Raw genomic sequence first — 101513 nt, 5'->3', positions numbered from 1 at the left:
ACTGCTTCGCAGCCGAACGCAGCCTCGCAGGCTCGGCAGCTGCTACAGAGAGCCGAACTGCGTCTACTCCTCGCGCAGTGCGGCTCTCGACCGGTGTCACAAACACCGGTCTTTCGCGGCGACTGTACCAGCAGTCGCCGTTTTTTTTGTGCGGTCGACTCAGGATTCTTTCGGGCCGGTGACAGGTTTTGCTGTGGATTGTTTTTGCGCACGCCATGAAGCCGGCGGCATACCGAACTGACTGATAAACCACCGCGTAAACGAACTCGCCATCGAATAGCCGAGCATGTCGGCAATCCGGCTGAGCGAGTAGTTCGGGTTGTCCAGGTAACGCAGCACCAGGTCTCGACGCACGTCGTTGATCACGTCGTTGAAGGCGCAGTTGTCGTCCTTGAGGCGGCGTTGCAGGGTGCGTACGTTCATGCCCTGGCTCTGGGCCACCTGTTCGATGGTGGCGCGCCCCATGGGCAGCAGCAGGTAGATGGCCTTGCGCACCTCGAACAGCATCGAGGTGCCTTCGTGGTTCTGCAGCGAGTCGAGGTAGCTCTGGGCGTAGCGGGCCATGGCCGGGTCGGCGTTGGGGTTGGTCATGTCCAGGCTGATGTCAGGGCAGACGATGCCGTTGAACTCGCTGCCGAACTCCAGGTTGCAGCCGAACAGGCGGCGGTGCAGGTGCAGGTTGTCCGGTGGCTGGTGCATGAAGTTGACGCTGTAGGGGTGCCAGTGTGAGCCGAGCAGAGCAGAGCACAGCCGGAACATCACGCCAATGGCCAACTCCGTGGCCTGGCGGCTGGGCATCGGCGTTTCGGTGACCACCTCTTCGCGAATGATCACCATCTTGCCGGCCTCTTCAATGAAGATGGCCAGCGAGTCATTCATCAGGTGCCGGTAATCCACCACGACCTGCAAGGCATCGCGCAGGGTGCGCTGGTGGCTGAGCAGCAGGCTGACCACGCCGAAGTCCGAGAGCTGGCGCGACTCGGCCATGCTCAGGCCGAAGGTCTGGCAGCCGCTGGCGGTGGCCGAGTCTTCCAGCAAGCGGACGGCGGCATCGATATGGATGCGGTGTTCAGGGGCTTGCAGTTGGGCCTTGCTCAAGCCGACTGCTTCCAGCACGTCGCGCGGGTTGAAACCCAGGTACTGGGTGACCTCCAGGTAGTTGGTCAAGACGGCGGCGCGAACAAGCTTGGTCATGCAAAGTCTTCCCTGGGCCGATGGCGTTTGGCGTGAGCGTGGCGACTATATCCAGCGTATCAACAGTTGAACAGTTGTCATGTCGTTGATGGATTTCATGCTGTCCGGTCACCAATCTTCTACGCTGCATGGAGCCACCGGCGCTCATCCGTTGATTACAGTGACCTTGCGCCCACCTGCGAGGTTTTTAGACCAGTGGTCGCACTGTCCAAGTGTCCGACAATTTGTCATCAAAAGAAAAGTGCCTGACGTCCAATGTAAAGCGCTTCGGGTGGGCGCTCTTTAATGTCGACACTACAAAAAGCCCCTGGCGAAAACAGCCAGTCGAGTTATCGAGAAAGCGAAGGTGTTGACCGTGGACAAACTGCAAACTGCCGCCACCATTCTGATCGTTCCGGGTCTGCGCGAGCACGTGGCCGAACATTGGCAAACACTGCTTGCCGCCAGGCTGAGCAACGTGCGCAGTGTGGCGCCGCTAGAGACCGACAAGCTCGACTGCATGGCCCGTGTGCGGGCGATTCAACACGAACTCGAACAAATCGACGGGCCCGTGATTCTGGTGGCCCACAGCGCCGGCGTGCTGATGGTCGCGCACTGGGCTGCGCACTACAGCCGACCGATCAAGGGCGCTTTGCTGGCCGCGCCACCGGACCTCGATGCGGTCTGGCCGTCGAACTATCCATCTTCCGAAACCCTGCGTAGCCAGGGCTGGAACCCATTGCCACAAGGCCAGCTGCCATTTCGCAGCATCGTGGCCGGCAGCACCAACGATCACCTGGCCAGTCTGGCTGCGGTCACCCGCATGGCAAAAGGCTGGGGCGCCGAGTTGCTCAATCTGGGCGAAGTCGGCCATCTCAATCCGGCCGCAGGATTTGGCCATTGGCAGCAAGCTGAAGCACTCATCCTGGAGCTGGATCGCTAGTACAAGGAGCTGGACTGGCAGTACGCCAACCGGCATTTGCCCTCATTCCTTAAACGCAAACCCGAAGAGGTTTGTGCGAGGGCGGCTGCGCTTAAAACAAAGACAAAAAGGCGGAGACAACGCAATGCACAACAATAAGAGTCACGGCTTCACCGCGCCACGCTGCACCTTGCTGGCCTCAGCCATTCTCGCGGCAACCGTACCGGCGGCCCATGGAGCCGAGATCGAGACGGGGAATCCGGACTGGAACGTACGCGTGGATAACACCATCAAGTACAACTACGGCGTGCGCACCGAAAGCGCCGACAAGCGCATGTTGGGAACGCCGAACAACAACGACGGCGACTACAACTTCCGCAAGGCCGGTACCAACATCACCAACCGTATCGACCTGTTGACCGAAATGGACGTGGTCTACAAGAACGCCATGGGCTTTCGCGTCAGCGCCGCCAGCTGGTACGACAAGGCCTATGACAACACCGGTTCCAACTCCAACCCGTTCGTCAACGGCAACGATGCGCGTTCGGGCCTGATCGCCAACGATCCGCGCCTGGCCGGGGTCACCCATGACAACGTCGGCAACGGCAGCCCGCACCTGAGCAATTATGCCCAGCGCTACTACAGCGGCCCTTCGGGCGAAATCCTCGATGCCTTCGTGTTCTACAGCACCGAAGTGGGCGAGGAGTCGATGTTCAGCGCCAAGGCCGGCCAGCACAACGTGTTCTGGGGCGAGACCATTCTCAACCCGGTGCACTCGGTCAGCTATGGCCAGTCCGGCCTCGACCTGGCCAAGCTTGCCGCGTCGCCGGGTACCGAAGCCAAGGAACTGTTCGTTCCGCGTAACCAGCTGTCGATGACGTTCACCGTCAATCCCGAGCTGACCGTGGGTGCCCAGTATTTCCTCAATTGGGATGCCGCGCGCCTGCCGGAAGCGGGCACCTATTACGGTGGTTCCGACCTGGTTGGCTTCGGCGCGCAATCGTTCCTGTTGGGCAACACCAACGGCGTGGTACCGGGCAGCCCGCTGGGTTGTGGCCTGGCGCCGTGCAACGCCTTGACCAATGTGCGTCGTGGCAAGGACCTGACCCCGCATGACAGCGGCGACTGGGGCGTCATGGCCAAATGGTCGCCGGCGTGGCTGGATGGCACCCTCGGCGTCTACTACCGCGAAACCTCGGAAATCCTGCCACAAGCCTGGCTGGACGCCAGGGGTATTACCTCGGCCAACCCGAACGGCACCCGTCCGGCGGGGCAAGTGCCTGCGGTGATCAATACCCTCAATTCGCTGGACACCGCCACCTATCAACTGGCCTATGCCGACAACATCAAGATCCTTGGCCTGAGCCTGTCCAAGGACGTGGGTGGAATCAGCGTGGGTTCGGACCTGAACGTCCGTCACAACATGCCGCTGGCCAGTATCCCGGCGATCGTCAGTACCCGCAGCCCGCTGGGCCTGGGTCAAGGGCTTGGCCTGCTGCCAGCGCGTACGGACGCCACCGGTGTGGTCTATGACACCCCGAGCCGTGGCGACAGCATGAGCGCCACCGGTGACACCCTGCACTGGACGCTCAACGGTCTGATGACCTTGCCTAAAACACCTGTGTTCGACCAGGCAACCGTGCTGGCCGAGTTGTACTACAGCAACCTGCTCAAGCTCGATAGCGAAAACGAGGCGCTCTACAAAGGCAAGGGCAGCTATCGCGGTATCGACGCGCCGACCCGTGACAACTGGGGGCTGGCAGTCAACTTCACACCGACCTGGTACCAGGTATTCCCGGGTGTCGATCTCAACGCGCCGATGTCGGTCAACGTCGGTCTCGACGGTGTGTCGCCGGTCTCCGGTGGCGGTGCCAAGGACACCGGCAACTATGCCGTGGGCATCGGTGCCGTTGTGTACAACAAATACTTTGTCGACCTGAAGTACGTGGACTCCTTTGGCCAGACCGACAAGTGCAACAAGAGCGGTGTAAGCACCGGCCCAACCGGTGGTGACGGCTCCACCCCGAACGCCTTTAGCGGCAACGAAAACTACGCCTGTTACGCCGGCGGCTACTCGTCCTTCTCCGGAGGTGGTGCCACGACTGAGGACCGTGGCGCCGTGTACCTGACGATGAAAACTACATTCTGATTCACCACTGATTTGCTTAACGCAAGCAGGAGAATAACAAGATGAAATTTGTAAAAACCGTGTTGGCCGCTTCGCTGGCCATGGTCTTCGCCGCTCAGGCACAGGCTGCTGTTTCACCTCAGGAAGCTGCCAAGCTTGGCACCAGCCTGACCCAGGCAGGGGCTGAAAAAGCCGGGAACGCTGATGGTTCCATTCCTGCCTACAACGGTGGCCTGACCACGCCGCCGGCCAGCTTCAAGGCCGGCGACAGCATGCGCCCGGATCCGTTTGCCAGTGAAAAGCCTGTGCTGGTGATCGACGGCAAGAACGTCGATCAGTACAAGGGCCTGCTCACGGCGACCACGGTAGAACTGGCCAAGCGTTTCCCGACATTCCGTGTCGACGTGTTCCCGACGCACCGCACCGTGTCGCTGCCTCAAGCGATTCTGGATAACGGCGTGAAGAACGCCAGCGGCGCCAAGTCCCTGGAAGGTGGCCTGGCCATCGACAACGTGCTGCCGGGCATTCCATTCCCGATTCCGCAGTCGGGCAACGAAGCGATGTGGAACTTCCTGTTGCGCTACCAAGGCGTCAGCATCAGCTCCAAGTACGACTCCTGGAACGTTGACTCCGCGGGCGTTCCTAGCCTGGCGACCACCGGGCAAGCGAACATTTCCTACCCGATCTATGAAAACCTGTCGCAGCCGATCAGCAGCGCCGACGTGTACTACCAGATGAAGCTGGCGTACACCGGCCCTGCGCGCCGCGCCGGTGAGGCGATCATGCTCAAGGACGCCGCCAACCCGTTGCAGCAACCGCGTCGCGCCTGGCAGTACCTGCCGGGCCAGCGTCGGGTGAAACTGGCGCCGAGCCTGGCTTACGACACGCCGAACCCTGGCACCGCAGGTGCGGGCACCTACGATGACGTGTTCGTGTTCAATGGTGCGCTGGATCGCTACGACTGGAAACTGGTCGGCAAGCAAGAAATGATCGTGCCTTACAACACCTACAAGCTGACCTACGTCCAGGATCCGAAGTCGCTGACCACCGCCAATCACTTGTCACCGGACTTCGTGCGTTGGGAAAAACACCGTGTATGGGTCGTCGAAGGCAACCTCAAGGCCGGTGCCCGTCACATCTACGCCAAGCGCCGCTTCTACCTCGACGAAGACAGCTGGACCGCTTTGGCCTCGGATCAATATGACGCCCGTGGTCAGCTCTATCGCGGTTCCTTCGCCTTCCTGAGCCAGAGCTACGACAAGCAGGTTCCGGATTCGACGCCCTTCATGATCTACGACCTGGTGGGTGGTTCGTACAACATCAACGGTGTAGTCGGCCCTTACGGCGGCATCAAGTACATCGAGCCGCTCTCCAAGGCCCAGTGGTCTTCGGAATCCCTGGCCGGTGCCGGTATTCGCTAAGCCAACCGCAAAAACGCGCTCGCACGATCCACCGGCACTGTAGGAGCGAGCTCGCTCGCGATGGACGCAAGAACACCGCGGGGAACCAGGTTCCCCGCGTCATCGTTAACGCCCATCGTCGGTTCGCCGCCCGGAGCAAGCTCGCTCCTGCAAACGGCATGACCTGCACGGCGTGAGGTTTTACCGTCAGGTACACGCAGGTGTGCCTCGACGCGGTTTTCCGAAGAGGACGCAGTATGTGTTCGTATAAAAATAATATGTTGCAGCTGGCGTTAGGCGTTGTGCTCGGCCTTTCGCAGGGCATCGCCCAGGCGGCCGATTACGTCGATGTGCTGGACCTGCCCGCCAGGGTCAGTGCCTTGGCCATCAAAAGCCCGTTGTCCGGTATGACCCGCGCCGGTGGGCGTGTGATTACCGTCGGCCAGCGTGGCCATATTCTGTTTTCCGATGATTCGGGAAACCACTGGCAACAGGCCGCCGTACCGGCCAGTGCCGACCTCACTGCGGTGAATTTTCCGACCACCACCCAAGGCTGGGCGGTGGGTAATGACGGCGTGGTGCTGCACAGCAGCGATGCCGGCGCGACCTGGCAAAAGCAGCTCGACGGTCGTCAGATCGGCGCCTTGCTGGTCAAGCATTACACGGCGCTGGCCAGCGCCGAACCGGGCAATGAGCAATGGCCCCAGTTGGCTATGGAAGGCCAACGACTAGCCGATCAGGGCGCGGACAAACCGCTGCTCGACGTCTGGTTCGCCAACGACAAGACCGGCTATGTGGTCGGGGTATTCAACCTGATCCTGCGCACCGACGACGGTGGCCTGACCTGGACGCCATTCCAGGACCGCACCGACAACCCCCAGGGTTTCCACCTCAACGCCATCGCCTCCACCGGCGACGGTGTGTACATCGCTGGCGAGCAAGGCCTGCTGCTCAAGTGGGACGACAGCGCCCAACGCTTCAATGCCGTGCCGACGCCTTATCAAGGCAGCTTCTTCGGTGTGCTCGGCAAGCCTGGCGAAGTGCTGATCTACGGCCTGCGCGGCAATGTGCTGCGCAGCACCGACGGCGGCCAGAGCTGGACCTCACTGGACACTGGCCTGCACGTCAGCATCACCGCGGGCCTGATCGATGCCCGTGGCAATTATCGCTTGTTCACCCAGGGCGGGCAGATGCTGGTCAGCCAAGGGACGGGCGCGCAGTTGCATCTGAAACAGCAACCGGCACCGACCCCGGTCGCCGGTGCCACCCAGTCCGCCGATGGCGCATTGGTGCTGGCCGGCAGCCGTGGTGCCCGGACGCTGTCCGCCGATCCAGCCCTCGAACCCTAAGAGCGAGAACCCAGACATGGGCAATATCAAACAAGACGCCATGCCGGTGATCCGCGAACTGCGGGATTTCGACCACCGCTCCGGCAACCTTCTCGAACGGCTGGTGTTCAACTACCGCCCGCTGTTCATGCTGTTGATGGCGCTGGCCACCGTGGTGCTGGGCTTCATGGCCGTGACTCGCCTGGAGCTGCGCCCAAGCTTCGAAAAAATGATTCCCCAGAGCCAACCCTACATCCAGAACTTCCTGGAAAACCGCCAGTCGTTGCGCGGGTTGGGCAACTCGGTGCGGGTGGTGGTCGAGAACACCCAGGGCGATATTTTCGACCCCGAGTACCTCGACGTGCTCAAGCAGGTCAACGACCAGCTTTTCCTCACCGAAGGCGTCGACCGTGCGTGGATGAAGTCGCTGTGGAGCCCGGCCGTGCGCTGGACCGAAGTCACCGAGGACGGTTTCCAGGGTGGCCCGGTTATGCCCGACACCTACTCGGGGCAACCTGAGCAGATCGAGCAGTTGCGCCAGAACATCTCCCGCGCCGGCATCGTCGGCAGCCTGGTGGCCAGCGATTTCAAGTCGACCATGCTGATCGTGCCGCTGCTGGACAAAGCCGCGGCCGGTGGCCAACGCATCAACTACCACGCGTTCTCGCAGATGCTCGAAGAGCAGTTGCGCGACAAGATCGAATACGCCGGCGACAGCGCTGCGCGAAAATCCGGTGTCGAAGGCACCGGCCATTACAAGGTGCGGGTGATCGGCTTCGCCAAACTCATGGGCGACCTGATCGACGGCCTGATCCAGGTGATGATGTTCTTCGGCCTGGCCGTCGTCACGTCACTGGCCATCATCTACGCCTACACCCGTTGCGTGCGCAGCACCCTGCTGGTGGTCGGCTGCTCGCTGATCGCGGTGGTCTGGCAACTGGGCATCGTCGCCTGGCTCGGCTACGCCATCGATCCGTACTCGGTGCTGGTGCCATTCCTGATCTTCGCCATCGGTGTGTCCCACGCGGCGCAGAAGATGAACGGCATCATGCAGGACATCGCCCGTGGCACCCATAAGCTGATCGCCGCGCGCTACACCTTCCGCCGTCTGTTCATCGCCGGTGTCACCGCGCTGCTGGCCGACGCCGTGGGCTTCGCCGTGTTGATGCTGATCGACATTCCGGTGATCCAGGACCTGGCAATCACCGCCAGCATCGGTGTTGCGGTGCTGATCTTCACCTCACTGCTGCTGATGCCGGTGGCCCTGTCCTATGTCGGTGTCGGCGCGAAAGCCGCCGAGCGTGCGCTGAAAATCGACAACCGCGCAGAGAAGCACAAAGGCTTCGGCAAACTGTGGGACGCGCTCGATCGCTTCACCACCGCCAAATGGGCCACGGGTGCCGTTCTGGTCGCGGTGTTGATGGGCATTGGCGGTTTCATGGTCAGCCTGAACCTGAAGATCGGCGACCTGGAAAGCGGGGCGCCGGAGCTGCGCGCCGACTCGCGCTACAACCGCGACAACGCCTACATCACCCAGCATTACGCGCTGTCCAGCGACCTGTTCGCAGTGATGATCAAGACCGCGCCGGAAGGCTGCCTGAACTACAAGACCCTGGTGCTCGCCGACCGCCTGGCCTGGGAGCTGCAACAGTATCCGGGCGTGCAGGCGACCGCGTCCCTGGTCAACGCAGTGCGCCAGATCACTGCCGGTACGTATGAGGGCAACCCCAAGCTCAACAGCATCCAGCGCAACCAGGACGTGCTCAACTACGCCGCCCAGCAGGCCTCGGTCAACTCCCCGGAGCTGTTCAACACCGATTGCTCGCTGATGCCGGTGATCACCTTCCTCAAGGATCACAAGGCTGAAACCCTGGACGCGGTGGTGGCGATTGCCGACAAGTTCGCCAAGGAAAACAGCACCGCGGATCGCCAGTTCCTGCTCGCTGCCGGTACTGCCGGTATTGAAGCCGCGACCAACATCGTGGTGCGTGAAGCCAACCGCACCATGCTGCTGTACGTGTACGCGGCGGTGACGCTGTTCTGCCTGATCACCTTCCGCAGCTGGCGGGCCACGCTGGTGGCGCTGTTGCCCCTGGTGCTGACCTCGATCCTCTGCGAAGCCTTGATGGTGGCCATGGGCATCGGCGTGAAAGTCGCGACCCTGCCGGTGATCGCCCTCGGCGTGGGCATCGGCGTGGACTACGCCTTGTACCTGCTCAGCGTGCAATTGCACTTCCAGCGCCAGGGCCTGCCGCTGTCCCAGGCTTACCGCAATGCCGTGTCGTTCACCGGCCGGGTGGTCGGGCTGGTGGGCATCACCCTCGCCGCCGGCGTGGTGTGCTGGGTCTGGTCGCCGATCAAGTTCCAGGCCGACATGGGCATCCTGCTGACCTTCATGTTCCTGTGGAACATGCTCGGCGCGCTGATCCTCATTCCGGCCCTGTCCTACTTCCTGCTGCGCGAACGGGCCCCTCAGCCTGGTTCTGTCGCGGCAGCCGTAAACACTGAATCCACTGAACGTCCCGGCATGCCCCATGCCGTGACCACTTCCGAGTAAGCCAAGATGTCTGATTACAAAGCTCCCCTGCGCGACATGCGCTTCGTACTCAACGAGGTTTTCCAGGTGTCCCGGCTCTGGGCACAATTGCCCGGCCTGGCCGACGTGATCGATGAAGAGACCGCCGCCGCCATCCTCGAAGAGGCCGGCAAGATCAGCGGCGAAGTGATCGCGCCACTGAACCGCGCCAGCGACGAACAGGGCTGCACCTGGAACGACGGCGCGGTCACCGCCCCGGACGGTTTTGCCCAGGCCTATCAAGCCTTCGCCGAAGGCGGTTGGGTGGGTGTCGGCGGTGATCCGCAGTACGGCGGCATGGGTATGCCCAAGGCCATTTCGGCCCAGGTCGAAGAGATGGTCAACTCGGCCAGCCTGTCGTTCGGCCTGTACCCGATGCTGACCGCCGGCGCCTGTCTGTCGATCAAGGCCCACGCCAGCGAAGAACTGAAAGCGGCTTACTTGCCGAACATGTACGCCGGCACCTGGACCGGTTCGATGTGCCTGACCGAAGCCCATTCCGGTACCGACCTGGGCCTGATCCGCACCAAGGCCGAACCCCAGGCCGATGGCAGTTACAAGGTCAGCGGCAGCAAGATTTTCATCACCGGCGGCGAGCACGACCTGACCGAGAACATCATCCACTTGGTGCTGGCGCGATTGCCCGATGCACCGGCCGGCCCGAAAGGCATCTCGCTGTTCCTGGTGCCGAAAGTGCTGGTCAACGCCGACGGTTCGCTGGGTGAAAACAACGCGCTGTCCTGCGGCTCCATCGAACACAAGATGGGCATCAAGGCCTCCGCCACCTGTGTGATGAACTTCGATGGCGCCACCGGCTGGATCGTCGACGCACCGAACAAAGGCCTGGCGGCCATGTTCACCATGATGAACTACGAGCGTCTGGGCGTGGGTATCCAGGGCCTGGCCCAGGGCGAGCGCTCGTACCAGAACGCCGTCGCCTACGCCCGTGACCGTCTGCAAAGCCGCGCACCGACCGGCGCGCAGCACAAGGACAAAGCGGCCGACCCGATCATCGTGCATCCGGACGTGCGTCGCATGCTGCTGACCATGAAAGCCTTGAACGAAGGCGGTCGTGCGTTCTCCAGCTACGTGGCCCTGCAACTGGACATCGCCAAGTACAGCGAAGACGCACCGACACGCCAGCGCGCGCAGGATCTGGTATCGCTGCTGACCCCGGTGGCCAAGGCATTTCTCACCGACATGGGCCTGGAAACCACCATCCACGGCCAACAGGTGTTCGGCGGCCACGGCTACATCCGCGAATGGGGCCAGGAGCAACTGGTGCGCGACGTGCGCATCACCCAGATCTACGAAGGCACCAACGGCATCCAGTCCCTGGACCTGGCCGGGCGCAAGATCGTCGGCAGCGGCGGGGCGCTGTACCGCTTGTTCGCTTCGCAAATCCGCGAATTCACCGCCAGCGCCGGCGCGGACCTCGGCGAGTTCACCCAGCCGTTGAACGCCGCCGTCGACACCCTCGACGAACTGACCGCGTGGCTGCTGGACCGGGCACAAAACAACCCGAACGAAATCGGTGCGGCCTCGGTCGAGTACCTGCACGTGTTCGGCTACACCGCGTACGCCTACATGTGGGCGCGCATGGCCAAGGCCGTCATGAGCGGCGATGCCGAGGACGATTTCTACACCAGCAAACTGGCCACCGCGCGTTTCTACTTCGCCCGGTTGCTGCCGCGTATCCACTCGTTGAGCGCATCGGCCAAGGCCGGCAGCGACTGCCTCTACGAGCTGCAAGCCGATCAGTTCTGATCGAAAGGACAAGGAACCTTAAACATGATGGCGACAAAAATAATTCCGCCCGCCGACGGCGCCTATGCCTATCCCTTGCTGATCAAGCAACTGCTGCTGTCCGGCGTGCGCTACGAGCCGGGCCGGGAAATCGTCTACGCCGACAAGCTGCGCTACAGCTACCAGACCCTCAACAAACGTATTCGCCGCCTGGCCAATGCGCTGACGGCGGCCGGGGTCAAGGCCGGTGACACGGTGGCTTTGCTCGACTGGGACAGCCACCGCTACCTGGAATGCTTCTTCGCCGTGCCGATGATCGGCGCGGTGCTGCACACAGTGAACATTCGCCTGTCGCCGGAGCAGGTGCTGTTCACCATGAACCACGCCGAGGATGACCTGGTGCTGGTGCATGATGATTTCCTGCCCCTGGTCGAGCAGATCCACGATCGGCTGGAAACCGTAAAAGGCTACCTGCAGCTCACCGATGACGAGGCGACCACCACCTCGCTGCCGGTACTGGGCGAGTACGAGCAACTGCTGTCCCTGGCCCCGGACCAGTACGACTTCCCCGATTTCGACGAGAACTCGGTCGCCACGCTGTTCTACACCACCGGCACCACCGGCGACCCGAAAGGCGTGTACTTCAGCCATCGGCAACTGGTGCTGCACACCCTGAATGCCGTCGGCACCCTGGGCGTCTATCAGGGCCAGCCGCTGCTGCGTTCCGACGACGTGTACATGCCCATCACGCCGATGTTCCATGTGCATGCCTGGGGCGTGCCGTACGTCGCGACGCTGATGGGCATCAAGCAGGTCTACCCTGGCCGCTACGAACCCAATAGCCTGGTCAAGCTGTACCGCGAAGAGAAGGTGACCTTCTCTCACTGCGTGCCGACCATCTTGCAGATGATCCTCAACTGTGAAGAAGGCAAGGCGACCCGTTTCGACGGCTGGAAAATGCTCCTGGGCGGCAGCGCGCTGACCCTGGGCGTGGCCAGCGAAGCCAATGCCAAGGGCATGGTGGTGCACGCCGGTTACGGTATGTCCGAAACCTGCCCGTTGCTGTGCCTGACCTACCTGCGCGACGAGGACCTTCAGCTATCCGCCGAAGCCCAGCTGCCGATCCGCATCAAGACCGGCACCCCGGTGCCGATGGTCGACCTGAAGATCATCGACGCCGAGGGCAACGACGTGGCCCATGACGGCGAGTCCCTGGGTGAGATCGTGGTGCGCGCACCGTGGCTGACCCAGGGCTATCTGAAAGCCCCGGACAAAGGCGCGGAGCTGTGGCACAACGGCTGGCTGCACACCGGCGACATGGCCTCGATCGACAAACTGGGCGGCGTGGAAATCAAGGACCGTATCAAGGACGTGATCAAGACCGGCGGCGAGTGGATCAGCTCCCTGGAACTGGAAAGCCTGATCAGCGAACACCCGGCCGTCATGTCCGTCGCGGTGGTGGGCATCGTCGATGAGCAGTGGGGCGAACGGCCCATGGCCATGGTGGTGTGCGAGCCGGGGCAATACCTGGACCGCAAGATTCTGGAGGTGCATTTGCAAGCCTTCGTCGACGGCGGCCGCATCAACAAATGGGCGATCCCCAAGCAATTCAAGTTCGTCGCCGAAATCCCCAAGACCAGCGTCGGCAAGATCAACAAGAAGCTGATCCGGGAAACGGAAGCGAACTGAGGGATAAACCTGCCATCACCACCGATGATGGCAATTTTTTTGTAGGAGCGAGCTCGCTCCTACAAGGAATCCAATAGCGGGCGGTTTCTGGATAGTTTGTGGGGCGTCATCTTTGTCATAGTTCTGGCCAGAGATAACGCCCCGTTGGTCGCGGTTTTCAGCGCTTGTGCCAAGCTGAACGGGGTGTTGAACCGCCGTGCATCAGTCAAACCCCAGGAAGCCCACGACATGAACCTCACCCGTGCATCAAGCGTCCGCCACGAGTTCTACAAGGCCGTCTGGTACTACTTCAAAGTGGTGTGGCCGATCTTCTCGATATTGCTGCTAGTGATCATTGCGTTCGGCCTCATCATCGCCCACCTCGAAGGGTGGAGCCCGTATGACGGCGTCTACTTTGCCTTCGTGACCGGCCTGACCATCGGTTATGGAGAACTGGTGCCCAAACTGGGCGTGTCACGAGTGCTGGCGATCTTGCTGGGTTTCAATGGGGTGCTGATGACGGCGACATTTGCGGCGATCAGTGTCCGGGCGATTGAAGTGACGGTGACGGCGTCACGGAAGGACAAAGAATAGAGGCAACCAACACGCACTCTCCTGTGGGAGCGGGCTTGCTCGCGAAGGGGCCAGTACATTCAACATCAATGTTGCCTGGACTGACGCCTTCGCGAGCAAGCCCGCTCCCACAGTTTTTTGCAGCCGGCAGGCTAAGCCTCCCAACCCGCCCCAGTCACCGCCGCCTGTACCAGCGGGTGCAAGTCCGCCCCTTTATGTTCCGTCTGCCAGGCCAGCAACTCCTTGCGCATGCTCGGCGCCCAGTACATCTGCATATGATTGCGCACGCTGAGCACCGCCTGTTGCTGGTCCGGCTGGCTGGCGAAGTACTGGGCGATCTGGTTGGCCATCTTGATCAGGTTGTCCGTGCTCATCGGCGTACCTCCGCTTTGGCGCCACGGGCCCGGTCCTTGAGCAGACGATGCTGTTCATCGCTGAACTCCTGGAAGCGCTTCTGCCACTCCGAAGGGTGGTAGACGCGGCTGACCTCCACGGCAGTGACCTTGTACTCCGGACAGTTGGTGGCCCAGTCGGAGTTGTCGGTGGTGATCACGTTGGCGCCCGATTCCGGGAAGTGGAAGGTGGTGTACACCACGCCCGGGGCGACCCGTTCGGTGATCCGCGCCCGCAGCACGGTCTGCCCGGCGCGGCTGCCGATGCCGACCCAGTCGCCTTCGTTGATACCACGGCTCTCGGCGTCGGTCGGGTGGATTTCCAGACGATCTTCGTCATGCCAGGCAACGTTGTCGGTACGCCGGGTCTGGGCGCCGACGTTGTACTGGCTGAGGATGCGCCCGGTGGTCAGCAGCAGCGGGTAGCGACTGTTGACCTTCTCCTCGGTGGGCACGTAACCGGTGAGCATGAAGCGCCCCTTGCCGCGCACAAACTCTTCGATGTGCATGGTCGGCGTGCCGTCCGGTGCCTCGGCGTTGCACGGCCATTGCAGGCTGCCGTGGCGATCCAGTTCGGTGTAGCTGACGTTGGTGAAGGTCGGCGTCAGGCTGGCGATCTCATCCATGATTTGCGACGGATGTTTGTAGTTCATCGGATAACCCAGGGCATTGGCCAGGGCCACGGTGCCTTCCCAGTCGGCCTTGCCGCCCAGCGGCTCCATGACCTTGCGCACCCGGGAGATGCGTCGCTCGGCGTTGGTGAAGGTGCCGTCCTTTTCCAGGAACGAGCAGCCTGGCAGAAACACATGGGCGAACTTGGCGGTTTCGTTGAGGAAAATATCCTGCACCACCACGCACTCCATGGCCGACAGGGCCGCGGTGACGTGCTGGGTATTCGGATCGCTCTGGGCGATGTCTTCGCCCTGGCAATACAAACCCTTGAAACTGCCGGCCAGGGCCGACTCGAACATGTTGGGGATGCGCAGGCCCGGGTCGGGTTGCAGGGTGACGTTCCAGGCTTGTTCAAACTGCGCCCGTACTGCTTCGTTGGAGATGTGCCGGTAACCGGGTAGCTCGTGGGGGAAGGAACCCATGTCACAGGAGCCCTGCACGTTGTTCTGCCCGCGTAGCGGGTTCACGCCCACGCCTTCGCGGCCGATGTTGCCGGTGGCCATGGCCAGGTTGGCGATGCCCATCACCGAGGTGCTGCCCTGACTGTGTTCGGTGACGCCAAGGCCGTAGTAGATCGCCGCGTTGCCGCCGGTGGCATACAGGCGAGCAGCGGCACGGATATCGGCAGCGGGCACACCACAGACAGGGCCAAGGGCTTGCGGCGAGTTTTCCGCGCGGCTGACGAACTCACTCCAGATCGCGAAATCGCTACCCTCGCAACGGGCGTCGATAAAGGCCTGGTTGAGCAGGCCTTCAGTGACGATTACGTGGGCCAGCGCATTGAGCATGGCGACGTTAGTGCCAGGGCGCAGGGCCAGGTGAAATTCGGCACGGGCATGCACCGTATCCACCAGATCGATGCGTCGTGGGTCGATGACGATCAGCCGCGCGCCTTCACGCAGGCGGCGTTTGAGTTGGGAGGCGAACACCGGGTGGGCGTCGCTGGGGTTGGCGCCCATCACCAGGATCACGTCGGCCTGCATCACCGAGTCGAAACTCTGGGTACCGGCGGACTCGCCCAGGGTTTGCTTCAGGCCATAACCGGTCGGCGAGTGGCAGACCCGCGCACAGGTGTCGACGTTGTTGTTGCCGAAGGCGGCGCGCACCAGCTTTTGCACCAGGTAGGTTTCTTCGTTGGTGCAGCGGCTGGAGGTAATGCCACCGATGGAGTCGCGGCCGTATTTTTGCTGCAGCCGACGGAATTCGCTGGCGGCGTAGGTCACCGCCTCATCCCAGCTGACTTCCTGCCAAGGGTCGCTGATGTGCTTGCGGATCATCGGCTTGGTGATGCGATCCGGGTGGGTCGCATAGCCCCAGGCAAAGCGCCCTTTGACGCAAGAATGGCCGTGGTTGGCCTGGCCGTTCTTGTCCGGAACCATGCGCACCAGTTGGTCGCCTTTCATCTCGGCGCGGAACGAACAGCCCACCCCGCAATAGGCACAGGTGGTGATCACGCTGCGTTCGGGCTGGCCCAGTTCGACCACGCTTTTTTCCATCAGCGTTGCGGTGGGGCAAGCCTGCACACAGGCGCCGCAGGACACGCATTCGGAGTCGAGGAAGTTCTCGCCACCGGCAGCGGCCACCCGGGATTCAAAACCGCGCCCGGTAATGGTCAGGGCGAAGGTGCCCTGGGTTTCCTCGCAGGCACGCACGCAGCGGTTGCAGACGATGCACTTGCTCGGGTCGTAGTCGAAGTACGGGTTGGACGTGTCCTTCACGTCGGCCAGATGGTTGTCGCCCTCATAGCCGTAACGCACCTCCCGCAGGCCGACCTGACCGGCCACGGTTTGCAGTTCGCAGTTGCCGTTGGCTGAGCAGGTCAGGCAGTCCAGCGGGTGATCGGAGATGTACAACTCCATGACATTGCGCCGCAGCGTCGCGAGCTTGGGCGTCTGGGTGTGCACGCTCATGCCTTCGCTGACCGGCGTGGTGCAGGACGCCGGGTATCCGCGCATGCCGTCGATCTCCACCAGGCACATGCGGCAGGAGCCAAAAGGTTCCAGGCTGTCGGTGGCACACAGCTTGGGAATGGTCGTGCCCAGCAGTGCGGCGGCGTGCATCACCGAGGTGCCTTCGGGCACGCTGATGCTGCGGCCATCGATGTTCAGGGTGACTTGCACCTGGCTGTCGCGGGCAGGGGTGCCCAGATCGATATCGGTTTTCGGGTCGAAGAGAGTGATCATTGCTCGGCCTCCGAGGGCTGCAAGCCGAAGTCGGCGGGGAAGTGCTTGAGGGCGCTGGCGACCGGAAACGAGACCATGCCGCCCAACGCGCACAGCGAACCGTATTGCAGGGTGTCGCAGAGGTCCTTGAGGATGATCACCTGCTCATCGCGACCGCTCTGGTCCGGTGCGGCCAGCAGGCGATCGATCACCTCGACGCCGCGGGTCGAGCCGATGCGGCAAGGCGTGCATTTGCCACAGGATTCCTCGGCGCAGAACTCCATCGCGAAACGCGCCATATGGGCCATGTCCAAGGTGTCGTCCGCTACCACCACACCACCGTGACCGAGCATCGCGCCGATGGCCATAAAGGCTTCGTAATCCAGCGGCGTGTCGAATTGCGAAGGTGGCACCCAGGCGCCGAGCGGGCCGCCCACCTGCGCAGCCTTCAGCGGACGACCACTGGCGGTCCCTCCGCCGTAGTCTTCCACCAGTTCCCGCAGGGTCAGGCCAAAGGCCCGTTCCACCAGGCCGCCGTGACGAATATTGCCAGCCAACTGGAAGGGCATAGTGCCCAGGGAACGGCCCATGCCGTAATCGCGATAGAACTGCGCCCCCTTGGCCAGAATCAGCGGCACCGAGGCCAGGGTCAGCACGTTGTGCACCAGCGTCGGCTGGCCGAACAGGCCCTGCAACGCAGGAATCGGTGGCTTGGCGCGAACGATCCCGCGCTTGCCTTCGAGAGAGTCCAGCAGCGCGGTTTCTTCACCGCAGATGTAAGCACCGGCCCCGACGCGTACTTCCATATCGAAGGCCTGGCCACTGCCGCCGACATCGGCGCCCAGGTAACCGGCTTCCCGGGCGATGTTCAACGCTGCACGCAGCGTGGCCACGGCATCCGGATACTCTGAGCGTACGTAGATGTAGCCGAAGGTGGCACCGACGGTAATGCCGGCAATCGCCATGCCTTCGATCAGCAGGAAAGGGTCACCTTCCATCAACATGCGATCGGCAAAGGTGCCAGAGTCACCTTCGTCGGCGTTGCACACGATGTATTTCTGCGCAGCTTGAGTGCCGCGCACCGTGCGCCATTTGATCCCGGCAGGGAAGGCCGCGCCGCCACGGCCACGCAGGCCCGAATCGAACACCGCCGTCGCGGTCTGCTCGCCGCCAATGGCGATGGCCTGGGTCAAACCCTCGAAACCGCCGTGGGCCCGGTAATCCTCCAGCGACAACGGCCGGGTAATGCCAGCGCGGGCGAATAGCAGGCGTTGTTGAGTCTTCAGATAAGGCAATTCTTCCACCAGGCCCAAGGCCAGTGGATGGGTAGTCGGTTCGCCTTGGAGTGCGTCGAGCACGGACGGTACATCGGCAGCCGTCAGCGGGCCGAAGCCGATACGACCTTGCGGGCTGTCAACTTCCAGCAGCGGTTCCAGCCAATACAGGCCGCGCGAACTGGTGCGCTGAAGCTCCAGTGGCAGATTGCGTTCCTTCGCCTGTGTGATCAGGGCTGTTGAGACCTCGTCGGCGCCCACAGCACGGGCAAGAGAATCACAGGGCAGATAAAGAGTCGGCATCACGCGTCCTCCCGGCAAGCGTCGAGCAGCGCATCCAGACGCTCGGCACTCAGCCGCGCATGCACCCGACCATCCAGCTCCAGAGCGGGCGAGCAGGCACAGGCCCCAAGGCAATACACCGGCCGCAAACTGATGCTGCCATCGGCGCTACTACCGTGGTCATCCAGTTGCAGACGCTCACGCAACTGCGCAGCCAACTGCTCGGCACCACGGCTCTTGCACGACTCGGCCCGACACAGCCGCAGGATATGCCGCGCAGGCGGCGCGGTACGGAAGTCATGGTAAAAACTGATCACCCCACGAACCTCGGCCTGGCTCAGGTTCAGGGCATGGGCAATCTCGGGCACGGCGACATCGGGGATATAACCGATGCGCTCCTGAATATCATGAAGAATGGGCAACAGCGCACCCGGAGTACCCTTGTGGCGCTCCAGCAGACTGTTGACCACAGGCAGGTGCAACATCTCATCAGGCATTCAGCAATCCTCACGGTCACGGACAAACCATCTGGTTGTCGGTCGTCCGAAAGTGTCGGCTGCGGCACTCACACCACGTCACGGTATCGTGGCAATTCAGGCCGTTGGCCAGGGCACCCTGAGCGGGCATCTTGTTGTGCCCGGCACGGTCTTCGCCGCACCTCTACTGGGCATAAAGGGCAGCTTGCCACGCTGCTATTGATCGACCTGCACCAAAGCGACGTGCTCGGTTCTGCCTACGACTATCCATTAAGTCTAGATGAGTGGTGCACGGGGCGTTCACGCACTGGCCTAATGCCCGGAGGGCCTGTCGATGGCTGATGTATAGCAAGCAATACAGGTGAGAAGAAGCATCAGAGCCGTGGCCAATTCTACGGAGCAGACGCGCTGAAGTATTCCGCTGCAGCCCCAACGCACAACCCCTGTAGGCGCGAGCTTGCTCGCGATGGCGCCAGCCCAGCCAACATCAATACCGAAGGTGCACCGCAATCCCTGTGGGAGCGGGCTTGCCCGCGAAAGCGCCAGCCCAGCCAACACAAAAGCTGAATCAGCTGCCACCCTAGCAAGCCACCCACACCCCACAGGCCTCAACCACTAAGCTTCAGCCTTAGCCCCCACCCGCTTAGACGCCAGCCCATTATCTCGATCCCGCACCGACACTTTCATCACATCATCCACCACTGCCTCAATCCCGCTAGAAATGAGTAATGAAGTTGAGTCTCAGTCGTCTATGTTTGCGCGTCCTACAGGTCAGAGCCAACACGGAGTAGGAAAAATCTGATTTCGCCCATTAGCGGCTTATGGATGAGTCATACCTGCCTGGAAGAACGTAGATTCCCTCCTGCAAATTTTACTTGCCAAGGAGAGGTCGTATGGCGTTTGACGCTTTTATCAAAATCGAAGGTATTCCAGGCGAAGCGCTTGATGAGCAACACAAGGACTGGATAGAAATTACCGGATACAGCTTCGGCACTCACCAAGGCACTTCTGCTACAGCCAGCTCGGCAGGTGGCGCCTCATCGGGGCGCACGACCGTTAGCGACTTCACGTTCACCAAGAACCTGGACAAGTCCAGTTGTAAGCTCATAGAGATCAGCTGTGCAGGTGATCATTTGAAGGAAGTTGTATTGACACTGCATCGCGCCGGAGGCGAGAAACAGAAGTATTTTGAGATCACGTTGGAAGAAGTCATCATTTCCAGCTACTCACAACATGCAAATGATGGCGTGCCTACTGAAAGTCTCAGCTTGAACTACGGTCGCATCAAAACAATCTACACCCAGCAAAAACGAACGGATGGTGCCGGCGGAGGTAACGTAGCGGGCGGTTGGGATCGCATCAACAATAAAAAATACTCCTGAGATCGCCACTAATGCCAGCGACCTTTATAAATCCAAGAATGCAGCCTTATTCATATTTGAAGTCGACATTGCAGCTTGGTAAAAACTCAATGTCGAAGTTTGATGTATTGAATGTGCATGTTGTCAATGCGGTAGTGCTGCCAGGTGAGCTGATAATCGTAGGTGATAATTCAACACCTTCGTGTACGGCCGAAGAAGCGTTCTACATGAAGAAGGCGTCTGAAGTTCATTTGGCACTGATGGCCAATGGAATGCAGGGTGATGGTTTTTTAGTAGAAAATCATGAGTTCATAACAAAAGCGCTTGGGCATTCATCTATTGGGATAGGTAGCGTTGGCGGTGCGTGGGGTAAACACCTCGATGGTATCAAACAAACCCTTGAAGATATTGAAGCGGCCCATCGCGATCACCTTAGAAACGGGGCGCCTAAGGCTCGAGATGATTTTTACGCAAAGCGCAAGGCACTATTTGAAAAGCTTGATAATCAACTGAAAGCTTTTGCCAAATATGGTTCAGGCCTGCGCAACCAAGGCTCTATAAAAAATATGCTTGGGATATCCACGAGAAGCTATTTGCACTCCGGGGTGATAGCAGGCTATGCAGAAACCATTAACGGCGTGGCGAGAGCTTCGCGTTTCATGAAATCAGGTACCTACTTGGGCATAGGTCTGAATGTGGCTGCAACAGGAACATCTATCTACGCCGCGTGTACCACTGGGCGCGAAGTACAGTGCAGAAAAGCTAAATATGTTGAAGCTGGCAAACTGGCTGGAAGTCTTTCCTTCGGAACTGTGGGTGGATCCGTCGGAGCTGGTATGGCGATGTTAGGATGCACTGTGGTCTTAGGCACCGTCACCGGCGGCCCAGGTGCGCTAGCATGTGCAGTCATTGGGGGAGGCGTTGGCGGCTATTATGGAGGTGAGATAGGTGAAAAAATAGGAGAGTCCGGTGGAGAAGTTATTTATGAGCTCTTTCCACAATGAGTAATGTTGCGCTGTCGATCATCGTAATATCGATACTTCTTCTTGGAGTCGTATCAGCGTGCTGGATTCTTTTGTCTTCATATCGTTTTACTGAGTTGGTGGAAAGTTATCTTAATAAAAGTAAGTTTGTAGAGAATAATCGCAAGGTGCTTTCCCATGCGGGTTTGATGGGGCTGCTCATCAGGAATTGCGCAATGGCACTAATGTTTTTGATTCCTAGACTCTGTGAAAAGCGTGGCCTCGTAGAAAAAGATGAGTTGTTGAATCTGCCGATTGACCTAAAGCGAAAGTTATTGGTGCCATGGGTTGTAAGTGGTTTCTCGTTATTTGCGGCGTTTATCTATTGGCTTTTGGTTCTTTGATTCTAGTGCGTAATAAAAGGCGTACTTATTACCTTTGTGCTGACCTGGCTTTTACCCTCTATAGCAGGAAGGAAGTGCTAGCGGCAAGTTATATATAACGAAGGGCGCTGACTGATGGCTCGTGGAAAAGTTAAGCCAATAGCAAGAAAATGCAGGTGTTGCGGTGCGATAAATGAAGAAAACTCAAGAGGAATTAAAGGCGGTCTCTGCTATGGATGCAGAAAATCAAGGCATGAGCGAGTGGGAGCTATTGTGTCGAGGGCGCAAAAACTCCGCTTAACGGTTGTGCTTAGCGTTATTTCTGTCTTTTTTTTAACATTGGCCGGTTATGCAATTTATTTCAAACACATCGTGCTGCCTTATGGAAGTCGAGTGCGATCCAGGTTATTGGAGTTCAACGGTTTGGGGGTTGCATTGCCAGCGCTGTCGCTGATTCTGCTCTCGGTGGGTACTTTATCTATCATTGCGGTCAATAATTGTTCTAATGGAAAGGTGTATGAGAAAATAATGAACATCAGTCTGTGTGCAGGATTGTTTTTGTATTCAATAATTATTTTTTTTGGTAGCGACTTTCACTACAGGTTATTTAATTAAGGTTAGCCTACTACCTTGCTTGGGTGTCTATTTTTCTTTCCGCTCCGTATTAAAAATGGAGATAGAATTATTACACAAGTTAAAATAGATCTGCCCTCGGGGCCAATCCCAATTCCCGGCCACCATACAAAATTTTTGTAGGAGCCAGCCTGCTGGCGATAACGCCAGCCCAGCCACCACAAAAAACCGAGCTGAAACCAAATCCTTTGTAGGAGCGAGCCCGCTCGCGAAAAACGCAAGACATTCACATGTCCTGCTGAATGCCCCACCCTTCGCAACCAAGCCCGCCCTCACAACATCACGCCTGACACTTGAAACCAAAAGCTATCCCGGCGCGTCGCCCACTACCCCCCAGCCTTAGCCCCCGTCCGCTTGGACGCCAACTCAATATCCCGATCCCGAGTCAGCACCTTCACCGCATCATCCACCAACGCCTTGCTCATCGAAGTCAGATAATGCGCCGCCCAGGCGTGACGGTCGGTGTCTCTGGCATAAGCAGCATCTTCAGTGAGCGTCTTGGCCAGGAACAGAAAATCGGAGGCCATGGACAACGCATCGCCGAGAGGAACCCCGCGAGTGACATGAAACAGCGCTTGATCCGCACAGTAGATCGCGGGTGTCAGGCCGATGGTTTTGAGTTCAGGTTGTTCAGTCATTGGCCACCTCCAAGGTTGGAGAGGCAATGGGGAAGGGCATTACGCGATTGGGAATCGCATAGAGAGAAAAGCCAAATTTCAAACGGATTGATACTGCGCATTATCCAACTCCTTGATATTAGGAGCTGCCACGTTCGTTTCCACACGAATGGGTGACAGCTGTGCGCAGGGTGGAAAACCGGGAATCAAGGAAACCGGCACGCCCGAAGACGTCCCACGCACAGCCGCCATAACTCACGCCGCAGGCATAAAAAAAGCGCCGGCAGACGTGATGGGGGCGCTGTTGCGCCTTGAATTACACGGGTTTCCACACCCGGTCGCTGAATTGGCAGCGACGGTGGGAGGGTAACGTGCAGATCGTTTTGCTGCAACCTTCGAGAGCGCTGGGTGATTATGTAGTCAGTCTTTGGGATATCCGCGCGATGACGGCGCAGCGGGGCTCTGGAAAAGGGCAATGCCATCTGTCCGCAGGTTACATATTTGCGCTTCGGGTCGTTGAGGATTTACCTCATAATCGCGCGCTCCTACCGTTGGCAGCTCTGCTTATCGACTAATCTGTAATCGCTGCCACCAGACCTCAAACAGCCAAGGAGAAAGGCAATGCCAGATAGCTGGAACCAGCGTCAATCGAATGCATCCGCCAAGCATGCCCTCGAACGGTTGCCTGCCACATCTGATTTGCCTGCGACCCTATGAGTCAAGCTGCCTACGTCAATCCAAGCCTGCTCACCTGGTCTCGGGAGCGCGCAGGTCTCTCCACTGAGCAGGTTGCTAAAAAGCTGCCAGTGAAACCTGATCGAGTACAGGAATGGGAGGCTGGCGAGACCAAACCAACATTCCTTCAGGCTCAAAAGTGGGCGAGTGTCGCTCACATCCCGTTTGGCTTCCTGTTTCTTCAGCAGCCACCCGTCGAACAACTGCCTTTACCTGATCTGCGGACAGTGGGAGGGATTGCTCCTCAACATCCCACTCTGGAACTGTTGGACACCGTTAGGGATGCAATACGTAAGCAGGACTGGTACCTGGAGTATCTGCAACACCAGGAGCATCAGCCGCTTGCTTTTGTAGGTCGCTTCAATAGCCGATCTCAAGTCAGAGAGGTGGTGGACGATATTCGCCGAGTCCTCGGCGTGAACCCTGACATTGCTCGATTGGATTACGAAAAATACAGCCGTGCCTTGATCGATGCTGCGGAAACGGCTGGCATTTTGGTTATGCGCAGTGGCATTGCGCTAGGGAATACTCACCGCAAACTGGAAGTGAGCGAATTTCGGGGTTTTGCCATCAGCAATACCTACGCCCCTATCGTATTTATCAACAGCTCCGACGCTCCCACTGCCAGGCTGTTCACCTTACTTCACGAACTGGCCCATATCTGGATTGGTAGCAGTGGAGTGTCTGACGGAAATACCGCAAATGGTCGCGACGAGGAACGTTTCTGCAATGCAGTTGCAGGTGAGTTTCTGGCTCCCGAAGCCCAATTCCGTGCCCTGTGGACCGCAGATATTGACTGGCAAGACAATTTAGCACCGCTAGCCACTCGATTTCATATCAGTAAATTAGCTATCGGTCGCCGCGCATTGGATCTTGGATATATAAGCCAAGCTCAATACAGCGCTTACTATCGAGTGATCCTCAAGGCTTTCCAGGATGAAAAAGGTGGGGCGGGTGACTATTACCGTAACGCCACCGCGAAAAACAGCCCTCGCCTAAGCAAGGCCGTGCTGACTGAAGCAATGAGTGGCCGGATGCTGCTGCGCGAGGCGGGGCACTTGCTCGGCGTGCAACCTGCCAAATTAAGGACTCTCGCCAGCAAGATCACGGAATGAATTATTTACTCGACGCAAACACACTGATCGAAGCGAAGAACCGTTACTACGGGATGGCTATCTGTCCTGGATTTTGGCAATGGTTATTGCTTAAAAATAAAGCATTAGCTTTAGCCAGCATTGCACCGGTAATGGACGAGCTAACTAAAGGGCATGATGATCTGGCCGGTTGGGCGAAGGGAAATTCTGATTTCTTTCACTCCACCACCGATCAGGATACGCAACTGGCATTTGCGCAGGTCGCGGGGCTCGTGGCTGATCAATCGCCTAAGATGAAAGTAGGCGCTATGCAAGAGTTTTTGGCGGGTGCTGACCCTTGGTTAATTGCGAAAGCGATGACTACAGGGTCTACAGTCGTTACTCATGAAGTGCTGAATCTCGACGCTAAACGGAAATTCATCATTCCCAATATTTGTCAGGAGCTTAATGTGCCTTTTTTGAATACGTTTGAGTTGTTGCATAGGCTTGAGGCAAGGTTTGTATTGCCTGCCTGAAGCAAGTGACTTTCTCAAGTCGTTTGGAAAGAGAAAGGGGACGGGTTTATTACTTAAGTGAAAGTAAATCTGTCCCCTTTTTTTACTTGGAGAAAGTATGCGCATTTTTATCGACGAGTCAGGATCGTTCGCCTATACAGACGATCACAACGCTTGGAGCACCGTTGGCGCAGTCGTAATTTTGGATGAGGCGATGGGTGCGGCTGAAAGCGCACTCCAACAGTTCAAAGTCGAGAATGGATTTGCCCCGACTGATGAGTTGAAGCTCGGAAAAGTTGGTGACGAGATGAGCTACTTTCGACTTTTAAACCGACTCGCTCAATTGAATTGCACGCTGTATGGGCTGGCAACAAACGCCCACCTCAACACCCCTGAAACTGCACTCGCTCATAAAACACAGAGTGCCCAGGGGCTGGTGAGGCACATCGACAAAATGGTTCACCAAAGCATGAAAGAGAGCATCCTGAGCGTCTCCGAGCAAGTGCTTCGGCTGTCAGATCAGCTCTACATCCAATTCACCTGCCAAATCCAATTGATGCATTACGTAGTTTCGCAAGCGGTGACTTACTACGTCCAAGTCAGTCCGGAGTCTTTGGGGTCATTTGTATGGCGCGTGGATCAAAAAGAGCCTTCAAGAAAAACTGAGTTCGAAGATGTGTTCGAAAATCTCAGTCCAGGGTATCTACAGACATTGTCTATGGATGATCCACTGCCAAGAATCGAAGGCTTCGATTACAGTCACATGGCAAAGTACGATTGCGCAGAGCCAACGTATCTCAAGGAGCAATATGGAGTCGATGTCGACCTGAGTGATGTTCTAGATATCGGTAGGCTTATCAGAGATGACATCCAATTCGTTGACTCTAAAAGCGATTTTGGAGTTCAGCTAGCTGACCTGTTGACGTCAGGGTTAAGGCGATGTCTGAAGAAGGAGTTCAATGACAACCTAAGAGCCGCGGCGTTTTTAGGTCGGCTAATGGTCAATCGTGGACGCGGCCAGCAACCCTTGTTGTTGTTATCACTCGGCGAGGAGGAGGCACTGGACAAGCCTACTGAGGGTCTCGTCAGAATGATGAAGCGACAGCAACGCCCCATGATCAAAAGGTGAGACGTTGGTAGAGCTAACCGCCATGAAAAAAAAGGGGACAAAAAAAGGGGGCAGATTTGATATTGGATAAGACGTGGCGACCAGCGTCTAGCCGGTTGTAGGGCGCTACCGCTTTTTTAGGTCGCCGTCATTCATTGAATATCTTTCAGATAATCCTTGAGCGCGATCAGCGGGGCACCAATCTGCTCCATCGTCCGAATACTGGAAAATTCCCCCGCCAACCTCCCCAACTCCCGCCCCAACGGCTTATCCACACCCCCAACAGCCTCCAACGCCAACCCCACACACTCCCCCACCTTCACCTGAATCCCCTCAACATCCCCCCGCCGCACCAGCAGCTCAAACACATCCCGCTGGTAATCCCCCATGACCAGATCGTCACGCAAAATCGGGCTTGAATCGTCCGATTCGTAAGCCAGCTTGAGGGAGAAGAGGGCGACGGTTTCCAGGTGCAATTCCATGGGGGGAATCCTTGATGTATGTCGTTTTGACCGAGGATGCGAAGATCAAAAGCATCGCTGGCAAGCCAGCTCCCACAGGACGGCGGTGGGGCAGGTGCTTTTCTTTGGGCGAAAAAAAAGGCCTTGCTAAGCAAGACCTTTCTTAATTTTGGTGCCCCGAGGGAGACTCGAACTCCCACTCCTTTCGAAAACGGATTTTGAATCCGCCGCGTCTACCAATTCCGCCATCAGGGCTCAATGGCGGCGAAGTATAGAGATGAGATAACCGCTGGTCAATCAGGTACATGGAGAATTTTTGATAATTCCGCTAGACTTCCCGACCCTGCTAGACGAACCCCATCATGCGCGTTGCTGACTTTACCTTCGAGCTCCCTGATTCGCTGATCGCCCGCCATCCTTTGGCCGAGCGTCGCAATAGTCGCCTGTTGACCCTGGATGGGGTCAGCGGCGCCCTGGCACACCGTCAATTCACTGATTTGCTGGAGCATTTGCGCCCCGGCGATTTGATGGTGTTCAACAATACCCGGGTGATTCCGGCGCGGCTGTTTGGCCAGAAGGCTTCCGGCGGCAAGCTGGAAATCCTGGTGGAGCGGGTGCTCGACAGTCATCGCGTGCTGGCCCATGTGCGCTCCAGCAAGTCGCCCAAGCCTGGGTCGAAGATCCTGATCGACGGCGGTGGCGAGGCCGAGATGCTGGCGCGTCACGATGCGTTGTTCGAGCTGGGGTTCACTGAGGAGGTGTTGCCGCTGCTCGACCGTGTCGGGCACATGCCGCTGCCTCCTTATATAGACCGCCCGGATGAAGGCGCGGACCGCGAGCGTTACCAGACCGTCTACGCCGAGCGTTTGGGCGCGGTGGCGGCGCCGACGGCGGGGCTGCATTTCGATCAGGTGCTGATGGAGGCGATTGCCGCCAAGGGCGTCGAGACGGCGTTCGTGACCTTGCACGTTGGCGCGGGTACGTTCCAGCCGGTGCGGGTCGAGAAGCTCGAAGATCACCACATGCACAGCGAATGGCTGGAAGTCGGCCAGGACGTGGTCGATGCCGTTGCCGCCTGCCGCTCTCGCGGTGGTCGCGTGGTGGCCGTGGGGACCACCAGCGTGCGCTCGCTGGAAAGTGCGGCGCGCGATGGCGTGCTCAAGCCGTTCAGCGGCGATACAGACATTTTCATCTACCCTGGCCGGCCGTTTCATGTGGTCGATGCCCTGGTCACCAACTTCCATTTGCCCGAATCCACGCTGTTGATGCTGGTTTCGGCGTTCGCCGGTTATCCCGAGACCATGGCCGCCTACAAGGCCGCCGTCGAAAACGGATACCGCTTTTTCAGCTACGGTGATGCGATGTTCATCACGCGTAATCCTGCGCCGACTGCCCCTAAAGAATCGGGCCCAGAGGAAACAGTATGAGTCGCACCTGTCGTATGTCTTTCGAGCTGCTGGCCACTGATGGCAAGGCTCGTCGCGGTCGTTTGACCTTCCCGCGCGGTACCGTCGAGACCCCGGCCTTCATGCCGGTGGGCACTTACGGCACGGTCAAGGGCATGCTGCCACGGGATATCGAGGCGACTGGCGCTGAAATCATTCTGGGCAACACCTTCCACCTGTGGCTGCGCCCGGGCACGGAAGTGATCAAGAAGCACGGCGACCTGCACGATTTCATGCAGTGGAAGGGCCCGATTCTGACTGACTCCGGCGGTTTCCAGGTGTTCAGCCTGGGCGCCATGCGCAAGATCAAGGAGGAGGGCGTGACCTTCGCCTCCCCGGTCGACGGCGCCAAGGTGTTCATGGGCCCGGAAGAGTCGATGCAGGTCCAGCGTGACCTGGGCTCCGACATCGTGATGATTTTCGACGAATGCACGCCGTACCCGGCTGATGAAGATGTCGCCCGTATTTCCATGGAATTGTCCCTGCGTTGGGCCAAACGTTCGAAAGAAGCCCATGGCGACAACACGGCGGCGCTGTTCGGTATCGTTCAGGGCGGCATGCACCAGGATCTGCGCATGCGCTCCCTGGAAGGCCTCGACAAGATCGGCTTCGACGGCCTGGCCATCGGCGGTCTGTCGGTGGGCGAGCCCAAGCACGAGATGATCAAGGTGCTGGATTACCTGCCGGGCATGATGCCGGCTGACAAACCTCGTTACCTTATGGGCGTTGGCAAACCGGAAGACTTGGTTGAGGGTGTGCGCCGCGGTGTGGACATGTTCGATTGCGTGATGCCAACCCGTAATGCCCGCAATGGGCATCTGTTCATCGATACCGGCGTGCTGAAGATCCGAAACGCGTTCCATCGCCATGATGATTCGCCGCTCGATCCGACCTGCGATTGCTATACCTGCCAGAACTTCTCCCGTGCTTATCTGCATCACCTGGACAAGTGCGGCGAAATGCTGGGAAGCATGCTCAATACCATCCATAACTTGCGCCATTATCAAGTGCTTATGGCTGGTTTGCGCGAGGCTATTCAACAGGGTACATTGGCCGCCTTTGTCGATGCCTTCTACGCCAAACGCGGGTTGCCTGTTCCGCCTTTGGACTGAGTTTTCTGACCCCAAGATTCAACATTTGCAACTGGAGTGCTAAATGAGCTTTTTTATCTCTAATGCCATGGCAGACGCTGCTGCACCTGCGGCAGCCCCTATGGGCGGCGGTTTCGAGTGGATTTTCCTGGTCGGCTTCCTGGTCATCTTCTACCTGATGATCTGGCGTCCACAGGCCAAGCGCGCCAAAGAGCAGAAAAACCTGCTGAGCAGCCTGCAAAAGGGCGACGAAGTTGTGACCACCGGCGGCATCGCCGGCAAGATCACTAAAGTGGCCGACGATTTCGTCGTTCTGGAAGTTTCCGACACCGTCGAAATGAAATTCCAGAAAGGCGCCATCGCCGCGACGCTGCCAAAAGGCACGCTCAAAGCGATCTAAGTTTCAACTTCATTTTCAATCGACGGGGCGCGCAAGGCGCCCCGCGTCATAAACGGGCGGCGTGATGCTGAACAAATATCCTCTGTGGAAATACATTCTGATCCTGGCGGTGCTGGCGGTCGGTCTGATTTATTCCGCTCCCAATCTTTATCCTGATGACCCGGCCATTCAGGTCAGCGGTGCAAGCACTGCGCTGCAGGTCAATCAGGCTGATCTGGATCGCGTGAGCGCTGCGCTCAAGGAATCCGGGATCAACGTCAAGGCTGCCACGCTGGCAGAGGGCGGCAAGGGCGGGCTGATTCGCCTGACCAAGGCTGAAGACCAGTTGCCGGCCAAGGACGTTGTACGCAAGGCGTTGGGTGATGACTACGTCGTTGCATTGAACCTGGCACAAACCACCCCGCAATGGCTGCGCAACCTCGCTGCGCACCCGATGAAGCTGGGTCTGGACTTGTCCGGTGGTGTGCACTTCCTGCTGGAAGTGGACATGGACAAAGCCCTCGACGCACGCCTGAAAGTCTACGAAGGCGACGTCAAGAGCCTGCTGCGTAAAGAGAAGCTGCGCTATCGCAGCCTGCCGCAACTGGGCGGTGCCATTCAGCTGGGCTTCGCAGATGAAGACAGCCGCGAACAGGCCCGTTCGATCATCCGCAAGAACTTCAACGATTTCGACATTGTTCCGGCCGACCTCAATGGTCAACCGGTGCTGCGTCTGGCGATGACCCCGGCCAAGCTGGCGGAAATCCGTGAATACTCCATCAAGCAGAACTTGACCACGGTACGTAACCGCGTCAACGAGCTGGGTGTTGCCGAACCGATCGTCCAGCGTCAGGGCGCCAACCGCATCGTGGTTGAGCTGCCGGGCGTGCAGGACACCGCCGAAGCCAAGCGTATCCTCGGCAAGACGGCCAACCTCGAGTTCCGCCTGGCCGCTGAGCCTGGTGCTTCGAAAGCCACTTCCGAATCCTTCGAGTTCCGTGAGGGCAACCGTCCTCCTGCACTGATCGAGCGTGGCCTGATCATTACCGGTGACCAGGTGACTGACGCCAAGGCCGGCTTCGACGAGCACGGCAGGCCAGAAGTGAATATCCGTCTGGATGGCCACGGCGGCGAGCTGATGAGCCGTGCGACCCGTTCGAACGTCGGTCGCAGCATGGCTGTGATCTTCATCGAGCAGCGCCCGGTGACCACTTACACCAAGCAAGTGGTCAACGGCGTCGAGAAAGACGTGCCGGTTCAGAGCTTCAAGGAAGAGAAGAAGATCATCAGCCTGGCGACCATCCAGTCGCCGCTGGGTGCTCAGTTCCGTATTACCGGCCTGAACGGCCAGGGCGAGTCGTCCGAGCTGGCGCTGTTGCTGCGTGCCGGTGGCCTGGCCGCTCCGATGTACTTCGCTGAAGAGCGCACCATCGGCCCAAGCCTGGGTGCCGACAACATCACCAAGGGTATTGATGCGTCGCTGTGGGGCATGCTGTTCGTCTCGCTGTTCATCATGGCCATCTACCGCTTCTTCGGCCTCATCGCCACCGTCGCGCTGGCGGTGAACATGGTGATGCTGCTGGCCCTGATGTCGCTGCTGGGTGCAACGCTGACCCTGCCGGGTATCGCCGGTATCGTGTTGACCATGGGTATGGCGGTAGACGCCAACGTGCTGATCTTCTCGCGGATCCGTGAAGAGATCGCCGCCGGCATGACCGTGCAGCGCGCAATCAACGAAGGCTTCGGCCGGGCATTCACCGCGATTCTCGACGCCAACCTGACCACCTTGCTGGTCGGCGGCATCCTCTTTGCCATGGGCACAGGTCCCGTCAAGGGCTTCGCAGTGACCATGTCCCTCGGGATCTTTACCTCGATGTTCACGGCCATCATGGTGACCCGCGCGATGGTCAACCTGATCTTCGGCGGTCGTGACTTCAAGAAGTTGTGGATTTAAGGGGCTGCCATGTTACGTACAATCAACTTCATGGGCGTTCGCAACTTCGCGTTCGGCGTCACATTGTTTCTTACCGCACTGGCAATATTCAGTGTCTTCCATAAGGGCATGAACTGGGGCCTGGACTTCACCGGCGGTACGCTCATCGAGCTGACCTACGAGCGTCCGGCCGACGTTACCAAGGTGCGTGAGCAGCTGGTGACCGCCGGTTATCACGAAGCCATCGTGCAGAACTTCGGTGCAACCACCGACCTGCTGGTGCGCATGCCTGGCGAAGACCCGCAGCTGGGTCACCAGGTAGCCGAAGCCTTGCAGAAGGTCGGCGGCGAGAACCCGGCGACGGTCAAACGTGTCGAGTTCGTCGGCCCGCAGGTGGGTGAAGAGCTGCGTGACCAGGGCGGCCTCGGCATGCTGATGGCGCTGGGCGGCATCCTGATCTACCTGGCTTTCCGCTTTCAGTGGAAGTTTGCGGTCGGTGCGATCGTATCCCTGATCCACGACGTGATCGTGACCATCGGTATCCTGTCGTTCTTCCAGATCACCTTCGACCTGACGGTGCTGGCGGCGGTACTGGCAATCATCGGTTACTCGCTCAACGACACCATCGTGGTATTCGACCGGGTTCGCGAGAACTTCCGTGTCCTGCGCAAGGCCAGCCTGATCGAGAACATCAACATCTCGACCACGCAAACCCTGCTGCGGACCATGGCGACTTCGATCTCCACCTTGCTGGCGATCGCGGCCCTGTTGTTCTTTGGTGGCGACAACCTGTTCGGCTTCTCCATCGCTCTGTTCATTGGTGTTCTGGCGGGTACTTACTCGTCGATCTACATCGCGAACGTGGTGCTGATCTGGCTGAACCTGAGCACGGAAGACCTGATTCCTCCGGCTAACACCGAGAAGGAAGTCGACGACCGTCCTTGAAGGCAAAGTCTTCAAGTGATGTAGTCCAAAAAAGGCGCGAGTTGAACTCGCGCCTTTTTTTGTGCTCCAAGGCAGGGAGAAGCGCGGACATGTTCCGCATGTGATGGTCCAGGAGGTTCATGTGAACAAGTCGATGCTGGTTGGTGCGGTACTGGGTGCTGTCGGTGTGACTGCCGGGGGTGCTGTGGCCACCTACAGCCTGGTTAAAAGCGGTCCGGAGTACGCACAAGTACTCGCCGTTGAGCCGGTCAAGACACAAATCAAGACTCCACGTGAAGTATGCAAGGATGTAACGGTCACCCGGCAGGCGCCGGTGAAAGATCAACATCAGATCGCCGGTACGGTGGTCGGTGCGTTGGCAGGTGGATTGCTGGGTAACCAGATCGGTGGTGGCACCGGCAAGAAAATCGCCACGGTCGCGGGTGCTGTCGGCGGTGGTTATGCCGGCAACAAGGTGCAGGAAGGCATGCAAGAGCGTGATACCTACACCACGACCCAGACCCGCTGTAACACTGTTAACGACATCAGTGACAAGGTTGTAGGTTACGACGTGCGGTATTCGCTGGACGGCAAGGAAGGCAAGGTGCGCATGGATCGTGATCCGGGCAACCAGATTCCGGTGGATAAGGAAGGCAAGCTGGTCCTGTCGGAGAATCAGGCGGCTCAGTGATCTGCTGAAGCCGGATTGAAAAAGAAGCACCCTGCGGGGTGCTTTTTTTGTGCCCACGATTCAAGCATCGCCCTCAATCCCCTGTGGGGGCGGGCTTGCTCGCGAATGCGGTCCAACATTCAATATCTATGTTGGCTGATACACCGCTTTCGCGAGCAAGCCCGCTCCCACATTGGTTCTGTGGTGTTATTGGGGTTGGATTCCAGGCATAAAAAAAGCACCCCGCAGGGTGCTTTTTCTGTCGCTGGAAGCTTAGCGCTTCAGCGAGGCCGGCAGGTGCGGCTGGATGGCCGTCAGCACGGCCTTGAAGCATTTGGTGTTGCCGGCAACGACGTGGCCTTTCTCAAGGAAGTCGTGACCGCCGGTGAAATCGCTCACCAAACCGCCGGCTTCCTGGATCAGCAGGGCGCCTGCAGCCATGTCCCACTCGGACAGGCCCGACTCCCAGAAGGCGTCGAAACGGCCGGCGGCCACGTAGGCCAGGTCCAGGCTCGCCGAACCTGCGCGGCGGATGCCGGCGGTCTGGCCAACCAGGGCGCGGAACATGCCCAGGTAGTTGTCGAGGTTGTCCATCTGGTCGTCACGGAACGGGAAGCCGGTACCCAGCAGGGCGCCGTCCAGGCTGGTGCGGCCGCTGACGCGCAGGCGACGACCGTTCAGTTGAGCGCCGCGACCACGGCTGGCGGTGAATTCTTCCTGGCGAACCGGGTCCAGAACAACAGCGTGCTCCAGGCGACCGCGGTATTTGCAGGCGATGCTGACAGCGAAGTGAGGGATGCCGCGCAGGAAGTTGGTAGTGCCGTCCAGTGGGTCGATGATCCACAGGTACTCTTCGCCTTCGATGCCGGTGCCGGCGTGCATGCCGGTCTCTTCACCCAGGATCGAGTGATTCGGGTAGGCCTTGCGCAGGGCGTCGATGATTTTCTGTTCGGCGGCGCGATCCACCTCGGATACGTAATCCTTGGCGTCTTTTTCGTCGACCTTGATGGTATCCAGGCGCTCGATGGAGCGGAAGATCAATTCACTGGCGCTGCGGGCGGCGCGCAGCGCGATATTCAGCATGGGCTGCATGGATGTGTCACCTAAGGTTGTTAAAGAAAGCCGGGCATTCTATCAGAAAGTTTCTACAGGAGAAGGACGACGTTCGCTTTCATGGCTTAACGGTAGGTTCAGCTGTAAGATTCTGCTCCCGATTATTGTGTTCGAGAGCGCCTCCCTTGCTGCAAAACATTCGTGTCGTCCTGGTCAATACCAGCCATCCGGGCAATATCGGCGGGGCTGCGCGTGCCATGAAGAACATGGGGCTGTCGCGGCTGGTGCTGGTCGAGCCTCGTGTGTTCCCGCATCACGAGGCCGATGCCCGTGCCTCCGGTGCCGGGGACATCCTTGAAAACGCGCAAGTCGTCGCCACCTTGGAAGATGCCTTGGTCGGTTGCAATCTGGTGCTTGGCACCAGTGCTCGCGACAGGCGCATTCCCTGGCCGCTGCTCGATCCCCGTGAATGCGGAACGAAGGTGGTGGAGGAAGCCGGGCAGGGCGCGGAGATCGCCCTGGTGTTCGGTCGTGAGGATTCCGGCCTGACCAACGAAGAGCTGCAGCGATGTCATTATCACGTGCACATTCCATCAGACCCTGAGTTCAGTTCGCTGAACCTTGGGGCGGCGGTGCAGGTGTTGGGTTATGAAGTGCGCATGTCCTGGCTGGCGGCCCAAGGTCAGCCGAGCAAGGTCGAGAAGGAAGAAGTGGCTTCGGTCAAAAGCGCTGAGCTGGCGACCATGGACGAGCTGGAACGTTTCTATGAGCACCTGGAGCAGACCCTGGTGGCCATCGAATTCCTCGATCCGGAAAAGCCACGGCACTTGATGGCGCGCCTGCGCCGGTTGTACGGACGCAGCTCGGTCAGCCGGGCGGAAATGAATATATTGCGTGGCATCCTCACGGAAACCCAGAAAGCGGCCCGTGGTGAGCTCCTTAAGCGGAAGGATTAATGATGTTCGAGCGTTTGCGTGAAGATATCCAGAGCGTATTCCACCGAGACCCGGCGGCGCGTAACGCTTTTGAAGTCCTGACCTGCTACCCCGGCATGCATGCCATCTGGATTCACCGTTTGTCGGCAATGCTGTGGCGCGCTGACCTGAAATGGCTGGCGCGGTTGGTGTCGAATTTCGGCCGCTGGCTGACCGGGATCGAAATCCATCCGGGGGCCAAGGTTGGGCGTCGTTTCTTCATTGACCATGGCATGGGCATCGTTATCGGTGAAACCGCCGAGATCGGCAATGACGTGACCATTTATCAGGGCGTGACCCTCGGTGGTACCAGCTGGAACAAGGGCAAGCGTCATCCGACCCTGGGTGATGGCGTGGTGGTCGGGGCGGGCGCGAAGGTGCTCGGCCCGTTCACTGTCGGTGCCGGGGCCAAGGTGGGTTCCAATGCGGTCGTGACCAAGGAAGTGCCGCCGGGTGCCACTGTGGTGGGGATTCCGGGGCGGATTATCGTCAAGCCCGACGAAGAACAGGACGCCAAGCGCAAGGCCATGGCCGAGAAGATCGGTTTTGATGCCTACGGTGTGACTGAAGATATGCCCGACCCGGTGGCGCGTGCCATTGGTCAGCTGCTCGATCATCTGCAAGCGGTCGATGGGCGTCTGGAGGGGATGTGCGGGGCGTTGAAGGACCTGGGCAGTAATTACTGTGCGAAAGATCTGCCTGAGCTGCGCGAAGAAGATTTCGCGTGTGTGAAGGACAAGGATCAGAGTCAGGCCAGCTAGACCGCGCCCCTCCCTTCGCGAGCAAGCCCGCTCCCACAGGATGTTCATCGTCCCTGTGGGAGCGGGCTTGCTCGCGAAGAACGATAACGCGCATTTGCTGGTGATACACACCCAGCCTTTGCTATGATGCGCGCGCTCTTTTGCGGGTAAACCTGACTAAAGTACTAGGTCTTATAGTTGACTTAAATACTCGGGAATTGCATACTCGCCTCATTCCGAACTCCGTGGTAATTGTCCATGCGACTGACTACAAAAGGCCGATACGCCGTGACCGCCATGCTTGACCTGGCGTTGCACGCGCAGCACGGGCCCGTGTCCCTGGCCGATATCTCCGAGCGCCAAGGCATCTCCCTGTCCTACCTCGAACAGCTTTTTGCCAAATTGCGCCGCAGCAATCTGGTGTCCAGCGTGCGTGGTCCGGGCGGTGGCTACCAATTGTCCCGCGACATGCAGGGCATCCAGGTCGCCCAGGTGATCGATGCGGTGAACGAATCGGTCGATGCCACCAAATGCCAGGGGCAGGGTGATTGCCATCAAGGCGACACCTGCCTGACCCACCACTTGTGGTGCGACCTGAGCCTGCAGATTCACGAATTTCTGAGCGGTATCAGCTTGGCTGACCTTGTGACTCGCCGTGAGGTGCAAGAAGTAGCCCAGCGTCAGGACCAGCGCCGTTGCAACAGCAAGGTGCCACGCCTGGACAAGATTGAAGCGTCCGCCGTCGAATGACAGCCAAAGAGCTAGCGGCACGCCAGCCAGCCTGATTTAGGAGATAGTCCATGAAATTGCCGATTTACCTTGATTACTCTGCGACCACCCCGGTTGATCCGCGTGTCGCGCAAAAGATGAGTGAATGCCTGCTGGTCGACGGAAACTTCGGTAACCCGGCGTCCCGTTCCCACGTGTTCGGCTGGAAAGCTGAAGAGTCCGTTGAAAACGCCCGTCGTCAGGTGGCCGATCTGGTCAATGCCGACCCGCGCGAAATCGTCTGGACCTCCGGTGCCACCGAATCCGACAACCTGGCAATCAAGGGTGCGGCACATTTCTACGCCACCAAAGGCAAACACCTGATCACCACCAAGATTGAGCACAAGGCTGTCCTGGACACCATGCGCCAACTGGAGCGTGAAGGTTTCGAAGTGACCTACATCGAGCCTCGTACCGATGGCCTGGTGACCCCTGAGATGATCGAAGCCGAACTGCGCGACGACACCATCCTGGTTTCGGTCATGCACGTGAACAACGAAATCGGCACCATCAACGACATCGCAGCGATCGGCGAACTGCTCCGTTCCAAGGGCATCCTGTTCCACGTCGACGCCGCTCAGTCCACCGGCAAGGTCGAGATCGACCTTTCGAAGCTGAAAGTCGACATGATGTCGTTCTCCGCCCACAAGACCTATGGTCCTAAAGGCATCGGCGCCCTGTACGTAGGCCGCAAGCCGCGCGTACGTATCGAAGCGACCATGCACGGTGGCGGTCACGAGCGCGGCATGCGTTCCGGTACCCTGGCGACCCACCAGATCGTCGGCATGGGTGAAGCTTTCCGCGTAGCCAAGGAAGACATGGCTGCCGAGAACGCGCGCATCAAGGCCTTGAGCGACCGTTTCTACAAGCAGGTCGAGCACCTGGAAGAGCTGTACGTCAACGGCAGCATGACCGCCCGCGTTCCGCACAACCTGAACCTGAGCTTCAACTACGTTGAAGGCGAGTCGCTGATCATGGCGCTCAAGGATCTGGCGGTTTCGTCCGGTTCGGCCTGCACTTCGGCGTCCCTTGAGCCTTCGTACGTACTGCGCGCCCTGGGCCGCAACGACGAACTGGCACACAGCTCGATCCGCTTCACCTTCGGCCGTTTCACCACCGAAGAAGAAATCGACTACGCCGCGCAGAAAGTCTGCGAGGCCGTAACCAAGCTGCGCGCTCTGTCGCCGCTGTGGGACATGTACAAAGACGGCGTCGATATCTCGAAGATCGAGTGGGCGGCACACTAAACAAAGAAGCCGCCGGATACAGGTCCTGTAGCAGCGCGGCGGTAAACGCAGCGCAACTGCAGGGTCTCAAGAGCGGCCCTGATGAGTGAGGATTGAGAATCATGGCTTACAGCGAAAAGGTCATCGACCACTACGAAAACCCGCGCAACGTCGGCAAGATGGACGCGGAAGATCCTGATGTCGGCACCGGCATGGTCGGCGCTCCGGCGTGCGGCGACGTGATGCGCCTGCAGATCAAGGTCAACGACGCCGGCATCATCGAAGATGCCAAGTTCAAGACTTACGGCTGCGGTTCGGCTATCGCTTCCAGCTCCCTTGCCACCGAGTGGATGAAGGGCAAGACCCTGGACGAAGCGGAAACCATCAAGAACACCCAGCTGGCTGAAGAACTGGCCCTGCCGCCAGTGAAAATCCACTGCTCGGTACTCGCTGAAGACGCCATCAAGGCGGCTGTTCGCGACTACAAGCAGAAGAAAGGCTTGATCTAAGCATTTGGCGACGAGTAAGGAGTCAACGATGGCTATCAGCATGACAGAAGCGGCGGCTAAGCACGTGCGACGCTCCCTCGACGGGCGCGGCAAAGGTGAAGGGATTCGTCTGGGTGTTCGCACCACAGGCTGTTCCGGCCTTGCCTACGTGCTGGAGTTTGTCGACGAGGTGGTTGCTGAGGACCAGGTGTTCGAAAGTCACGGCGAAAAAGTGATCATCGACCCGAAAAGCCTGGCCTACCTGGACGGCACCGAACTCGATTTCGTCAAGGAAGGGTTGAACGAAGGCTTCAAGTTCAACAACCCCAACGTGCGCGGTGAATGTGGCTGCGGCGAAAGCTTCAACATCTGAGGCTTGTCGTGGGTACTCCTTGTCATTTCGCTTTATTCGAGCTGCAACCGAGTTTCGATCTGGACCTCGATCAGCTGGCTACGCGCTACCGTGAGTTGGCGCGCAGTGTTCATCCGGACCGCTTTGCCGACGCTTCCGAGCGTGAGCAGCGGTTGGCGCTGGAGCAATCCGCGAGCCTCAACGAGGCCTACCAGACGCTCAAGAGTCCACCCAAGCGCGCGCGTTACCTGCTCGCCTTGAATGGTGGCGAGCTGCCGCTGGAGGTCACGGTGCATGATCCGGAGTTTCTGTTGCAACAGATGGAGTTGCGCGAAGAGCTTGAAGACCTGCAGGACAGCGCCGACCTCAATGGCGTTGCCGTCTTCAAGCGTCGCCTGAAGGCAGCCCAGGATGAGCTGAACCAAAGCTTCGCAGCTTGCTGGAACGATACCGCGCACCGTGAACGGGCCGAACGCCTGATGCGGCGCATGCAGTTCCTCGACAAGCTCACCTACGAAGTGCGCCAGTTAGAAGAGCGCCTCGACGATTAACCCAGTGCCGCTCCGGTCGCACGCCTGATATACAGATAAGTCCTGATAACGATGGCCCTACTGCAGATCGCCGAACCCGGCCAAAGTCCTCAACCGCACCAGCGTCGTCTGGCTGTGGGGATCGACTTGGGCACTACCAATTCGCTGGTCGCTGCATTGCGCAGTGGTCTTTCCGAGCCACTTGCCGACGCAGAAGGGCGGGTCATCCTGCCGTCTGCCGTGCGCTACCACGCCGATCGCGTCGAGGTCGGCGAATCCGCCAAGCTGGCCGCCGCCACCGATCCGTTGAACACCGTGCTGTCGGTCAAGCGCTTGATGGGTCGTGGTCTGTCCGACGTCAAGCAATTGGGCGAGCAACTGCCGTACCGCTTTGTCGGTGGCGAGTCGCACATGCCGTTCATCGACACGATACAGGGGCCGAAAAGCCCGGTCGAAGTCTCTGCCGATATCCTCAAGGTCCTGCGCCAGCGCGCTGAAGCGACCTTGGGTGGCGAGCTGGTCGGTGCGGTGATCACGGTTCCGGCCTATTTCGACGACGCTCAGCGTCAAGCCACCAAGGACGCGGCCAAGCTGGCCGGTCTGAACGTGCTGCGCTTGCTCAATGAGCCGACCGCGGCTGCCGTGGCTTACGGTCTGGATCAGCACGCCGAAGGCCTGGTCGCGATTTACGACCTGGGCGGCGGTACCTTCGATATTTCGATTCTGCGCCTGACCGGCGGTGTCTTCGAAGTCCTGGCTACCGGTGGCGACAGCGCCCTGGGCGGCGATGACTTCGATCACGCGATCGCTGGCTGGATCATCGAGAGCGCCGGTCTGTCCGCCGACCTCGATCCGGGTGCGCAACGCAATTTGCTGCAAACCGCCTGTGCGGCCAAGGAGGCCCTGACCAACGCTTCGGTTGTTGAGGTTGCCCATGGCGACTGGAAAGCCGAGCTGACCCGCGAAGCCTTCAATGCGCTGATCGAGCCGATGGTCGCCCGCAGCCTCAAAGCCTGCCGCCGTGCGGTGCGTGATTCCGCTATCGAACTGGAAGACGTGCACGCCGTGGTCATGGTCGGTGGTTCGACTCGCGTGCCTCGCGTTCGCGAAGCCGTCGCCGAAGCCTTCGGTCGCCAGCCACTGACGGAAATCGACCCGGATCAAGTGGTCGCCATCGGTGCTGCGATCCAGGCCGATACCCTGGCCGGTAACAAGCGTGACGGCGGCGAATTGCTGCTGCTGGACGTGATTCCGCTGTCCCTGGGGCTGGAAACCATGGGCGGCCTGATGGAGAAGGTGATTCCGCGCAACACCACCATCCCCGTCGCCCGCGCCCAGGACTTCACAACCTATAAAGACGGCCAGTCGGCCATGGCCATCCACGTATTGCAGGGCGAGCGTGAGCTGATCAGCGACTGCCGCTCCCTGGCGCGCTTCGAGCTGCGCGGCATTCCGGCGATGGTGGCTGGCGCGGCGAAGATCCGCGTGACCTTCCAGGTCGATGCCGACGGTCTGCTCAGCGTTTCCGCCCGGGAACTGGGTTCGGGCGTTGAAGCCAGCATTCAGGTCAAGCCGTCCTACGGCCTGACCGACGGCGAAATCGCCAGGATGCTCAAGGACTCGTTCCAGCATGCCAATGACGACAAGGTCGCCCGCGTACTGCGCGAGCAGCAGGTCGACGCCCAGCGTCTGATCGAAGCGGTGCAGGCAGCTCTTGAGGCCGACGGCGAGCGCTTGCTCGACGCCGAAGAGCGCATGGTCATCGACATGCAGATGCAGGAACTGGCCGAACTGATGAAAGGTACCGATGGCTACGCCATCGAGCAGCAGACCAAGCGTCTGTCGCAAGTGACCGATGCCTTTGCTGCCCGCCGCCTGGACTCGACGGTGAAAGCCGCGCTGGCGGGGCGCAACCTGAATGAGATTGAGGAATAACGATGCCGCAGGTCATTTTTCTGCCACACGAGAAGTTTTGCCCCGAAGGCATGGTTGTTGAGGCTGAGACAGGTATTTCCATCCTCGAGCTGGCCCATGAGCACCACATCGAGATGGAAAGCGCTTGCGGCGGCGTCTGCGCCTGCACCACCTGCCACTGCATCATCCGCGAGGGTTTCGACTCGCTGGAAGAGGCTGACGAGCTGGAAGAGGACTACCTTGACAAGGCCTGGGGCCTTGAGCGCGAGTCCCGCCTGGGGTGCCAGGCCAAGGTCGGTACCGAAGACCTGACGGTCGAGATTCCGAAGTACTCGCTCAACCACGCCGCCGAAGCGCCGCACTGATTCAAGGAATTGTCATGAAACTCAAGTGGACTGATGTGCTGGAGATCGCGATCCAGCTGGCTGAAAGCAAGCCCGACGTGGATCCTATGTCGGTCAACTTCGTCGATCTGCGTAAATGGGTGATGGAATTGCCCGATTTCGACGACATGCCTGAGCATTGTGGCGAAAAGATCCTGGAGGCCATTCAGGCCCACTGGATCGAAGAACGCGACTGAGCCACGCCGCAGGTTAGGCAATACCCGAGAACCCGCGTATAATTCGCGGGTTTAATTTTTCGTAAATTACCGTTTCTGGAGTTACACCATGGCTGTTCAACGTACTTTCTCCATCATCAAGCCTGACGCCGTTGCTAAAAACGTTATCGGCGAGATCACCACTCGTTTCGAAAAAGCTGGCCTGCGCGTTGTAGCTTCGAAACTCAAGCAACTGTCCAAAGCCGAAGCCGAAGGCTTCTACGCTGAGCACAGCGCTCGTGGTTTCTTCAACGACCTGGTTGCTTTCATGATCTCCGGTCCGGTTGTCGTTCAGGTTCTGGAAGGCGAGAACGCTATCGCTCTGAATCGTGAGCTGATGGGCGCTACCAACCCTAAAGAAGCTGCTGCCGGCACCATCCGCGCTGACTTCGCTGACTCCATCGACGCCAACGCCGTACACGGTTCGGACTCCGAAGCCGCTGCCGCTCGCGAAATCTCGTACTTCTTCGCAGCTACTGAAGTAACCACTCGCTAAGCATTGGCTTAAGAGTGAAGGTGAATCCATGACTACATCGACTGTAAAAACTAACCTGCTGGGTCTGACCCAGCTGGAAATGGAAAAATTCTTCGACTCAATCGGGGAGAAGCGTTTCCGTGCCGGTCAGGTAATGAAATGGATTCACCACTTTGGTGTCGATGATTTCGATGCCATGACGAACGTCAGCAAGGCCTTGCGCGAAAAGCTCAAGTCTGTTGCCGAGGTCCGTGGTCCGGAAGTGGTCAGCGAGGACATCTCCAGCGACGGCACCCGCAAGTGGGTGGTGCGTGTGGCGTCCGGCAGCTGCGTCGAGACCGTGTACATTCCCCAGGGCAAGCGCGGCACCTTGTGCGTTTCGTCCCAGGCAGGCTGTGCCCTGGATTGCAGTTTCTGCTCCACCGGCAAGCAAGGCTTCAACAGCAACCTCACCGCCGCCGAAGTCATCGGCCAGGTGTGGATTGCCAACAAATCCTTTGGCAGCGTCCCGGCAACCGTCGACCGTGCCATCACCAACGTGGTGATGATGGGCATGGGTGAGCCGCTGCTGAACTTCGACAACGTCGTCGCGGCCATGCATTTGATGATGGACGACCTGGGCTACGGCATTTCCAAGCGCCGTGTGACCCTGTCGACCTCCGGCGTGGTGCCGATGATCGATGAGCTCTCCAAGCACATCGACGTCTCCCTGGCGTTGTCCCTGCACGCACCGAATGACGCATTGCGTAACCAATTGGTGCCGATCAACAAGAAGTATCCGCTTAAGATGCTGCTCGAGTCGTGCCAGCGCTATATGTCGAATCTCGGCGAAAAGCGCGTGCTGACCATCGAATACACCTTGCTCAAAGACATCAACGACAAGGTCGAGCACGCCGTGGAAATGATCGAGCTGCTCAAGAACATCCCGTGCAAGATCAACCTGATCCCGTTCAACCCGTTCCCGCACTCCGGTTACGAGCGCCCGAGCAACAACGCCATTCGGCGTTTCCAGGATCAGCTTCATCATGCCGGTTTCAACGTCACTGTCCGCACCACCCGTGGTGAAGACATCGATGCGGCCTGTGGTCAATTGGTAGGGCAGGTGCTGGATCGCACCCGTCGCAGCGAACGTTATATCGCCGTGCGTGAACTGAACGCCGAAAACGATATGGCTCAAGACGCTGCGAATAAGTAACCGAGAGAGGATCTCTATGTCCCTGCGCTTTGCGCTGCTTTTGCTGTTGGCCAGCCTGTGTGCTGGCTGCGTGCTTTCGGGCGATTACAACCCGATGAAGACCAGCAAGGGCCGTGATGAAGCGCGTGAGGCCTATGTGCAACTCGGTATCGGGTATTTGCAACAAGGCATGACCGAGCGTGCCAAGGTTCCACTGAAGAAAGCGCTGGAGCTGGATGACTCCGACCCGGATGCCAATGCGGCGCTGGGGTTGGTGTTCCAGGCCGAGATGGAACCGGAACTTGCCGACGAGCATTTTCGCAAGGCGCTGGCTTCCCGTCCCGCCGATGCACGAATCCTCAATAACTACGGCAGTTTTTTGTTCGAGCAGAAACGTTACAAGGAAGCCTACGAGCGCTTTGAACAAGCCGCTGCCGATACCCTGTATCCTGAGCGTTCGCGGGTGTTCGAGAACCTGGGTATGACCGCTGCGATGCTCGGTCAGCGCGATTTGGCCCAACAGCAACTGGAAAAAGCCCTGCGCCTGAATCGCCAACAACCACGTGCATTGCTGGAAATGGCTGAGTTGTCTTACGAAGACAGGCATTATGTGCCCGCGCGTGACTATTACGACCGTTTTAGCCAGCTCTCCGAACAAAATGCACGTAGTCTATTGCTCGGCGTTCGGCTGGCAAAAGTGTTCGACGACCGCGACAAGGCCGCAAGTGCAGGCCTGCAACTAAAAAGACTCTATCCCGGTACGCCGGAATATCAGCAATACCTGTCGGAGCAATGATGAAAGCGGCGCATCCCGAAGTTGTAGCAGCGAATCGCGTAAACCCCGGTGAGACTTTGCGCCAGGCCCGCGAAAGCAATGGCTGGTCGCTGGCCGAAGTGGCCCTCAAGCTCAACCTCACCACCACTTCCCTGAGCAATCTGGAAGCCGGCGCCTTCGACAAGCTGCCCGGGCATACTTTTGCCCGCGGGTACATTCGCGCCTATGCCAAATTGCTCGGCATGGACCAGGCCGTTCTGGTCCAGCAATTCGATCAGTCCACCGGTACCGATTCCCAGGGCAGCAATGTCCACAGCCTGGGTCGTATTGAAGAGCCGGTCCGGGTTTCCCACACCATTTTGCGAATCGTCAGCCTGCTGTTGCTGGTCGCGGTGATCGGTGGCGGTTTCGTCTGGTGGCAGGATCAGACCTCGATGCGCACCAAGGACCTGATCGGTCTGGCACCAGAGCACGTTGAAGTCGAAGGTGCCGACGGTACGACACAGATTCATCCGCTGGACGAGCCGGAAGACCAGGCCGTCGCGGAAGGTCAGACTGACGGCGGAACCGCCCTTGCGCTGCCACAGGCCGACGTTCCGGCTGAAGCACCAGAGCAGGCTCAGACTCAATCGACTGCGCCAGCCACCCCGGCAGCGCCGACCACGCCAGCTGCACCCGCGCACACCACCGCGCCCGTTGTCGCAGCGCCGGTGGCCCCGGCAACTCCGGCTCCGGCAGCTCCAGTTGTTCCAGCCCCGGTTACGACTGCACCGGCAGCCCCTGTTGCTCCTGCTCCAGCGCAAGCCGCGCCAGTGGCCGGTCAAGGCCAGGTTCAGGTGCAGTTCACCTCCGATTGCTGGACACAAGTGACCGACGGTAGCGGCAAGGTGCTGTTCAGCGGTCTCAAACGCAAAGGCGACAGCCTGGCAGTCAATGGCAAACCACCGTTCGCCGTGCGTCTGGGCTTTGCCCGCGGCGCTCAGGTCAGCTACAACGGCCAGCCGGTTGATGTCGCTCCGTTCACCAGTGGCGAGACTGCTCGCCTGAAGTTGGGTCAATAAGTCATGCACGGCGAATCTCCAATCAAACGTCGCGAATCCCGCAAGATCTGGGTCGGTAACGTGCCTGTTGGCGGCGATGCGCCTATCGCTGTGCAGAGCATGACCAACAGCGACACCAACGATGTCGCGGCCACGGTCGCGCAAATCAATCGCCTGGAAGCGGCCGGCGTCGATATCGTGCGGGTTTCCGTACCGGACATGGATGCCGCCGAAGCCTTCGGCAAGATCAAGCAGCTGGTCAAGGTGCCCCTGGTTGCCGACATTCACTTCGACTACCGGATCGCCTTGCGCGTAGCTGAACTGGGTGTCGATTGCCTGCGGATCAACCCGGGCAATATCGGTCGCGAAGACCGTGTGCGCGCGGTGGTCGATGCCGCCCGTGACCGCGGGATCCCGATCCGTATCGGCGTGAACGCCGGTTCCCTGGAAAAAGACCTGCAAAAGAAATACGGCGAGCCGACGCCGGCGGCGCTGGTCGAGTCTGCCTTGCGCCACGTCGAGCACCTTGAACGCCTGAACTTCCAGGACTTCAAGGTCAGCGTGAAAGCCTCCGACGTGTTCATGGCCGTCGAAGCCTACCGCCTGCTGGCCAAGGAAATCGTCCAGCCGCTGCACCTGGGCATCACCGAAGCCGGTGGTTTGCGTTCCGGCACGGTGAAATCTGCCGTGGGCCTCGGTATGCTGCTCGCCGAAGGGATTGGCGATACTATCCGCATCTCGTTGGCGGCCGACCCGGTCGAGGAAGTGAAAGTCGGCTACGACATTCTCAAATCCCTGCACCTGCGTTCCCGTGGCATCAACTTCATCGCCTGCCCGAGCTGCTCGCGGCAGAACTTCGATGTGGTCAAGACCATGAACGAGCTGGAAGGGCGCCTCGAGGATTTGCTGGTGCCGCTGGATGTCGCGGTGATCGGTTGCGTGGTCAACGGCCCGGGCGAAGCCAAGGAAGCCCATATCGGCTTGACCGGCGGCACGCCGAACCTGATTTACATCGACGGCAAGCCGTCGCAGAAGCTGACGAATGACAATCTGGTGGATGAGCTTGAGCGCTTGATCCGGCAGAAGGCGGCCGAAAAGGTCGAAGCTGACGCTGCCGTTATTGCGCGCGGCTAAGCCTGGCTAAAAAGAGCCGAACGAATTAAGGAATTTAAGTGAGCAAGTCTCTGCAAGCCATTCGTGGCATGAACGATATCCTGCCCGAACAGACTCCCCTGTGGCGTCATTTCGAAGGCACCGTTTCGCGCCTGCTGGATAACTACGGTTACAAGCAGATCCGCATGCCGATCGTCGAGTTCACCGAACTGTTCAAGCGTTCCATCGGTGAAGTGACCGACATCGTCGAAAAAGAGATGTACACCTTCGACGACCGCAACGGCGACTCCCTGACCCTGCGCCCCGAAGGCACGGCGGCCTGTGTGCGCGCGGTGCTGGAACACGGCATCACCGGCGGCGGCCAGGTTCAGAAACTCTGGTACATCGGCCCGATGTTCCGTCACGAGCGTCCGCAGAAAGGCCGTTATCGCCAGTTTCACCAGATCGGTGTCGAAGTATTCAACCTCGACGGCCCGGACATCGACGCCGAACTGATCGTGCTGACCTGGCGCCTGTGGGGCGAACTGGGCATCCGCGATGCGGTCAAGCTCGAGCTCAACAGCCTGGGCACCAGCGAATCCCGTGGTCGTTATCGCGAAGCTCTGGTCGAGTTCCTGTCCCGGCATCTGGACAAACTGGACGAAGACAGCCAGCGCCGCCTGAAGACCAACCCGTTGCGGGTCCTGGACACCAAGAACGCCGAGACACAGGCGATTCTGGTCGATGCGCCGAAAATGGCCGATTACCTCGACGAAGAATCCCGCGTGCACTTCGAAGGCCTCAAGGCTCGCCTGGACGCCGCCGGCATTCCCTACGTGATCAACCCGAAACTGGTTCGCGGGCTGGATTACTACAGCAAGACCGTTTTCGAATGGGTCACCGACAAACTCGGCGCCCAGGGTACCGTATGTGCCGGTGGCCGTTACGACGGCCTGGTGGAGCAGATGGGCGGCAAACCGACCGCCGGCGTTGGCTTTGCCATGGGCATCGAACGACTGGTGCTGTTGCTGGAAACCCTGGAGCAGATCCCGCAAGAGATCTCCCGTCAGGTCGACGTCTACCTCTGCGCCTTCGGTGAAGCCGCCGAACTGGCTGGCCTGACCCTGGCGGAGCGGGTTCGCGACCAGTTGCCCAACCTGCGCCTGCAAGTGAATGCCGGCGCCGGCAGTTTCAAAAGCCAGTTCAAGAAGGCCGACAAGAGCGGTGCGCTGTACGCGCTGATCCTCGGTGACGACGAAATGGCCCAGCAAGTGGTAGGTTTCAAACCCCTGCGTGGCCAGGGCGAACAACAAAGCATTGCCTGGGATGCGCTTGCTGCACACCTGGCCACCTGCGTCGTGCAGGGTTGAAGCTGTCTAAACAGCCGAATTAGCGATTAAGGAGTATTGGGGTGTCGAGTACCGAAGACGAACATTTGATGGAATTGAAGGAATGGTGGTCACGCAACGGTAAGCCCCTGGTCACTGGCGGCCTATTGGCGCTGGTCATCGTGTTCGGCTGGCAGGCGTTCCACAAGTATCAGAGCAATCAGTCGCAAGGCGCCTCGATTCTCTATCAGCAATTGCTCGAAACCACGCTGACGCCTGACGGCAAGCCTGATGCGGCCCGTGTTTCGGACCTGGCCGGCAAGCTCAACAGCGAGTTCGGCGGCAGCGCCTACGCGCAGTACGGCAGCCTGTTCGTGGCCAAGGTTGCGGTCGACAGCGGCAAGCTGGACGACGCGGCCAGCGAACTCAAAGCCATTGTCGCCAAACCGGCCAACCCGGCGCTGGGCGAAATCGCCCGTCAGCGTCTGGCCCAGGTACTCGGCGCGCAGAACAAGGCCGACGAAGCACTGAAGCTTCTCGAAGGCGATGCCGACAAGGCATTCCTGGCCACTCGCGAAGAGCTCAAGGGCGACCTGCTGGTGCAGTTGGGTCGTACCGACGAGGCGAGCGCGGCGTATCAAAAAGCCAAGGCGGCACTGTCGGATGAAGCGGCGGTCGGTGGCCTGCAAATCAAGCTGGACGACCTGGCCAAAGGGGATGCGTGACGTGATTCGTTGGAAACATGCAGCATTGCTGGCCCTGGCCATTTTGGCCGCGGGTTGCAGCAGCAACAGCAAAAAAGAATTGCCACCAGCCGAGTTGACCGACTTCAAAGAAGAAGTGGTTCTGCACAAGCAATGGAGTCGTTCGATCGGTGACGGTCAGGGCGAAACCTACAACATGCTGGTTCCGGCCATCGATGGCGATACCATCTATGCCGCCGACGTCACTGGCGTGTTGATGGCGATGGATCGCAACACCGGCGATGTCAAATGGAAGAAAGACCTCGAACTGCCTGTCTCCGGCGCCGTTGGTGTCGGTTACGGTCTGGTCACCATCGGTACGATCAAGGGTGAAATCGTTGCCCTGGACGCCATCAACGGTGAAGAAAAGTGGCGCGCTCGCGTGTCCAGCGAAGTACTGGCGCCGCCAGCCAACAACGGTGACGTCGTGGTGGTTCAGACCCAGGATGATCGTCTGATCGGCCTGGATGCCTCCACCGGTAACCGTCGCTGGATCTATGACAGCACGCCTGCGGTACTGACCCTGCGTGGTACCAGTGCGCCGATCGTGACCAACCGCCTCGCGGTGGCTGGCCTGTCGACCGGTAAAGTGGTTGCCGTGGACATCTCCAACGGCGTACCGGTGTGGGAACAGCGCGTAGCGATCCCGCAAGGTCGTTCGGAGCTGGAGCGCGTGGTCGATATCGACGGTGGCTTGCTGCTGTCGGGCGAGACGCTGTATGTCGCCAGCTATCAGGGTCGCGTTGCCGCTCTGGACTTGCAAAGCGGCCGTCAGCTCTGGCAGCGTGATGCTTCCAGCTATGCCGGTGTCGCCCAGGGTTTCGGTACCGTGTATGTGAGCCTGTCTTCGGGCACCGTTGAAGGCGTCGACGAGCGTTCCACCACAGCCTTGTGGAGCAACGACTCGCTGGCCCGCCGTCAACTGTCGGCTCCGGAAGTGTTCTCCAGCTACGTTGCAATCGGTGACCTGGAAGGTTACCTGCACCTGCTGAGTCAGGTGGACGGTCGTTTCGTCGGCCGCGAGCGCATCGACAGCGACGGCCTGCGTGCTCGTCCGCTGGTGGTGGGTGACACGATTTATGTGTATGGCAACAGCGGCAAACTGGAAGCCCTGACCATCAAGTAAAGGTTTGACTATGCTTGGGGTTAACCACCCCAGGCTGCTTCACTTGTGGGAGCGGGCTTGCTCGCGAAAGGTGTCAACGATGACGCGTACAGCCTGGATAAACACGGTGCTGTTACGGTTTTTCGCGAGCAAGCCCACTCCCACAGTGTTGCCCCCGAGCACCAGCCGCTGCCTCGCAGCGGCTTTTGTATTTTCTGAAATAACGAAGTGGAGAGCCGCATGGTTCCCGTAATCGCCCTGGTGGGCCGACCGAACGTCGGCAAGTCCACCTTGTTCAACCGCCTGACCAGGACTCGTGACGCCATCGTCGGCGACTTGTCCGGTCTGACCCGTGATCGCCAGTACGGTGAGGCCAAGTGGCAAGGGCGTTCCTACATTCTGATCGACACCGGCGGTATCTCCGGTGACGAGCACGGTATGGACGAAAAGATGGCCGAGCAATCGCTGCTGGCCATCGAAGAAGCAGATGTCGTTCTGTTCCTGGTAGATGCCAAGGCCGGTTTCACCGCCGCCGACCAGATGATCGCCGAGCATTTGCGCAAGCGTAACAAGCGTTCCCACGTGGTGGCCAACAAGGTCGACAACATCGACCCGGAAATGGCCCGCGCCGAATTCGCCCCGTTGGGCATGGGCCATGCGATCCCGATCGCCGGTGCCCACGGCCGTGGTATCACCCAGTTGCTGGAAATCGCCCTGAGTGACTTCCCGAAAGACGACGACGAGCTGGAAGAAGGCGAGGAAGAAGACGTCGCCGAAGGCGAGGAAGCCAAGCGCATTCCTGGCCCAAGCGAAAAAGACGGGATCAAGATCGCGATCATCGGCCGTCCGAACGTCGGCAAGTCGACCCTGGTCAACCGCATGCTCGGGGAAGACCGGGTAATCGTCTACGACCAACCCGGCACCACCCGCGACAGTATCTACATCCCGTTCGAACGTAACGACGAGAAGTACACGCTGATCGACACCGCCGGTGTGCGCAAGCGCGGCAAGATCCACGAAGAAGTCGAAAAGTTCTCCGTGGTCAAAACCCTGCAGGCGATCAAAGACGCCAACGTGGTGATCTTCGTGATGGACGCCCGCGAAGGCGTGGTGGACCACGACCTCAACCTGCTGGGCTTTGCCCTCGAGGCCGGTCGTGCATTGGTCATCGCGATCAACAAGTGGGACGGCATGACGCCAAGCGAGCGCGACTTCGTCAAGATCGAGTTGCAGCGTCGTCTGTTCTTCGTCGAGTTTGCCGATATTCACTTTATCTCGGCACTGCACGGCACTGGCGTGGGCAACCTCTACGCGTCGGTACAGAACTCGTTCAAGTCCGCGGTTACCCGCTGGCCGACGAGCCGCCTGACCCAGATCCTGGAAGACGCGGTCAGCGAGCACCAGCCGCCGATGGTCAACAGTCGCCGGATCAAGCTGCGTTATGCCCACCTCGGTGGCGCGAACCCGCCGATCATCGTGATCCACGGTAACCAGATCGAGAAGGTGCCGAAGTCCTACGTGCGTTACCTGGAAAACACGTACCGCCGTGTGCTGAAGCTGGTCGGTACGCCGATCCGCATCGAGTTCAAGGGTGGCGAGAACCCGTACGAAGGCAACAAGAACACGCTCACCGACCGTCAGGTCAACAAGAAGCGTCGTTTGATGTCGCACCACAAGAAGGCCGACAAGAAGCGTCGCGACAAGCGATAGAAGCAGCTGCAAGCTGCAAGCTGCAAGCTTCAAGTCAAAGCGAAAAGGGTCCTTTCCAGGGCCCTTTTTTTGCGTCTGGAGGTTTGGCGCTTGACCACTTGCAGCTTGCAGCTTGAAACTTGTAGCTCACCTGCAAGGGGCTATCGATGATCACCAGCAAGCTGCCGAATGTCGGCATCACCATCTTCACGCAGATGTCTCAGCTCGCGGCACAGACCGGCGCGCTCAATCTGTCCCAGGGTTTTCCCGATTTCGCCGCCCCGCAGGCCCTGTGCGATGCGGTTGGCCGGCATATCGCCAGTGGCCATAACCAGTATTCGCCGATGACCGGGCTGCCGGTGTTGCGTCAGCAGATTGCGGTGAAGATCTCCCGCAACTATGGCACGCAGGTGGATGCGGATACTGAAGTGACGGTCACCCCAGGCGCGACCGAAGCGATTTTCTGTGCCATTCAGGCGGTAATCCACAGCGGCGACGAAGTCATCGTGTTTGACCCGGCATACGACAGCTACGAGCCCTCGGTAGAGCTGGCCGGCGGTCGTTGCGTGCACGTACAACTGGGCTTGAACGATTTCAGTATCGACTTCGAGAAGCTTGCCCAGGCACTGAGCCCGCGCACGCGGATGATCATTCTCAACACCCCGCACAACCCCAGCGGCGCATTGATCAGCCGTGCCGAACTCGACCAGTTGGCAGCCTTGATCCGCGATCGCGACATCTATGTGATCAGCGACGAAGTCTACGAACACCTGGTGTATGACGGTGTGCCTCACGTCAGCGTGCTGAATCATGAAGAGCTGTATCAGCGTGCCTTCGTGGTCAGCTCGTTCGGCAAGACCTACCACGTCACCGGCTGGAAAACCGGCTACGTGGTCGCGCCACCGGCCCTCACGGCGGAGCTGCGCAAGGTGCACCAATACGTCAGTTTCTGCGGCGTGACCCCGCTGCAATACGCCTTGGCCGATTACATGGCCGAGCATCCCGAGCATGTCGAGGAGCTGCCGGGTTTCTATCAGGCCAAGCGCGATTTGTTCTGCGATCTGCTGGCGCCGTCGCGATTCAGTTTCACCCGGGTGACCGGCACCTATTTCCAGTTGGTCGATTACTCGCAGATCCGCCCTGACCTCAATGACGTCGAGATGGCCCTGTGGATGACTCGCGAGCATGGCGTGGCCAGTATCCCGATCTCGGTGTTCTACCAGACGCCACCGGTCGGCCAACGCCTGGTGCGGCTGTGCTTTGCCAAGCGTGAGGAGACCCTGCGTGAAGCGGCGGAAAAACTATGCGTGATCTGAGTTCATTGCCGAAACTGACCGTTGCGCTGATCCAGACCTCTCTGGTCTGGCACGACCGCCAGGCCAACTTCGAGCATTTCGAGCCATTGCTGGAACAGGCTCGCGGAGCCGACCTGATCATTCTGCCGGAGATGTTCACCACCGGGTTCTCCATGGAATCCGAGACCCTCGCCGAAGCGGAAAACGGCCCCACCAGCAAGTGGCTGCGGGTTCAGGCGGCAAAGCTTGATGCGGTGATCACTGGCAGCGTGATCGTCCAGGCCGCCGACGGCAGTCATCGCAATCGCCTGCTGTGGGCACGCCCGGATGGCGAGGTGCTGCATTACGACAAGCGTCACCTGTTCCGCATGGCCGGTGAGCATAACCACTACACCCCCGGCGAGCGCCAAGTGCAGTTCGAGCTCAAGGGCTGGCGAGTGCGGCCGCTGATCTGCTACGACCTGCGCTTCCCGGTGTGGAGCCGTGACGCCCAGGACACGGATCTGTTGCTGTACACCGCCAACTGGCCAGGTGCCCGGCGCCAGCACTGGAACCGCTTGTTGCCTGCGCGGGCGATCGAGAACCTGTGCTATGTGGTGGCGGTGAACCGCATCGGGACTGATGGCAAGGGCTTTGCCTATACCGGTGACAGCCAGGTGCTGGATTTCCAGGGTGAGACGTTGCTCAGTGCCGCAGAGGCTGACGGGGTGTTCAAGGTGGTGCTGGATGCGGCAGAGCTGGCGGCGTACCGGCAGCGGTTTCCGGCGAATCTGGATGCCGATACTTTTGAGTTCACCTGAGATTTTCGCTGCCTGACAGGGCCCCTTCGCGGGCAAGCCCGCTCCCACATTTGATCGCATTCTCATGAACGTACGCGGTCCCCTGTGGGAGCGGGCTTGCCCGCGAAGGGGCCGGTTCAGACAACAAAAATGGCAGGCAAACAAAAAGGCCCCGAGGTTCACACCATCGGGGCCTTTTGCTTTTCGGCTAACAGCTTACGCCGCTTTCGCTTCCGGCTGGCTCAGCGAGCGGTTCAGTGCGCTGAACAGGGCCTTGAAGCTGGCGGTGGTGATGTTTTCGTCGATGCCGACGCCATGCACCGCACGTTCACCGTTCACACGCAGTTCAATGTAGGCCGCAGCCTTGGCATTGGTGCCCGCACCGATGGCGTGCTCGTTGTAGTCCATGATTTCCACCGGTACCGGCAGGCCGGCCACCAGTGCTTCCAGGGCGCCATTGCCCTTGCCGCGCCAGTGCAGGTTGGTTTCGCCCTGGCCTTGGCTGGCCACTTCCACTTCGACGGCGCTGTGACCGTTTTCTTCCTGCAGGCGATGGCTGACCAGCGCGTACGGGGTGTTGGCCTGCAAGTACTCGCTGTACAGCAGGGCGTGGATCTGCTGGGCGGTCATTTCAAGGCCCAGGCGGTCGGTTTCACGCTGCACGACCTGGCTGAATTCGATCTGCATGCGACGCGGCAGGCTGATGCCGTACTCCTGCTCCAGGAGGTAGGCGATGCCGCCCTTGCCCGACTGGCTGTTGACGCGGATGACCGCCTCGTAGCTGCGGCCAATGTCGGCCGGGTCGATCGGCAGGTACGGTACTTCCCAGAGTGCATCGGATTTCTGCTGGGCAAAGCCTTTGCGGATCGCATCCTGGTGCGAGCCGGAGAACGCGGTATGCACCAGGTCGCCGACGTACGGGTGACGCGGGTGCACCTGGATCTGGTTGCACTCTTCGACGACTTTGCGCACGCCGTCGATGTCGGAGAAGTCCAGCTCAGGGTTCACGCCCTGGGTGTAGAGGTTCAAGGCCACGGTCACGAGGTCGACGTTACCGGTACGCTCGCCGTTGCCGAACAGGCAGCCTTCGACACGGTCGGCGCCGGCCATCAGGCCCAGCTCGGTGGCGGCAACGCCGGTGCCACGGTCGTTGTGGGTGTGCAGGCTGATGATCACGCTGTCACGACGGTTGATGTGACGGCCGAACCATTCGATCTGGTCGGCATAGATGTTCGGGGTCGCGCATTCCACTGTGGCCGGCAGGTTGAGGATCATCTTGTGCTCGGGCGTCGGGTTCCAGACCTCGATCACCGCGTCGCAGACTTCCTTGGCGAACTCCATTTCGGTGGCGCTGAAGGTTTCCGGCGAGTATTCGAAGGTCCACTCGGTGTCCGGCTGCATGGCCGCGTATTTGACGAACAGCTTGGCGGCGTTCACGGCGATGGCCTTGACCCCGTCCTTGTCCTGGTTGAAGACAATGCGGCGGAAGGAAGGGGAGGTCGCGTTGTACAGGTGAACGATGGCTTTCTTCGCACCGCGCAGGGATTCGAAGGTGCGCTCGATCAGGTCTTCACGGCCCTGGGTCAGCACCTGGATGGTGGTGTCGTCAGGGATGTGGTTGCCTTCGATCAGGGTGCGGACGAAGTCGAAGTCGGTTTGCGAGGCGGCCGGGAACGACGCTTCGATTTCCTTCACGCCGACCTGCACCAGTGTTTTCCAGAAGCGCAGCTTCTTGACGGCGTCCATCGGCTCGATCAGCGACTGGTTGCCGTCGCGCAGGTCGGAGCTGCACCAGATCGGCGCGGCGGTGATGGTTTTCGATGGCCAGGTGCGGTCCGGAATGTCGATGGTCGGGAACGCGCGGTATTTCGAAGACGGGTCTTTGAGCATGCTCATCGGGAAATCCTTATTGTGTGGGCCGAAAAAAGGCGGCCTGCCGGTGGATCAAAAGTTCTTGGACTGACGCTTGGGACGAGGCACCACGATTCAGCCCGGCAGTCGTGCGCTGACGAGGCACAGGCTGCGGTGCTGGCGGAGCTGAATGAGGGTGTGAGAGGTTTTCATGCCCTCAACCCTAACCTTGGGGGGGAAGGTTGGCAAGCAGTCGAAAAAAATTGAGAGGAATACTCGTGAGCGGGTGTTTATCGAGATTTTATTGCTGTGATTGGTGGTGATTGTTTTGTTGTTTGCGCGAGGTTCGAGTGGTGCGCAATTGGAAAAAACGGCAGTCTTGGATTCTTCTGGTGACTGAAATGCCGCCTTCGCGGGCAAGCCCGCTCCCACAGGTACAGCGCAATCCCTGTGGGAGCGGGCTTGCCCGCGAAGGGGCCAGAAGCCTCAGCGAAAAATCAGGGCTGAAACGCACCAATGAAGATAGCCGGATCGACCCGCGCATCGTTCAGGCTGATGTTCCAGTGCATGTGCGGGCCGGTCGCGCGGCCGGTCGCGCCGACTTTGCCGACCACGTCACCACGGGCCAGTGGCTGCCCCACCTTCACATCGATTTTCGACATGTGGCAGAACATGCTGATAAAGCCTTGGCCATGGTCGACGAACACCGTGTTGCCATTGAAGAAGTAGTTGCCGATCAGGATCACCTTGCCGGCGGCCGGGGTCTTGATGGGCGTACCGCCGGGCACGGCGAAGTCCAGTCCGGAGTGGGGATTGCGCTCTTCACCGTTGAAAAAACGGCGTACGCCGAACTTGCTCGACAGTGGACCGTTCACCGGCTTGTCCAGCAGGAGGTTGCTTGGGGTGTTGGGGCTGAACGTACGGTAGGCAGTAATCTGCTCGGCCAGTTCACGCTCGATGCGCTTGAGATTTTCCGGGTCCGGATTGACCTGTTGGGTGTTCTTCAGGGTGATGCGCTGTTCCGGGTATTTCTTGTTGCCAACCGTAAAACTCAGATTGCGACCGCCGCTGCTGACCGATTGAGCCCCCGGCTTGACCGTCAGCGGTACGCCGACAATGGCCAGCCAGTTGTTCTGTTCCTTGACCACCAGTACCGGTTTGCCTTGGTAAGTGGCTTTTGGCGCCTGGGCGGAGGTGCCCAGGTCCACCACCGCCACGCCGCCCGGCACCGGTTTGTTCAGCTGGCGGGTGATGTAGCTGTCGGCGTGGGCGTTGAAGGTCAGGAGCAGCAGCAACAACGGAGCAAAGAAACGCGGCATGGATCAATCCAGTAAAGAAAGGGTGACGGGCGTCAGGTGATTGTCTTCGACCCGCACTTGCAGTTCACCTTCGCCCAGTTTGGCCTTCAGGCGTTGGCCGGTATGGGTTTGCGCGGCGTTGCGGATCGCGTTGCCGCGCTCGTCCAGCAAGATGCTGTAGCCACGGCCGAGGGTCGCCAAGGGGCTGACTACATGCAATGTCTGCATCTGGCTGTGCAGTTGCAGGCGACGGTTCTTCAGCCCTTCGCGGATCGCCCGCGGCAGGCGTTCGGCCAGGCTGTCGAGGCGCTGGCGCAGCATTGCCAGTTGCCGGCCAGGATGTTGTGCGGCCAGACGGGTTTCCAGACGGATCAAGCGTTCGCGACGGGTGTTGAGGCTGCGCTCGAACGCGCGGCGCATGCGCATGTCCAGGTCGTCCAGGCGTTGCGCTTGCTGGCGCAGGCGCTCGCCGGGATGACGCAGGCGGCGAGAGATACCTTCCAGGCGCAAGCGGTCGCGCATCAAACGGTCACGCATGCGCATCACTAGCCGGCGGTGCAGGCTCTCGACCCGACGCACCAGGTCACTGGAGTCCGGTGCCAGCAACTCGGCGGCAGCGGAAGGGGTGGGCGCGCGAACGTCGGCGACGAAATCACTGATCGACACGTCGGTTTCATGGCCGACCGCGCTGACAATCGGTGTCACGCAAGCGTCGACGGCGCGGGCCACGGCTTCTTCGTTGAAACACCAGAGATCTTCCAGCGAACCGCCGCCCCGGGCCAGGATCAGGGCGTCGAAACCCCGGGCATCCGCCAGTTTCAGGGCGCGGACAATCTGCGCCGTGGCTTCGCGGCCCTGTACGGCAGTAGGGATCAGGGTCAACTGCACCTGCGGTGCACGACGGCGGAACACGCTGATGATGTCGCGGATCACCGCCCCGGTGGGCGAACTGATGATGCCGATGCGTTGCGGATGCGCCGGCAGCGGCACCTTGCGTTCGGCACTGAACAGGCCTTCGGCGCTGAGCTTTTCCTTGAGTGCATCGAAGGCCAGGCGCAACGCGCCATCACCAGCCGGCTCCACGGTGTCGAGGATCAGCTGATAATCACCGCGTCCCTCGAACAGCGAGACTTTGCCACGGACCTTGACCGCCAGGCCGTCCTTCAAGGCTTGGCGAACCCGTGCCGCGTTCTGCCGGAACAGCGCGCAACGCACCTGGGCGCCACTGTCCTTGAGGGTGAAATACACGTGGCCGGACGCCGGGCGGGCGAGGTTGGAGATTTCGCCTTCGACCCAGATGTTGCTGAACACGTCTTCGAGCAACACCCGCGCGCGGCCGTTGAGCTGGCTGACGGTCAGGACTTCGCGGTCAAGGCCGAGTCTTGCAAAGGGATCTTTAATCATGGGGCGCAGTTTAAAGGCATTCGGTGGTCAATCTCCATGTGTCGGCACAATTCCCTTGTGGAGCCGCTTGATGTGGGAGCGGGCTTGCTCGCGAAGACGGTGTGTCAGCCACATTGATTTGGGATGTTAGTCCGCTTTCGCGAGCAAGCCCGCTCCCACAAAGGTAAAGTCACCGACGGGTATTCAAGGAAGATACGTGAATGAATGTGTTCGAACTGTTGAACCAATGGCCCTTCGGCCCGCTGGACTGGCTGGTAATCGGTGCCGGCATCGCCCTGGCCTACATCGTGTTCGGCATCGCCGGCTTTGGCACCGCGCTGGTGGCGGGGCCGATTCTGATTCTGTTCATGCCGCTGTCGAAAATCGTGCCCTTGCTGGTGCTGCTCGATTTTGTCGCGGCATTCGGCAATCTGGTGCCTTCGCGGCGCAATGTGGCCAGGCCGGAGCTGTTGCGGTTACTGCCCTGCATGGCCGTGGGGTGCACGCTGGGGGTGATTTTCCTGCTGAACCTCAAGTCCGATCTGTTGCTGTTGTTGATGGGGTTGTTTATCAGCGCCTATGCCATTTACAGCCTGTGGATAACTGTCCGTCCGGCGCAGTTGTCCGCCGCGTGGGCGCTGCCGATGGGGACGGTGGGCGGAATGTTTGGCGCGTTGTTTGGCAGCGGCGGCTTTCTCTATGCGATCTATTTGAACAGCCGGCTGCCCAAGGAGGCGGCGCGGGCGACCCAGAGTGCGCTGATCAGTTGCAGTACGGTGGTGCGTCTGAGCCTGTTTGCCATCGCCGGTGTGTATGCCGATTTGCCGTTGCTGGTGCTGGCGGTTTGTCTGTTACCGGCGATGGTGCTGGGGCTGTGGTTCGGTCGACGGCTGACCATGCGCTTGTCCCGCGAAGCGTTCGTGCGGCTGGTGACGTGGCTGGTGCTGGCCAGCGGGGTTGCATTGATCGGGCGCTATCTCGGCACCTGAAGATTCAACCTGTGGCGGGGGCTTTTTGTGGGAGCCCCCCACCGCAAGTTGTTCAGTCGTTGTACTGGCTCAACAACCGCTCCAGTCGTGCACTGAGGCGGCGTTTGATTTCGGTCTCGATGTGCGGGGCGAAATCGTCGATCACGTCTTGCATGATCAACTGCGCGGCGGCGCGCAATTCACTGTCCAGGTGCAGCAAGTCATCCGGGTTCTTGCTGGCGGCAGGCGCCGGCGTCGCCGTGGTGACGGGGTCAACGATGGGGGCAGGGGTTGTCGCTACGACGGGGGGCGAAGGCTCGCTTACGGCGTCGAACAACATGGGAATCTGTTCCTGGTCACCTTCCTCGACCGTGTCGGTCAGCAGGGGCGGTTGCAGGTTGTCGTCGCCGAGCAACTGGCGGATCGACTCAAGGTCGTCCAGCAGGTGCGCGGACTGTTGCAGCGGTTTTGGAGTGTCCATTGAAAGGCTCAGAGTCGCTGTAAACGGTGATCTTGCAGAGGATAGCCCTGTTCGCGGTAGAAACGGAAACTCTCCCGCGCGGCCGCTCTGATCGTCGGATCTTCCACCACCACTTCCGCCACTCGGGCGAACCTGCTGGCGAAGGCCGGGACTTTCAGGTCGAGATTGACCAGCAAATCCTGATGCTGACCGCAGTCATCGCCCAACCCCAGGACAATCAAACCCTCAGGTTCGCTGTCGGCGGGGCCGTGGGGCACGAAGCTTTCGCCCTTGAACGCCCACAGCCGCGCATCAAGATCGTCACGCTGGGCCGCGTCGCTGCAATGCAGGTAGATGCGGTGGCCCATGCGCCAGGCTTTCTCGGTGAGCTTGCAGGCAAAGTCCAGGCGTGCCGAAGGATCGGCGCTGGGCAGGATATAGAAGTCGACTTTGGTCATTGCGGTTCCAGAGCGGCAAGCGGCGTCACCGGGAAGTGACACCGCCGCCCTTCAGCGGTTTCAGGCTTTGGCGCGGTCCAGCAGGTATTGGGTCAGCAGGGGAACCGGACGGCCAGTGGCGCCCTTGTCCTTGCCGCCGCTGGTCCAGGCCGTGCCGGCGATGTCCAGGTGCGCCCAGTTCAGGTTCTTGGTGAAGCGCGACAGGAAGCAGGCTGCGGTGATGGTCCCGGCTTTCGGGCCGCCAATGTTGGCGATGTCGGCGAACGGGCTGTCCAGCTGTTCCTGGTACTCATCGAACAGCGGCAGTTGCCAGGCACGGTCGTCGGCGGCCTTGCCGGCGCTCAGCAGTTGGTCGATCAGTTCGTCGTTGTTGCCCAGCAGGCCCGAAGTATGGGAACCCAGCGCAACTACGCAGGCACCGGTCAGGGTGGCGATGTCGACGACCGCTTGCGGCTTGAAGCGCTCGGAGTAGGTCAGTGCGTCGCACAGCACCAGACGGCCTTCGGCGTCGGTGTTGAGGATTTCCACGGTCTGGCCGCTCATGGTGGTGACGATGTCGCCCGGGCGCGAAGCGTTGCCGCTCGGCATGTTTTCGGCGCAGGCCAGGATGCACACCAGGTTGATCGGTAGCTTCAGTTCGAGCACGGCACGCAGGGTGCCGAACACGCTGGCGGCGCCGCCCATGTCGTACTTCATTTCGTCCATGCCGGCACCCGGCTTGAGGCTGATGCCGCCGGTGTCGAAGGTGATGCCCTTGCCGACCAGCGCGTACGGCTTCTCGGACTTCTTGCCGCCGTTGTATTGCATGACGATCAGGCGCGGAGGCTGGGCGCTGCCCTGGCCGACGGCGTAGAACGAGCCCATGCCCAGGGCCTTGATCTTCTTCTCGTCGAGGACTTCGACTTTGAGGTCCTTGAATTCTTTGCCGAGGTCTTTGGCCTGCTCACCGAGGAAGGTCGGGTGGCAGATGTTCGGCGGCAGATTGCCCAGGTTGCGGGTGAAAGCCATGCCGTTGGCGATGGCGGTGGCGTGGGTCACGGCGCGCTGTACTTCAGCCTGGGCAGCCTTGATGGTCAGCAGGGTGATTTTCTTCAGCGCGCGGGGTTCGGCTTTCTGGCTCTTGAACTGGTCGAAGCTGTACTCGCCGTCCACCAGGGTTTCGGCCAGCAGGCGGGACTTGCCATAGCTGTCGCGGCCTTTGACCACGACTTCGTCGAGGGCCAGCACTGCATCGCTGCCGCCCAGGCCTTTGAGGGTGTTGAGGATGCCGGCGATGATCTTGCGGAACGGGCGGTCACCCAGCTCGTCGTCCTTGCCCACACCCACCAGCAGCACGCGCTCGGCCTTGAGGTTCGGCAGGCTGTGCAGTAGCAGGCTCTGGCCGACCTTGCCGGCCAGGTCGCCGCGCTTGAGCACAGCGCTGATCGCGCCGCCGCTCAGTTCGTCGAGTTGTCGGGCAACAGCGCCGAGCTTGCGGCCTTCGCCGACGGAGACCACGAGAGTGGCGGTCTTCAACGTTTCGGGGTTGACGCTTTTTACAACCAGTTCCATGTCCGGGTCCCTGAATTGATGGTTATCACGCATGCGCCCGACACCTTATGTGCGTCGATTGCTTATAAACAGAAAGGCGCCAGGATCGACCGGCGACAAAGGCCGCAGTTTGAACCTCGCTACCGGCGGCTGACAACCCTCGGTTGTACGATTGTGGGAGCGAGCCCGGGATGCATTGCGCAGTGACAGGCGCACACAATCACAGGATAATGCGCCATCTTTTTCGGCGGCTCTGCCTTGCGGGCCGTCCGATACGTTTGCTTGTTTGGCCGCCTTAGCCTGACAACCCTGGAGTGTCTGGTTTGATCGTCTTCCGTTATCTATCCCGCGAAGTCCTGTTGACCTTGAGCGCCGTCAGTGCCGTACTGCTGGTCATCATCATGAGCGGTCGCTTCATCAAATACCTCGCCCAGGCGGCTTCGGGCCTGCTGGATCCGGGTTCGTTGTTCCTGATCATGGGCTATCGCCTGCCGGGTTTCCTTCAGCTGATCCTGCCGCTGGGGCTGTTTCTCGGGATCCTGTTGTCCTACGGGCGCCTGTACCTCGAAAGCGAAATGACCGTGCTCTCGGCCACCGGCATGAGCCAGCAGCGGCTGGTTTACATGACGCTGTTCCCGGCTACCCTGGTTGCGCTCATCGTGGCGTGGCTGAGCCTGAGCCTGGCGCCACAGGGGGCCAATCAGTTTCAGTTGCTGTTGAACAAGCAGGATGCCCTGACCGAATTCGATACCCTGGAGCCGGGGCGCTTCCAGGCTTTGCGTGACGGCACCCGGGTCACCTATACCGAGCGCATGTCCGATGACCGCGTCAATCTGGCGGGTGTGTTCATCTCGCAGAAAAACATCAGTTCCAATAACAAGGATCGCGGGATTTCCGTGCTGGTGGCGGAAAAGGGACGCCAGGAAATTCGTCCGGACGGCAACCGCTACCTGATTCTTGATAACGGCTATCGCTATGACGGTAGTCCGGGACAGGCCGACTATCGGGCGATCAAGTACGACGAGTACGGCGTATTGCTGCCAAAGCCGGACGTCAGCGACGAAGTCACCGACCGTGATGCGATGCCGACCAGTACGTTGATCGGCAGTGACGACATTCGCCTGCGCGCCGAACTGCAATGGCGCATGTCTCTGCCGTTGCTGGTGTTCATCGTGACCTTGATGGCGGTGCCGCTGGCGCGGGTCAATCCGCGTCAGGGCCGATTCCTCAAATTACTGCCGGCGATTCTTCTTTATATGGGTTACCTGACCATTCTGATTGCCGCCCGCGGTGCCCTCGACAAGGGCAAGATCCCCGCGGTGTTCGGCTTGTGGTGGGTGCACGGGATTTTCCTGTCCATCGGCCTGGGCTTGCTCTACTGGGAGCCCTTGCGCTTGAAGAGGGCGAGTCGCCGCAGCGCGCTGGAGGTGGCCCGTGGTTAAGCTGGATCGCTACATTGGTAGCAGTGTGTTCATGGCGATCCTGGCGGTGCTCGGGATCATTCTCGGTCTGGCGACCCTGTTTGCCTTTATCGACGAGATGAGTGAAGTCAGCGATACCTACACCCTGGTCGATGCGCTGAGTTATGTGTTGTTGACCGCGCCGCGCCGGATGTACGAAATGCTGCCGATGGCTGCGCTGATCGGTTGCCTGATCGGTCTGGGCAGCCTGGCCAGCAACAGTGAGCTGACTATCATGCGCGCCGCCGGTGTATCGATCGGCCGGATCGTCTGGGCGGTGATGAAACCGATGCTGGTATTGATGCTGGCCGGTGTGCTGGTCGGCGAGTACGTCGCACCGCCCGCTGAAACCACAGCGCAGGCCAATCGCTCGCTGGCCCAGGGCAGCGGTGATGCACAAAGCGCCAAGCACGGCTTGTGGCACCGCCAGGGCGATGAGTTCATTCACGTCAACTCGGTACAACCCGACGGCATTCTGTATGGCGTGACCCGTTATCGCTTCGACAACGAACGGCACATGCTGTCGGCGAGCTTCGCCAAGCGTGCCGACTTCGTAAACGAGCACTGGGAATTGTCGGATGTCACGACCACGCTGTTCCACGAGCGCAGCACCGAAGTGGTTTCGACCCCGGTAGAGCGCTGGAACATTGCGTTGAGCCCGCAGTTGCTGAACACAGTGGTCATGGTGCCCGAGTCGCTGTCGATCAGCGGCTTGTGGAGTTACATCCACTATCTGGCGGACCAGGGGCTGAACAATGGCCGCTACTGGCTGGCATTTTGGGTCAAGGTGTTGCAGCCGCTGGTGACTGCCGCTCTGGTGTTGATGGCGATTTCCTTCATCTTTGGTCCGCTGCGTTCGGTGACCCTGGGTCAACGGGTGTTCACCGGTGTTCTGGTGGGCTTCACCTTCCGCATCGTTCAGGATCTGCTGGGGCCTTCGAGCCAGGTATTCGGCTTCCCACCGTTGCTTTCGGTGCTGGTGCCGGCGGGTATTTGTGCCGTGGCGGGGCTCTGGCTGTTGCGTCGAGCAGGTTGATGGCGGGCACTTCCCGACCGCTTTGACGTTAGAAAACGCCCTTGTCGCAAGACCGGGGCGTTTTTGTAGGCGCCGTCTGACCTGCGAACGTGACGCTTGCGCCGTGGATCAGGTACAATTCCCGGCTATTTTTCGGCGGGCCATGCCTGCAGCCTTTTTGAGTGTTGATCCGTGAGTGATTTGAGTCATATCCGCAATTTCTCCATCATCGCCCACATTGACCATGGCAAGTCGACGCTGGCCGATCGTTTCATCCAGATGTGTGGCGGCCTCGCCGAGCGCGAAATGGAAGCCCAGGTCCTGGACTCCATGGACCTCGAGCGTGAACGCGGGATCACCATCAAGGCGCACAGCGTCACCCTGTATTACAAGGCTCGCGACGGTATCAACTACCAGCTGAACTTCATTGATACCCCCGGCCACGTTGACTTCACCTATGAGGTGAGCCGTTCGCTGGCCGCCTGTGAAGGCGCGCTGCTGGTGGTCGATGCCGGTCAAGGCGTTGAAGCGCAGTCGGTTGCCAACTGCTACACGGCGATCGAGCAGGGCCTGGAAGTGATGCCGGTGCTGAACAAGATCGACCTGCCACAGGCCGATCCGGACCGCGTCAAAGAAGAAATCGAAAAAATCATCGGCATCGATGCCACCGATGCGGTCGAGTGCTCGGCCAAGACCGGCCTGGGCGTCGACGAAGTGCTCGAACGCCTGGTCGCCACCATTCCTGCACCGACCGGCAACTACGAAGATCCGCTGCAAGCGTTGATCATCGACTCCTGGTTCGACAACTACCTGGGCGTTGTTTCCCTGGTACGCGTGCGCCACGGTCGTGTGAAGAAGGGCGACAAGATCCTGGTCAAGTCCACCGGCAAGATCCACCTGGTAGACAGCGTCGGTGTATTCAACCCGAAGCACACCCCTACCGCTGACCTCAAGGCCGGTGAGGTGGGCTTCATCATCGCCAGCATCAAGGACATTCACGGTGCGCCAGTGGGCGACACCCTGACCTTGAGCTCGACGCCGGACGTTGATGTACTGCCAGGCTTCAAACGTATTCAGCCGCAGGTTTACGCCGGTCTGTTCCCGGTCAGCTCCGACGACTTCGAAGATTTCCGCGAAGCCCTGCAAAAACTCACGCTCAATGACTCGTCCCTGCAGTACACCCCGGAAAGTTCCGACGCCCTGGGCTTCGGTTTCCGTTGCGGGTTCCTCGGCATGCTGCACATGGAAATCATCCAGGAGCGCCTGGAGCGCGAGTACAACCTGGACCTGATCACCACGGCGCCGACGGTAATTTTCGAGCTGCTGCTCAAGACCGGTGAGACGATCTACGTCGATAACCCGTCGAAGCTCCCGGACCTGTCCTCGATCGAAGACATGCGTGAGCCGATCGTGCGCGCCAATATTCTTGTGCCGCAAGAGCACCTGGGCAACGTCATTACCCTGTGCATCGAAAAACGTGGTGTGCAGGTTGACATGCTGTTCCTCGGCTCCCAGGTACAAGTGACCTACGACCTGCCGATGAACGAAGTGGTGCTGGACTTCTTCGATCGCCTGAAGTCCACCAGTCGCGGCTATGCTTCGCTGGACTACCATTTCGATCGTTATCAATCGGCCAGCCTGGTGAAACTGGACGTGCTGATCAACGGTGACAAGGTCGACGCCCTGGCGCTGATCGTGCACCGTGACAACTCGCACTACAAAGGTCGCCAGTTGACCGAGAAGATGAAAGAACTGATTCCGCGGCAGATGTTCGACGTGGCAATCCAGGCCGCCATTGGCGGGCAGATTGTGGCGCGGACAACCGTCAAGGCGCTCAGAAAGAACGTATTGGCCAAATGCTACGGTGGTGACGTCAGCCGTAAGAAGAAGCTGCTGGAAAAGCAAAAGGCCGGTAAGAAACGCATGAAGCAGGTCGGCAATGTGGAAATTCCACAGGAGGCCTTCCTTGCCGTGCTCAGGTTGGATAGTTAGGTCCTATGTCGCTAAATTTCCCGCTGTTGCTGGTCATTGCCGTGTTCGTCTGCGGCCTGTTGGCGTTGCTCGATCTGTTGATCCTGGCCCCGCGTCGGCGTGCCGCCATCGCGTCCTATCAGGGCAGCGTCAGCCAGCCTGACATGGTCGTGGTCGAGAAGCTGAACAAAGAGCCGCTGCTGGTTGAATACGGCAAGTCGTTCTTCCCGGTGTTGTTCATCGTGCTGGTGCTGCGTTCGTTCCTGGTGGAACCGTTCCAGATTCCTTCCGGTTCGATGAAGCCAACCCTGGATGTCGGCGACTTCATCCTGGTGAGCAAGTTTTCCTACGGGATCCGCTTGCCAGTGATCGACAAGAAAGTCATCGAAGTCGGTGATCCGCAGCGCGGCGACGTCATGGTGTTCCGCTACCCGAGCGACCCGAACGTCAACTACATCAAGCGTGTGGTTGGCTTGCCGGGCGACACGGTTCGCTACACCGCCGACAAGCGCCTGTTCGTCAACGGTCAATCGATTGCCGAACAACTGGTCGGCTCCGAGCCGGGCACGCTGGGCAGCGCTGAGCTCTACAAGGAAAAACTCGGGGCGGCCGAGCACATGATCCGCAAGGAAATGAGCCGCTACCGCGCCATGCCGGACCACTCGTGGACCGTGCCGGCCGGGCACTACTTCATGATGGGCGACAACCGCGACAACTCGAACGACAGTCGCTACTGGGATGATCCGAACATTCCCAAGGATCTGCTGGGCATGGTTCCCGACAAGAACATCGTCGGCAAGGCCTTTGCGGTCTGGATGAGCTGGCCGGAACCCAAACTCAGCCACCTGCCGAATTTCTCGCGGGTTGGCCTGATCAAGTAATCAGACACGGCGCTGTTGAACACAGCGCCGAATGCATTTCTGGAACCGGCACAATGGGCGCCAGAGGCATGAAAACAATGATATTCAGGACGTTATTTTTGAACACAGCTTTAATTGTCCCAAGCCTGCGCCGCCTTACGGCGATGGCGGTGGAATCCAGCCACGAACTCAGCGTGGGTAAACCGTGAGCGTCTCCTTAAGCCGTCTAGAGCGTCAGCTCGGCTACACCTTCAAGGATCAGGAACTGATGGTCCTGGCCCTGACTCACCGCAGCTTTGCCGGGCGCAACAACGAACGCCTGGAATTCCTCGGTGACGCCATTCTCAACTTCGTCGCCGGTGAGGCGTTGTTCGAGCGATTCCCTCTGGCCCGCGAAGGCCAGTTGTCGCGTTTGCGCGCGCGTCTGGTCAAAGGTGAGACCCTGGCCGTACTGGCCCGTGGTTTCGATCTGGGCGAATACCTGCGCCTGGGCTCGGGCGAGCTGAAAAGCGGCGGTTTCCGTCGCGAGTCGATTCTGGCCGATGCCCTCGAAGCGTTGATCGGTGCGATCTACCTCGATGCCGGCATGGAAATGGCCCGCGAGCGTGTGCTTGCCTGGCTGGCCGGCGAGTTCGAAGGCCTGACACTGGTCGACACCAACAAAGATCCAAAGACCCGCCTGCAGGAGTTCCTGCAGTCCCGTGGTTGTGAGCTGCCGCGTTACGAAGTGGTGGATATCCAGGGTGAGCCGCATTGCCGGACGTTCTTCGTCGAATGCGAAATCATCTTACTGAATGAAAAAAGCCGAGGTCAGGGTGTGAGCCGTCGTATTGCCGAACAGGTAGCGGCCGCCGCAGCACTGATTGCCCTGGGTGTGGAGAATGGCAATGACTGATACAAACGCAACTCGCTGTGGCTATGTTGCCATCGTCGGCCGTCCGAACGTGGGCAAGTCCACGCTGCTGAACCACATCCTGGGTCAGAAGCTGGCGATCACCTCGCGCAAACCGCAAACCACCCGTCACAACATGCTCGGTATCAAGACCGAGGGCGATGTGCAGGCGATCTACGTCGACACCCCCGGTATGCACAAGGGTGGCGAGAAGGCCCTGAACCGCTACATGAACAAGACCGCTTCGGCGGCGTTGAAAGACGTCGACGTGGTGATCTTCGTGGTCGACCGCACCAAGTGGACCGAAGAGGACCAGATGGTTCTCGAGCGCGTCCAGTACGTGACCGGCCCGCTGATCGTGGCGTTGAACAAGACCGATCGCATCGAAGACAAGGCCGAGCTGATGCCGCACCTGAGCTGGTTGCAGGAGCAGTTGCCGAATGCGCAGATCATCCCGATTTCCGCACAGCACGGGCATAACCTCGATGCACTGGAGCGCGTGATTGCCGAGCACCTGCCGGAAAACGATCACTTCTTCCCGGAAGACCAGATCACCGACCGCAGCAGCCGTTTCCTCGCCGCGGAGCTTGTGCGCGAGAAAATCATGCGCCAGATGGGCGCCGAGCTGCCGTACCAGATCACCGTTGAAATCGAAGAGTTCAAGCAGCAGGGCAAGACCCTGCATATCCATGCCCTGATCCTCGTCGAGCGCGATGGCCAGAAGAAAATCATCATTGGCGACAAGGGCGAGCGCATCAAGCGTATCGGCACCGAAGCGCGCAAGGACATGGAGCTGCTGTTCGACTCCAAGATCATGCTCAACCTGTGGGTCAAGGTTAAGGGCGGCTGGTCCGATGACGAGCGTGCATTGCGTTCCTTGGGTTACGGCGACTTGTAAACCCGATTGGCGTTGCACCGTAGAACCCTGTGGGAGCGGGCTTGCTCGCGAAGAGGATGTAACATTCAGCAGTGATGTTGACTGTTACGCCGCCTTCGCGAGCAAGCCCGCTCCCACATTGGTTTTGGGTTGTATGTAAAACGGCATTCCTTCATTGAGCACTGCGATTTTTATGTCCCAACCCATCGCCCAACCCGCCTACGTCCTGCACTCCCGCGCCTATCGTGAAAACAGCGCTTTGGTGGACTTCCTCACGCCGCAAGGCCGGCTGCGGGCGGTGTTGCGCAGTGCGCGGGGCAAGGCCGGGACGCTGGCGCGGCCGTTCGTGCCACTGGAAGTCGAGTTCCGGGGCAAGGGCGAGCTGAAGAATGTCGGGCGCATGGAGAGTGCCGGGGTTTCCACCTGGCTCAACGGCGAGGCGCTGTTCAGCGGTCTTTACCTCAATGAGCTGCTGATTCGCCTGTTGCCTGCTGAAGATCCGCTCCCTTCGGTGTTCGATCATTACGCCGCCACCTTGCTGGCCTTGGCCGAAGGTCGCCCGCTGGAGCCCTTGCTGCGCTCCTTCGAGTGGCGTTTGCTCGATGACCTCGGCTACGGTTTTTCCCTGACTGCTGATATTCATGATCAGCCCATCGCGCCGGACGGTCTCTACCGCCTGCAAGTGGATGCGGGGCTGGAACGGGTCTATCTGCTGCAGCCTGGCCTGTTCAATGGCGCCGAGCTGTTGGCCATGGCCGAAGCCGACTGGTCCGCCCCCGGTGCTCTGTCCGCCGCCAAGCGCCTGATGCGCCAGGCGTTGGCCGTTCACCTGGGCGGCCGTCCGCTTGTCAGTCGCGAGCTGTTTCGCAAGCCCTGATCACACCGTATGCTGTGCACCGAACTTTCTCTTCTTCTGGAGCGCTTCCGTGACCACCAGCACCCGTATTCTTCTTGGCGTGAACATCGACCACGTTGCCACCCTGCGTCAGGCCCGGGGCACCCGTTACCCGGACCCGGTCAAGGCGGCACTGGACGCGGAAGAGGCGGGCGCCGACGGCATCACCGTGCACCTGCGTGAAGACCGTCGGCACATTCAGGAGCGCGACGTGCTGCTGCTCAAGGACGTGCTGCAAACCCGCATGAACTTCGAAATGGGCGTCACCGAAGAAATGATGCAGTTCGCCGAGCGCATTCGTCCGGCGCACATTTGCCTGGTGCCGGAAACCCGTCAGGAACTGACCACTGAAGGCGGTCTGGACGTGGCGGGGCAGGAAGCGCGTATCAAGGCGGCGGTCGAGCGCCTGTCGAAGATCGGCTCCGAAGTGTCGCTGTTCATCGATGCCGATGAGCGCCAGATCGAAGCCTCCCGCCGTGTCGGCGCGCCTGCCATCGAGCTGCACACCGGGCGTTATGCCGATGCCGAGACGCCGACCGAAGTCGCCGAAGAACTCAAGCGTGTGGCCGATGGCGTTGCGTTTGGTTTGGCCCAGGGCCTGATCGTCAATGCTGGCCATGGCCTGCACTATCACAACGTTGAAGCCGTGGCGGCGATCAAGGGCATCAACGAGCTGAACATCGGCCATGCGCTGGTGGCCCATGCGCTGTTCGTTGGCTTCAAGTCGGCGGTTTCGGAGATGAAGGCGCTGATTCTGGCGGCGGCTGCCAAGGCTTAAAAACCAACACAAAACCCTGTGGGAGCGAGCAAGTCGAATCGTCGCACCGCCGCTCCCACATTTGATCCAGGTTGTTCTGTCAGAGCGGGGCTGGCTCTTGAGCAGGCTTGCTCTTGTCGATCCCCGGAACAAGCAGTTTGCCCTCGGCGACCTGATCGCCCTCAAGCTGCGGCTGCGTGACCCAGGTCAGGATGTCGTAGTAGCGACGGATGTTCGCCACGAAATGCACCGGTTCGCCACCACGGGCGTAGCCGTATCGGGTTTTGCTGTACCACTTCTTTTCCGACAGGCGCGGCAGGATCTTCTTCACATCCAGCCATTTGTCCGGGTTCAACCCTTCCTTGGCCGCCAGTTTGCGTGCGTCATCCAGGTGGCCGCTGCCGACGTTGTAGGCCGCCAGGGCAAACCAGGTCCGGTCCGGCTCCTGAATCGAATCGTCGAGCTGGTCTTTCATGTAGGCCAGGTACTTGGCGCCGCCCATGATGCTCTGCCTGGGGTCCAGGCGGTTGGACACGCCCATGGCCTGCGCGGTGTTCTGGGTCAGCATCATCAGGCCGCGCACGCCGGTCTTGGACGTGACCGCCGGTTGCCACAACGACTCCTGGTACCCGATGGCCGCCAGCAGGCGCCAGTCGACTTTCTCTTTCTTGGCGTACGACTTGAAGTGCTGTTCGTACTTGGGCAGGCGTTGCTGCAAGTGTTGGGCAAACGTGGTGGCGCCCATGTAGCCGAGGACGTCGACATGCCCGTAGTAGCGGTCCTTGAGGCGTTGCAGGGTGCCGTTCTTCTTGACCTTGTCGAGGTAGTCGTTGATTTCGTTGAGCAGGCTGTTGTCGTCGCCCGGGGCGACGGCCCAGCTCTGGTTGCTGGCGTCACCGAGGTCGAAGGCGACCCGGATGTTGGTGAAGTACACCTGGTTCATCGCCACTTCGTTGGAGTCGACCAGGGTCAGGTCGATCTGACCTTCGTCCACCATGCGCAGGAGATCGACGACCTCGACCGCGTCAGACTCTTCGTATTCGATGCCGGGAAATTTCTGTTTCAGCTGCGCCAGTTGTTCGGCGTGGGTGCTGCCTTTGAGCACCATGATCTTCTTGCCCACCAGATCCTTCGCATCGGTCGGCCGTGACTGGCCGTTGCGGTAGATGATCTGCGGGGTGACTTCCAGATAGGAGTGGGAGAAGCGCACCTGCTTCTTGCGCTCTTCGCTGCTGACCAGACCGGCCGCCGCCAGCACCGGGCCATTGGGCTTGCCGACCTGGTTGAACAGGTCATCGAGGTTGTCGGCGGTCTCGATCTTGAGCTCGACCCCCAGATCGTCGGCGAAGCGCTTCACCAGCTCGTATTCGAAGCCGGTTTCACCGTTGCGATCCTGAAAGTAGGTGGCGGGGCTGTTACGGGTAACCACCCGCAGCACACCATCCTCCTTTACGCGCTCGAGCGTGTTGGGTTTATCAACACAGCCACCGAGCATCAGGAAGAGTCCGGTTGCGATCAGCCATTTGGCGTACCGCGGACGCAAAGCCGTTGGGAAAAACATCTGCGCAGTATACGCAAAGGACCACGGGCGCCATATCTCGACAGCGAGGGGGTTGTCTGCTAGAGATCACAAAACCGGCCGAAACCCCGCAGGAATGGGCTTTGCCTGCATTTTGTTACAGTAAAAATAAGCTGTCGCCACACGCCCAATTAACCTGACTTTCGAGGCAGAAACACAGATCGACACCCGAGTGCAACCGTGCGTAGCGTTTCGGGTGATGTCGCGGGCTGTTTAGGCTAGAATGCACGGCCTCAAAGCACACCCCTTCCCGAGGCTGTCCCGAAGATGTTGATCCTGCGCGGCGCTCCTGCCCTTTCTGCCTTTCGCCACAGCAAACTCCTTGAGCAACTGAGCCAGAAGGTTCCGGCTGTCAGTGGCCTGTATGCTGAATTCGCTCACTTCGCCGAAGTTACCGGCGTCCTGACCGGCGACGAACAGCAGGTGCTTGCGCGCCTTCTGAAGTACGGTCCAAGCGTTCCGGTACAGGAACCGACCGGTCGTCTGTTTCTGGTGCTGCCGCGTTTCGGCACCATCTCGCCATGGTCGAGCAAGGCCAGCGACATCGCTCGCAACTGTGGCCTGGCGAAAATCCAGCGCCTGGAGCGCGGTATTGCGTTCTACGTGGCCGGCCAGTTCAGCGACGCTGAAGCCCGGCTGATCGCCGACGGTCTGCACGACCGCATGACCCAGATCGTCCTCGGCAACCTCGAACAGGCTGCCGGCCTGTTCAGCCACGCCGAGCCAAAACCCCTGACCGCCATCGATGTGTTGGGTGGCGGCCGCGCCGCGCTGGAAAAGGCCAACACCGAGCTGGGCCTGGCCCTGGCCGAAGACGAAATCGACTACCTGGTCAACGCCTTCGTCGGCTTGAAGCGCAACCCGCACGACATCGAACTGATGATGTTCGCCCAGGCGAACTCCGAGCACTGCCGTCACAAGATCTTCAACGCCAGTTGGGACATCGACGGCGAGAGCCAGGAAAAAAGCCTGTTCGGCATGATCAAGAACACCTACGTGATGCATAGCGAAGGCGTTCTGTCGGCTTACAAGGACAACGCTTCGGTGATCGTCGGCTCCGTGGCCGGTCGTTTCTTCCCGGACCCTGAGACCCGCCAGTACGGCGCGGTGCAGGAACCGGTGCACATCCTGATGAAGGTTGAAACCCACAACCACCCGACCGCGATCGCCCCGTTCCCGGGCGCGTCCACCGGTTCCGGCGGCGAAATCCGCGACGAAGGCGCGACCGGCCGTGGCGCCAAGCCGAAGGCTGGCCTGACCGGCTTCACCGTGTCCAACCTGCAGATCCCGGGCTTCGAACAGCCGTGGGAAGTGCCGTACGGCAAGCCTGAGCGCATCGTGACCGCGCTGGACATCATGATCGAAGGCCCGCTGGGCGGCGCTGCGTTCAACAACGAATTCGGTCGTCCGGCCCTGACCGGCTACTTCCGTACCTTCGAACAATCGATCACCACCCCGCACGGTGACGAAGTTCGCGGTTATCACAAGCCGATCATGCTGGCTGGCGGCATGGGCAACATCCGTGAAGAACACGTCAAGAAAGGCGAGATCGTCGTCGGCTCCAAGCTGATCGTGCTCGGCGGCCCGGCGATGTTGATCGGCCTGGGTGGCGGCGCGGCTTCCTCCATGGCCACCGGCACCAGCTCGGCAGACCTCGACTTCGCTTCGGTACAGCGCGAAAACCCGGAAATGGAACGTCGCTGCCAGGAAGTCATCGACCGTTGCTGGCAGCTGGGCGACAAGAACCCGATCAGCTTCATCCACGACGTGGGTGCGGGCGGTCTGTCCAACGCCTTCCCGGAACTGGTCAACGACGGCGACCGTGGTGGCCGTTTCGAACTGCGCAACATTCCAAACGACGAGCCGGGCATGGCCCCGCACGAAATCTGGTCCAACGAATCCCAGGAACGTTACGTTCTGGCGGTCGGTCCGGCTGATTTCGAGCGCTTCAAGGCGATCTGCGAACGTGAGCGTTGCCCGTTCGCCGTGGTCGGTGAAGCCACTGCCGAACCGCAGCTGACCGTGACCGACAGCCACTTCGGCAACAGCCCGGTGGACATGCCACTGGAAGTGCTGCTGGGCAAGGCTCCGCGCATGCACCGTTCGGTGGTTCGTGAAAACGAGCTGGGCGACGATTTCGATCCGTCGACCCTCGACATCGCCAACTGCGTCGAGCGCGTTCTGCATCACCCGGCCGTGGCCAGCAAGAGCTTCCTGATCACCATCGGCGACCGCACCATCACCGGCCTCGTGGCCCGTGACCAGATGGTCGGCCCGTGGCAGGTGCCGGTGGCCGACGTTGCCGTCACCGCCACCAGCTTCGACGTCTATACCGGTGAAGCCATGGCCATGGGCGAGCGCACTCCGCTGGCACTGCTGGACGCCCCGGCGTCGGGTCGCATGGCCATCGGTGAAACCCTGACCAACATTGCGGCTTCGCGCATCGGCAAGATCTCCGACATCAAGCTGTCGGCGAACTGGATGTCGGCGGCCGGTCACCCGGGTGAAGACGCTCGCCTGTACGACACCGTGAAAGCGGTCGGCATGGAACTGTGCCCTGAGCTGGGTATCACCATTCCGGTGGGCAAGGACTCGATGTCCATGGCCACGCGCTGGAACGATGAAGGCGTGGACAAGTCCGTCACGTCGCCAATGTCGTTGATCGTGACCGGTTTCGCGCCAGTGACCGACATCCGTCAGACTCTGACCCCGCAACTGCGCATGGACAAGGGCACCACCGACCTGATCCTGATCGATCTGGGTCGTGGTCAGAACCGCATGGGCGCCTCGATCCTGGCTCAGGTTCACGGCAAACTCGGCAGTCAGGCTCCGGACGTCGATGACGCCGAAGACCTTAAAGCTTTCTTCGCGGTGATCCAGGGCCTCAACGCCGACGGTCATCTGCTGGCTTACCACGACCGTTCCGACGGTGGTCTGCTGACCAGCGTTGTCGAGATGGCCTTCGCCGGTCACTGCGGCCTGAGCCTGAACCTCGACGGTCTGGCGGAAACCAGCGCCGACATCGCCGCCATCCTGTTCAACGAAGAACTGGGCGCCGTGATCCAGGTTCGCCAGGACGCTACCCCGGACATCCTCGCGCAGTTCAGCGCTGCCGGCCTGGGTGACTGCGTGTCGGTGATCGGTCAGCCAGTCAACAATAGCGAGATCGGCATCACCTTCAACGGTGACACCGTATTCGAAGGCCAGCGCCGTCTGCTGCAACGCCAGTGGGCCGAGACCAGCTACCAGATCCAGCGTCTGCGTGACAACGCCGACTGCGCCGAGCAGGAGTTCGACGTGCTGCTGGAAGAAGACAACCCTGGCCTGAGCGTCAAGCTGAGCTACGACATCAACCAGGACATCGCCGCGCCTTACATCAAGAAAGGCATTCGCCCACAGGTTGCCGTACTGCGTGAGCAGGGCGTCAACGGTCAGGTGGAAATGGCGGCTGCGTTCGACCGCGCCGGTTTCAACGCAATCGATGTGCACATGAGCGACATTCTGGCCGGCCGTGTCGACCTGAACGAGTTCAAGGGTATGGTCGCTTGCGGTGGCTTCTCTTACGGTGACGTGTTGGGTGCCGGTGAAGGCTGGGCGAAATCCGCGCTGTTCAACAGCCGTGCCCGCGATGCGTTCCAGGGCTTCTTCGAACGTAACGACAGCTTCACCCTCGGCGTGTGCAACGGTTGCCAGATGATGTCCAACCTGCACGAGCTGATCCCGGGCAGCGAGTTCTGGCCGCACTTCGTGCGCAACCGTTCCGAGCAGTTCGAAGCCCGTGTTGCCATGGTGCAGATCCAGGAGTCGAACTCGATCTTCCTGCAGGGCATGGCCGGTTCGCGCATGCCGATCGCCATCGCCCACGGTGAGGGCCATGCCGAGTTCTCCAGCGAAGAGGCACTGCTGGAAGCCGATCTGTCCGGTTGCGTGGCGATGCGTTTCGTCGACAACCACGGCAAGGTCACCGAAAACTACCCGGCCAACCCGAACGGCTCGCCGCGCGGGATCACCGGTTTGACCAGTCGCGACGGTCGCGTGACCATCATGATGCCGCACCCGGAACGTGTGTTCCGTGCCGTGCAGAACTCGTGGCGTTCCGATGACTGGAACGAAGATGCACCGTTGATGCGCATGTTCCGTAATGCTCGCGTGTGGGTTAACTGATAGCCGTGTACAAGCTCAGTTTTTTTGTTCCCGACAGTCATGTCGAAGTGGTCAAAAGCGCCGTATTCGCCGCCGGTGGCGGGCGGATCGGTGCTTACGACCACTGTGCATGGCAGGTGCTGGGCCTCGGCCAGTTTCGTCCACTGGATGGCAGTCAGCCGTTCATTGGTGAGGCAGGGCAGGTCGAGCAGGTCGAGGAATGGAAGGTTGAGCTGGTGGTGGCCGATGAGTTGATTCGCTCGGTGGTGGCGGCTCTGAAGCAGAGCCATCCCTACGAGACGCCGGCTTATGAAGTGTGGCGACTGGAGGATTTCTGATCTTCCTGGCTGCTTAAATGAGAAACCCGCTGAAAGTGATTTCAGCGGGTTTTTTTTGTTGCGATTCAAAGGATGTACACCGATCCAGTGTGGGAGCGGGCTTGCTCGCGAAGGCGCTCTAACCGGCAACATTGATGCTGAATGTGATGGCCTTTTCGCGAGCAAGCCCGCTCCCACACTGGTTCGGTGTGTTTCCAAAATCTAAACCTTGGCACTGACTTCGCTACGATTGACCAATGCTTCCAGCGCATCACTCAAACTCGGCGCCTTGTCACCAATCAACAGATGCCAAACACCACCGTCCGGCTGACTCACACCCTGGCAACCCAGCGCTTTCAAATCACATTCCGACAAGGCCTTGCCATCGGCCAGTTGCAGGCGGATGCGGGTCATGGCGATGCAATCGAGTTGCAGCACATTGTCGCCACTGCCCAGGCATTTGGTCACGATGTGGTTGCCAGGCTTGTACTCGCCGTTGGGCACGCCGGCGGCGGTCGAGTCGGTGACGCAGTACAGGTACGGGATCGAACGCAAGGCCACACGGATCGCGCCGGGATAAACATGCAGCAAGTCCGGAGTCAGTTCGGCGTATTGGGCGTGGGCGAGGGCCGCGTCGACGATCCTCGCCGCTTCCCGACGGTGGCGGTCAGAGGAAGAAATTCGACCTGTAGCAGCTAGCGGAGCCTGCGTTCGGCTGCGTAGCAGTCGTAAAACCTGAGTGCGAAGTATTCCTGACACAACGCGTCGGCTGATTTCACGACTGCTTCGCAGCCGAACGCAGGCTTCGCCAGCTGCTACAAGGTGGGTGGTGCGATTACGGACGAATCTCGATCATCGTGCCGTCCGGCACCAGGTTCCAGACTTCGCGCATGTCCATGTTGCGCATGGCGATGCAGCCGTCGGTCCAGTCCAGGGTGTGGAACAGGTCTTCCGGGGTGTCTTCGCTGTCCGGGGTGCCGTGGATCATGATCATGCCGCCGGGCTCGACGCCTTCACGACGGGCGCGGGCAGAGTCGCTGATGTTCGGGTAGGAAATGTGCATCGCCAGGTTGAAGCGGTCGCTGATCTTGCGCCAGTCGACCCAGTAGAAACCTTCCGGGGTGCGCTTGTCGCCTTCCATCAGCTTGGGCCCCTTGGGGCGCTTGCCCAGGGAAATGCGATAGGTCTTGAGCGGCTTGCCGTCATTGATCAACTGCAATTGATGGGAAGACTTGAGAATCAGGATCTTCTCGATGACCTTGCCGTCCAGGGTTTCCACGGCAGAAGCCTGGGACACCGTGACGAACGACAAACAGAACAGGGCAAGCAACCAGCGCATTGAAACGATTCCCCAGGAGGTGTCGCGACTATTTATGTATAGAAGTTTTTGCAGGAGCTGCCGCAGGCTCGTGCCGCGTTCGGGCGGTCTTTCGGCGCCTTTGAGTGATGCCGGGATGACATCAGATAATGGCAGGCTGAGCAAGAGGCGGGATCGATTCAGACCGAACGGGATAGACCTCGGTCCGCCGGTCAGCGAAGAAGCATTCTAAGGTACGGCCCACCGTGCGGAAAGCCAGCTCATCCCATGGAATGTCCGCTTCGTCGAATAGTTGCACTTCCAGGCTCTCGGGGCCGGCGGAAAAATCCAGGTCCGCCAGTTCGGCACGGAAGAACACATGCACCTGGCTGATGTGTGGCACGTCGATCAGGGTATAGATGCTCAGGTTGCGCACCCGGGCGCAGGCTTCCTCGGCGGTTTCGCGAATGGCTGCCTGCTCGATGGTTTCGCCGTTCTCCATGAAACCGGCGGGCAGGGTCCAGTAGCCGCGACGTGGCTCGATGGCTCGCCGGCACAACAACACCTTGGTGCCCCAAGTCGCCACGCAGCCGGCGACGATGTTGGGGTTCTGGTAGTGAATGGCCTGACAGCTGTCGCAGACAAAACGCAGGCGCGAATCGCCCTCGGGAATGCGCTGGGTTACCGGGTTACCGCACTGGCTGCAAAATTTCATGCTGGGGTTCCTGAATGCTGCGCCTATCTTGGCGTGCGGCAGTGCCGGTCGGCAAGTTGTCGTTTCGCGACATGGGACGGTTGCGGGGGTTGGGCGGCCGAAGCGATTGGTGCATGATGCCGGGTAAGGCACAGATCGAGAACACTCATGCTGGATGAGCTACTGCATCGGGTTAGTAACCACACACCACGCACACTGGAGACCGACCGTCGTTTTCCCGAGGCCGCGGTGCTGGTGCCCATCACCCGCAGTGACGAGCCCGAGCTGGTGTTGACCCTGCGTGCCAGCGGCCTGTCGACCCATGGCGGCGAAGTCGCCTTCCCCGGCGGTCGCCGCGACCCCGAAGATCCCGACCTGATTTTCACCGCCCTGCGTGAAGCCGAAGAAGAGATCGGCCTGCCGCCGGGGCTGGTCGAGGTGATCGGCCCGCTCAGCCCGCTGATCAGCCTGCATGGCATCATGGTCACGCCCTATGTCGGGGTGATCCCGGATTTTGTCGAATACCGGGCCAACGATGCCGAGATCGCCGCGGTGTTCAGCGTGCCCCTGGAGTTCTTCCGCAAAGACCCCCGCGAACATACCCATCGCATCGACTATCAGGGCCGCAGCTGGTACGTGCCGAGCTATCGCTTTGGCGAATACAAGATCTGGGGGCTGACGGCGATCATGATCGTCGAGTTGATCAACCTGCTGTATGACGCCAAAATCAGCCTGCATCAGCCTCCCAAAAGCTTTATCAATATCTGAAGCCATCGTTCGAATGGCACTGCCCGAGCCCTGAGGAAAACAATAATGAAATACCGCCTGGGCGACGCCCGTGTCGAAACCCATCCACAGAGCTGGGTCGCCCCCAATGCCGTGCTGGTGGGCAAGGTCAAGCTGGAAGAGGGCGCCAACGTCTGGTTCAACGCCGTATTGCGCGGCGACAACGAGTTGATCCTGATCGGCAGGAACAGCAACGTCCAGGACGGCACCGTGATGCACACCGACATGGGCTACCCGCTGACCATCGGTACCGGCGTGACCATAGGCCACAACGCCATGCTCCACGGCTGCACCGTCGGCGACTACAGCCTGATCGGCATCAACGCGGTGATTCTCAATGGCGCGAAGATCGGCAAGAACTGCATCATCGGCGCCAACTCGCTGATCGGCGAAGGCAAGGAGATTCCGGACGGCTCGCTGGTCATGGGCTCGCCCGGCAAAGTGGTGCGCGAATTGACCGAGCCGCAAATCAGGATGCTGGAGGCCAGCGCTGCTCACTACGTGCACAACTCGCAGCGCTATGCCCGCGACCTGGCCGAGCAGGAAGAATGACTGCCACTGAACGCCCGGTAGCATCGCCCTGCGTGAACATTTGTGCGCTGGATGACGATGACATCTGCACCGGTTGCCAACGCACGGTGGAAGAAATCACCCGCTGGAGCCGCATGGACAACGACGAGCGGCGCAAGGTGCTGGGGTTGTGTCATGAGCGGGCCAAGGCCAGCGGGTTGATCTGGATGCTCAACAAAACACCGAACCGGTAGCAGCTGGCGAAGCCTGCGTTCGGCTGCGCAGCAGGCGTAAATTATGAGTCCTCGGTCTTCCAGAAAGTCCGTGTTGCCTGATTCCACGACTGCTTCGTCCGAACGCGGCCCGAGCCGAACGCAGGCTTCGCCAGCTGCTACAAGGATCGCGTTGCATCATGGTTCGAAGTACGCCGGGGGCACCGCCGTGTGGCTGATCATGGCCTGGCGCCTGCGCAAACAGGCTGTCGTCGGCTGAAGTTCATGTAAAATGCCGCGCTTTCTCCCCATGGGAAGCGCGCATGGCGCGTCCCGCGATGATCCGCTTCTTGAGGACCTTCAGATGACCCGTATCGGAACTCCATTGTCGCCCACCGCGACCCGCGTATTGATGTGTGGCTGTGGCGAGTTGGGCAAGGAAGTGGCAATCGAGCTGCAACGCCTGGGCGTTGAAGTGATTGCCGTGGACCGTTACGCCAACGCGCCGGCCATGCAGGTGGCGCACCGCAGCCACGTGATCAACATGCTCGACGGTGCCGCCCTGCGTGCCGTGATCGAAGCCGAGAAGCCGCACTTCATTGTCCCGGAAATCGAAGCCATCGCCACCGCGACCCTGGTGGAGCTGGAGGCCGAAGGCTTCACTGTGATCCCGACTGCCCGCGCCGCGCAGTTGACCATGAACCGCGAAGGCATCCGTCGCCTGGCCGCTGAAGAGCTGGACCTGCCAACCTCGCCGTACCACTTCGCCGACACCTTCGAGGACTACAGCAAATCCGTTGAAGACCTCGGTTTTCCGTGCGTGGTCAAGCCGGTCATGAGTTCCTCGGGCAAGGGCCAGAGTTTGCTGCGTAGCGTCGATGACGTGCAGAAGGCCTGGGACTACGCCCAGGAAGGTGGCCGTGCCGGTAAAGGCCGGGTGATCATCGAAGGCTTCATCGATTTCGACTACGAAATCACCCTGCTGACCGTGCGCCACGTCGGCGGCACCACCTTCTGCGCGCCGGTCGGCCACCGTCAGGAGAAGGGTGACTATCAGGAATCCTGGCAGCCGCAAGCCATGAGCCCGGTTGCCCTGGCTGAATCCGAGCGTGTCGCCAAAGCCGTGACCGAAGCCTTGGGTGGTCGTGGCCTGTTCGGCGTCGAACTGTTCATCAAAGGTGATCAGGTGTGGTTCAGCGAAGTCTCGCCGCGCCCGCACGACACCGGTCTGGTCACGCTGATTTCCCAGGACCTGTCGCAATTCGCCCTGCATGCACGGGCCATTCTCGGTCTGCCGATTCCGTTGATCCGTCAGTTCGGGCCTTCGGCCTCGGCGGTGATCCTGGTGGAAGGGCAGTCGACCCAGACCGCTTTCGCCAACCTGGGCGCTGCCCTGAGCGAGCCGGATACCGCGCTTCGCCTGTTCGGCAAGCCTGAAGTCAACGGCCAGCGCCGCATGGGCGTGGCCCTGGCCCGCGACGAATCGATCGAAGCCGCGCGCGCCAAGGCGACCCGTGCTTCGCAAGCGGTTGTCGTAGAGCTGTAAAACTTCTCGGGCAAGTCTGCAATCCCTGTGGGAGCGGGCTTGCCCGCGAAGGCGTCGGCACATCAAACATAGGTGTTGACTGACCCACCGTCTTCGCGGGCAAGCCCGCTCCCACAGGATCGGTGCCAGGCATCAGGTCTGGGTCGACCTATAATTTGTGGATGCCCAAGACCCTTCATCAAAGCTTCAGGCCTGTACCCCATGAATTCCCAAAGCATCATCGTCCCGAAAATCTCCACCCTGCCGGTGCACGAACCCCGGGCCCGTGCCGTTGTGCGCTGGCTGGTGCGCAAGAACATCATCCAGGAAGAACTGACCACTTGCGGTCGCACCGGCAATCGCATGGCCCACGCCATCGCCGACGGTGCCCGCGCAGTGGTCCTGCACCCCGAAGCCCTGCCGTTCGGCGAGTCGATCAATGGCCTGGAGATCATCACCAAGCGTTGTATCTATACGCCGGCCAAGGGGTTCCTTGAAGAGGCGGGCTGCGCCGAGTGCCGCAAGGAGGTGGGTGAGGCCCTCTTCGAAAGCCTGGAAGACTGGATGCCGGGGCGTACCGACAACTTCACCTGCCCAGAATGCGGGCATGAAGACGACATCAACGGCTTTCTGTTCCTGCAGGAATGTGGCTTCTCCAACCTCGGTTTCATCTTCAATAACTGGGCCGAAGCCGGGTTCAGGCAGAGCTTTCTCGACGAATTCGCCGATTGGCTCGATCAGCCGGTCAGTTGGGTGAAAGTCGAGTTGTAGGCGGCGCCAATCCCCGTATGTCAGTAATGCCAATAATAGACAGAGTTTTACATTGAACCCGAGAGGGTGTCTGACTATAATGGCGCGCTTCCATTTTCCCGCTCGGGAGCCCCCGCGATGCTGCGTATCAGCCAAGAAGCTCTGACATTCGACGACATTCTCCTAGTGCCCGGTTATTCCGAGGTGCTTCCTAACGAAGTCAGTCTCAAGACCCGCCTTACCCGTGGCATCGAGCTGAATATTCCACTGGTCTCCGCCGCCATGGACACCGTCACTGAAGCCCGTCTGGCAATCGCCATGGCTCAGGAAGGTGGTATCGGTATCATCCACAAGAACATGACCATCGAGCAGCAAGCTGCCGAAGTGCGCAAGGTCAAGCGTTACGAAGCCGGTGTGGTCAAGGATCCGATCACCATCGTCGCCGACGCTACCGTGCGCGAACTGTTCGAATTGACCCGCATGCACAACATCTCCGGCGTTCCGGTGCTGCACAATGGCGACCTGGTCGGCATTGTCACCTCCCGTGACGTGCGTTTCGAGAACCGTCTGGAAGCCACTGTCCGTGAAGTGATGACGCCTAAAGAGCGTCTGGTCACGGTCAAGGAAGGCGCCGACAAGAACGATGTGCGTGAACTGCTGCACAAGCACCGCATCGAACGCGTGCTGATCGTCGACGACAAATTCGCCCTCAAAGGCATGATGACCGTCAACGACATCGAAAAAGCCAAGGCTTACCCGCTGGCCAGCAAGGACGATCAAGGTCGTCTGCGCGTTGGCGCTGCAGTCGGTACCGGTAAAGACACCGGTGACCGCGTTGCAGCCCTGGTCGCCGCCGGCGTTGACGTGGTGGTGGTCGACACCGCTCACGGTCACTCCAAAGGCGTGATCGACCGCGTTCGCTGGGTCAAGCAGAATTTCCCTGAAGTGCAGGTCATCGGCGGCAACATCGCCACCGGCGCTGCCGCCAAGGCCCTGGCCGAAGCCGGCGCTGACGCCGTCAAGGTCGGTATCGGCCCTGGCTCGATCTGCACCACCCGTATCGTCGCCGGTGTCGGCGTGCCGCAAATCAGTGCCATCGCCAACGTTGCCGCTGCCCTTGAAGGCACTGGCGTACCGTTGATCGCCGACGGCGGTATCCGTTTCTCCGGTGACCTGTCCAAGGCCATCGTGGCCGGTGCTTCCTGCGTGATGATGGGTTCGATGTTCGCCGGTACCGAAGAGGCGCCGGGCGAGATCGAACTGTTCCAGGGCCGTTCGTACAAGGCTTATCGCGGCATGGGTTCGCTGGGCGCCATGTCCCAGGCCCAGGGTTCCTCCGACCGTTACTTCCAGGACTCCTCGGCAGGCGCCGAGAAGCTGGTTCCGGAAGGCATCGAAGGGCGTGTTCCGTACAAGGGCACCCTGAGCGCGATCATCCACCAGTTGATGGGCGGCCTGCGCTCCTCGATGGGCTACACCGGTAGCGCCGACATCGAAGAGATGCGCACCAAGCCCGAGTTCGTGCGGATCACCGGCGCCGGCATGGCCGAATCCCACGTTCACGACGTGCAGATCACCAAGGAAGCGCCAAACTATCGGGTCGGCTGACGCCGACAGCTATAAGCCACAAGTTACAAGCTGCAAGCGGTGCTGTGTTAGTACAGTGCCGCGCGGCTTCCGATTACTTGCAGCTTGCAGCTTGAAGCTTGCAACTGCTTTTCAGAGTTTCTTTCATGGCCCTCGACATTCACGCTCACCGCATCCTGATCCTCGACTTCGGTTCCCAGTACACCCAGCTGATCGCCCGCCGCGTGCGTGAAATCGGTGTGTACTGCGAACTGCACCCGTTCGACATGGACGAAGATGCGATCCGCGAATTCGCTCCTAAAGGCGTCATCCTCGCCGGTGGCCCGGAGTCGGTTCACGAAGCCAACAGCCCTCGCTGCCCGCAAGCCGTCTTTGACCTGGGCGTCCCGGTCTTCGGTATCTGCTACGGCATGCAGACCATGGCCGAGCAACTGGGCGGCAAGGTTGAAGGTTCCGAGCTGCGTGAGTTCGGTTACGCCCGCGTTGACGTGGTCGGCAAGAGCCGCCTGCTCGACGGCATCGAGGACCACATCGACGCCGACGGCCTGTTCGGCCTCGACGTATGGATGAGCCACGGTGACAAGGTCACCCGGATGCCGGAAGACTTCCACATCCTGGCCAGCACCCCGAGCTGCCCGATCGCCGGCATGTTCAGCGACGAGCGTCGTTACTACGGCGTGCAGTTCCACCCGGAAGTGACCCACACCAAGCAGGGCGGTCGCATCCTGTCGCGCTTCATCCTCGACATCTGCGAGTGTGAAGCCCTGTGGACCCCGTCCAAGATCGCTGAAGACGCCATCGCCCAGGTTCGCGCCCAGGTCGGCACCGACAACGTCCTGCTCGGCCTGTCCGGCGGTGTGGACTCGTCCGTGGTTGCCGCACTGCTGCACAAGGCCATCGGCGACCAGTTGACCTGCGTGTTCGTCGACAACGGCCTGCTGCGCCTGCACGAAGGCGAGCAAGTGATGGCCATGTTCGCCGAGAACATGGGCGTCAAGGTGATCCGCGCCAACGCCGAAGAGCAGTTCCTGGGCAACCTGGCCGGCGAAGCCGACCCGGAGAAGAAGCGCAAGATCATCGGCCGTACCTTCATCGACGTGTTCGATGCCGAATCCTGCAAGCTGGACAACATCAAGTACCTGGCCCAGGGCACCATCTACCCGGACGTGATCGAGTCGGCTGGCGCGAAAAGCGGCAAGGCCCATGTGATCAAGTCGCACCACAACGTGGGTGGCCTGCCGGAAGAAATGAACCTCAAGCTGGTTGAACCCCTGCGCGAGCTGTTCAAGGACGAAGTCCGTCGTCTGGGCCTGGAACTGGGCCTGCCGTACGACATGGTCTACCGTCACCCGTTCCCGGGCCCGGGCCTGGGCGTGCGCATCCTCGGTGAAGTGAAGAAGGAATACGCCGACCTGCTGCGTCGTGCCGACCACATCTTCATCGAAGAACTGCGCAAGGCCGACTGGTACCACAAGGTCAGCCAGGCCTTCGTGGTGTTCCAGCCAGTGAAATCGGTTGGCGTGGTGGGCGATGGCCGTCGTTACGCCTGGGTCGTGGCCCTGCGTGCCGTGGAAACCATCGACTTCATGACCGCGCGTTGGGCACACCTGCCTTACGAACTGCTGGAAACCGTCAGCGGCCGCATCATCAATGAAATCGAAGGCATCTCCCGCGTCACCTACGACGTGTCGAGCAAGCCGCCGGCGACCATTGAGTGGGAATGATCCACTGCAGGCCCTGATGGCCTGAAGACTGGACCACATAGAGCCGCGTGAAACCTGAGTTTCACGCGGCTTTTTTGTGCGTGGCTCGCTGGTCAGCGTCTCAGGGAACCCGGATCAGTGTCATGCCCATGCCGGTGAGGGCGTCCATCAACTCCTTGAACGTACCAAAACGCTGGTTGTTGATATTCCACTTGGAGTTTGTGATGTAGAAACCTTTGACATCGCGTGCGATAGGCGTGTGCACCAAGAGTCCCTCCCTGCTGCGATGAACCAATTCAAATTCGCTGCCGGTTTTTTCCAGGGTCATCATTCCAGGCTCCTTGAGTGCAACGCTCAGCGCCTGTTCCCTGACTAGCCCCGGCGGTAATTCCAGTTGCAGGCGCAAGTCGTTTTTGACGAAAACGGGCATCAGCTTCTCCGGATCGGTACCGGTTCTTCCCGGATCTGGCTCGATACCTCTGGCCTGGCCTGCTTCGGCACTTTCGATGCGCAGGCCGATTCCACCTTCGAGCTCGCTGACCCCCGGTACTGCGTTAAAGGTATTGGCGTGAGTTTCACCGACCAACGCCACCCAACGATGTGCACCCCTGGCTGCCTGGTCGGCGTCGATGACCGTCTTGGCGAAATAATTCATCATTTCTTGCCGATAGTTGGCGGATGCGCCGGAAATTCCTCTCGATTGATAACTGGCCGTGCAGTCAATGGCCTGCACGCGGATGTGGTTTTTCTGTGCAGCCTTGACCACTTCGCGAAAGGAAAAACGACCGGAAGGGTCAGTTCCGTGGCCCTTGTCGAGCTGTTTCAGGTAGCTCTCCAGATCCTCCGATAGCTCACCACCCCGGTTGAAGATGTCCAGGTCGGCCTGGTGATAGTCAGTGAGCAAATGCTCCATGTACAAGGTCTTGACCTTTTGCTTGGCGAGTATGTCCATGTTTTCGATGAGGAATTGCTTGCTGCCGACGCTCGAGTGGTTTTCACCGATCACCAGGCCTGGAGATTCCTTGAGCAGCGTCTTGATGATGTCTTTCGGTTTGCTGGCCGCGCTCAGAGCCGGGATGGCGGGGCGTGGCGGCAGTGAAGCGTTGGCAAAGTAGTCATGTGCATCCCGGTACAAAGTTTTGCGCAATGCCTTGAACTGGCTGGTGGGCCCCTCCGGATTTCGGATGTTGACGAAATGGTCATTCAAAGTTTTTTCATCCACTTCGTTCCAGGCCACGGGCTTGAGTTCCTGTCGTAACTCGGTGGGAACATCGTAGGGTGTTGGGGCGCTATCGATGTCGGGCAGAGGGGCGGCCGGGCGTCCCCACGGCAGCTGGTCGAAAAATTTCCCGCCCCCCTTCAGTCCGGGGCGACCGAGAAGTTCCCACTCACCTTCGGCGTTCAGGCGAACCGGCAGGTTGCGGTGAAACGAGAATGGGTTGGCCGGATCGATGATGACCCAGGTTTTCATCTCGTTGACGTAGCGGACCTGATAGTAGGAATAGTCGATCCCGATGTAGTTGCCGCCAGTCGGGGGCTGGTAAATGTTGCGATACTTGCCTTCGTCGCTGACTACTTGCAGACCATCGAGAATTTCATTGGTCTGGAAAGGGGCCAGCGGGCTTTCGCTGGCCAGGGGCGGGACCGGGCGTGTGGTGATCACCGGCGGGCGGGGTGTGGCGCCGGCGGTGTATTCAGGCTCGGCGAGGTTTTCCTGGGGAGTGAACTCTTCCTCGGCGCTGCCGACTTCCGATATTTCAACTGCGCCGCGCAGGGCCAACAGGTTGAAAAGGCTGTCGATAGAGGCGGTGATGGCGCCAATGACCCCGCTTTTGCGATCGGCAACGCTGTGTCCATTGACGGCCTCGGCGATGTTCAGGCCAATGTTGACCAGGCCGGCACCGACGGCCGCAAGGGCGACCGGCCAGCCAGCGACGGCCATGGCGCCAAAGAGTCGGGTAAATGTCGAAAGATAGCCGATCCACATTTTCTCCCGCAGATCGCCATTGGATCGCAGCGACAGATCGGCATCGTCGAACATGCGCTCCCTGACAGAGTCGCGAAGCCAGGTAAAGGCATCCATCTCCAGCGCCGGCCAATCCAGGTTGAGTTGACTGTTGTCGTAGGAACCACCGAAAAAGAGCAAATCGATGGTGTGGTTAAGACCAACGTTGTCGCCATCCTGTTGTTGGGCCGACAGAGGGAAATGCGCCATGAAACGTGCGCGATTGTCGGCCTTGTTGTTTTGATGCATCAGCCATAGATGCAAGTCATGGGGTGTTTCGAATACATGGAAAGCATCCAGCTCGCCGGGTGTATAGACAATTTGATAACCCTTTTTGTCGACGATGCGCAGGATGTCGGTGGACTGGTAAGTGCCGATGGTCAGGGGCGTGACCCGCAGATCATTTACAGGTGACGCTTCGGACCTGAGCATGTCCGGGGTGATCGGCCAGGAAATGTTTCCCGCCACGGCTTTGAGCACGGTCTTGAGGTTTTCGTTGCTCAGACGCGAGCTGTCATGCTCCTCCAGGGCCTTGGAGATGAAATTGAGCTTGGCCAGTGTCCGATAGTCATCCGAATGATTTATCCAGAAACTGCCCATTTTTTCCCAGTAACGGTCACTGAAGTTGATTCGCCATAGATCCTTTATGACGCGGCTGGGGTACATCCGGACTTCGTTGGTTTCGTTGTAGATGCGGGCGTCTGCGTCCTCATTGTAGAAACCGCCATCACTGTCCAGCAGGTCGGCGTTGTCCTGGTCGTGGGAATGGAAGCGCTGGACCACCAGTTGCGGCAGAGTCAGCGACTCGCAGGGTTTGGGATAGTGTTCCCAGAACAGGAAGGCCGTATTGCTGCTGACTGAAGTATTGTCGAAACGGTGCCACCAGACCTTGTCCGGGTCGATGTGCTCGATACCGTATTTGTCCAGAATGCCCTGGGCTTCGCCGTGGGCCATATCGTGCATGTCGGGGCAGGCTTCCACGAACGGGATCACCAGGTCTTTGAGGGCCTGCTCGTCATCGGGGTCGGGAAGTAGGAATTGTGAGTTTGTATCTGAGGAATTCATTTCTCTCTCCTTGAGAAATGGATGGGTTTGAAGTCGGCACTATGGAGGGCGGACTACAGCCTGGTCTGTAGGAATGACGGCGCGCAGTGTCAGGTATTGATGGATCTGTGCTGTCAGAGACAGATCCAGACAGAGTGCCATCCGGCTGCGGCCCGTCGTCACGCCCGCTTTGCTGTTTCTTTCACAACTGCGGGTGTATCGTATTCGCCTTTTGCGGGCCCAGGGCCTGCCGCGTTCAAGTGAGGTAGTTGAGTTCATGTCGTTTACCCGTCGCCAAATCCTCGGTGGCCTGGCCGGTCTTGTTGTCGTTGGTGTCGGTGCGGGGGGCGCGTCGCGCTACTGGCTGGGCAAGATGGCTGACGCCGAGGCGGGCCACGACTACGAACTGATCGCGGCGCCGCTGGACGTCGAACTGGTCGCCGGGCACAAGACCCAGGCCTGGGCCTTCGGCCCGTCGGCGCCGGGCACCGAGTTGCGGGTGCGTCAGGGTGAATGGCTGCGGGTGCGCTTCATCAACCACTTGCCGGTGGCGACCACCATTCACTGGCACGGCATCCGCCTGCCGTTGGAAATGGACGGCGTACCCTACGTCTCGCAATTGCCGGTGCTGCCGGGCGAATACTTCGACTACAAATTCCGCGTACCGGATGCCGGCAGCTATTGGTATCACCCGCACGTGAACAGCAGCGAAGAACTCGGTCGTGGGCTGGTGGGACCGCTGATCATCGAAGAGCGCGAGCCCACCGGTTTCAAGTACGAAAAGACCCTGAGCCTGAAGAGCTGGCATGTCGACGACGTCGGCAATTTCGTCGAGTTCAGCATTCCCCGGGAAGCGGCCCGTGGCGGCACGGCGGGGCGCCTGGCGACCATCAACGGTGTGCCGCAGGCGGTGATCGACTTGCCGGCCGGGCAGATCACCCGGGTGCGCATTCTCAATCTCGATAACACCCTGACCTATCGCCTGAACATTCCCGGCGTCGAAGCGCAGATTTATGCGCTCGACGGCAACCCCATCGAACCGCGCCCGCTCGGCAAGGAATACTGGCTCGGCCCTGGCATGCGTATCTGCCTGGCGATCAAGGCGCCGCCGGCCGGTGAAGAATTGTCCTTGCGCAACGGCCCGGTGCGCCTGGGTACCTTGCGTTCAGTGGCCAATACCGATGCACCGAGCGAATGGCCGCCGACATTGCCGGCCAACCCGATCGCCGAACCGGACCTGGCCAATGCCGATAAACTCAACTTCAATTTCGAATGGGTTGGCTCGGTGTCGGTCAACGTCGACAATGGCAAGCCGCCGAGCCTGTGGCAGATCAACGGCAAGGCCTGGGACATCACCGACAAGACCTGCGCCGACCGCCCGATCGCCAAGCTGGAAAAGGGCAAGAGCTACATTTTCGAATTGAAGAACATGACCCAGTATCAGCACCCGATTCACCTGCACGGCATGAGCTTCAAGGTCATCGCCTCGAACCGGCACAAGGTGATTCCGTACTTCACCGACACTTATCTGCTGGGCAAGAACGAGCGCGCGCAAGTGGCGCTGGTGGCGGATAACCCCGGGGTCTGGATGTTCCACTGCCATGTGATCGATCACATGGAAACCGGCCTGATGGCCGCCATCGAGGTGGCGTGATGCGTCAGATTCGTCCCGCCGCCATCATCGACCGCAGCCGTGATCGCGAATTCATGCGTGAAGCCCTGGCCCTGGCCGCCCAAGGCGCGGCCCTGGGCGAAGTGCCGGTGGGCGCGGTGCTGGTGCAGGATGGAGAGATCATCGGTCGCGGCTTCAATTGTCCGATCACTGGCAGTGACCCGAGCGCCCATGCCGAGATGGTCGCCATCCGCGCTGCCGCCCAGGCCGTAAGCAACTACCGCCTGCCGGGCAGCACGCTGTATGTGACGCTGGAGCCGTGCAGCATGTGCGCAGGCCTGATCGTGCATTCGCGGATTGCCCGGGTGGTGTACGGTGCTCTGGAGCCGAAAGCCGGGATCGTGCAGAGCCAGGGGCAGTTCTTTACCCAAGGCTTTCTGAATCATCGGGTGCTGTATGAAGGCGGGGTGTTGGCGGAGGCGTGCGGGGCGGTGCTCAGCGAATTCTTCAAGGCTCGTAGAGCAAAACCGGCAGACTAAACACGGATTCATTGTGGGAGCGGGCTTGCTCGCGAATGCGGTGTGTCAGTGACTTATATGCCAACTGACACTCCCTCTTCGCGAGCAAGCCCGCTCCCACATTTGATCTTCAGTGGCCGTTACTTGCGAGCCACAATCACTGCCCGCATCGGCGCCGGCAGCCCTTCAATCGTCTTGCTGTGATCCTCGGGATCGAGGAAGTCACTGAGCGACTGATACTTCATCCACTCCGTCCCGCGCTGTTCCTCGACCGTGGTGGTGCTCACATCCACGCATTTCACATCGGTGAACCCGGCACGACGCAGCCACAGTTCCAGCGCCGGCACCGACGGCAGGAACCACACGTTGCGCATCTGCGCGTAGCGGTCTTCCGGCACCAGCACCTGGTGCTTGTCGCCTTCGACCACCAGGGTTTCCAGCACCAGTTCACCACCCTTGACCAGGCAATCCTTCAGCGCCAGCAAATGCTCGATGGGCGAACGGCGGTGGTAGAACACCCCCATGGAAAATACCGTGTCGAACCCTTCGAGGTTCGGCGGCAGGTCTTCGAAGGGGAAGGGCAGGTGCCAGGCATTCGGCTCGGACAGATAACGCTGCACCGCCTGGAACTGGCAGAAGAACAGCCAGTTCGGGTCGACACCGATCACGCTGTCGGCACCGGCGCCGAGCATGCGCCACATGTAATAGCCGTTGCCGCAGCCGACATCGAGGATGCGCTTGCCCGCAAGGTCCAGATGCGGGGCGACCCGCGACCACTTCCAGTCCGAGCGCCATTCGGTGTCGACGTGCACGCCGAACAGGTCGAACGGCCCCTTGCGCCATGGCGACAGGCCCATCAGCGCGGAACGCATTTGCGCACGGGTCTCGTCGCTGCAATCGGTGTCCAGCTTCAGGCTGTTGAGCAAATCGACTTCGCTCGGCTGGATCTTTGGCAGGGCGTCCAGCGCGCTTTGCCAGCGTTCCAGGTCGCCATGGCCTTTTTCCATTTTCTTGTCGAGTTGTGCCTGCAGGGTGTTCGCCCATTCGGCCAGCGGCGTGCCGGCCAGACGGCGGGCGAGGGGAGACAGATCAATCATGGCAGGGCAATCAACGAGGCGAAGTTAAGACACTGGAACCACGGCACGACTTTCGAGAACCCGGCGGCCAACAGGCGTTCGCGGTGTTCTTCGAGGCTGTCGGGCTTCATGACGTTTTCGATGGCGCTGCGCTTCTGGGCGATTTCCAGCTCGCTGTAGCCGTTGGCGCGTTTGAAGGCGATGTGCAGGTCGGTGAGCAACGCGTGTTCCTGCTCGTCTTCGAAGCGCAGTTTTTCCGAGAGGATCAGGGCACCGCCGGGCAACAGCGACTGACGAATGCGCGACAGCAACGCGGTGCGTTGGTCCGGGGCGATGAATTGCAGGGTGAAGTTCAACGCCACCACCGAGGCCGGTTGGAACTCCAGCGCCAGGATGTCGCCCTCGATCACCTCGACCGGCAGCAACTCCTGGAACATCGAGTCCTGGCCATTGAGGTATTCGCGGCAGCGCTCGACCATGGCGGCGGAGTTATCCACAGCGATGACGCGGCAACCGTCGGTGCGCACATGCCGGCGCAGGGCCTGGGTCACGGCTCCCAGCGACGAGCCCAGGTCGTAGAGCACGCTGCCCGGTTGGGCGAACTGCGCGGCGAGCACGCCGAGGTTTTCGACGATGGTCGGATAGCCCGGCACCGAGCGCTTGATCATGTCCGGGAACACCCGCACCACGTCCTCGTTAAAGGCGAAGTCAGGCACCTGGGCCAAAGGCTGGGCGAAAAGGCGATCGGGTTCTTTGCTCACGGCGGTTCCAGCGGTATCGGTGAAAAGGCCGGCATTTTAGCCAAGTTGGCGCGGGGATGCGCGGGTTGTCTGATAAACCGCCGGATGAGCGCGCAATCCAGGTAGCAGCTGCCGAAGGCTACGTTCGGCTGCGAAGCAGTCGTAAATCTTGCGACTCGTTTTTCAGGTGGACTGGATGGCGAGGGCTTCGCCCTCGAACGCAGCCTTCGGCAGCTGCTACAAAGTGCGGCGGGACTGGGGAAATGCCGAGGCTGTTATCCCCCACTGTCCGAGCCAATAGCTGAGGATGATCACATAGGGCGCCGCATCGAACGGCACCACGAACCGGCTGATGCCAATCACACTGTCCGAAAACACAAACGCCACCGCACCACCGGCAGCCAGCAAGGCCGAACGCTTGGGCACATCACTGCCAAGCCGCGCCAGCGCGCGCCAGAGCATGGCGCTGATCGCCAGGCCGTAGACGATCACCGGAATCAGCAATGGGCCCAGCCCATGAGCGATCAGAATCCCCAGCAGTACCGCGCCGACACCTAGGGCGATGATCAGGGGTAAAAGAGCCAGACGCCGGCAATCGCTCAAGTAGGCTTTCAGATACGCCAGGTGGGCGACCAGAAATGCGCCCAGGCCAAACACGAACAAGTCCCCCGGCCAGGCCAGCAACACGTCGCCGAGCAAGGAAAAGATCAAGCCCAGGCTGATCCAGCGCCGGTACTCGCCGGGTGGTGCGTCATGCAGCCAGCCGAGCAGGGCCAGCACCGGCAGCGGCTTGACCAGCAGGCACAACAGAGAGGCATGCACGCTCAGGCCATAAAGAAAGGTCATCGCGCCCATCAGCGCCAGAATCAGCCAGCCCACGGTCAGTTAACCGAGATCGCGCAGTCGAACGATTCCACCGGCAGCACTTCCGGTGCCCACGGCTGTTGCGAGGTCAGGCGCAAACGCCCGGTGCCGGTCGCAAAAGCCTGGAAGCGCCAGGTCGAAACCCCGGCCGAACCGACGATGCCGGCATCTTCCGGATTTCGATACACCTCTGGCCCCAAGGCGTGCAGTACGCCGCCGGCCGAATCCTGGATCGCCCAGCGATAGCCCGTGGTCGGATTGCTCGGCAGGGTCAGGATCAGGTTTTGCCCGTTGGTGAGTTTCACCGGGCATTCGCTCTGTTTTTCCACAGTCACGTTGTGTGCAGGTTGCGTGGCGCACGCGGCCAGCAAGGCGAGGGCGAGGGGGACAAGCAGGCGAATGGAGGACATAGGGTCGGGGGCTCCGGCGTTCACGACGAACGGCGAGCATAACTTAAGATGAGACAAAGTGTGACAATCAGCCTGGACGGTGGTGTCAGGACTGACGCTTTCGCGGGCAAGCCTGCTCCCACAGGGATTGAGGGTGCACACAAGTTTTGTGACCGACTCAATTTCCTGTGGGAGCGGGCTTGCCCGCGAAGACGGCAGTACAGACGCTACATGACCATCAGAACAACACCTTCGCCACATCCGCAAAGCGCTTGGCAAAGTGCACGGTAATACCCTCCTTCAGATACTCCGGCAGTTCCTCGAAATTACCCCGGTTCGCCTCCGGCAAAATCAGTTCGAACATCTTCTGCCGTCGCGCTGCAATAACCTTCTCGCGCACCCCGCCAATCGGCAGTACATGCCCGGTCAACGTCAATTCACCGGTCATGGCCACGCCTTTTTTCGGTGGCTGGTTGCGCGCCAGCGATAGCAGGGCGCTGGCCATGGTCACACCGGCGCTCGGGCCGTCTTTCGGCGTGGCGCCTTCCGGCACATGCAGGTGGACGAAGGCTTCGTCGAAGAACTTCGGATCGCCGCCATAGGACTTCAGGTGCGAGCTGACGTAGCTGTAGGCGATCTCCGCCGACTCTTTCATCACGTCACCCAGTTGCCCGGTGAGCTTGAACCCACGGTTGAGGGTGTGGATGCGCGTGGCTTCGATCGGCAGGGTCGCGCCGCCCATGCTGGTCCAGGCAAGGCCGGTGATCACACCGACACCCGACAGCACTTGCTCGTTGCGGAACACCGGTTTGCCGAGGGACGTTTCGAGGTCTTTCGGGCCGAGCCTGATCACTGCCTTCGGCTCGTCGAGCAGTTTCATCACCGCTTTGCGCACCAGTTTGCCGAGGTTTTTTTCCAGCTGGCGCACGCCGGCTTCACGGGCATAGCCGTCGACCAGCGCCTTGAGCGCGCTGTCGCTGATGCTCAGGCTGCCCTTGGACACGCCGGCCTTCTCAAGCTGCTTGGGCCACAGATGGCGCTTGGCGATGGCGACTTTTTCTTCGGTGATGTAACCCGACAGGCGAATCACTTCCATGCGGTCGAGCAACGGGCCGGGGATCGAGTCGAGGGTGTTGGCGGTGCACACGAACAGCACTTTCGACAGGTCCAGACGCAGGTCCAGATAGTGATCGAGGAATTCGACGTTCTGCTCCGGATCGAGGGTTTCCAGCAGCGCCGAGGCCGGGTCGCCCTGGTAGCTCTGGCCCATCTTGTCGATCTCGTCGAGCATGATCACCGGGTTCATCACTTCAACGTCTTTCAACGCCTGCACCAGTTTGCCCGGTTGCGCGCCGATGTAGGTGCGGCGGTGGCCCTTGATCTCGGCCTCGTCGCGCATGCCGCCAAGGCTGAAGCGATAGAACGGCCGACCCAGGGACTCGGCGATGGATTTGCCGACACTGGTCTTGCCCACGCCCGGCGGCCCCACCAGCAATACGATGGAACCACTGATCTCGCCTTTGTAGGCGCCGACCGCGAGGAATTCTAGGATGCGGTCCTTGATGTCATCGAGGCCGGCGTGGTGTTTGTCCAGTACCTTGCGCGCGTGCTTGAGGTCGAGTTTGTCTTCACCGTATATGCCCCACGGCACCGAGGTCGCCCAATCGAGGTAATTGCGGGTGACCGCATACTCGGGCGAGCCGGTTTCCAGCACCGACAGTTTGTTCATTTCTTCTTCGATGCGTTTCTGCGCTTGCGGCGACAGGACCTTGCCGGTCAGTCGCTGTTCGAACTGTTCAAGGTCGGCGCTGCGGTCGTCCTTGGTCAGGCCGAGTTCCTGCTGGATGACCTTGAGTTGTTCCTTGAGGAAGAACTCGCGCTGATGCTCGCCGATCTTGCGGTTAACTTCGGCGGAAATCTCTTTTTGCAGACGCGCGACTTCGACTTCCTTGCGCAGCATCGGCAGGACTTTTTCCATGCGCTTGAGCATCGGCACACAGTCGAGCACTTCCTGCAGTTCACTACCGGTGGCCGAGGTGAGCGCGGCGGCGAAATCGGTCAGTGGCGACGGATCGTTGGGGCTGAAGCGGTTGAGGTAGTTCTTCAGCTCTTCGCTGTACAGCGGGTTGAGCGGCAGCAGTTCCTTGATCGCATTGATCAGCGCCATGCCGTAGGCCTTGACCTCGTCGGTCGGCTCGGTGGGCTGGTGCGGGTATTCGACTTCCACCAGGTACGGCGGGCGGTGATGCTTGAGCCAGGTCTTGAGGCGGACGCGGGTCAGGCCCTGGGCGACGAACTGCAGCTTGCCGTTCTCGCGGCTGGCGTGGTGCACCTTGACCAGGGTGCCGTAGAGCGGCAGGGCCGAGGTGTCGAAGTGGCGCGGATCTTCCTGGGGAGTGTCCATGTAGAACAGGGCCAGGGAATGGTGTTCGGACTTGGCCACCAGGTCGAGGGTCTCGGCCCACGGTTCTTCGTTGACGATGACCGGCAGGACCTGGGCCGGGAAGAATGGCCGGTTGTGAATCGGGATGATGTAGACCTTGTCCGGCAGGTTCTGGCCAGGCAGGGCCAGGCCTTTGCCAGGTTTGTGCTGAGGGGCGTTTTCCGGATCGGCGTATTCGCTCGGGTCTTCGGGGAATTCCTGCTGGTCGCTCATGGGGGCACCTGCGCAATGGGTATGGGTCTTAGATGGGGCAGGTTGGCGGTGGTTTCAACGGGCATTTTCTGCAAGGGCGTGTTTCGACGGCGTGTTCAGCGCAGAGACAGGTTAGCTGAACCATGGCTGTGCGCGGTCAATTGTGGGAGCGGGCTTGCTCCGGGCGGCGTTCCGACGAAAGCGCTGGTTCAGTCAACATTGATGTTGAGGCTGCCGGCCCCTTCGCGGGCAAGCCCGCTCCCACAGTGGTCCGGGGGGGCTGGAAATCTGCGGCGACAAAAAAGGCGACGTCCTCACGGGCGTCGCCTTTGTTTTGACTGCCGCTAAAACTTACTCGGACAGTTTGTACGCAATCACATAGTCACCCATTTTGGTGCCCAGTGAGCCGTGGCCACCGACGACCAACAGCACGTACTGCTTGCCGTCCTTGCCGGTGTAGGTCATCGGCGTAGCCTGACCGCCAGCCGGCAGGCGCGCTTTCCAAAGCTCGTTGCCGGTGTTGACGTCATAGGCGCGCAGGTATTGGTCCAGCGTGCCGCTGAGGAAGCCGACGCCGCCAGCGGTGACCATCGAACCGCCCATGCTTGGCACGCCGAGTGGCAGGCCGATAGGCAATGGCGAACTGTCGCGGCTGGTGCCGTTCTTGCGTTTCCACACGACTTTGCTTGTGGTCAGGTCGATGCCGGCCACATAGCCCCAGGCCGGAGCCTGGCACGGTACGCCGAACGGCGACATGAACGGGTGCATGATCACCGCGTAAGGTGCGCCGGTGTTCGGTTGCACGCCCGCTGTTTCACTTTCGCGCTTGCTGCCGGCCGCGACTTCGGCGCGAGGCACCATCTTCGAGACGAAGGCCATGTAGTTCGGGCTGGTGAACAGCATCTGGCGAACCGGGTCGACTGAAACGCCGCCCCAGTTGAAGACGCCGACGTTACCCGGATAGATCAGGCTGCCCTGTTCCGACGGTGGGGTGTACTGACCTTCGTAACGCAGCTCCTTGAACTGGATGCGGCACAGCATCTGGTCGAACGGGCTGGCGCCCCACATGGCTTTTTCGGTCAGTTCCGGGGCCAGCAGGTTCAGGTCCGAACGGGCCTGGGTCGGCGCGGTGTGGTCACCTTTCACGGCGCCTTGCGGAGCCGGGATTTCCTTGATCGGGATGATCGGCGTGCCGTCACGACGGTCGAGTACGTACAGGCTGCCTTGCTTGGTCGGTTGGATCACAGCCGGCTTGATGCCGTCGGCGGTTTTCATGTCCAGCAGGGTTGGCTGGCTGCCGACGTCCATGTCCCAAAGGTCGTGGTGAGTGAACTGGTAGTTCCAGCGCACCTTGCCGGTGGCCAGGTCCAGCGCGACCAGGCCGGCACTGAACTTCTCGGCGCCCGGGGTGCGGTCTGCGCCCCACTGGTCAGGGGTCTGGTTGCCCAGCGGCAGGTAGACCATGCCGAGTTTTTCGTCGACGCTGGCCAGCGACCACATGTTGGCCGAGTTGCGGCTGTAGCGTTCGCCCTCTGGCAGCGGTTCGGTCGCGTCTGGATTGTTGCTGTCCCAGTTCCACACCAGATGACCGTCGTGTACGTCAAAGGCACGGATCACGCCGGAGGGCTCGTTGGTCGACTCGTTGTCGGTGACGTGGCCGCCCATGATCACCAGGTCGCGGGTGATCGCTGCCGGCGAGGTGGCGTAGTAGCCACCGGGGGTGAACGGTCCGATGCCTTGAGTCAGGTCAACCACACCGTTTTTACCGAAACCTTCGCAGACCTTGCCGGTGTCGGCGTTGAGTGCGATCAGGCGTGCATCGGCGGTTGGCAGGTACAGACGACGCGGGCAGGCCTGGGCGACGGCTTTGCCGGCCTCGGAAATCACTGCGGAGGCCGCGTTTTCAGACTGGGCGTAGGCCGCTTCGTCGTAGTACGACACGCCACGGCAGGTCATGTGGGCGAAGCCCTTGAAACCCACCGGGCTCTTGATCTGCGGGTCGAAACGCCACAGTTCCTTGCCGGTGTCCGGGTCCAGCGCCAGCACCTTGCTGTGGGCGGTGCAGGCATAGAGCATGCCGTTGGCCTTGAGCGGGGTGTTTTCGTTGGTCAGTTCCACCGGGTCATCGGCGGTTGGCAGATCGCCGGTCTGGATACGCCAGGCTTCCTGCAGCTTGCCGACGTTGGCCGGGGTGATCTGCTTGAGTGGCGAATAGCGGTCACCGAATTCGCTGCGGCCATAGGCCTGCCAGTCGCCTTCGGGCATCTGCGGCGCGGTGCTGGTCATGTCAGCCGATTCACGACCCAACTCGCCGAGGGTCTCGCCCGGATGGGTGAACTGGCTGGCCACGGCGGTGGCACCGGCCAGGACCACGGCCACGCTCAAGGCGCCTGTACCCATAGGGGCAGGGCCGTTGATCAGTAATGGACGACGGAACCACGGCAGCAGCATCACCACGCCGACGGCGAACCATAGCGCCAGGCGTGGCACCAGTTGCCACCAGTCGAGGCCGACTTCCCACAGCGCCCAAACAGTACTGGCGAACAGCACCAGTGCGTACAGGCCCAGCGCCGCGCGGCGGGCCGCGATCAGCAACACGCCGCTCAGCGCGATGCCGATACCGGCCAGCAGGTAATACAGCGAGCCGCCGAGCATGCTCAGCTTGACCCCCCCGGCCAGCATGGCCAGGCCCATTAGCAGAAGCAGGATACCGAGCAGGCTCGGCAGCAGACGGCTTCGACTCAAGGCACCATCAGTGCTCATAGTGTGGTTCTCCGTGACGTTTCAAGTAGTCCCGCGCAAGTTCACTGTAGATGACGATCTTGTGCGGGCATGGTTCAGATAAAAGCTGTTGGGTTCACGCAATCCCTTGTGGGAGCGGGCTTGCTCGCGAAAGCGGTGGCTCAGGCAGCACAAATGTTGGCAGTGATGACGCCTTCGCGAGCAAGCCCGCTCCCACATGGGTTTTATGGTGTTGGTCAGAACGAGGACTGGACCTTGATCCCGCCGATCAGGGCGTCATCGACCTCGTTCACGCCTCCGGGATGGCGGATGTATTGCAGGTTCGGGCGCACGGTCAGCCAGTTGGTCACGTGCACGCCGTAATAGAGTTCGGCGCTGTATTCGGTGTCCTGCGGCGGCAGGAAGGCCGGGTCGTCGTAGTCGAAGACGGCGTGGGCCTGATTGGTCGCCTCGGCATTCTTGCGAAAGGCCGGGTTGACGTGGACGCGGGCCATGGCGAAACCGATGTCATCCCGGGCGCGCGCGTCGAACGGGCCTTTGTAGACGAGGCCCGCCTGGACGTAGTTGTCGATCGCGTTGGTCTTCTTGTCGTGCATCGTGCCGTTGGCGAACAGGCTCAGGCCGCGGGAGTGATCGCTGGCGAGGCTGGTGACTTGCTGCTGAAGGCCGAGCCACACGCCGTGTTTGCTCGAGGCGCTGCGGTAGGCTTCGCCACTCAGGGCGGCAGGCTGGCCATTGCTGTCCTTGTAGACATCGGTGGCGTTGGCGCTGCTGTAGTAGTAACCGGCGCGGTATTCACCTGGCAGGCCGTTGAGCTTCGGCGTCCACACCAGTTCCACCGGCAGGACCGCGCCCTGGGTGCCGCTGCCGCTGAGCTTGAAGCCGTTGCCGCGATCGAGGTTCGACGGGTTCTGCTCGTACGCGCCGACCTGTGCATAAAGCTCTGGCGTCAGATGATATTTGACCCGCATCGCCCACTGGCTGACCGGCCAGTTGTACCAGATGTCGCCCGCCCAGTTACCGACCTGGGAGCCGCAAAACGCCAGGTTCTGGAAGTCGCAGGGGAAGCTGTTGAAGTCTTCGCCTTCACCGAAGCGGCCGACCTTGATGTCGAGTTTTTCATCGAGGAATTTCTGCTGATACCACATCTGCGTCAGGCGCCAGGTCTGGCCACGGCCCCAGACTTCCTGGGCCGAGGTAAAGCCGCCGACACGCGGATCGTTGATGCGGTCGTTGCTGATGTTGTTGCCGCTGCGTTCGGTGATGGTCAGCTGGAACTCGGCGGCGTCCCAGCCGAGGATCTTCTGCAAGTCCAAATGAGTGCCGAGGGCAAACTGGTCGCTGTAGCGTGCGGTGCGGTCGTGATCGTAACCGCCGTGCAAATTGCTGCCCATTTCGCCGGTGTAATCGACTTTGAAGTCGTAGCCTTTTTCCGCAAGTTCGGTACGAGTGCCGTTCCAGTCGCCGAGCATCCAGGGGGAGTCGCTATCGAAGGCCGGAGCCGAGTGAGCGCAAGTGGCAAGGCCCAAAGCAGTGAAGCCGCCTATCAGGGTCAAGGTTTTGCGGCAGGCAACAGGCTTAAAGACAGCGCTGTCTTTCGAAAATTGGAAATCAGGCATAGAGAAGAAATTCTTGATTTTTTTCTGGGGATTAAACGGAATAAATGGCCAGCAGAAGCGTTTCAGCTAAAGCGGCCGCAAGGATAATGATCTGTTACAAATAGAGAAAGGGCTTTTACTGACATGCAGCCTTTCGGATTCGGTAACAGTTGCAGGAGCGAGCAAGCTCGCTTCTACAAGTTCACCTACATTTGATAGATCGCTTCCCCCCAACGAAGCCCTCGGCTAAGGTGCGCGGCTTCCAATTCCCACTCTGCTCGAAGGCCCGGCATGACTGAACACAACTCCGATCCGTTGCATGGCGTGACGCTGGAACAGATCCTCAATGCGCTGGTTGAACACTACGAGTGGTCGGGGCTGGCCGAGCGCGTCGATATCCGCTGCTTCAAGAGCGATCCGAGTATCAAGTCGAGCCTGACGTTCCTGCGTAAAACCCCGTGGGCCAGGGAGAAGGTCGAACGTCTGTATGTGAAGTTGATGCGCACCAAACGACCGCTTTGAACAGGGTCAATCCGTCTGTGTTACGCCGTCGTCTGGTGGCCGTGGCTGCCGTGCTCGGCTGGGCGGGATTGAGCATCCAGATGTACCTGATTTTTTATTCACGCTGGACGCTGGGTGCCAGCCTGATCGGCGGGCTGGTGAGCTTTTTCAGCTTTTTCACCGTGCTGAGCAACACCTTGGTGGCGACGGTGCTGACCTGTGAACTGACCTCCCGCGAGTCCGCCGCGCGACGCTGGTTTTTACAGCCCTGGGTCAGTAGTGGCGTTGCTGTGAGCATCACTGTCGTCGGCCTGGCGTACAGCGTATTGCTTCGCCATCTATGGCATCCCGAAGGCTGGCAATGGCTGGCCGATGAGCTGATGCATGACGTCATGCCGCTGCTGTTTCTTGGCTATTGGTGGACTTGCGTGCCCAAAGGCACATTGCGCGTGTGGCATATCGCAGTGTGGGTGATTTATCCGCTGCTGTACTTCGCCTACTCGCTGCTGCGTGGGCATTTGCTGGCGACTTATCCGTACCCGTTCATTGATGTGGAGAAGCTGGGTTATCCACAGGTGTTTATCAATGCGGGTGGGTTGTTGCTGGGGTTTGTGTTAGTTGCACTGTTGCTGATCGGACTGGATCGCTGGCGTGCCACGACACGCTCTTTGTAGCAACTGGAGTACCACGACACGCTCTTTGTAGCAGCTGGCGCAGCCTGCGTCCGGCTGCGCAGCAGTCGTAGAACCCGGGCACTCGGTCTGACTGATGCTCCATATCGTTTGACTTCACGACTGCTGCGCAGCCGGACG

General features: G+C 60.1%; 89 protein-coding genes, 1 tRNA gene and 3 pseudogenes. 65 read left to right on the top strand and 28 right to left on the bottom strand.

Annotated elements, in window-relative coordinates; all coding sequences use genetic code 11:
• Positions 1-159: 159 nt before the first annotated feature.
• Positions 160-1194 (bottom strand): AraC family transcriptional regulator, encoded by a 1035-nt coding sequence (locus PMI34_RS03890; protein ID WP_008053295.1) that lies wholly within the window; start codon positions 1192-1194, stop codon positions 160-162.
• A 355-nt stretch (positions 1195-1549) separates the two neighbouring features.
• On the opposite strand from PMI34_RS03890, the gene PMI34_RS03895 reads away from it, so the two are divergent.
• The 8 genes from PMI34_RS03895 to PMI34_RS03930 all read left to right on the top strand — a co-directional run bounded on the left by PMI34_RS03895 (position 1550) and on the right by PMI34_RS03930 (position 13534).
• Complete coding sequence (locus PMI34_RS03895) at positions 1550-2116, top strand: RBBP9/YdeN family alpha/beta hydrolase (RefSeq protein ID WP_032829877.1); 567 nt, start codon at positions 1550-1552, stop codon at positions 2114-2116.
• Positions 2117-2240: 124 nt separating this feature from the next.
• A complete protein-coding gene (locus PMI34_RS03900; protein ID WP_008053291.1) occupies positions 2241-4244 on the top strand; it encodes a DUF1302 domain-containing protein in 2004 nt (667 codons plus the stop codon).
• A 41-nt stretch (positions 4245-4285) separates the two neighbouring features.
• Complete coding sequence (locus PMI34_RS03905) at positions 4286-5644, top strand: DUF1329 domain-containing protein (RefSeq protein ID WP_008053289.1); 1359 nt, start codon at positions 4286-4288, stop codon at positions 5642-5644.
• A 236-nt stretch (positions 5645-5880) separates the two neighbouring features.
• Complete coding sequence (locus tag PMI34_RS03910; protein ID WP_008053288.1) at positions 5881-6972, top strand: WD40/YVTN/BNR-like repeat-containing protein; 1092 nt, start codon at positions 5881-5883, stop codon at positions 6970-6972.
• A gap of 16 nt (positions 6973-6988) precedes the next feature.
• The gene (locus PMI34_RS03915; protein WP_008053286.1) at positions 6989-9508 is read left to right on the top strand and encodes an efflux RND transporter permease subunit; all 2520 of its coding nucleotides are present in this window, start codon (positions 6989-6991) and stop codon (positions 9506-9508) included.
• Positions 9509-9514: 6 nt separating this feature from the next.
• A complete protein-coding gene (locus PMI34_RS03920; RefSeq protein ID WP_008053284.1) occupies positions 9515-11293 on the top strand; it encodes an acyl-CoA dehydrogenase C-terminal domain-containing protein in 1779 nt (592 codons plus the stop codon).
• 24 nt (positions 11294-11317) lie between these two features.
• Positions 11318-12961, top strand: coding sequence for a fatty acid--CoA ligase (locus PMI34_RS03925; RefSeq protein WP_008053282.1), 1644 nt, complete (start codon positions 11318-11320; stop codon positions 12959-12961).
• 228 nt (positions 12962-13189) lie between these two features.
• Positions 13190-13534: a potassium channel family protein gene (locus PMI34_RS03930; protein WP_008053281.1), complete on the top strand. Its 345-nt coding sequence runs from the start codon at positions 13190-13192 to the stop codon at positions 13532-13534.
• A gap of 131 nt (positions 13535-13665) precedes the next feature.
• Here PMI34_RS03930 and PMI34_RS03935 read toward each other — a convergent pair whose 3' ends face one another.
• The 4 genes from PMI34_RS03935 to PMI34_RS03950 are packed head-to-tail and all read right to left on the bottom strand — an operon-like array spanning position 13666 to position 18792.
• Positions 13666-13887 (bottom strand): formate dehydrogenase subunit delta, encoded by a 222-nt coding sequence (locus PMI34_RS03935; RefSeq protein ID WP_008053279.1) that lies wholly within the window; start codon positions 13885-13887, stop codon positions 13666-13668.
• The gene (gene fdhF, locus PMI34_RS03940; RefSeq protein ID WP_008053277.1) at positions 13884-16760 is read right to left on the bottom strand and encodes a formate dehydrogenase subunit alpha; all 2877 of its coding nucleotides are present in this window, start codon (positions 16758-16760) and stop codon (positions 13884-13886) included. The genes PMI34_RS03935 and fdhF overlap by 4 nt, the downstream gene beginning before the upstream one ends.
• The gene (locus PMI34_RS03945) at positions 16757-18316 is read right to left on the bottom strand and encodes a formate dehydrogenase beta subunit (protein ID WP_008053273.1); all 1560 of its coding nucleotides are present in this window, start codon (positions 18314-18316) and stop codon (positions 16757-16759) included. The genes fdhF and PMI34_RS03945 overlap by 4 nt, the downstream gene beginning before the upstream one ends.
• Positions 18316-18792 (bottom strand): formate dehydrogenase subunit gamma, encoded by a 477-nt coding sequence (locus tag PMI34_RS03950; protein WP_008053272.1) that lies wholly within the window; start codon positions 18790-18792, stop codon positions 18316-18318. The genes PMI34_RS03945 and PMI34_RS03950 overlap by 1 nt, the downstream gene beginning before the upstream one ends.
• A gap of 872 nt (positions 18793-19664) precedes the next feature.
• On the opposite strand from PMI34_RS03950, the gene PMI34_RS03955 reads away from it, so the two are divergent.
• The 4 genes from PMI34_RS03955 to PMI34_RS28860 all read left to right on the top strand — a co-directional run bounded on the left by PMI34_RS03955 (position 19665) and on the right by PMI34_RS28860 (position 22092).
• Positions 19665-20153, top strand: a complete 489-nt coding sequence (locus PMI34_RS03955; RefSeq protein ID WP_008053271.1) for an Hcp family type VI secretion system effector — start codon at positions 19665-19667, stop codon at positions 20151-20153.
• A gap of 11 nt (positions 20154-20164) precedes the next feature.
• Positions 20165-21136 carry a hypothetical protein gene (locus tag PMI34_RS03960; protein WP_008053269.1) on the top strand — a complete coding sequence of 324 codons (972 nt, stop codon included), beginning with the start codon at positions 20165-20167 and terminating at the stop codon, positions 21134-21136.
• Positions 21133-21498: a hypothetical protein gene (locus PMI34_RS0127540; RefSeq protein WP_032829874.1), complete on the top strand. Its 366-nt coding sequence runs from the start codon at positions 21133-21135 to the stop codon at positions 21496-21498. The genes PMI34_RS03960 and PMI34_RS0127540 overlap by 4 nt, the downstream gene beginning before the upstream one ends.
• 114 nt (positions 21499-21612) lie before the next feature.
• Positions 21613-22092, top strand: a complete 480-nt coding sequence (locus PMI34_RS28860; RefSeq protein ID WP_157222735.1) for a hypothetical protein — start codon at positions 21613-21615, stop codon at positions 22090-22092.
• Between the two features lie 344 nt (positions 22093-22436).
• On the opposite strand, the gene PMI34_RS03965 is transcribed toward PMI34_RS28860, so the two are convergent.
• Positions 22437-22748 (bottom strand): DUF3077 domain-containing protein, encoded by a 312-nt coding sequence (locus PMI34_RS03965; protein ID WP_008053268.1) that lies wholly within the window; start codon positions 22746-22748, stop codon positions 22437-22439.
• Positions 22749-23440: 692 nt separating this feature from the next.
• On the opposite strand from PMI34_RS03965, the gene PMI34_RS03970 reads away from it, so the two are divergent.
• The 3 genes from PMI34_RS03970 (at position 23441) to PMI34_RS03975 (ending at position 26179) form a co-directional block, all read left to right on the top strand.
• Positions 23441-24577 carry an XRE family transcriptional regulator gene (locus PMI34_RS03970; RefSeq protein WP_008053267.1) on the top strand — a complete coding sequence of 379 codons (1137 nt, stop codon included), beginning with the start codon at positions 23441-23443 and terminating at the stop codon, positions 24575-24577.
• Positions 24574-25071: a DUF4411 family protein gene (locus PMI34_RS0127535; RefSeq protein ID WP_032829873.1), complete on the top strand. Its 498-nt coding sequence runs from the start codon at positions 24574-24576 to the stop codon at positions 25069-25071. Before PMI34_RS03970 ends, PMI34_RS0127535 begins: the two co-directional genes overlap by 4 nt.
• A 97-nt stretch (positions 25072-25168) precedes the next feature.
• Positions 25169-26179 (top strand): DUF3800 domain-containing protein, encoded by a 1011-nt coding sequence (locus PMI34_RS03975; RefSeq protein WP_008053266.1) that lies wholly within the window; start codon positions 25169-25171, stop codon positions 26177-26179.
• 131 nt (positions 26180-26310) lie between these two features.
• Here the strand turns inward: PMI34_RS03975 and PMI34_RS03980 are convergent, their stop codons facing one another.
• Positions 26311-26640 carry a hypothetical protein gene (locus tag PMI34_RS03980; RefSeq protein WP_008053264.1) on the bottom strand — a complete coding sequence of 110 codons (330 nt, stop codon included), beginning with the start codon at positions 26638-26640 and terminating at the stop codon, positions 26311-26313.
• 149 nt (positions 26641-26789) lie between these two features.
• Positions 26790-26874, bottom strand: a tRNA-Leu gene (locus tag PMI34_RS03985).
• 107 nt (positions 26875-26981) lie between these two features.
• On the opposite strand from PMI34_RS03985, the gene queA reads away from it, so the two are divergent.
• The 6 genes from queA (at position 26982) to PMI34_RS04015 (ending at position 33082) form a co-directional block, all read left to right on the top strand.
• Positions 26982-28046: a tRNA preQ1(34) S-adenosylmethionine ribosyltransferase-isomerase QueA gene (gene queA, locus PMI34_RS03990; protein ID WP_008053263.1), complete on the top strand. Its 1065-nt coding sequence runs from the start codon at positions 26982-26984 to the stop codon at positions 28044-28046.
• 14 nt (positions 28047-28060) lie between these two features.
• A complete protein-coding gene (tgt, locus tag PMI34_RS03995; protein WP_162130301.1) occupies positions 28061-29176 on the top strand; it encodes a tRNA guanosine(34) transglycosylase Tgt in 1116 nt (371 codons plus the stop codon).
• 43 nt (positions 29177-29219) lie between these two features.
• Positions 29220-29555, top strand: a complete 336-nt coding sequence (yajC, locus tag PMI34_RS04000) for a preprotein translocase subunit YajC (RefSeq protein WP_007956696.1) — start codon at positions 29220-29222, stop codon at positions 29553-29555.
• A gap of 64 nt (positions 29556-29619) precedes the next feature.
• Positions 29620-31488 (top strand): protein translocase subunit SecD, encoded by a 1869-nt coding sequence (gene secD / locus PMI34_RS04005; protein WP_008053262.1) that lies wholly within the window; start codon positions 29620-29622, stop codon positions 31486-31488.
• Between the two features lie 9 nt (positions 31489-31497).
• Positions 31498-32412 (top strand): protein translocase subunit SecF, encoded by a 915-nt coding sequence (gene secF, locus PMI34_RS04010; RefSeq protein WP_008053261.1) that lies wholly within the window; start codon positions 31498-31500, stop codon positions 32410-32412.
• 121 nt (positions 32413-32533) lie between these two features.
• The gene (locus PMI34_RS04015; protein ID WP_008053259.1) at positions 32534-33082 is read left to right on the top strand and encodes a glycine zipper 2TM domain-containing protein; all 549 of its coding nucleotides are present in this window, start codon (positions 32534-32536) and stop codon (positions 33080-33082) included.
• 252 nt (positions 33083-33334) lie between these two features.
• Here the strand turns inward: PMI34_RS04015 and suhB are convergent, their stop codons facing one another.
• A complete protein-coding gene (gene suhB, locus PMI34_RS04020; RefSeq protein ID WP_008053258.1) occupies positions 33335-34153 on the bottom strand; it encodes a type III secretion system regulator SuhB in 819 nt (272 codons plus the stop codon).
• Positions 34154-34299: 146 nt separating this feature from the next.
• Here suhB and trmJ point away from each other — a divergent pair, with 146 nt between their 5' ends.
• The 21 genes from trmJ to PMI34_RS04125 all read left to right on the top strand — a co-directional run bounded on the left by trmJ (position 34300) and on the right by PMI34_RS04125 (position 53220).
• On the top strand, positions 34300-35070 hold the full coding sequence (gene trmJ, locus PMI34_RS04025) for a tRNA (cytosine(32)/uridine(32)-2'-O)-methyltransferase TrmJ (protein WP_008053257.1): 771 nt from the start codon (positions 34300-34302) through the stop codon (positions 35068-35070).
• 2 nt (positions 35071-35072) lie between these two features.
• The gene (cysE, locus tag PMI34_RS04030) at positions 35073-35849 is read left to right on the top strand and encodes a serine O-acetyltransferase (RefSeq protein ID WP_008053256.1); all 777 of its coding nucleotides are present in this window, start codon (positions 35073-35075) and stop codon (positions 35847-35849) included.
• Positions 35850-36086: 237 nt separating this feature from the next.
• Positions 36087-36578, top strand: a complete 492-nt coding sequence (iscR, locus tag PMI34_RS04035; protein WP_007974010.1) for a Fe-S cluster assembly transcriptional regulator IscR — start codon at positions 36087-36089, stop codon at positions 36576-36578.
• A gap of 50 nt (positions 36579-36628) precedes the next feature.
• Positions 36629-37843, top strand: a complete 1215-nt coding sequence (locus tag PMI34_RS04040) for an IscS subfamily cysteine desulfurase (protein WP_008053254.1) — start codon at positions 36629-36631, stop codon at positions 37841-37843.
• 101 nt (positions 37844-37944) lie between these two features.
• Positions 37945-38331, top strand: a complete 387-nt coding sequence (gene iscU, locus PMI34_RS04045) for a Fe-S cluster assembly scaffold IscU (protein ID WP_007974006.1) — start codon at positions 37945-37947, stop codon at positions 38329-38331.
• Positions 38332-38359: 28 nt separating this feature from the next.
• Positions 38360-38683, top strand: a complete 324-nt coding sequence (gene iscA, locus PMI34_RS04050) for an iron-sulfur cluster assembly protein IscA (RefSeq protein WP_007974004.1) — start codon at positions 38360-38362, stop codon at positions 38681-38683.
• Between the two features lie 8 nt (positions 38684-38691).
• Positions 38692-39213 carry a co-chaperone HscB gene (gene hscB / locus PMI34_RS04055; RefSeq protein ID WP_008053253.1) on the top strand — a complete coding sequence of 174 codons (522 nt, stop codon included), beginning with the start codon at positions 38692-38694 and terminating at the stop codon, positions 39211-39213.
• 51 nt (positions 39214-39264) lie between these two features.
• The gene (gene hscA / locus PMI34_RS04060; protein WP_008053252.1) at positions 39265-41127 is read left to right on the top strand and encodes a Fe-S protein assembly chaperone HscA; all 1863 of its coding nucleotides are present in this window, start codon (positions 39265-39267) and stop codon (positions 41125-41127) included.
• Between the two features lie 2 nt (positions 41128-41129).
• A complete protein-coding gene (gene fdx / locus PMI34_RS04065; RefSeq protein ID WP_007998670.1) occupies positions 41130-41471 on the top strand; it encodes an ISC system 2Fe-2S type ferredoxin in 342 nt (113 codons plus the stop codon).
• 14 nt (positions 41472-41485) lie between these two features.
• Positions 41486-41686, top strand: a complete 201-nt coding sequence (iscX, locus tag PMI34_RS04070; protein ID WP_007973999.1) for a Fe-S cluster assembly protein IscX — start codon at positions 41486-41488, stop codon at positions 41684-41686.
• Positions 41687-41774: 88 nt separating this feature from the next.
• Positions 41775-42200, top strand: a complete 426-nt coding sequence (ndk, locus tag PMI34_RS04075) for a nucleoside-diphosphate kinase (RefSeq protein ID WP_007903599.1) — start codon at positions 41775-41777, stop codon at positions 42198-42200.
• 28 nt (positions 42201-42228) lie between these two features.
• Entirely contained in the window at positions 42229-43374 is a 1146-nt protein-coding gene (rlmN, locus tag PMI34_RS04080; protein ID WP_008053250.1) for a 23S rRNA (adenine(2503)-C(2))-methyltransferase RlmN, read from the top strand.
• A gap of 16 nt (positions 43375-43390) precedes the next feature.
• Positions 43391-44149 carry a type IV pilus biogenesis/stability protein PilW gene (gene pilW, locus PMI34_RS04085; RefSeq protein ID WP_008053249.1) on the top strand — a complete coding sequence of 253 codons (759 nt, stop codon included), beginning with the start codon at positions 43391-43393 and terminating at the stop codon, positions 44147-44149.
• Positions 44149-45189 carry a RodZ domain-containing protein gene (locus PMI34_RS04090; RefSeq protein ID WP_008053248.1) on the top strand — a complete coding sequence of 347 codons (1041 nt, stop codon included), beginning with the start codon at positions 44149-44151 and terminating at the stop codon, positions 45187-45189. Before pilW ends, PMI34_RS04090 begins: the two co-directional genes overlap by 1 nt.
• Positions 45190-45192: 3 nt before the next feature.
• Entirely contained in the window at positions 45193-46302 is a 1110-nt protein-coding gene (gene ispG / locus PMI34_RS04095) for a flavodoxin-dependent (E)-4-hydroxy-3-methylbut-2-enyl-diphosphate synthase (RefSeq protein ID WP_003185136.1), read from the top strand.
• A gap of 38 nt (positions 46303-46340) precedes the next feature.
• Positions 46341-47630 carry a histidine--tRNA ligase gene (hisS, locus tag PMI34_RS04100; RefSeq protein WP_008053247.1) on the top strand — a complete coding sequence of 430 codons (1290 nt, stop codon included), beginning with the start codon at positions 46341-46343 and terminating at the stop codon, positions 47628-47630.
• Positions 47631-47671: 41 nt separating this feature from the next.
• The gene (locus tag PMI34_RS04105; protein ID WP_008053246.1) at positions 47672-48313 is read left to right on the top strand and encodes a tetratricopeptide repeat protein; all 642 of its coding nucleotides are present in this window, start codon (positions 47672-47674) and stop codon (positions 48311-48313) included.
• The gene (gene bamB, locus PMI34_RS04110; protein WP_032829872.1) at positions 48306-49457 is read left to right on the top strand and encodes an outer membrane protein assembly factor BamB; all 1152 of its coding nucleotides are present in this window, start codon (positions 48306-48308) and stop codon (positions 49455-49457) included. Before PMI34_RS04105 ends, bamB begins: the two co-directional genes overlap by 8 nt.
• Before the next feature lie 219 nt (positions 49458-49676).
• Positions 49677-51146: a ribosome biogenesis GTPase Der gene (der, locus tag PMI34_RS04115; protein WP_008053244.1), complete on the top strand. Its 1470-nt coding sequence runs from the start codon at positions 49677-49679 to the stop codon at positions 51144-51146.
• Positions 51147-51292: 146 nt separating this feature from the next.
• Positions 51293-52441 carry a pyridoxal phosphate-dependent aminotransferase gene (locus PMI34_RS04120; RefSeq protein WP_008053240.1) on the top strand — a complete coding sequence of 383 codons (1149 nt, stop codon included), beginning with the start codon at positions 51293-51295 and terminating at the stop codon, positions 52439-52441.
• Positions 52429-53220 carry an amidohydrolase gene (locus PMI34_RS04125; RefSeq protein WP_008053239.1) on the top strand — a complete coding sequence of 264 codons (792 nt, stop codon included), beginning with the start codon at positions 52429-52431 and terminating at the stop codon, positions 53218-53220. The genes PMI34_RS04120 and PMI34_RS04125 overlap by 13 nt, the downstream gene beginning before the upstream one ends.
• A gap of 195 nt (positions 53221-53415) precedes the next feature.
• Here PMI34_RS04125 and leuA read toward each other — a convergent pair whose 3' ends face one another.
• The 3 genes from leuA to xseA all read right to left on the bottom strand — a co-directional run bounded on the left by leuA (position 53416) and on the right by xseA (position 57752).
• Positions 53416-55095 carry a 2-isopropylmalate synthase gene (gene leuA, locus PMI34_RS04130; RefSeq protein WP_008053238.1) on the bottom strand — a complete coding sequence of 560 codons (1680 nt, stop codon included), beginning with the start codon at positions 55093-55095 and terminating at the stop codon, positions 53416-53418.
• A gap of 452 nt (positions 55096-55547) precedes the next feature.
• Entirely contained in the window at positions 55548-56369 is an 822-nt protein-coding gene (locus PMI34_RS04135; protein ID WP_008053237.1) for a M23 family metallopeptidase, read from the bottom strand.
• Positions 56370-56372: 3 nt separating this feature from the next.
• Complete coding sequence (xseA, locus tag PMI34_RS04140; RefSeq protein ID WP_008053235.1) at positions 56373-57752, bottom strand: exodeoxyribonuclease VII large subunit; 1380 nt, start codon at positions 57750-57752, stop codon at positions 56373-56375.
• A 200-nt stretch (positions 57753-57952) separates the two neighbouring features.
• On the opposite strand from xseA, the gene PMI34_RS04145 reads away from it, so the two are divergent.
• Positions 57953-58720: a sulfite exporter TauE/SafE family protein gene (locus tag PMI34_RS04145; RefSeq protein WP_008053229.1), complete on the top strand. Its 768-nt coding sequence runs from the start codon at positions 57953-57955 to the stop codon at positions 58718-58720.
• 52 nt (positions 58721-58772) lie between these two features.
• On the opposite strand, the gene PMI34_RS04150 is transcribed toward PMI34_RS04145, so the two are convergent.
• From PMI34_RS04150 to PMI34_RS04160, 3 genes are read right to left on the bottom strand one after another with little or no spacing between them, the layout of a single operon-like run.
• Positions 58773-59180 carry a hypothetical protein gene (locus PMI34_RS04150; protein WP_008053228.1) on the bottom strand — a complete coding sequence of 136 codons (408 nt, stop codon included), beginning with the start codon at positions 59178-59180 and terminating at the stop codon, positions 58773-58775.
• Positions 59181-59188: 8 nt separating this feature from the next.
• Complete coding sequence (locus PMI34_RS04155) at positions 59189-59617, bottom strand: DNA polymerase III subunit chi (protein ID WP_008053227.1); 429 nt, start codon at positions 59615-59617, stop codon at positions 59189-59191.
• A 60-nt stretch (positions 59618-59677) separates the two neighbouring features.
• Complete coding sequence (locus PMI34_RS04160) at positions 59678-61168, bottom strand: leucyl aminopeptidase (RefSeq protein ID WP_032829875.1); 1491 nt, start codon at positions 61166-61168, stop codon at positions 59678-59680.
• A 302-nt stretch (positions 61169-61470) separates the two neighbouring features.
• Here PMI34_RS04160 and lptF point away from each other — a divergent pair, with 302 nt between their 5' ends.
• The 8 genes from lptF to pdxJ all read left to right on the top strand — a co-directional run bounded on the left by lptF (position 61471) and on the right by pdxJ (position 69895).
• Positions 61471-62589, top strand: coding sequence for an LPS export ABC transporter permease LptF (lptF, locus tag PMI34_RS04165; RefSeq protein ID WP_008053225.1), 1119 nt, complete (start codon positions 61471-61473; stop codon positions 62587-62589).
• Entirely contained in the window at positions 62582-63643 is a 1062-nt protein-coding gene (gene lptG, locus PMI34_RS04170; RefSeq protein ID WP_008053224.1) for an LPS export ABC transporter permease LptG, read from the top strand. Before lptF ends, lptG begins: the two co-directional genes overlap by 8 nt.
• Before the next feature lie 171 nt (positions 63644-63814).
• Positions 63815-65614, top strand: coding sequence for a translation elongation factor 4 (gene lepA / locus PMI34_RS04175; protein WP_008053223.1), 1800 nt, complete (start codon positions 63815-63817; stop codon positions 65612-65614).
• Positions 65615-65619: 5 nt separating this feature from the next.
• Positions 65620-66474, top strand: a complete 855-nt coding sequence (lepB, locus tag PMI34_RS04180) for a signal peptidase I (RefSeq protein WP_008053222.1) — start codon at positions 65620-65622, stop codon at positions 66472-66474.
• A gap of 184 nt (positions 66475-66658) precedes the next feature.
• Positions 66659-67348: a ribonuclease III gene (rnc, locus tag PMI34_RS04185; RefSeq protein ID WP_008053221.1), complete on the top strand. Its 690-nt coding sequence runs from the start codon at positions 66659-66661 to the stop codon at positions 67346-67348.
• Entirely contained in the window at positions 67341-68243 is a 903-nt protein-coding gene (gene era / locus PMI34_RS04190; protein ID WP_007973959.1) for a GTPase Era, read from the top strand. Before rnc ends, era begins: the two co-directional genes overlap by 8 nt.
• 172 nt (positions 68244-68415) lie before the next feature.
• Positions 68416-69099 (top strand): DNA repair protein RecO, encoded by a 684-nt coding sequence (gene recO / locus PMI34_RS04195; protein WP_008053220.1) that lies wholly within the window; start codon positions 68416-68418, stop codon positions 69097-69099.
• 49 nt (positions 69100-69148) lie between these two features.
• Positions 69149-69895 (top strand): pyridoxine 5'-phosphate synthase, encoded by a 747-nt coding sequence (gene pdxJ, locus PMI34_RS04200; RefSeq protein WP_008053219.1) that lies wholly within the window; start codon positions 69149-69151, stop codon positions 69893-69895.
• A 79-nt stretch (positions 69896-69974) separates the two neighbouring features.
• Here pdxJ and mltF read toward each other — a convergent pair whose 3' ends face one another.
• Complete coding sequence (gene mltF / locus PMI34_RS04205; protein WP_032829871.1) at positions 69975-71435, bottom strand: membrane-bound lytic murein transglycosylase MltF; 1461 nt, start codon at positions 71433-71435, stop codon at positions 69975-69977.
• Between the two features lie 285 nt (positions 71436-71720).
• Between mltF and purL the strand changes: the two genes are divergently transcribed.
• Positions 71721-75617, top strand: a complete 3897-nt coding sequence (gene purL / locus PMI34_RS04210) for a phosphoribosylformylglycinamidine synthase (RefSeq protein WP_008053217.1) — start codon at positions 71721-71723, stop codon at positions 75615-75617.
• Between the two features lie 5 nt (positions 75618-75622).
• Complete coding sequence (locus PMI34_RS04215; protein WP_008053216.1) at positions 75623-75934, top strand: Nif3-like dinuclear metal center hexameric protein; 312 nt, start codon at positions 75623-75625, stop codon at positions 75932-75934.
• 201 nt (positions 75935-76135) lie between these two features.
• On the opposite strand, the pseudogene PMI34_RS28440 reads toward PMI34_RS04215, so the two are convergent.
• From PMI34_RS28440 to PMI34_RS04230, 4 genes and pseudogenes are all read right to left on the bottom strand, one after another.
• A pseudogene (locus PMI34_RS28440) lies at positions 76136-76369 on the bottom strand (PTS N-acetyl-D-glucosamine transporter); the annotation flags it as partial.
• Positions 76364-76576 (bottom strand): annotated as a pseudogene (locus tag PMI34_RS29025) (N-acetylglucosamine-6-phosphate deacetylase); the annotation flags it as partial. The pseudogenes PMI34_RS28440 and PMI34_RS29025, both read right to left, overlap by 6 nt.
• Before the next feature lie 172 nt (positions 76577-76748).
• A complete protein-coding gene (locus tag PMI34_RS04225; protein ID WP_007982819.1) occupies positions 76749-77252 on the bottom strand; it encodes a L,D-transpeptidase family protein in 504 nt (167 codons plus the stop codon).
• Positions 77253-77373: 121 nt separating this feature from the next.
• Positions 77374-77925 carry an NUDIX hydrolase gene (locus PMI34_RS04230; protein ID WP_008016748.1) on the bottom strand — a complete coding sequence of 184 codons (552 nt, stop codon included), beginning with the start codon at positions 77923-77925 and terminating at the stop codon, positions 77374-77376.
• Between the two features lie 147 nt (positions 77926-78072).
• On the opposite strand from PMI34_RS04230, the gene PMI34_RS04235 reads away from it, so the two are divergent.
• The 8 genes and pseudogenes from PMI34_RS04235 (at position 78073) to guaA (ending at position 84998) form a co-directional block, all read left to right on the top strand.
• Positions 78073-78672, top strand: a complete 600-nt coding sequence (locus PMI34_RS04235) for a CoA pyrophosphatase (protein WP_008053214.1) — start codon at positions 78073-78075, stop codon at positions 78670-78672.
• A gap of 45 nt (positions 78673-78717) precedes the next feature.
• Complete coding sequence (locus PMI34_RS04240; RefSeq protein WP_008053213.1) at positions 78718-79242, top strand: gamma carbonic anhydrase family protein; 525 nt, start codon at positions 78718-78720, stop codon at positions 79240-79242.
• Positions 79239-79454, top strand: a complete 216-nt coding sequence (locus PMI34_RS04245) for a DUF1289 domain-containing protein (RefSeq protein ID WP_008053211.1) — start codon at positions 79239-79241, stop codon at positions 79452-79454. Before PMI34_RS04240 ends, PMI34_RS04245 begins: the two co-directional genes overlap by 4 nt.
• A gap of 163 nt (positions 79455-79617) precedes the next feature.
• A pseudogene (locus tag PMI34_RS29435) lies at positions 79618-79692 on the top strand (preQ0 transporter); the annotation flags it as partial.
• Positions 79693-79776: 84 nt separating this feature from the next.
• Complete coding sequence (purT, locus tag PMI34_RS04250; protein WP_008053210.1) at positions 79777-80958, top strand: formate-dependent phosphoribosylglycinamide formyltransferase; 1182 nt, start codon at positions 79777-79779, stop codon at positions 80956-80958.
• 201 nt (positions 80959-81159) lie between these two features.
• On the top strand, positions 81160-81708 hold the full coding sequence (locus tag PMI34_RS04255) for a hypothetical protein (protein ID WP_008053209.1): 549 nt from the start codon (positions 81160-81162) through the stop codon (positions 81706-81708).
• Between the two features lie 117 nt (positions 81709-81825).
• The gene (guaB, locus tag PMI34_RS04260; RefSeq protein ID WP_008053208.1) at positions 81826-83295 is read left to right on the top strand and encodes an IMP dehydrogenase; all 1470 of its coding nucleotides are present in this window, start codon (positions 81826-81828) and stop codon (positions 83293-83295) included.
• Between the two features lie 125 nt (positions 83296-83420).
• Positions 83421-84998, top strand: coding sequence for a glutamine-hydrolyzing GMP synthase (gene guaA, locus PMI34_RS04265; RefSeq protein ID WP_008053207.1), 1578 nt, complete (start codon positions 83421-83423; stop codon positions 84996-84998).
• A 100-nt stretch (positions 84999-85098) separates the two neighbouring features.
• Here the strand turns inward: guaA and PMI34_RS04270 are convergent, their stop codons facing one another.
• Positions 85099-88047 carry a membrane-targeted effector domain-containing toxin gene (locus PMI34_RS04270; protein WP_008053206.1) on the bottom strand — a complete coding sequence of 983 codons (2949 nt, stop codon included), beginning with the start codon at positions 88045-88047 and terminating at the stop codon, positions 85099-85101.
• A gap of 256 nt (positions 88048-88303) precedes the next feature.
• On the opposite strand from PMI34_RS04270, the gene PMI34_RS04275 reads away from it, so the two are divergent.
• Together PMI34_RS04275 and tadA are read left to right on the top strand one after the other, a co-directional pair.
• Positions 88304-89680 (top strand): multicopper oxidase family protein, encoded by a 1377-nt coding sequence (locus tag PMI34_RS04275; protein ID WP_008053205.1) that lies wholly within the window; start codon positions 88304-88306, stop codon positions 89678-89680.
• Positions 89680-90177, top strand: coding sequence for a tRNA adenosine(34) deaminase TadA (gene tadA, locus PMI34_RS04280; protein ID WP_008053203.1), 498 nt, complete (start codon positions 89680-89682; stop codon positions 90175-90177). The genes PMI34_RS04275 and tadA overlap by 1 nt, the downstream gene beginning before the upstream one ends.
• A gap of 119 nt (positions 90178-90296) precedes the next feature.
• Here tadA and cmoB read toward each other — a convergent pair whose 3' ends face one another.
• The 7 genes from cmoB to PMI34_RS04315 all read right to left on the bottom strand — a co-directional run bounded on the left by cmoB (position 90297) and on the right by PMI34_RS04315 (position 100221).
• Entirely contained in the window at positions 90297-91253 is a 957-nt protein-coding gene (gene cmoB, locus PMI34_RS04285; protein WP_008053201.1) for a tRNA 5-methoxyuridine(34)/uridine 5-oxyacetic acid(34) synthase CmoB, read from the bottom strand.
• Positions 91250-91993 (bottom strand): carboxy-S-adenosyl-L-methionine synthase CmoA, encoded by a 744-nt coding sequence (cmoA, locus tag PMI34_RS04290; protein WP_008053199.1) that lies wholly within the window; start codon positions 91991-91993, stop codon positions 91250-91252. The genes cmoB and cmoA overlap by 4 nt, the downstream gene beginning before the upstream one ends.
• Before the next feature lie 216 nt (positions 91994-92209).
• Positions 92210-92851, bottom strand: a complete 642-nt coding sequence (locus tag PMI34_RS04295) for a lysoplasmalogenase (RefSeq protein ID WP_008053198.1) — start codon at positions 92849-92851, stop codon at positions 92210-92212.
• Between the two features lie 2 nt (positions 92852-92853).
• Complete coding sequence (locus PMI34_RS04300) at positions 92854-93246, bottom strand: protease inhibitor I42 family protein (protein ID WP_008053197.1); 393 nt, start codon at positions 93244-93246, stop codon at positions 92854-92856.
• 217 nt (positions 93247-93463) lie between these two features.
• Positions 93464-95881 carry an endopeptidase La gene (gene lon / locus PMI34_RS04305; protein ID WP_008053196.1) on the bottom strand — a complete coding sequence of 806 codons (2418 nt, stop codon included), beginning with the start codon at positions 95879-95881 and terminating at the stop codon, positions 93464-93466.
• 330 nt (positions 95882-96211) lie between these two features.
• Positions 96212-98623, bottom strand: a complete 2412-nt coding sequence (locus PMI34_RS04310) for a glucose/quinate/shikimate family membrane-bound PQQ-dependent dehydrogenase (RefSeq protein ID WP_008053195.1) — start codon at positions 98621-98623, stop codon at positions 96212-96214.
• Positions 98624-98838: 215 nt separating this feature from the next.
• Entirely contained in the window at positions 98839-100221 is a 1383-nt protein-coding gene (locus PMI34_RS04315) for a carbohydrate porin (protein WP_008053193.1), read from the bottom strand.
• A gap of 270 nt (positions 100222-100491) precedes the next feature.
• On the opposite strand from PMI34_RS04315, the gene PMI34_RS04320 reads away from it, so the two are divergent.
• On the top strand, positions 100492-100722 hold the full coding sequence (locus PMI34_RS04320; protein WP_008053192.1) for a VF530 family DNA-binding protein: 231 nt from the start codon (positions 100492-100494) through the stop codon (positions 100720-100722).
• A 17-nt stretch (positions 100723-100739) separates the two neighbouring features.
• Positions 100740-101375 carry a Pr6Pr family membrane protein gene (locus PMI34_RS04325; RefSeq protein ID WP_008053191.1) on the top strand — a complete coding sequence of 212 codons (636 nt, stop codon included), beginning with the start codon at positions 100740-100742 and terminating at the stop codon, positions 101373-101375.
• Positions 101376-101513: the final 138 nt, after the last annotated feature.

The organism is Pseudomonas sp. GM74 (assembly GCF_000282455.1).
GTDB lineage: Bacteria > Pseudomonadota > Gammaproteobacteria > Pseudomonadales > Pseudomonadaceae > Aquipseudomonas.
Note: the sequence above shows the minus strand (reverse complement) of the source record. Positions and strands in the feature narration are given on the sequence as shown.

Excerpts from the sequence above, each read along its gene's own strand:
- iscA (WP_007974004.1), top strand. The coding sequence starts at position 38,360 with ATGGCTATCAGCATGACAGAAGCGGCGGCTAAGCACGTGCGACGCTCC.
- PMI34_RS04225 (WP_007982819.1), bottom strand. The coding sequence starts at position 77,252 with ATGCGCTGGTTGCTTGCCCTGTTCTGTTTGTCGTTCGTCACGGTGTCC.
- mltF (WP_032829871.1), bottom strand. The coding sequence starts at position 71,435 with ATGTTTTTCCCAACGGCTTTGCGTCCGCGGTACGCCAAATGGCTGATC.
- PMI34_RS04040 (WP_008053254.1), top strand. The coding sequence starts at position 36,629 with ATGAAATTGCCGATTTACCTTGATTACTCTGCGACCACCCCGGTTGAT.
- era (WP_007973959.1), top strand. The coding sequence starts at position 67,341 with ATGACTGATACAAACGCAACTCGCTGTGGCTATGTTGCCATCGTCGGC.
- PMI34_RS04310 (WP_008053195.1), bottom strand. The coding sequence starts at position 98,623 with ATGAGCACTGATGGTGCCTTGAGTCGAAGCCGTCTGCTGCCGAGCCTG.
- PMI34_RS0127540 (WP_032829874.1), top strand. The coding sequence starts at position 21,133 with ATGAGTAATGTTGCGCTGTCGATCATCGTAATATCGATACTTCTTCTT.
- yajC (WP_007956696.1), top strand. The coding sequence starts at position 29,220 with ATGAGCTTTTTTATCTCTAATGCCATGGCAGACGCTGCTGCACCTGCG.
- iscR (WP_007974010.1), top strand. The coding sequence starts at position 36,087 with ATGCGACTGACTACAAAAGGCCGATACGCCGTGACCGCCATGCTTGAC.
- PMI34_RS04160 (WP_032829875.1), bottom strand. The coding sequence starts at position 61,168 with ATGGAACTGGTTGTAAAAAGCGTCAACCCCGAAACGTTGAAGACCGCC.
- tgt (WP_162130301.1), top strand. The coding sequence starts at position 28,061 with ATGTCTTTCGAGCTGCTGGCCACTGATGGCAAGGCTCGTCGCGGTCGT.
- ndk (WP_007903599.1), top strand. The coding sequence starts at position 41,775 with ATGGCTGTTCAACGTACTTTCTCCATCATCAAGCCTGACGCCGTTGCT.
- lon (WP_008053196.1), bottom strand. The coding sequence starts at position 95,881 with ATGAGCGACCAGCAGGAATTCCCCGAAGACCCGAGCGAATACGCCGAT.
- der (WP_008053244.1), top strand. The coding sequence starts at position 49,677 with ATGGTTCCCGTAATCGCCCTGGTGGGCCGACCGAACGTCGGCAAGTCC.
- guaA (WP_008053207.1), top strand. The coding sequence starts at position 83,421 with ATGGCCCTCGACATTCACGCTCACCGCATCCTGATCCTCGACTTCGGT.
- xseA (WP_008053235.1), bottom strand. The coding sequence starts at position 57,752 with ATGATTAAAGATCCCTTTGCAAGACTCGGCCTTGACCGCGAAGTCCTG.
- PMI34_RS03925 (WP_008053282.1), top strand. The coding sequence starts at position 11,318 with ATGATGGCGACAAAAATAATTCCGCCCGCCGACGGCGCCTATGCCTAT.
- PMI34_RS04270 (WP_008053206.1), bottom strand. The coding sequence starts at position 88,047 with ATGAATTCCTCAGATACAAACTCACAATTCCTACTTCCCGACCCCGAT.
- PMI34_RS03970 (WP_008053267.1), top strand. The coding sequence starts at position 23,441 with ATGAGTCAAGCTGCCTACGTCAATCCAAGCCTGCTCACCTGGTCTCGG.
- PMI34_RS03960 (WP_008053269.1), top strand. The coding sequence starts at position 20,165 with ATGCCAGCGACCTTTATAAATCCAAGAATGCAGCCTTATTCATATTTG.
- PMI34_RS28860 (WP_157222735.1), top strand. The coding sequence starts at position 21,613 with ATGGCTCGTGGAAAAGTTAAGCCAATAGCAAGAAAATGCAGGTGTTGC.
- bamB (WP_032829872.1), top strand. The coding sequence starts at position 48,306 with ATGCGTGACGTGATTCGTTGGAAACATGCAGCATTGCTGGCCCTGGCC.
- lepB (WP_008053222.1), top strand. The coding sequence starts at position 65,620 with ATGTCGCTAAATTTCCCGCTGTTGCTGGTCATTGCCGTGTTCGTCTGC.
- cysE (WP_008053256.1), top strand. The coding sequence starts at position 35,073 with ATGTTCGAGCGTTTGCGTGAAGATATCCAGAGCGTATTCCACCGAGAC.
- PMI34_RS04145 (WP_008053229.1), top strand. The coding sequence starts at position 57,953 with ATGAATGTGTTCGAACTGTTGAACCAATGGCCCTTCGGCCCGCTGGAC.
- PMI34_RS03965 (WP_008053268.1), bottom strand. The coding sequence starts at position 22,748 with ATGACTGAACAACCTGAACTCAAAACCATCGGCCTGACACCCGCGATC.
- PMI34_RS03955 (WP_008053271.1), top strand. The coding sequence starts at position 19,665 with ATGGCGTTTGACGCTTTTATCAAAATCGAAGGTATTCCAGGCGAAGCG.
- PMI34_RS04320 (WP_008053192.1), top strand. The coding sequence starts at position 100,492 with ATGACTGAACACAACTCCGATCCGTTGCATGGCGTGACGCTGGAACAG.
- pilW (WP_008053249.1), top strand. The coding sequence starts at position 43,391 with ATGTCCCTGCGCTTTGCGCTGCTTTTGCTGTTGGCCAGCCTGTGTGCT.
- ispG (WP_003185136.1), top strand. The coding sequence starts at position 45,193 with ATGCACGGCGAATCTCCAATCAAACGTCGCGAATCCCGCAAGATCTGG.
- PMI34_RS03890 (WP_008053295.1), bottom strand. The coding sequence starts at position 1,194 with ATGACCAAGCTTGTTCGCGCCGCCGTCTTGACCAACTACCTGGAGGTC.
- PMI34_RS04300 (WP_008053197.1), bottom strand. The coding sequence starts at position 93,246 with ATGTCCTCCATTCGCCTGCTTGTCCCCCTCGCCCTCGCCTTGCTGGCC.
- fdx (WP_007998670.1), top strand. The coding sequence starts at position 41,130 with ATGCCGCAGGTCATTTTTCTGCCACACGAGAAGTTTTGCCCCGAAGGC.
- secD (WP_008053262.1), top strand. The coding sequence starts at position 29,620 with ATGCTGAACAAATATCCTCTGTGGAAATACATTCTGATCCTGGCGGTG.
- queA (WP_008053263.1), top strand. The coding sequence starts at position 26,982 with ATGCGCGTTGCTGACTTTACCTTCGAGCTCCCTGATTCGCTGATCGCC.
- PMI34_RS03920 (WP_008053284.1), top strand. The coding sequence starts at position 9,515 with ATGTCTGATTACAAAGCTCCCCTGCGCGACATGCGCTTCGTACTCAAC.
- PMI34_RS03935 (WP_008053279.1), bottom strand. The coding sequence starts at position 13,887 with ATGAGCACGGACAACCTGATCAAGATGGCCAACCAGATCGCCCAGTAC.
- PMI34_RS04230 (WP_008016748.1), bottom strand. The coding sequence starts at position 77,925 with ATGAAATTTTGCAGCCAGTGCGGTAACCCGGTAACCCAGCGCATTCCC.
- PMI34_RS04125 (WP_008053239.1), top strand. The coding sequence starts at position 52,429 with ATGCGTGATCTGAGTTCATTGCCGAAACTGACCGTTGCGCTGATCCAG.
- PMI34_RS04135 (WP_008053237.1), bottom strand. The coding sequence starts at position 56,369 with ATGCCGCGTTTCTTTGCTCCGTTGTTGCTGCTGCTCCTGACCTTCAAC.
- tadA (WP_008053203.1), top strand. The coding sequence starts at position 89,680 with ATGCGTCAGATTCGTCCCGCCGCCATCATCGACCGCAGCCGTGATCGC.
- rlmN (WP_008053250.1), top strand. The coding sequence starts at position 42,229 with ATGACTACATCGACTGTAAAAACTAACCTGCTGGGTCTGACCCAGCTG.
- secF (WP_008053261.1), top strand. The coding sequence starts at position 31,498 with ATGTTACGTACAATCAACTTCATGGGCGTTCGCAACTTCGCGTTCGGC.
- PMI34_RS03910 (WP_008053288.1), top strand. The coding sequence starts at position 5,881 with ATGTGTTCGTATAAAAATAATATGTTGCAGCTGGCGTTAGGCGTTGTG.
- PMI34_RS04235 (WP_008053214.1), top strand. The coding sequence starts at position 78,073 with ATGCTGGATGAGCTACTGCATCGGGTTAGTAACCACACACCACGCACA.
- iscU (WP_007974006.1), top strand. The coding sequence starts at position 37,945 with ATGGCTTACAGCGAAAAGGTCATCGACCACTACGAAAACCCGCGCAAC.
- PMI34_RS04120 (WP_008053240.1), top strand. The coding sequence starts at position 51,293 with ATGATCACCAGCAAGCTGCCGAATGTCGGCATCACCATCTTCACGCAG.
- PMI34_RS04275 (WP_008053205.1), top strand. The coding sequence starts at position 88,304 with ATGTCGTTTACCCGTCGCCAAATCCTCGGTGGCCTGGCCGGTCTTGTT.
- PMI34_RS04240 (WP_008053213.1), top strand. The coding sequence starts at position 78,718 with ATGAAATACCGCCTGGGCGACGCCCGTGTCGAAACCCATCCACAGAGC.
- cmoB (WP_008053201.1), bottom strand. The coding sequence starts at position 91,253 with ATGATTGATCTGTCTCCCCTCGCCCGCCGTCTGGCCGGCACGCCGCTG.
- hscA (WP_008053252.1), top strand. The coding sequence starts at position 39,265 with ATGGCCCTACTGCAGATCGCCGAACCCGGCCAAAGTCCTCAACCGCAC.
- purT (WP_008053210.1), top strand. The coding sequence starts at position 79,777 with ATGACCCGTATCGGAACTCCATTGTCGCCCACCGCGACCCGCGTATTG.
- PMI34_RS03975 (WP_008053266.1), top strand. The coding sequence starts at position 25,169 with ATGCGCATTTTTATCGACGAGTCAGGATCGTTCGCCTATACAGACGAT.
- PMI34_RS03945 (WP_008053273.1), bottom strand. The coding sequence starts at position 18,316 with ATGCCGACTCTTTATCTGCCCTGTGATTCTCTTGCCCGTGCTGTGGGC.
- PMI34_RS04315 (WP_008053193.1), bottom strand. The coding sequence starts at position 100,221 with ATGCCTGATTTCCAATTTTCGAAAGACAGCGCTGTCTTTAAGCCTGTT.
- PMI34_RS03915 (WP_008053286.1), top strand. The coding sequence starts at position 6,989 with ATGGGCAATATCAAACAAGACGCCATGCCGGTGATCCGCGAACTGCGG.
- guaB (WP_008053208.1), top strand. The coding sequence starts at position 81,826 with ATGCTGCGTATCAGCCAAGAAGCTCTGACATTCGACGACATTCTCCTA.
- leuA (WP_008053238.1), bottom strand. The coding sequence starts at position 55,095 with ATGAGCATGCTCAAAGACCCGTCTTCGAAATACCGCGCGTTCCCGACC.
- PMI34_RS03980 (WP_008053264.1), bottom strand. The coding sequence starts at position 26,640 with ATGGAATTGCACCTGGAAACCGTCGCCCTCTTCTCCCTCAAGCTGGCT.
- PMI34_RS04255 (WP_008053209.1), top strand. The coding sequence starts at position 81,160 with ATGAATTCCCAAAGCATCATCGTCCCGAAAATCTCCACCCTGCCGGTG.
- fdhF (WP_008053277.1), bottom strand. The coding sequence starts at position 16,760 with ATGATCACTCTCTTCGACCCGAAAACCGATATCGATCTGGGCACCCCT.
- PMI34_RS03905 (WP_008053289.1), top strand. The coding sequence starts at position 4,286 with ATGAAATTTGTAAAAACCGTGTTGGCCGCTTCGCTGGCCATGGTCTTC.
- PMI34_RS03950 (WP_008053272.1), bottom strand. The coding sequence starts at position 18,792 with ATGCCTGATGAGATGTTGCACCTGCCTGTGGTCAACAGTCTGCTGGAG.
- recO (WP_008053220.1), top strand. The coding sequence starts at position 68,416 with ATGTCCCAACCCATCGCCCAACCCGCCTACGTCCTGCACTCCCGCGCC.
- PMI34_RS04090 (WP_008053248.1), top strand. The coding sequence starts at position 44,149 with ATGAAAGCGGCGCATCCCGAAGTTGTAGCAGCGAATCGCGTAAACCCC.
- PMI34_RS03930 (WP_008053281.1), top strand. The coding sequence starts at position 13,190 with ATGAACCTCACCCGTGCATCAAGCGTCCGCCACGAGTTCTACAAGGCC.
- purL (WP_008053217.1), top strand. The coding sequence starts at position 71,721 with ATGTTGATCCTGCGCGGCGCTCCTGCCCTTTCTGCCTTTCGCCACAGC.
- iscX (WP_007973999.1), top strand. The coding sequence starts at position 41,486 with ATGAAACTCAAGTGGACTGATGTGCTGGAGATCGCGATCCAGCTGGCT.
- suhB (WP_008053258.1), bottom strand. The coding sequence starts at position 34,153 with ATGCAGCCCATGCTGAATATCGCGCTGCGCGCCGCCCGCAGCGCCAGT.
- PMI34_RS0127535 (WP_032829873.1), top strand. The coding sequence starts at position 24,574 with ATGAATTATTTACTCGACGCAAACACACTGATCGAAGCGAAGAACCGT.
- PMI34_RS04245 (WP_008053211.1), top strand. The coding sequence starts at position 79,239 with ATGACTGCCACTGAACGCCCGGTAGCATCGCCCTGCGTGAACATTTGT.
- PMI34_RS04150 (WP_008053228.1), bottom strand. The coding sequence starts at position 59,180 with ATGGACACTCCAAAACCGCTGCAACAGTCCGCGCACCTGCTGGACGAC.
- PMI34_RS04155 (WP_008053227.1), bottom strand. The coding sequence starts at position 59,617 with ATGACCAAAGTCGACTTCTATATCCTGCCCAGCGCCGATCCTTCGGCA.
- PMI34_RS03900 (WP_008053291.1), top strand. The coding sequence starts at position 2,241 with ATGCACAACAATAAGAGTCACGGCTTCACCGCGCCACGCTGCACCTTG.